This is a genomic window from Enterobacter sp. SORGH_AS_0287, from assembly GCF_031453695.1.
Classification (GTDB): domain Bacteria; phylum Pseudomonadota; class Gammaproteobacteria; order Enterobacterales; family Enterobacteriaceae; genus Enterobacter; species Enterobacter ludwigii.
Window position 1 is genome coordinate 1,950,577 of record NZ_JAVIZW010000001.1, and the last position, 115,343, is coordinate 2,065,919.

Consider the following 115,343-nt stretch of genomic DNA (forward strand, 5'->3'; position numbering starts at 1 on the left):
TGATCTATATCAATTTCTCTTCTATAATGCTTTGTTAGTATCTCGTCGCCGACTTAATAAAGAGAGAGTTAGTGTGAAAGCTGACAACCCTTTTGATCTTTTACTCCCAGCTGCTATGGCCAAAGTTGCCGAAGAAGCGGGTGTCTATAAAGCAACGAAACACCCGATGAAGACGTTCTATCTGGCGATCACGGCTGGTGTGTTCATCTCTATCGCGTTTGTCTTCTACATCACTGCCACCACCGGTACTGCCGCGATGCCTTTCGGCATGGCGAAACTGATTGGCGGTATTTGCTTCTCACTGGGACTGATTCTTTGCGTCATCTGCGGCGCCGACCTCTTCACTTCTACAGTGTTGATTGTCGTGGCAAAAGCCAGCGGAAGAATTACCTGGGGTCAACTGGCGCGCAACTGGCTTAATGTCTATGTTGGCAACCTGATTGGCTGTCTGCTCTTTGTTCTGTTGATGTGGCTCTCTGGCGAGTATATGACCGCCAACGGTGGCTGGGGACTCAACGTCCTGCAGACCGCAGACCACAAAATGCACCACACATTTATCGAAGCCGTTGCTCTCGGCATCCTCGCTAACCTGATGGTATGCCTGGCTGTCTGGATGAGCTACTCGGGTCGTAGCCTGATGGATAAAGCCATGATTATGGTTCTGCCGGTTGCGATGTTTGTTGCCAGCGGCTTCGAGCACAGTATTGCGAACATGTTTATGATCCCAATGGGAATTGTAATCCGCAACTTTGCAAGCCCGGAGTTCTGGACTGCTGTTGGTTCAACCCCGGAAAGTTTCTCTCACCTGACTATTATGAATTTCATTACTGATAACCTGATCCCTGTCACTATCGGGAACATTATCGGTGGGGGTCTGTTAGTTGGGTTGACATACTGGGTCATTTACCTGCGTGGCGACGACCATCATTGATGGTTATCTCAGGCAGTAAATAAAAAATCCACTTAAGAAGGTAGGTGTTACATGTCCGAGCTTAATGAAAAGTTAGCCACAGCCTGGGAAGGTTTTGCGAAAGGTGACTGGCAGAATGAAGTAAACGTACGTGACTTCATTCAGAAAAACTATACCCCGTATGAAGGTGACGAATCCTTCCTGGCTGGTGCAACTGACGCGACCACCAAGCTGTGGGACAGCGTAATGGAAGGCGTAAAACTGGAAAACCGCACTCACGCGCCAGTTGATTTTGACACCTCCGTTGCTTCTACCATCACTTCTCACGATGCTGGCTACATTAACAAAGCCCTTGAGAAAATCGTTGGTCTGCAGACTGAAGCACCACTGAAACGTGCGATCATCCCGTTCGGTGGTATCAAAATGGTTGAAGGTTCCTGCAAAGCGTATAACCGCGAGCTGGACCCAATGCTGAAAAAAATCTTCACCGAATACCGCAAAACTCACAACCAGGGTGTATTCGATGTTTACACCAAAGACATTCTGAACTGCCGTAAATCTGGCGTTCTGACTGGTCTGCCAGATGCCTATGGCCGTGGCCGTATCATCGGTGACTACCGTCGCGTTGCGCTGTACGGTATCGACTTCCTGATGAAAGACAAATACGCGCAGTTTGTTTCCCTGCAGTCTGATCTGGAAAACGGTGTAAACCTGGAAGCGACTATCCGTCTGCGTGAAGAAATCGCTGAACAGCATCGCGCGCTGGGTCAGATCAAAGAAATGGCGGCTAAATATGGCTGCGATATCTCTGGTCCTGCAACCAACGCTCAGGAAGCTATCCAGTGGACCTACTTCGGCTACCTGGCCGCTGTTAAGTCTCAGAACGGTGCAGCAATGTCCTTCGGTCGTGTATCCACCTTCCTGGATGCTTACATCGAACGTGATATGAAAGCGGGCAAAATCACCGAGCAAGACGCTCAGGAAATGATTGACCACCTGGTCATGAAACTGCGTATGGTTCGCTTCCTGCGTACCCCTGAATACGATGAGCTGTTCTCTGGTGACCCAATCTGGGCAACGGAATCTATCGGTGGTATGGGTGTTGATGGCCGTACTCTGGTTACCAAAAACAGCTTCCGCTTCCTGAACACCCTGTACACCATGGGTCCTTCTCCGGAGCCGAACATCACCGTTCTGTGGTCTGAAAAACTGCCTCTGAACTTCAAGAAATTCGCCGCTAAAGTGTCCATCGACACCTCTTCTCTGCAGTACGAGAACGATGACCTGATGCGTCCGGACTTCAACAACGATGACTACGCTATCGCATGCTGCGTAAGCCCAATGGTTGTTGGTAAACAAATGCAGTTCTTCGGTGCGCGTGCAAACCTAGCGAAAACCATGCTGTACGCAATCAACGGCGGCGTTGATGAAAAACTGAAAATGCAGGTTGGTCCTAAGTCTGAACCAATCAAAGGCGACGTTCTGAACTTCGATGAAGTCATGGAGCGTATGGATCACTTCATGGACTGGCTGGCTAAACAGTACGTCACTGCCCTGAACGTTATCCACTACATGCACGACAAGTACAGCTACGAAGCCTCTCTGATGGCGCTGCATGACCGTGACGTTATCCGCACCATGGCGTGTGGTATCGCAGGTCTGTCCGTTGCGGCTGACTCCCTGTCTGCAATCAAATATGCGAAAGTTAAACCAATTCGTGACGAAGACGGTCTGGCTGTTGACTTCGAAATCGAAGGCGAATATCCGCAGTTTGGTAACAACGACTCTCGCGTTGATGACATGGCGGTTGACCTGGTTGAACGTTTCATGAAGAAAATTCAGAAACTGACCACTTACCGTAACGCTATCCCGACTCAGTCTGTTCTGACCATCACGTCTAACGTTGTGTATGGTAAGAAAACCGGTAACACTCCGGACGGTCGTCGCGCGGGTGCGCCATTCGGTCCTGGTGCTAACCCAATGCACGGTCGTGACCAGAAAGGTGCTGTTGCCTCTCTGACCTCCGTCGCAAAACTGCCGTTTGCTTACGCGAAAGATGGTATCTCTTACACCTTCTCTATCGTGCCAAATGCGCTGGGTAAAGACGACGAAGTACGTAAAACTAACCTCGCGGGTCTGATGGATGGTTACTTCCACCACGAAGCGTCCATTGAAGGTGGTCAGCACCTGAACGTGAACGTAATGAACCGTGAAATGCTGCTTGATGCGATGGAACACCCTGAGAAATATCCTCAGCTGACCATCCGTGTATCCGGCTACGCAGTACGTTTTAACTCCCTGACGAAAGAACAGCAGCAGGACGTTATCACCCGTACTTTCACTCAGTCCATGTAAGTGGAATTGACTGAAATCACGCGTTAAAAGGCGTACAATAAAGGCTCCACAAACGTGGGGCCTTTTTAACACTCTCTCCATCACAGTCTCTTTTGTCCGCTATCTATACTCTATGGATAACAGCCAAAACAGACTTAAACACAGCCGGTTTTGAGCTGTGCATACACAGGCCCCGGACGGGCCGATGCTGGAGATATCACCGCAATGTCAATTATTGGTCGCATTCACTCCTTTGAATCCTGTGGCACTGTCGATGGCCCGGGTATCCGCTTTATCACCTTTTTCCAGGGCTGCCTGATGCGCTGCCTGTACTGCCATAACCGTGACACCTGGGATACGCACGGCGGCAAAGAAGTGACCGTCGAAGAACTGATGAAAGAGGTGGTGACCTATCGTCACTTTATGAACGCATCCGGCGGCGGCGTAACCGCTTCCGGCGGTGAAGCCATTCTGCAGGCCGAATTCGTGCGCGACTGGTTCCGCGCCTGCCGCAAAGAAGGCATTCATACCTGTCTCGATACAAACGGTTTTGTCCGCCGCTACGATCCGGTCATTGATGAACTGCTCGACGTCACCGACCTGGTGATGCTCGATCTCAAACAGATGAACGATGAGATCCACCAGAATCTGGTGGGTGTTTCCAACCACCGTACGCTGGAGTTCGCCAAATACATCTCCGGGAAAGGCATCAAAACCTGGATCCGCTATGTTGTTGTACCTGGCTGGTCAGATGATGACGATTCCGCGCATCGGCTGGGAGAATTTACCCGCGATATGGGCAACGTTGAGAAAATTGAGCTTCTGCCCTACCACGAACTGGGTAAACACAAGTGGGTCGCCATGGGCGAAGAATATAAACTCGATGGCGTTAAGCCGCCGAAGAAAGAGACGATGGAACGCGTGAAAGGTATTCTTGAACAGTACGGCCACAAGGTAATGTATTAAGAAAAGGCCCGGTGAGAACCGGGCCTTTTTTATATTATCTGAAGACGCCATTAATAATGGTGGTCACAACCGCAGTACTCAGCGCAATTAAGACCAGATCGTCACCGACGACACGCCATTCATAACCAGGATAGGAAGGAAGCTGGCCCAGCATAGAAGCCGGCACGGTTTTCTTCGCAATGCCCGGAGGGAGGGGTTTACCGCGTGCGAGGTTTTTCGCAATACCCGGAGGCAGTGACTCATAACCTGTTAAGCCGTAATTCAGTGCCAGGTGACGGGCATGATCGAAGCTCACACGGGCGTCGACATCGTCACTGACGCTTTTATTCGATTTACCTGGATTTTCCTGTCCGTTATTTTGTTTATTACCGTGGGTACCGGAATTTCCGTTGCCATGACTACCGGAATTGCCGTGACTGCCGCCATTACCTTGTCCGCCACTGTTCCCGTGACCACTGCCATTCCCGTTACCCGGGTTAGCCATGACCGGAGCTGCAGCAAACGTTAAAGACAACACTACTGCCAGAGCGGTAGTGGTAAAACGACGAGTAGACATGATTGTTGCCTTTTAGTGATATAACTCACCTGAATTATCGCCTGGTGCAATAAACAAACAATACGTAAAAGTCTTATATGTGATGGGGACAAAAAAGCCAGTCATCGACTGGCTTTTTATTAATCAGGCATGCGCCACAGGCGTCGGGTGTTCTCCCACTTTGCGCAGCAGCATTAAGAGATAAATAAACGATACGCTGGCAATCATAATAAACAGCAAATTGTCGGAGTAATTCTGCATCAGCATCGCGGTAAAGGTCGGTCCCAGCAGGCTGCCGATGGTATAGCTCAGTAACAACGCCTGGTTCATTGCCACTAACTGGTGGTGTTCAACTTTCTCACAGGCCCAGGCCATCGCGACCGGATAGAGCGTAAAACCTGCGGCACCCAGAATAAACAGCGCAGGCGCCATCGCCGCATTGCTGAGCATGGCGAGACAGCCCATGATCACCACAAAAACCTGAACACGCAGCACCAGCAGGCGACCAAAGCGATCGGCCAGGCGTCCAATCGGCCACTGACCGACAATCCCCGCACTCACCATCACCGCCATCCAGAAACCGATCCCGGAATCGCTGACACCCTGATGGTTCAGATAAAGCGGCATCAGGCCATACAGTGAACCAAGCACAATTCCGGAGATAATACAGCCGTTAACGCCAAGGCGCGCCTGACGCAGTCTCAGCATTGGCCAGACGTGGGTTGCTTCCTGGTGTTCGCTGTTCTGGTTCACAATGCGCGTAAAGAGCAGCGGCAGGATTGCTGCCAGCACCATTCCCGTCACCCACGGCAGAACGCTCATCAGGTCGGTTGGCAGTTTGCTCACCATCAGTTGACCAAGCACGGTACCGATGTAATAAACCATCATATAGGCTGCCAGCAGGCGTCCGCGGTTACGTGACGTGCCGCTGCACATCAGCGCGCTTTCAACCACCACCCAAATCATCGCGCAACCCACTCCGGCGATAAAGCGCCATACCATCCAGCTCCAGAAGCCGACCATCAGGCCCAGCCCGGCACATCCGACAGCGAAGAGCAGCGAGGCCAGATAATAGCTGCGGTTAAAACCAAAGCGTTTAATCAGGCTTCCTGTAACCAGCGTACCCAGCAGGTTGCCGGTAAAAAAGGACGAGCTGACCATACCCACCTGCCAGGTCGGTAAGTTTTCATGGGCGAGCCACAGCGGGACGAGCGTATTTAACACTGCGATCGCCAGGGTCAGCAGAAGCAGGCCACAGAGCAATAAAAGCACTGGCCGGGTATAGATGGTCATGGATTAAAAACCGTGAGGAAGTTCAGATTTCGTGCGCATCATGCCACTGGCAAAAACAAAGTCAATCCACTGTTTTCACCGCCACGCACGATATGTTCCCTGTCGATTTAAAAAACTTATCCTGCTAATGCAACGCCTGCTATAGATATGAATTATGTATCTGTTTTTATTTATTAATGCCCGAAGTGAAAACAAAACGTCAGTTGAAAAATTTCATGATTAAAATAAAAAAAGCCGGGCGCTCCGTCCCGGCTTTATCTCACCCACGGCAACGTTAACTGGCGACGGCCATACCTACGGTCATATGCAAACCATAGAACACACCGCGGCCGATCAGTTCACCTGCGAGGACCAGCACAAAAGCCAGTGACAGGAGCGGCAGCGCGGGTTGATACCCCTTAAGCTGAGGCACAATCCAGCACACCAGTGCCACCACCAGCAGTACCACGCGCCAGGCCATCAGCGAGCCGTATGCCGGCACCAGGGCAGATGCCTGCTGAACAGAGCTGTGAATGGTTGCCAGCTCCGCGCCCTGCATCAGGGTGACGACTGCGCTCACCACCAGCGCCAGCAGTGAAACGACAGGCAGCAAACGCATCGCCCAACCGTCAACACCCGCGACGCGCAGCAGCATGAAGCCAAGAAGCGGCCCACCAATAAACAGCGTCAGGAAGAAGCTCATCGGCGTCCAGATGCTGTACCAGGTCGGCACGGTGTCGATGGTGTTATAGACCCGCACCATCATCCACACAAACACCACGCCCAGCACCATCGTGACAATCAGCCACACGCTGCGCAGCCCTGCCGGCAATTTCTTCAGTGCTGCCAGCAGCCAACCCAGCCCACCCACAGCAAAGAAGATCGCCCCGCTGGCGATTTCATTACTGAGTGACGACGCGCCCACCCGGTTCAGGGAGTTGAACACGCGCATTGGTGAGCCGAGGTGCAGCGTAGAGGCAATAAAGCCAATTCCCATCAGCACCCACAGGCCAAACATACTCAACACTAAACGTTGTTGTTGCTCAGCAGTGAGATTCCCTTTCAGCAGCGCCAGCGCGAGGACAATAAAACCGCCCGCCACACACTGCCCAAAGACCGTGAAGATCATCAGCGGCCATTCATGCCATCCACTTCCCATCTCACACCTCCTTCGGGTTTGCCAGGTAGCCGGTGGTATCCCCTGTCGGGCGGCTGTTGGCGTTAGGTTTAATCACGATGCTTGGCTTCGTGAAGTGCGCGGACGGCAGCGGCGCGACGGCCGCCAGCTGGCCATGTTTTTTACGCAGTTCGTCAATGGGACCGAAATCCAGCGCACGCAGCGGGCAGGACTCCACGCAGATCGGCTTTTTGCCGTCTGCCACACGAGTGTGGCAGCCGTCGCACTTGGTCATATGCCCTTTGGCGGCGTTGTACTGCGGGGCACCGTACGGACAGGCCATGTGGCAGTAGCGACAGCCGATGCAGACATCTTCATCCACCACCACGAACCCGTCGTCACGCTTGTGCATCGCCCCGCTCGGGCAGACCTTGGTGCAGGCCGGGTCTTCGCAGTGGTTGCAGGCAATCGACAGGTAGTAGGCAAACACGTTCTGGTGCCAGACACCGCTGTCTTCCTGCCAGTCACCGCCCGCGTATTCGTAAATACGGCGGAAGCTGACGTCCGGGGTTAAATCTTTGTAATCCTTGCAGGCGAGCTCGCAGGTTTTGCACCCGGTGCAGCGGCTGGAATCAATAAAAAATCCATACTGGGTTGTCATCGGTTACTCCTTACACCTTTTCAACCTGAACAAGGTTCGTGTGGGACGGGTTGCCCTTCGCCAGTGGCGACGGACGCTGCGTGGTCAGTACATTAATACTGCCTGCCTGGTCGATGCGATTCGCATCCGGGCTATACCAGGCCCCTTCCCCCAGCGCGACAACGCCAGGCATCATGCGCGGAGTCACCTTGGCTTCAATGTGTACCTCACCGCGACCGTTAAAGATGCGCACGCGGTCGCCATTGCTGATCCCACGGGCTTTGGCATCCATCGGGTTAATCCACATCTCCTGACGGCAGGCAGCTTTCAGTACGTCGACGTTGCCATATGTAGAGTGAACACGTGCTTTGTAGTGGAAGCCGGTCAACTGCAGCGGGAATTTCGCGGTCAGCGGATCGTTGTAGTTTTCAAAGCCCGGCGTGTAGATCGGCAGCGGATCGATAACATCCCCTTCCGGCAACTCCCAGGTAGAGGCAATTTTTGCCAGCTCTTCTGAATAAATTTCAATTTTGCCCGATGGCGTGGTCAGCGGATTGGCCTGCGGATCGTCACGGAAAGCTTTGTACGCCACGTGGTGGCCTTCCGGATCACGCTGTTTGTACATCCCCTGCTCACGGAAGGTATCGAAATCCGGGAGGTCAGGGATCGCTTTGCGGGAGAGTTCATGCAGATGGCGCATCCACCCTTCCTGCGTGCGCCCCTCGGTAAATTGCTGCTCAACGCCAAGACGTTTCGCCAGCTCAGAGGTCATCTCATAGATGGTTTTGCACTCAAAGCGAGGTTTAATGGCCTGATCGGTAAAGATGACGTAGGACATGTTGCCGCAGGAGGCATCCAGCGCGAAATCCATCTGCTCAGAGGCCGTGCAGTCCGGGAGAATAATATCGGCATATTTTGCTGAAGAAGTCATGTGGCAGTCGATCACCACAATCATCTCGCACTTCTTGTCATCCTGCAGGATTTCATGGGTGCGGTTAATTTCAGAGTGCTGGTTGATGAGACAGTTTCCGGCGTAGTTCCAGATCATCTTGATCGGGACATCCAGTTTGTCCTTACCCCGCACGCCGTCACGCAGCGCAGTCATTTCCGGGCCGCGTTCAATGGCATCAGTCCACATAAACATGGAGATACTGGTCTGAACCGGGTTTTCCAGCGTCGGCATACGTTCAAACGGCACTTCATAGGAGCCTTCACGCGCACCGGTGTTACCGCCATGAATGCCCACGTTACCCGTCAGAATGGCGAGCATCGAAATGGCACGGGTGGCAATTTCACCGTTCGCATGACGCTGTGGACCCCAGCCCTGACTAATATAGGCCGGTTTAGCCGAGCCAATCTCGCGTGCCAGTTGAACAATACGGTCTACCGGAATTCCCGTGATGGTGGACGCCCATTCCGGCGTTTTGGCAATACCGTCGCTGCCCTGACCGAGAATATAGGCCTTATAGTGGCCATTAGCCGGCGCGCTGGCTGGCAATGTTTTCTCGTCATAACCGACGCAGTATTTATCGAGGAACGGCTGATCGACCAGATTTTCAGTGATCATCACCCATGCCAGCGCGGAGACCAGCGCAGCATCGGTGCCAGGACGAATCGGGATCCACTCATCTTCACGCCCTGCACCGGTGTCGGTATAGCGCGGGTCGATAATAATCATGCGGGCATTCGATTTGGCGCGCGCCTGTTCGAGGTAGTACGTTACCCCGCCACCGCTCATGCGCGTTTCACCCGGGTTGTTGCCGAACAGCACCACCAGCTTACTGTTTTCGATATCAGACGGGCTGTTGCCGTCTGCCCAGCCACCGTAGGTGTAGTTCAGACCAGCGGCAATCTGCGCCGAAGAGTAGTCGCCATAATGGTTCAGATAACCGCCGCAGCAGTTCATCAGACGGGCCACCAGCGTTTTCCCCGGTGGCCAGGAGCGGGTCAGCGTGCCGCCGAGCGTCCCGGTGCCATAGTTCAGATAGATGGATTCGTTGCCGTAGTCTTTGATCAGACGCTGCATGTTCGTCGCGATAATGTCGTAGGCTTCATCCCAGCTAATGCGCTCGAACTTCCCTTCTCCACGCTTGCCAACGCGTTTCATCGGGTACTTCAGGCGGTCCGGGTTATAAACGCGACGACGCATTGAACGGCCGCGTAAGCAGGCGCGGACCTGATGTAACCCCTCGTAGTTATCGTCCCCGGTATTATCGGTTTCGACATATTTAATCTCACCATCCACCACATGCATACGCAGTGGACAACGGCTACCGCAGTTTACGGTACAGGCACTCCACACCACTTTTTCCGGGGTGGCCGGGGACAGTGCATCCGCCGCCGACACCAGACGAGAAAAAGGGAGCGTAAAGGCGCTGCTGGCAACGGCCAGACCACCAATTGCCGTGGTTTTCATCAACCCACGGCGAGTGACCTCGGCAGCCATTAACGCTTCAGGCGCTTTGATTTTCATAGAGACTCACTTTGGTTGCTCACAAAGAAAAGAGAGGCGGCATATGCCGCTATATAGTTTTATATATAACGAATGACTTCGTTATTGGTTTTTTATGCTGACTTTCATTCGGAGGAGTATTACTACTTTGGAGGGAGGGGTTATTGCGTCGTATCAATTCTAAGGTATAAAAAAAGCGCCCTGAGGCGCTTTTTTGTTTCACGTCAAATCATTAACCGATGTACTGCTGGCCTTTCATGTACGGGCGCAGCACTTCAGGGATCTCAATACGACCGTCCGCCTGCTGATAGTTTTCCAGCACGGCAACCAGTGTACGGCCGACAGCCAGACCAGAACCGTTCAGGGTATGCACCAGACGGGTTTTCTTGTCAGACTTGCTGCGGCAACGTGCCTGCATACGACGCGCCTGGAAATCCCAGACGTTAGAGCAGGAGGAGATTTCACGGTAGGTATTCTGCGCAGGAACCCAGACTTCCAGGTCGAAGGTTTTGCAGGCACCAAAGCCCATATCACCGGTGCACAGCGCCATACGACGGTACGGCAGCCCCAGCAGCTCCAGCACTTTCTCAGCGTGGCCGGTCATCTCTTCCAGCGCGTCCATCGACTCTTCCGGGCGGACAATCTGCACCATCTCTACTTTGTCGAACTGGTGCATACGGATCAGACCACGGGTGTCGCGACCGTAAGAACCCGCTTCAGAACGGAAGCACGGAGAGTGTGCTGTCAGTTTGATTGGCAGGTCGTCTTCGTCGATGATCTCATCACGCACGAGGTTAGTCAGCGGCACTTCCGCAGTTGGGATCAGCGCGTAGTTGCTGCTGTCAGCTTCCTCGTCCAGCGGACGGGTGTGGAACAGATCGCCGGCAAATTTTGGCAGCTGGCCAGTACCGTACAGCGTATCGTGGTTAACCAGATACGGGACGTAGGTTTCGCTGTAACCGTGCTGCTCGGTGTGCAGATCCAGCATAAACTGCGCCAGAGCGCGATGCAGATGAGCAATCTGGCCTTTCATCACAACGAAGCGAGAACCGGTCAGCTTAACTGCGGCCGCAAAGTCCAGGCCGGCATGCATTTCGCCCAGGGTAACATGATCGCGAACCTCGAAGTCGAACTCGCGAGGCGTACCCCAGCGTTTCACTTCAACGTTGTCGTTTTCATCTTTACCGACAGGTACGCTATCGTCAGGAATGTTCGGGATCGCCAGCGCGATATCACGGATCTCGGCCTGAAGCACGTCCAGCTCCGCTTTCGCCTGATCCAGCTCTTCACCCAGTTTGTTCACTTCCAGGCGTAATGGCTCAATGTCTTCCCCGCGCGCTTTCGCCTGGCCGATGGATTTCGATCGAGAATTACGCTCTGCCTGCAGATTTTCAGTTTGTACCTGCAGAACTTTACGACGCTCTTCAAGAGCGCGCAGCTTATCTACATCCAGCTTAAAGCCCCGGCGTGCCAGTTTTTCAGCGACTGCGTCTGGCTCATTACGCAGCAGATTGGGATCGAGCATGCTTATCCTGTGCTTATCGAATTAAAATAGGAAAATGTGACCACAGCCTGCGGCCACAGGGATACATTGCCAACATTACCGCAACGATCGCACTAACGGTAGCGTTTTATAGGGCTATTTTGATCCTGTCCGGCGAGCCAGGCGAGCTTTTCGCCAATCTTGCCTTCAAGACCTCTGTTTGTGGGGTGATAATAGCGGGTTTGTGCCATCTCCTGCGGGAAATATTCCTCCCCGGCGGCGTAGGCATTGGGTTCGTCGTGGGCGTAGCGGTATTCCTGCCCATACCCCATCTCTTTCATCAGTTTGGTCGGCGCATTGCGCAGATGAACCGGCACGTCATAATCCGGGCGTTCACGAGCGTCGGACATGGCCGCTTTAAAGGCGGTATAGAGAGCGTTACTTTTCGGTGCGCAGGCCAGATAAACAACCGCCTGAGCGATAGCACGCTCGCCTTCAGCAGGCCCGACGCGGGTAAAGCAGTCCCAGGCCGAAATAGCCACCTGCATGGCGCGTGGGTCGGCATTCCCGACATCTTCAGAGGCAATCGCCAGGCAGCGACGGGCCACATACAGCGGATCGCCACCGGCGGTGATAATGCGGGCATACCAGTAAAGCGCCGCATCGGGCGCGCTGCCGCGCACGGACTTATGCAGTGCCGAAATCAGATCGTAAAACCGATCGCCTTTATTGTCGAAACGCGCGCTGCGCTCCCCGGCGATCTCGGTGAGCAACGCCGGTTTCAGTACCCGCTTGCCGGACGCATCCACTTCGGCCATATCGGCCATCATTTCCAGCGTATTGAGTGCCCGGCGGGCGTCGCCGTTAACCAGCTCAGCGATCGCCCGGCGCGTGTCGTCAGGCAGAACGATATCCTGCCCGCCGTAGCCGCGCGCGTTATCGTTCATCGCCTGCGTGAGAACCTGTTCAATATCCTCCACGGTCAGGGATTTGAGCAGGTACACACGTGCACGGGAAAGCAGTGCGGAATTGAGTTCAAACGACGGGTTTTCGGTGGTGGCACCGATGAAGAAAATGGTGCCGTCTTCAATGTGCGGCAGGAAAGCATCCTGCTGGCTTTTATTGAAACGGTGAACTTCGTCAACAAAGAGAATGGTACGTCGCCCGGCATTGCGGTTTTGCCGCGCACGTTCAATCGCCTCGCGGATCTCCTTCACGCCGGACGTGACCGCCGAGATGCGCTCGACATCCGCGTTAGCATAGCGGGCGATAACTTCCGCGAGCGTGGTTTTGCCTGTACCGGGTGGACCCCAAAGGATCATGGAGTGCAGATGCCCGGCCTCAATGGCACGCGGCAAGGGTTTCCCCGCAGCCAGCAGGTGTTGCTGGCCGATGTACTGCGCTAAATTTTCTGGCCGCATACGAGCGGCCAGAGGTTGAAACGCATTCTCAGAAAAATCGAGCGACAGATTGCTCACTCATGCCTCTTACTTGTTGCGCTGATCGTCCACCGTTACGCCCTGCGGCGGGGTAAAGGTGAATTTAGACGCGTCAACCGCGCCGTTTTGCTGGGTCTTGAGCTGGTAGCTGCTACGCTGGTCGTCCTGCTCAACCGCACCAAACTGATTAATGGTTCCGTTGGTGCTCACGTTGATGGTGAACTGTTTCAGGTTGCCATTGCTGCCTTTCGGCGTCAGAACAAACTCATCACCATTCTGTTTGATATTGTACTGCTGCCAGTCGCTGGACTGGTTACGCGCAATCAGCATGAAAGGCGTATTGCTGGTCGCGTCTTTCAGCCAGGTCGCAGTAGCCTGCTCGACAAACGGGTTGTAGAACCACAGGGTCTTACCGTCAGAAACCAGGAAGCTCTCATCCGGCTGAGTCATATGCCAGTTAAACAGATTCGGGCGTTTTACCCACAAATCCCCCTGACCTTCCTGCACCGCATTGCCACTGCCGTCAGTCACTTTTTGCGTGAAGCTGGCGTGGAAACTGCTCACTTTATCCAGTCGGCTTTTAAGGTCGCTGGCTGCATCAGCCCAGACGCTGCTGGCGACAAAACTGGTGAGTAATGCACAGGCGATTGCGATTTTTTTCATTGTTATTCCTTAAAATACGTCATCCCAATATGGGGTTCTGCCCTCTATTGTGTACCTGCCCGAAGGCAGGCGACAGAAGAAAATGCTTAATTTTGGCTGATTTACCCTTCTTTGCAATCACTGAAGGTTAATCAAACGGCGGCGGCGCCAGCACCTCACGGTTACCGTTGTGCCCCTGCTCGCTCACAATGCCCTGCGCTTCCATCTGCTCGATGATGCGCGCTGCGCGGTTGTAGCCGATGCGGAACTGACGCTGCACACCCGAGATAGAGGCTTTACGTTTTTCGGTGACGAAGTTAACCGCCTGGTCGAATAACGGATCCAGCTCCTCGCCGCCGTCCAGGCCACCACCGCCGCCTTCGCTTTCGCTGTCGGAGGTAATGCCATCAACATATTGCGGACGACCGCGCGCTTTCCAGTCCTGCACCACGGCGTGAACTTCCTGGTCGCGAACAAATGCGCCGTGAACACGCACCGGAGAGGTAGAGTTCGGGCCAGAGTAAAGCATGTCCCCCATACCCAGCAGCGACTCCGCGCCACCCTGGTCGAGAATAGTACGCGAGTCAATTTTGCTCGATACGGTAAACGCGATACGGGTTGGAATGTTCGCTTTGATCAGACCCGTAATGACGTCCACAGACGGACGCTGCGTCGCCAGAACCAGGTGGATGCCGGCCGCACGCGCTTTCTGCGCGAGACGTGCAATCAGCTCTTCCACTTTTTTACCGACGGTCATCATCAGGTCAGCGAACTCATCCACCAGCACGACGATGTAAGGCAGTTTTTCCAGCACCGGATGTTGTGCATCCATGCTGTCGCCCGGTTTCCAGTAAGGGTCCGGAATCGGACGGCCCATCCGTGCCGCCTCGGCGATTTTCTCGTTATAACCGGCAAGGTTACGCACGCCCAGCGCAGACATCAGCTTGTAGCGACGCTCCATCTCATTAACGCTCCAGCGCAGAGCATTGGCCGCGTCTTTCATGTCGGTAACCACTTCTGTCAGCAGATGCGGGATACCTTCATAGACCGACAGTTCCAGCATTTTCGGGTCGATCATGATGAAACGGACATCTTCCGGCTGCGCTTTATAGAGCATGCTGAGGATCATGGCGTTCACACCGACGGATTTACCGGAGCCGGTGGTACCTGCCACCAGCAGGTGAGGCATTTTTGCCAGATCGGCCACCACCGGCTCGCCCGCAATATCTTTACCCAGAACCACGCTCAGCGGTGACGGGTTATCGCGGAACTTCGCGTTATCCAGGACTTCGCGCAGGTAAACGGTCTGACGTTTCTTATTCGGCAGTTCAAGACCGACGTAAGGTTTACCCGGAATAACCTCTACAACACGCACCGCCACGGTCGACAGAGAACGCGCCAGGTCACGGGAAAGGTTAGAAATACGCGCGGCTTTTACGCCTGGTGCCAGATTAAGTTCGAAGCGAGTGATCACCGGCCCTGGGGAGTAGTTGACCACATCAGCCTTGATACGGAAGTCCGCCAGACGCGCTTCCACCAGACGAGCCATCTGCTCAAGAGCAAAGGTATCGACCGGCTCGACTTCAGCCGGCGGTGGGGTTAACAGATCCAGCGACGGCAGAGGCGTGCTTGGACGCTGCAACGGACGGCTGTCGCCATTACGCATCAGCAGCGGGTGAATGAGACTCTCCTGCGGCTGTGCCTGAGGCTGCTGGAACTGCGGCGGCTGTGGTGGCTGCTGCGGTTGCGCGTAAGCCTGCGGCGCCGGTTGCTGCTGCTGAGCATACGCCTGCGGCGCTGGTTGTTGCGGCTGTGCATACGCCTGCGGTGCCGGTTGTTGCGGCTGTGCATACGCCTGCGGTGCCGGTTGTTGCGGCTGTGCATACGCCTGCGGCGCTGTCGCAGTCTGCGGACGCGTCGGTTCAGCGTCCGGCATCACGCTCGGCGTGAACAGCGGCTCGCTCGGGCCATCATCAACCAGATCTTTCATTGGCGAGAATTCAAAATCCGACAGCGAGAACGGATTCGCTCCGGCAGGCTGCTCACCGGCATAACGCTGCTGCTGCGTGGCCGCGAACTGGCGCGCTAATTCCGCCTCAGCCGCGTCATCTTCGTCTTGTGGATGATGCACTTCATGCTGGTATTCTTCGCCATAGCGCTGATGCTGCTGGGCGGCGAACTGGCGCGCCAGTTCATCCTGATGCATTTCATCAACGTCATCTTCATACTCATTCTCGCGCGCTTTTTCCTCAGCCATACGCTGAGAAGGGAGCTTGATACCGTAGGAGGCCAGCTCACGCCGCGTTGGCACGCGGACACGGTTTGGGCGAGGTAACTGCGGGCCAATGCCCTCTTTCACCTGTGGACGTGGCGCACCGCCTGTGGCGAGGCTAAAGACCGGGGCAGCCGCGGCGGCTGCCGCTGTAGCCTGCTTCACGCTTTCAGCAACAGGTGCAACGGCAGGCGTTGGATCAACCGGAGGAACCGAAACAGAAGGTGCTTTGGTTACAGGCTCCTGCACCGGTTCAGGCACAGGCTGATACCAGGCCGCCAGCTGTTCACGCTCGCGGGCACGACGCTCTTCGACCTCTTCAAAATAGTATAATGGCGGACGAGACGGTTTCGCCTCTTCCACCACGTCAGGCTCTGGCTGAGGCGCTACGTATGGCTGTTCAGGTTCAACCGGCTCCGGCACGTACTCCTGATGAGGCTGTGCGGCAGGCTGCGCGTACTGCGGATATCCCTGAGGCTCATATGCCGGCTCCGGCTGATAAGGCTGCTGCCAGGCTTCCTGCTGGACAGGAATATAGCTCTCTGGCTCTGGCGCAATAACCGGCTCAGGCGTATGAACGCCAGGGGCGGTTTGCCATTCCACCTGAGGTTGCTGAATGGCGGATTCAGGTGGTGAAACCGGTGCTGAAGGCATCACCGCATCGGCTGGAGCGGCATACGCCTGTGAAGCCGTAGTAGCGGCGGCCGCTGCAGCGACCGGCTCGGTCACGGAGTGACCATTTAACAGCGGGTCATATTCATCAAACGCTCCCGGCGTGGCACGGTTGCCGGAGAAGAGCACATCGTTTGGATCGACAGCCGCACCGGCTGCACGATATTCAACCTGATCGTCTTCATCCATGCGTTTGCCGGAGAAGAGCGCCGCATCGGTTTTACGGCCTAGCGGGTTTGCAAATTTCTCGGCAACACGCTGACGACGCGCCAGCGCGCCTCGCATAATGCGGGCACGACGAGATTCGCGACGCTGAACGGGAGCATCGTCTTCCTCTTCGTACTCATCTTCATATTCATCTTCGTCAACCCACGTATCGTCGCGACGGGTACGGTTGCTGGCGAAGGTCAGGAGGGTAAGGATAAAGCTGCCAATCTTCTCGGCGATGCTCACCCACGACCAGCCGGTGAACAGCGTCAGTCCTGCCGCCCAGATACAGAGCAACGCAAGCGTGCCACCACTGCTGTGAAGCATGGGCTGTAGCGCAGAGCTCAACAGGCTGCCGATCACCCCGCCAGAGGCGAAATACCAGATATCATCGGCGTTGATAGCCGCCAGCCCACACGAGGTGAGGATCAGCGCCAGTGCGCCAATCAGGCGCAGCGACACCGCGAAATAGTCGATATAGTCATCGTTTTGACGATGGCGCCAGGCAAACCAGCATCCGCCAATGATAATGACGGGAAGGGTGTAGGCCATCACCCCGAAAATGAAGAAGAGCGTATCTGCAAGCCAGGCGCCGGGAACACCGCCTAAGTTATGGATAGGCTCATGCCAGGCGGTTTGTGACCAGCTGGGATCTGAGGGGTTGAAACTGAGTAGGGCTGCCATCAGCCAGACGGCAAAAAGGGCAATAACAATCAGCAAAGCCTCGAGGAGACGACGTCCGCTGCTTAGCTTCGATAATGTGACTTCTTTGTCTTCAGTGTATTCCTGGCTCAAGAAAGGCTCTCCAGGTATCAGGCATATCCTGCCTGTTTGCTAAAACGGACAACAGCGCCGGGTATCCCCGGCACTGTTGCTGTATGGATTAACAGGAGTGTAATCAAACTACACTGATTTTGCACCTGTTCCGTGTTAGCGCGTCTTAATAACCAGACGATTGCTCTGTTTGACTTCTTCCATCACCACATAGGTACGGGTGTCATTCACGCCCGGCAGACGCAGCAGGGTTTCACCCAGCAGCTTACGGTAGGCGGACATATCAGGCACACGGGTTTTCAACAGGTAGTCGAAATCACCGGATACCAGATGACACTCTTGAATTTCTTCAAGTTTTTGTACAGCGGCGTTAAATTGCTCAAACACATCCGGCGCACCACGATTCAGAGTAATCTCAACAAATACCAGAAGTGAGGCATCCAGATAATGCGGGTTCAACAGAGCCGTATAGCCCTGAATGAAACCCTGTCTTTCCAGTCGGCGCACACGCTCAAGGCACGGCGTCGGGGAAAGTCCCACACGTTTTGAAAGCTCGACGTTGGAAATACGCCCATCCTTTTGCAATTCATTAAGAATGTTACGATCGATACGGTCGAGATCTTTGCCAGGGCGCTTCTTGCTATCTACCATTATTATTGTCTCTCTGTATTCCTTCCCTACTCCTGCCTGGACCCTGTGCACATCACTGTTCAGAGCCTGTACCCGTTAGTCATCACATCGCCTGGTTATGTATTAGACGCGATGCGGATTCGGGTTCTGTTGGTAAGAAGACCGTTGCCCGAAGGCAGTCACCGATATCACGTATGGCGTCTGTCCACGCCATGCGTAGATTTCACTGACCCGGTAAAAATGGCATTTACGTGCATGCCTATGCGGCATGCGGTTAACGCGGTTTTTTTTTCTTCCTTGAATGTTTTCGCAAAAGCGCAGGGGATTGTCAAAGCAAAACATCGATTTTTAGTACAACATGCCGGATATTCATTACGGCAGGGTATTAATCCTCATTTTATTGCCGTACAAACGAGCGAATTTCGGTGCAAAGCGTGATGTTATAGCGCTTAATTCATCGTCGCTGGCTATTGCACATATCGATATCAAAATTGCTGCGCTCTTTTTTTACGGCAACAAATTCCCTACAATCCAGCCAAATGTCTGCCAACAACAATGGGGATCTCATGGGCACGGCCAAACACAGTAAGCTGCTAATTCTTGGTTCTGGACCTGCGGGATATACCGCGGCGGTCTATGCTGCACGCGCTAACCTGCAACCGGTTCTGATTACCGGCATGGAAAAAGGCGGTCAGCTGACCACCACCACGGAAGTGGAAAACTGGCCAGGCGACCCGAACGACCTGACCGGGCCGCTGCTGATGGAGCGTATGCATGAGCATGCGACGAAATTCGAAACCGAAATTCTGTTCGATCATATCAACAAGGTTGACCTGCAGAACCGTCCGTTCCGTCTGACGGGCGACAGTGGCGAGTACACCTGTGATGCACTGATCATCGCGACCGGCGCTTCTGCTCGTTACCTCGGTCTGCCGTCTGAAGAAGCATTCAAAGGCCGTGGCGTCTCCGCCTGCGCAACCTGCGATGGTTTCTTCTATCGCAACCAGAAAGTGGCGGTTATCGGTGGCGGCAACACTGCCGTGGAAGAAGCCCTTTATCTGGCGAACATCGCCTCTGAAGTGCACCTGATCCACCGTCGTGACACCTTCCGCGCAGAGAAGATCCTGATCAAACGTCTGATGGATAAAGTGGCGAGTGGCAATATCGTGCTGCACACCAACCGTACTCTGGAAGAAGTCACGGGCGATCAGATGGGCGTTGCCGGTCTGCGTATTCGTGATACCCAGAACACCGATAACGTCGAAACGCTGGAAGTGGCGGGTCTGTTTGTGGCGATCGGTCACAGCCCGAACACCGCGATTTTCGAGGGGCAACTGGAGCTGGAAAACGGCTACATCAAAGTGCAATCCGGTATTCACGGCAACGCGACCCAGACCAGCATTCCTGGCGTATTCGCTGCTGGCGATGTGATGGACCATATCTACCGTCAGGCGATCACCTCTGCTGGCACCGGCTGTATGGCCGCGCTGGACGCTGAACGCTACCTCGACGGGCTGGCGGAACAAGGTAAATAATCTTTACAAGTCAGTAACAAACGTAAATAAAGGCGGCGATAAGTCGCCTTTATTGTCTCTCCGTTGTAACATTGCGCTGCCCAACTTCTAATAACGTCACCTGCTAAGTACGCAATGGAAAAAACCCGTCAACAAGAATTAACACGCTGGCTGAAACAGCAAAGCGTTCTTTCCCGCCGCTGGCTAACCATCTCCCGTTTTCTGGGGTTTGTCAGTGGTCTGTTGATTGTTGCCCAGGCATGGCTGCTGGCCCGCATTCTTAATCACATGATCATGGAGAACATTCCGCGCGAAGCGCTCCTGTTGCCCTTTATCGTCCTGATCCTGATTTTTGTTCTTCGTGCCTGGGTGGTCTGGCTGCGTGAGCGCGTGGGTTTTCACGCCGGACAGCATATCCGCTATGAGATCCGCCGTCAGGTGCTTGACCGCCTTCAGGAGGCCGGTCCGGCGTGGATCCAGGGTAAACCCGCGGGAAGCTGGGCGACGCTGATCCTTGAGCAGATTGACGATATGCATGACTACTATGCGCGCTATCTGCCACAGATGGCGCTAGCCGTCTTCGTTCCGTTGCTGATTGTCATCGCCATCTTCCCGGTCAACTGGATGGCAGCGCTGATCCTGCTGGGCACAGCCCCGCTGATCCCGCTGTTTATGGCGCTGGTGGGCATGGGCGCCGCGGACGCTAACCGACGTAACTTTCTGGCTCTGGGTCGCTTAAGCGGCCATTTCCTTGACCGTCTGCGCGGCATGGAAACGTTGCGCATTTTTGGCCGCGGTGAAGCGGAAACTGAAAATATCCGCCTCGCATCGCAGGATTTCCGTCAGCGCACCATGGAAGTGCTACGTCTGGCGTTCCTCTCCTCCGGCGTACTCGAATTCTTTACCTCGCTGTCGATTGCGCTCGTGGCAGTCTACTTTGGCTTCTCGTATCTCGGCGCGCTGGATTTTGGCCACTACGGCACGGCGGTGACCCTTTCAGCCGGTTTCCTTGCGCTGATACTGGCCCCCGAATTTTTCCAGCCGCTTCGCGATCTGGGCACCTTCTATCATGCAAAAGCGCAGGCCGTGGGCGCGGCTGACAGCCTGAAGACGTTTATGGAAACGCCACTGGCGCATCCGGAACGCGGTGACGTGACGCTGAACGCCAAAGAGCCGGTTACCCTTGAAGCGCGTGATTTCTCCATTCTGTCGCCTGAAGGCAACGTGCTGGCAGGCCCGCTTAACTTTACCCTTCCGGCCGGAAAACGTGTGGTGCTCGTAGGCATCAGCGGTTCAGGGAAAAGCTCTCTGCTCAATGCGCTATCGGGTTTTATGGCCTACACCGGATCGCTGCGGATCAACCAAACTGAACTGCGCGATCTCGATCCGCTTGCCTGGCGTAAACAGCTTAGCTGGGTGGGACAAAACCCTCAGCTTCCTGCCGCCACGCTGCGAGACAATGTGCTACTGGCTCGCCCGGATGCGCGTGACGATGAACTGCAATCCGTGCTCGACCGCGCCTGGGTCAGCGAGTTTCTGCCGCAGCTTCCGCAGGGTGTCGATACCGTTGTCGGTGACCAGTCTGCCGGCCTGTCAGTCGGTCAGGCCCAGCGTGTGGCGGTTGCCCGCGCGCTGCTTAACCCATGCCAGCTCATGCTGCTCGACGAGCCAGCAGCGAGCCTTGACGCACACAGTGAGCAACGCGTCATGGATGCCCTGAATGCGGCCTCGCGGCAGCAGACCACCCTGATGGTCACCCATCAGCTGGAAGGTATTGCTGACTGGGATCAGATCTGGGTCATGGAAAATGGTCATATTGTTGAGCAAGGCGATTACGCCTCTCTCGTTGCCGCGCAGGGCCCGTTTGCCACCCTGCTGGCAAACCGTCAGGAGGATATCTGATGCGTGCTCTGCTTCCCTATCTTGCGCTCTATAAACGACATAAATGGATGCTGCTGCTGGGCATTGTGCTGGCGATTGTTACCCTGCTTGCCAGCATCGGTCTGCTTACGCTCTCCGGCTGGTTCTTGTCCGCTTCGGCCGTCGCGGGGTTCGCGGGTTTATACAGCTTTAACTATATGCTTCCTGCGGCAGGCGTTCGCGGCACCGCAATCACGCGTACTGCCGGACGTTATTTTGAGCGTCTGGTCAGCCACGACGCCACTTTCCGCGTGCTACAGCACCTGCGCATTTACACCTTCAGCAAACTGCTACCCCTCTCCCCTGCCGGGCTGGCACGTTTTCGTCAGGGTGAGTTACTCAACCGTGTCGTAGCCGATGTCGACACGCTGGATCACCTTTACCTGCGCGTCATCTCACCCATCGTGGGGGCGTTTGTGGTGATTGTGGTGGTCACGCTGGGGTTGTCGGTTCTGGACGTTCCCGTTGCGCTCACGCTGGGTGGCATCATGCTGCTGACGCTGATTATCCTGCCACCGCTGTTTTATCGTGCAGGTAAATCCACCGGCGAGAACCTGACGCGACTGCGCGGCGACTACCGACAGCAGCTGACATCCTGGCTGCAGGGACAGGCGGAACTGACCATTTTTGGTGCCAGCACGCGTTATCGCAGTCAAATGGAAAGCACTGAGCTGAACTGGCACGAAGCCCAGCGCCGCCAGTCGGAGCTGACGGCATTCTCCCAGGCGCTGATGATGTTAATCGGCGGCGTGGCGGTCATCGCCATGCTGTGGATGGCTTCAGGTGGCGTAGGCGGGAATACCCAGCCCGGCCCTCTGATTGCCCTCTTCGTTTTCTGCGCCCTGGCCGCATTTGAAGCGCTGGCCCCGGTGACGGGCGCCTTCCAGCATCTTGGACAGGTCATCGCTTCTGCCCTGCGCATCACCCAGATTGCCGAGCAGGAGCCGGAGGTTACATTCAGCGGCGCTCAGACCGCCGTGCCGGTGCAGGTTGCGCTGACCCTGGATAACGTCACCTTTGCCTATGAAAAACAGGCGCAGAACGCGCTGGAAGGGATCACGCTGTCTGTTAAAGCAGGCCAGCGGATTGCGCTCCTCGGTCGTACCGGTTGCGGTAAATCCACCCTTCTTCAGTTGCTGACCCGCGCCTGGGATCCGCAGCACGGTCAGATTCGGTTTAACGATACGCCGCTGACCGACTTCAGCGAACAGACGCTGCGCAAGACCGTGAGCGTGGTTCCGCAGCGCGTGCACCTCTTCAGCGCGACGCTGCGTGATAACCTGCTGCTCGCGGCACCTCAGGCCTCCGACGATGATCTGCGCGCCATGCTAGAGCAGGTTGGGCTGCAAAAACTGCTTGAGAACGATGGGCTGAACGGCTGGCTCGGGGAAGGCGGTCGTCAGCTCTCCGGCGGCGAGTTGCGCCGTCTGGCGATTGCACGCGCGTTGCTGCACGATGCGCCGCTGATGCTGCTTGATGAACCCACTGAAGGGCTGGACGCAACAACCGAGAGCCAAATCCTTGATTTACTGGCCCATGTTATGACCGGAAAAACCGTGCTGATGGTCACCCACCGCCTGCGCGGGCTGGCGAGTTTTGATCAGATAATTGTGATGGACAACGGACATATTATTGAGCAAGGTAGTCACACAGAACTGTTGGCGAAACAGGGTCGCTACTACCAGTTTAAACAGCGTCTGTAAACTATATTTGTACCGATCCTAACTCGCGTATTGGAGTTCTGCTGTCATGCGCCTGGTCCAGCTTTCTCGTCATAACATCGCGTTCCCTTCGCCGGAGGGAGCGCTGCGTGAACCTAATGGGCTGCTGGCCCTTGGCGGCGACCTCAGTCCTGCGCGGCTTTTGATGGCTTACCAGCGTGGCATTTTCCCGTGGTTTTCACCCGGCGACCCGATTTTATGGTGGTCGCCCGATCCCCGTGCCGTGCTGTGGCCGGCGCAGTTTCACCTGAGCCGCAGCATGAAGCGTTTCCATGCGAAATCACCCTACCGCGTCACCCTGAATCATGCCTTCGGTCAGGTCATTGAAGGCTGTGCCGAAGACCGTCATGAAGGAACCTGGATCACCCGCGATATCATTACCGCCTATCACCAGCTGCATGAGCTGGGTTTCGCGCACTCCATTGAAGTCTGGCAAGACGGTGAACTCGTCGGCGGGATGTATGGCGTTGCGCAGGGGACGCTGTTTTGCGGCGAATCGATGTTCTCCCGTGCCGTGAATGCCTCGAAAACCGCGCTGCTGATCTTCTGCCAGGAGTTTGCCCAGCGCGGCGGAAAACTGATGGATTGCCAGGTCCTCAATGAGCATACTGCCTCGCTCGGCGCGGTTGACATCCCCCGCCGTCACTACATAGAACATCTGGACGTTTGCCGTCAGGAGAAGCTCCCGCGAGACTTCTGGGTACCAAGAACGCTCTTTATGCCCAATGCCTAAATGTTTTCCGCATATTTTTTGTGAGGGTGTTATAATTATGCCGCAGAGTAGGTTCTGCCTGTTGCCTCGCCGCCGTTTGGGTCCTCCGCTTCAGATAACGTCCTGACGTTTATCCTGTTGTATCCCCTTTACGAATGCGCTTTCCGTTCGGTTGTACCGTGACGCTTGGGCAATGCGCCGAAACTATTTTGCTGCGTTTTAAACGCGCAATTCTTTACTTAATTGATGAATTTCGGCATTATCTTGCCGGTTCAAAACTTGGTAGTGATACCCCAGAGGATTAGATGGCCAAAGAAGACAATATTGAAATGCAGGGTACCGTACTTGATACGTTGCCTAACACCATGTTTCGCGTAGAGCTGGAAAACGGTCACGTGGTAACTGCGCACATCTCCGGTAAAATGCGCAAAAACTATATCCGCATTTTAACGGGCGACAAAGTGACTGTTGAACTGACCCCGTACGACCTGAGCAAAGGCCGCATTGTCTTCCGTAGTCGCTAATTGTTTTCGCCTGTAATGGCAGATGAATATATAAAGGTCGGGTTAACCCCGGCCTTTTTTATTTAACGGCTTAATGCCGGGCAGGAAGATGTATTGTCATGCGGGGCTGCGCCGGCGTGATTAAATCCCCGGCCATGGAATGCGCCACCTCATGCAGCAATCCCGTCAGGTACGGCAGCATATCCCGATCAAAATGGGACACCAGCAGCACGTGGTTTACTGCCCGGCAGTAGTCGCACTTTGTTTCGGTATCTTCCAGAAGCCACGCTTTTTGTCGCGGTGGTTCAGCGTCCTCCTCAAATTCCACTATGTGAAAATCACGCATTGATTCTGTGAGTCCGCTTTTGACTTCTTCCAGATACGCGCCTAAACAGCGGCACACGGGCTGCGTTTGCGGGTGGGCGTTGCAGTCCAGCAGAATTTCGGTGAGCAGCATGCAGCGCCCGGCCAGGGTCGGGAGATCGGGGTTGAGGGAGAGTTCGCTGTAGAGCTGGGAGAAAGAGTTTTCTGTATTCATTGGGTAATACCTTCACACACGTTGAGTTACCACCGCAGGAAACGCCAGATTCGCTGGCGGCGGACGAAAAGGAATTGGCGTACCAGTGTGTGTGCTACTGGCGCTTCAAAAGAAGCTTCCGATTCGCCCGCCAGATGCAGAATTATACCCTTTTCCTTAGGGCGAACGAAGCCTGCAGCAATGGTGCTGCTCACACACTTTCAGGACGCCAATCCTGACACCTGATTTTGCAGGTGCGCCGCCATTCTAGGACTGTGAATTTATACAGCAATGAGTGCGATGAAAATATGGAAAGCGCCTCGCAAAGTTTCGGTGCGGGCAGGCATAAAAAAACCGGGCAGTGAATTGCCCGGTTTTTAAGACTAATGCAGGAAATCAGTGAGCCGCTTCCGGCTTGTGCTTCTGCGCACTCTGGAAATCGTACGTCAGCTCATTCTTCTCCTGGTCCAGCGCGACCGTCACCTGACCGCCGTCTACCAGCAAGCCAAACAGCAGCTCGTTCGCCAGCGGTTTCTTCAGGTTGTCCTGAATCACACGCGCCATTGGACGGGCCCCCATCGCACGGTCGTAGCCTTTCTCAGCCAGCCAGTTGCGGGCCTCCTGGCTCACTTCCAGCGACACGCCTTTCTGATCCAGCTGAACCTGCAGTTCGACGATGAACTTATCCACTACCTGATGGATAACCTCGGTAGAGAGGTGATCGAACCAGATGATGTTGTCCAGACGGTTACGGAACTCCGGCGTAAAGATCTTCTTGATCTCTTCCATCGCATCGGTGCTGTTATCCTGATGGATAAGGCCGATAGATTTGCGCTCCGTTTCACGTACACCGGCGTTGGTGGTCATTACCAGCACTACGTTGCGGAAGTCCGCCTTGCGCCCGTTGTTATCGGTCAGCGTCCCGTTGTCCATTACCTGCAGCAGGATGTTGAACACGTCCGGGTGCGCTTTCTCGATTTCATCAAGCAGCAGTACCGCGTGCGGATGCTTAATCACCGCGTCGGTTAACAGACCGCCCTGGTCAAAGCCCACATAGCCCGGAGGCGCACCAATCAAACGGCTGACGGTGTGACGCTCCATGTACTCGGACATATCAAAACGCAGCAGCTCAATGCCCAGCGCTTTGGAGAGCTGAACCGTGACCTCGGTTTTCCCCACACCGGTCGGACCGGCGAACAGGAAGGAACCGACAGGCTTATGTTCATGCCCCAGGCCAGCACGGGCCATCTTGATGGCTTCGGTTAACGCCTCAATGGCTTTATCCTGCCCAAAGACCAGCATTTTCAGGCGATTGCCAAGGGTGCGCAGCGTGTCGCGGTCGCTCTGAGAAACGCTCTTCTCAGGGATACGCGCGATACGGGCCACCACGGTCTCGATATCCGCCACGTTAACGGTTTTCTTACGCTTGCTGGCTGGCATCAGACGCGCACGCGCCCCTGCCTCATCAATCACGTCAATGGCCTTATCCGGCAGATGACGATCGTTGATGTATTTCACCGCCAGCTCCACCGCCGCACGTACCGCTTTGGCGGTATAACGCACATCGTGGTGCGCTTCGTACTTCGGTTTCAGACCGTTGATGATCTGCACGGTTTCTTCAACAGAGGGTTCAGTCACATCGATTTTCTGGAAACGACGCGCCAGGGCACGATCTTTCTCAAAGATGTTGCTGAACTCCTGATACGTTGTGGAACCAATCACGCGGATCTTACCGCTGGAGAGCAGCGGTTTGATCAGGTTAGCGGCATCCACCTGGCCACCCGAGGCCGCACCGGCACCGATGATGGTGTGGATCTCATCGATAAACAGAATGCTGTTGGTGTCCTGCTCGAGCTGTTTCAAAAGCGCCTTAAAGCGTTTTTCAAAATCGCCGCGGTATTTAGTGCCCGCCAGCAGCGAGCCAATATCCAGCGAGTAGATGGTGCAATCGGCAATCACTTCCGGTACGTCACCCTGCACAATACGCCAGGCGAGACCCTCGGCAATCGCGGTTTTACCGACACCAGATTCACCCACCAGCAGCGGGTTGTTCTTGCGGCGACGGCACAATACCTGGATCGCGCGCTCCAGCTCTTTATCGCGACCAATCAGCGGATCAATACCGCCAACGCGAGCAAGCTGGTTGAGATTGGTGGTGAAGTTTTCCATACGATCCTCCCCGCCTGCTTGCTCTTCATTGTTATTGACCTGATTGCTGGAATCCGATGCCTGGTTCGGCTCGTCTTTACGCGTTCCGTGAGAGATAAAGTTAACCACGTCGAGTCGGCTGACTTCGTGTTTGCGCAGCAGGTAGGCAGCCTGTGACTCCTGCTCGCTGAAGATGGCGACCAGCACATTTGCGCCCGTCACTTCGCTACGTCCGGAAGACTGGACGTGGAAGACCGCACGCTGCAACACGCGCTGGAAGCTGAGCGTCGGCTGCGTGTCGCGCTCTTCTTCACTGGCTGGCAGCACCGGTGTGGTTTGTTCGATGAAGGCTTCGAGTTCCTGACGTAGCGCCACCAGATCCACGGAGCAGGCTTCCAGCGCTTCGCGGGCAGATGGGTTGCTAAGCAGTGCGAGCAGTAAATGCTCGACGGTCATAAACTCATGTCGGTGCTCACGCGCTCTGGCGAAAGCCATATTTAAACTGAGTTCCAGTTCTTGATTGAGCATAGGCACCTCCCCCAAATTTTATGCCTTATCAGGCCTTTTCCAGCGTACACAGCAACGGATGCTCGTTCTCCCTCGCATAATCGTTCACCATCGCGACTTTGGTCTCCGCCACTTCGGCGGTAAAGATGCCGCAGATAGCTTTGCCACGATAATGAACGGTAAGCATCAGTTGCGTTGCACGTTCTACATCATAAGAAAAGAACTTTTGTAGCACGTCAATAACAAATTCCATCGGCGTGTAATCATCGTTCATTAACATAACTTTATACATAGATGGCGGTTTTAGCGCGTCACGCACTTTATCTTCCGCCAGCTGGTCAAAATCCAGCCAGTCGTTGGTCTTACCCATTTTGCATAACCACTTTGAATCTACCTCAGATGTTAGATAACAATCATCTATTACTGTCATCCGCGATGTCTGTCACAAACTGTTGCAATAGCGTTAACTGCTTCAAACTTTGGTTGATTATTGTCCCATCTCAAGCGCCAAACGCTTGACGACTTCTTTCGTTTCTCTAAATTGTACAAGCGTGAGATGGCGAGGTTTTGAACAGCCCCCACTCCACCACCGGTTCATTCCATCTTAACTTATAAGATTTACGAAGGATGTCGAAGCATGGAAATGGGTACTGTTAAGTGGTTCAACAACGCCAAAGGGTTTGGCTTCATCTGCCCCGAAGGCGGCGGCGAGGATATCTTCGCTCACTATTCCACCATTCAGATGGATGGTTACAGAACGCTCAAAGCCGGGCAGTCCGTCCGGTTCGATGTACACCAGGGACCAAAAGGCAATCATGCAAGCCTGATCGTACCCATTGAAGCAGAAACGGTCGCATAGCTCTCTGTTTTATTGTGTACATCCCGCCGTCAAAATGCCAGCCCGATCGGCTGGCATTTTTATTTTCAGCCTATTCGCGAGCCAACGCATCCACAGGATCCAGACGCGCCGCATTGCGGGCAGGCAGCCAGCCAAACAAAATGCCGGTAAAAGTCGAACACAAAAATGCGGTAAGAATGGCCACCGGCGAGAAACCAATCTCCCAGCCGGGTAAAAAAAGCTGCAGAGCAAACGCGATCATCATCGACAGCGCAATGCCCATCGCGCCGCCCACCAGACACACCAGCACCGCTTCAATCAAAAATTGCTGCAGCACATCGCTGGCTCTGGCACCGACTGCCATGCGGATGCCAATCTCCCGGGTACGTTCCGTGACCGATACCAGCATGATATTCATCACCCCGATACCGCCGACCACCAGCGAGATCACCGCCACCAGCGTCAGGAACAGCTGAAGAGTACGTGTGGTCTTTTCCGCCGTTTTCAAGAGACCGTCCATATTCCAGGTGAAGAAATCTTTCTTCCCGTGACGCAACGTCAGCAGCCGTTCCAGCTGTTGCTCGGCCTGCGCGCTGTCGTAGCCCTCCTTCACGCGAACGGTGATGGAGTTCAGCCAGGACTGCCCCATAATCCGCCCGGAGATGGTGGTATAGGGCAGCCAGACGCGCAGGATCTTGCTGCTGCCAAACATCGACTGTTTCTCTTCCGCCACGCCAATCACCGTCGCAGGCATGTTTCCGACCAGGATAACCTCGCCCACCACGTTGGTTTTATTGGGGAAGAGCTGCCGGCGCGAGTTGGCATCAAGCACCACCACCTGCGCCCGGCCCGCTAACTGCTCGGCATTGAAGGTGGCACCTTCGCTGAAGGTCATGCCATAGACGTTAAAGTAATCGCCGCTGACGCCGTTGGCGCTGGCAGCAACGTCAACATTGCCTACCCGCAGACGGAGGTTTTGCGAGACCGCCGGCGTGGCCGAATTCACCCACGGCTGCTTCTGGATAGCCGCCAGATCGTCATACTTCAGCGCCTGCTGATACTGCGGCTCGTCATCGCCAAAGTCTTTGCCGGGATAGACATCAATGGTGTTGGTCCCGATGGCCCGAATATCCGCCAGCACCAGCTGTTTGGCCGCGTCGCCCACGACCACAATCGACACCACCGAGGCGATACCAATGATGATGCCCAGCATGGTCAACAGGGTGCGCATTTTATTGGCAGCCATCGCCAGCCAGGCCATGGTCAGCGCCTCACGAAACCCGCTGGAAAATTGTCCCCAGCCGGTTGACGCCGGCAGGACTTCTTTCGGCGCCGCCGCCCGGGCGTGTCGCGCCGGCGGGTTGCTGACCAGCTCTCCGTCGCGGATCTCAATGATGCGCTCGGCCTGCGCAGCCACCTGCGGATCGTGGGTAACGATGATGACCGTATGCCCCTGATCGCGAAGCTGGTGAAGGATCGCCATCACCTCTTCACCCGAATGGCTGTCGAGCGCCCCGGTCGGTTCATCTGCGAGGATCACCTGACCGCCGTTCATCAGCGCGCGTGCGATACTGACACGCTGCTGCTGGCCGCCGGAGAGCTGCGAGGGCTGGTACTCCACCCGCTCCGCCAGCCCCAGACGCGTCAGCAGCATCTGGGCGCGCTCAAGGCGTTTTTTCCGCTCGACGCCGGCATAGACCGCCGGCACTTCGACGTTCTGCGCCGCCGTCAGGTGAGAGAGCAGATGGTAACGCTGGAAGATAAAACCGAAATGTTCCCGCCGCAGTTTAGCCAGCGCGTCACCGTCCAGCGTGGAAACATCCATACCGGCCACCCGATAGGTGCCGCTGGTGGGTCTGTCCAGACAGCCGAGAATATTCATCAGCGTCGATTTACCGGAGCCGGACGCACCGACAATCGCCACCATCTCGCCCGCTTCGACGCGCAGAGTGATCCCCTTCAGCACCTCAACCGGGCCATCACCCGACGGATAGCTGCGACGAATGTCATTCAGCTCAAGCAACGCCGTCATTTAGCGGCTCCGGGCAGGCTTTCGCTGGTAACAACCTCCTCACCCTCTTCCAGCCCTTTGACCACCACCACGTCGGTGTCATTACGTGCACCAATGACCACTTCTCGCTCACGCGTTTCGCCGTTGCGCAGCACTTTCACTTTATAGCGACTCTCGCCGGTGGATTCACCCAGCGCAGAGAGAGGAATGGTGAGCACATTTTTCACGCCGGTAAGCTGAATGTGCACCTGTGCGGTCATATCCAGACGCAACACGCCCTGCGGGTTAGGTACCTCGAAGCGCGCATAGTAGAAGATGGCATCGTTCACTTTTTCCGGCGTCGGCAGAATGTCTTTTAGCGCGCCTTCATAGCGCGTCTGAGGATCGCCGAGGACGGTAAACCAGGCTTTCTGTCCCGGCTTCAGATGAATAACATCCGCCTCTGAGACCTGGGCTTTCACCAGCATGGTGCTCATGTCCGCCAGGGTCAGAATGTTGGGCGCCTGCTGCGCCGCAATCACCGTTTGCCCCTGCAGCGTGGTAATTTGAGTCACTTCCCCGGCCATGGGTGCCACAATCTGCGTATAGTCGAGGTTGGTTTTGGCCGTATCCAGCGAGGCCTGGTTGCGCTTGATCTGCGCATCGATAGTCCCGATCTGCGCCTGCTTAACCGCCAGTTCGGTGGCAGCCGTGTCTAAATCTTGTTTCGAGATGGCCTGCGTTTTGGCCAGCGCCTGCTGACGCGTTAACGTTACCTGGGCCAGGTTGCGCTCAGCCTGCGCCTGTGCACGCTGGGCACGCAGTTCCATGAGCGTGGCTTCCACCTCACGGATCTGGTTTTGCGCCTGCTCAGGATCGATAACGCCCAGCAGCTGGCCTTTTTTCACCTTGTCGCCAATCTCAACCGACAGCGTTTTCAACTGACCGCTTACCTGTGCACCCACGTCAACCTTGCGCAGGGCATCCAGTTTTCCCGTCGCCAGCACGTTTTGCTGCAGCTCGCCCGGACGGACAATCAGTGTTTGATACTGTGGTACAGGGGCATTCAGGATCTGCCATAGCCAGAACCCTCCCCCGATAACAATTACCGCCAGCAGCAGAAACCACGTTCTGCGTTTTCCCTTGAGGTTCATAAATATTCCAAATAAATGTTCTGGCAATTATAAACGTTGATTCTATCTAAACGACTCCTCAACGAAACCCCCGCGCACCGAAATCGCCTCAATTTGTTGATGAGTTATTGAAATTTCGCCTGCTGAAATAGAACCCTTCCTTCAGAAGCAGGATCTAACATGTCTTCCATCGTCGATACACTTATTTCTCATCAGCACCAGCCTAAATCCGGCTGGCAGCTCTTCAATAATCTGGCCTTCGGTAAGATCACGCCGGGGCTGGCATGGCAAAACCCCGCTTATCGACGTAAATTCATGCTCCGTTCGCTGATGACACCGTTCAGCACCACGCGTCTGCTGTCAGAGCTGGCAAAGCAGCCGCGCCTGATGCAAATGTTGCAGGTGCAGCCGGGGCTGCCGTGCCGCCTGCACCGCCCGTGGTTAACGGTGGACATGGATCGCCGACAGGCGCTGGAATCGCTGACCTGGCACTACCAGACCATGACGCGCCAGCTTCCGGCAACGCTGGTCAAGGGTTACCTTTCACCGCAGGGGGCAACCCTGCTGACCCTGACCGGAAAAGACGAACAGCAGTTTACTGTGCGCCTGTGCGCCGACGCCTTCATGGATAAAGAGGGTGAAGCCACCCTCGTCTTTTGTAACCATCAGAATACCGTGCTGGCGGAAATGACCTTCACGCTGTGCCCGTTTGAAGGAAAAACAACGCTGTTCATCGGCGGCCTGCAGGGGGCAAAAGCACACGTTCCACATGAACTGATCCAGGGGGCGACCAAAGCGTGTCACGGCCTGTTCCCGAAACGCCTGCTGGTTGAAACGGCAATGACGCTTGGCGCAGCTTTCCCGGTTGAGCATATTGTCGCGGTGAGTAACGCCACGCATATCTACCGCAGCTGGCGTTACCGCAAGAAAAAAGAGGGAAAATTGCTGGCCGATTATGACAGCTTCTGGCTCTCCCTCGGCGGGCAAAAACAGGATAACGGCCACTTCATGCTGCCGCTCGCCATGCCCCGTAAGCCGATGGACGAGATTGCAAGCAAAAAGCGCGCTGAGTACCGCCGCCGCTATGCGTTACTGGACAGCCTGACGCAACACGTCACGCAGGCGACCCGCGCTTAATCCGCTTTCCCGCGTGCCAGCCACAGCACGCGGGAGAACATCTTGCGAAGCAGCGTCGGCACGGATTCCACGCCACGTCTCCCCGCCTCCGTCGCCACCTCAATCGCTAAATCAGGTTTTGAAGAGCGGTGGATGGCTTTGGCAATCACGCGCCGCATGTTCATTGGCACATCCACCGGCACCATCGCAATCCGGTGGAACACGTCGTCGAACCCCTGACGGTACATAAAGTGCTCCATGTCCATGGCCGGCAGCATGGTTAGGTGGTCGCGCTCTTCTTCGCGCTCATTATTTAGCAGGCCACGCACGGTCGCGGCATATTTTTTCCCCGCTTCGTCACCATCCACCAGCACATGCCATTCAATGCCCATCCGCCGGGCGAATTTGATCAGCGGCTTGATCCCCGACTGGGCAAATTCGATGACCTTGATACCTTCGGCATCAAAATGGTGGCCGCACTGACGCGCCAGTTCGTTGATAACCCAGGTTTCCGTTTCTCCCTCAACCAGCAGCCAGCAGCGGGCGAACAGCGACGACGCACGATTAAAGCGAATGTGGAACGAGATACGACGTCCCTCTTCCGCGTTCATCCCGCCCGGCCCGAGGCGATAGGCGGTGACGCGGGAAGACTCACGTACCAGACGGCAGACGTGCTCGACCGGGGTCAGCGACAATAACTCGCCGGAATTGGTGGTGGTCACGCGCTGTAGCGGCAGCAGATTCAACAGGTGCCACGCCACCGAGAGCATGATCGGGTGCAGGCGCGTTTCCGGGTCTTCCACCAGCAGCAGCGGGCGGGCGTCACGGTCGAGACGAACGGTGCCCTTGGCCTGCAGTAGCGTCGAAAACAGCCCCAGCAAAATCACCCGATGGGTACGGCCACCAGGCCTGTCGATCATCCGGTTAATGATATCGAGGTAACGCCAGCTGCGTTGTTCATCGTGAGAGCGGCGGCGCATCAGACGATGACGCGACTCCGACGTCCCCTGCTCGGAAAAATAGTGTTCCAGCAGTTGTACCATTGCCGACAACCCCTGGCGGATTTGACCATCGGTCAGATTTTGCGGACGCGCCACCAGCTCTCGCGCCAGGAAATCCAGCTCGCGGGCGGTCACTTCCACTTCTGGCATATTCGGTACGGTGCCGTTGCGGATCCGCCGCATAAAACGCGCATCACGCAGGCGCAACACCGGCATCAGGCGAATCAGGTGGCGAGCCAGGTCGTCGATGTCATCCAGCGGAATAGGGTTGGCTTTCTCATCGAGGAAATCACGCAGGGTTAATACGCCCTCGTTTTCTGCCATCTCACCTTCCAGCCGGTAGAAAATCCGGTGGAAACCGTCGTCGCACGGGACCCAGCAGGGTGATAACGGACGGAAGCGTCGCACACGGTGACGCCCCGGCTCGGATTCGCGGAACGTCAAAATAATGTGCAGGTGTTTTTCGCGGCCGTTCACATCGCCGGGAGGAAACCAGAAATCATCATGGGCAAAGTGATACAGATCGTCTTCGGGCGAAAGCAGCAGCGTCAGCGCATCCAGCAGGCTGGACTTACCCCACGCGTTCTCACCGATCAGGACGTTGTTCTGCTCAAGCTGCAGCGACAGGCGGTTAATACCGCGGAACCCAACAATTTCCACACGTTCGAGAAGCATAAATCCCCCGCGAGATGATCACTTTTTCCTTTAAGTTATCAGCAGTATAGCGGCAGGAACTTTGACACGACAGCACAACCTTCGTGCTGTAGAGAATTGGTCTATGCTCTATTTACCGTCGATTTGAACAAGGAATGACATCACGTTGCCATAAATCAAATTAACCGAATTAATTTTAGTGGCGAAGGGATGTTTTTGTTTTTAAAATAATGGCTCTTTGAGTCGTCATCCCTTTTTTGACGATATCCCGCACGCAGGAACGCGTGTGAAGTTTATTATTGAGGTGGTTATGTTTAGAAAATTAGCAGCAGAATGCTTTGGTACATTCTGGCTGGTGTTTGGTGGCTGCGGTAGCGCCGTTCTGGCAGCAGCATTTCCGGAATTAGGTATTGGTTTTGTCGGCGTTGCGCTGGCATTCGGTTTAACCGTATTAACCATGGCGTTTGCCGTGGGTCATATTTCCGGTGGTCATTTTAACCCGGCGGTGACATTAGGTTTATGGGCGGGCGGTCGTTTCCCTGCTAAAGAAGTCATTGGTTATATTGTGGCCCAGGTTGTTGGCGGGATTATTGCTGCAGCGGTTCTGTACGTTATTGCCAGCGGTAAAGCCGGCTTTGACGCCGCCGCAAGCGGCTTCGCCTCAAACGGTTTCGGCGAACACTCCCCTGGCGGTTACTCCATGCTCTCTGCCATCGTGATTGAAATTGTGCTGACCGCAGGCTTCCTGCTGGTGATCCACGGCGCAACCGACAAACACGCCCCGGCGGGCTTTGCACCTATTGCCATTGGTCTGGCGCTGACGCTTATCCACCTGATCTCTATTCCGGTCACCAACACCTCCGTAAACCCGGCGCGCAGTACTGCCGTCGCTATTTTCCAGGGCGGTTGGGCGCTTGAGCAGCTGTGGCTGTTCTGGGTAATGCCAATCATCGGCGGTATTCTGGGCGGCGTGCTTTATCGCACCCTGCTGGAAAAACGCGATTAATTGCGTGTGCAGTCGGGTAGCACTTACGCTTACCCGAGCTGCATGACAACACTCAGGCCGGGTCAGGCGTTGCTGCCACCCGGCTTTTTTGTTGCTCCTTTACCTGACAACGTTTATTGGGTAGTGTCTCTGGCGCTTAACAGATATTCACAAGGACCCGTTGTTCATGTTTTCAGGACTCCTCATCATTCTGCTGCCTCTGATTGTGGGCTACCTTATCCCGCTACATCGCGAATCCGCGTTACGGCTTATCAACCGTTTTCTGAGCTGGATTGTCTACGTCATTCTTTTCTTTATGGGGATAAGCCTGGCGTTTCTGGATAATCTGGCCACCAATCTGCTGGCGATCCTGCATTATTCTGTCGTCACCTGCGCCGTTATTTTGCTGTGCAATATTGCCGCACTTTTCTGGCTTGAGCGCACTATTCCGTGGAAAAATCACCACCATCAGGAAAAACTGCCGTCACGAATTGCAATGGCGCTGGAATCTTTAAAATTATGCGGCGTCGTGGTGCTGGGTTTTGTTCTTGGGCTGAGCGGATGGAATTTTTTACAGCACGCGACGGAAGCCAGTGAATATACCCTCATTTTCCTGCTGTTCCTTATCGGTATTCAGCTGCGAAATAATGGCATGACGTTGAAACAGATTGTCCTTAATCGCCGTGGAATGATCGTCGCGGTTATCGTCGTCATTAGCTCACTGGTGGCGGGCGTGATTAACGCTTTTATTCTCGGCCTGCCGTTAAAAACCGGTCTGGCAATGGCCTCCGGATTTGGCTGGTATTCCCTTTCCGGTATTCTGCTGACCGAATCGTTCGGTCCGGTCATCGGGAGCGCCGCCTTCTTTAACGACCTGGCGCGAGAATTAATTGCCATTATGCTGATCCCGGGCCTGGTGCGCCGCAGTCGCTCGACCGCACTGGGTCTGTGTGGCGCCACGTCGATGGACTTTACCCTGCCGGTTCTGCAGCGTTCAGGTGGGCTGGAGATGGTGCCTGCCGCCATCGTACACGGCTTTATTTTGAGCCTGCTGGTTCCCGTTCTGATGGCGTTTTTCTCCGCCTGATACTCCTCTGGCGGTAGGCTTTCTGCCGCCAAAATTGCGCTAAATCAATCTCCATCTATTTTGTAGAAGAAAGCCCTTTTCACCGTTCAGTCACAGGCATAATCTCAAACATGTATATCAAATATAACTTTAACAGGTGTGATTATGTTTTGTGTGCAATGTGAACAAACCATCCGTACCCCGGCAGGCAATGGCTGCTCTTATGCGCAAGGTATGTGCGGCAAAACCGCAGAAACATCAGACCTGCAGGATCTGCTGATTGCCGCCCTGCAAGGCCTTTCCGCATGGGCATTCAAGGCCCGCGAATATGGCATTATTGACCACTATGTAGACAGTTTCGCCCCCCGCGCCTTTTTCTCCACGCTGACTAACGTTAACTTTGATTCCCCGCGCATCGTCGGCTATGCCCGCGAAGCAATTGCGCTGCGTGAAGCGCTCAAAGCGCAGTGTCTGAGCGCCGATGCCAACGCACGGGAAGAAAACCCAATGGCAGACCTGCAGCTGGTGAGCGACGACCTGGGCGAGCTGCAGCGTCAGGCAGCAGAATTCACCCCCAACAAAGATAAAGCGGCGATTGGCGAGAACATTCTCGGCCTGCGTCTGCTCTGCCTGTACGGCCTGAAAGGGGCCGCGGCCTATATGGAACACGCGCACGTTCTGGGCCAGTACGATAACGCTATCTATGCTCAGTACCACAAAATCATGGCGTGGCTGGGTACCTGGCCTGCCGAGATGAATCCGCTGCTCGAATGTTCAATGGAAATCGGCCAGATGAACTTCAACGTGATGCGTATTCTGGATGCCGGTGAAACCCGCACCTACGGCCACCCGACGCCGACGCAGGTTAACGTTAAAGCGACCGAAGGCAAATGCATCCTGATCTCCGGCCATGACCTGAAAGACCTCTATAACCTGCTGAAGCAGACCGAGGGCACGGGCGTTAACGTCTATACCCACGGCGAAATGCTGCCCGCACACGGCTACCCGGAACTGCGTAAATTTAAACACCTGGTCGGGAACTACGGCAGCGGCTGGCAGAACCAGCAGGTTGAGTTCGCCCGTTTCCCGGGCCCTATCGTGATGACCTCTAACTGCATCATCGACCCCACCGTTGGCGCGTATGACGACCGCATCTGGACCCGCAGCATCGTTGGCTGGCCGGGTGTGAGCCACCTGGAAGGGGATGATTTCGGCCCGGTCATTGCCCAGGCGCAGCAGATGGGTGGCTTCCCGTACAGCGAAATCGAACATCTGATCACCGTCGGCTTTGGTCGCGAAACCCTGCTCGGTGCCGCGGATTCACTGATTGACCTCGTGAGCCGTGAAAAACTGCGCCATATCTTCCTGATTGGCGGCTGTGACGGCGCGCGCGGTGAGCGTAACTACTTCACCGATTTCGCCACCAGCGTACCGGAAGATTGCCTGATCCTGACGCTGGCGTGCGGTAAATACCGTTTCAACAAGCTGGACTTCGGCAACATCGAAGGTTTGCCACGTCTGGTCGATGCGGGTCAGTGTAATGATGCCTACTCTGCCATCATTCTGGCCGTCACGCTGGCGGAAAAACTGGGCTGCGGCGTCAACGATCTGCCGCTGTCGCTGGTGCTCTCCTGGTTTGAACAGAAAGCGATTGTCATCCTGCTGACCCTGCTCTCTCTCGGCGTGACCAACATTATGGCTGGCCCAACCGCACCCGGCTTCCTGACACCGGATCTGCTGGCCGTGCTGAACGAGAAGTTTGGTCTGCGTTCCGTGACCACCGTAGAAGAAGATATGCAGCAGCTGCTGAGCGCGTAAGGAGTTATTCATGACCATGCCAACCTCACAATGTCCGTGGCGGATGCAGGTTCATCACATCCATCAGGAGACGCCGGATGTGTGGACGCTGTCCCTGCTGTGCCATGACTACTATCCGTACCGTGCAGGTCAGTATGCGCTGGTCAGTGTCCGCAACTCAGCGGACACGCTGCGCGCCTACACGATCTCCTCAACGCCGGGCGTGAGCGAGTACATCACGCTCACTATCCGCCGTATCGATGATGGCGCAGGCTCGCAGTGGCTGACCCGGGACGTGAAGCGCGGGGATTACCTCTGGCTGTCGGACGCACACGGGGATTTCACCTGTGACGATAAAGCGGAAGATAAATTCCTGCTGTTGGCCGCCGGGTGCGGCGTCACGCCGATCATGTCAATGCGTCGCTGGCTGGCGAAAAACCGTCCGCAGGCTGATGTTCAGGTGATCTTCAGCGTGCGATCGCCGGAAGATGTGATCTTTGCCGAAGAGTGGCGTAACTATCCGGTGACGCTGGTGGCGGAACATAACGCAACCCACGGTTTTGTCGCCGGGCGTCTGAGCCGCGAACTGCTGCAAAGCGTCCCGGATCTCGCGGATCGTACCGTGATGACCTGTGGGCCGGCGCCGTATATGGATATCGTTGAGCAGGACGTGAAAGCGCTGGGCGTGACCCGCTTCTTCAAAGAGCAGTTCTTCACCCCGGTCGCGGAAGCGGCAACCAGCGGAATTACGTTTACCAGACTGCAGCCTGCTCAGACCTTCTTTGGCCGGGTCGGCACCACGCTACTGGATGCGCTGGAAAGCAACAACGTGCCGGTGGTGGCAGCATGCCGTGCTGGCGTGTGTGGCTGCTGCAAGACCAAAGTGGTCTCCGGTGAGTACACCGTGACGAGCACCATGACGCTGACCGAGGCAGAAATCGCCGACGGATACGTACTGGCGTGCTCGTGTCATCCACAGGGCGATCTTGTGCTGGCGTAATCAGCCAACGCGCGAATGACGGGGGTAAGCGCTCGCGTTTACCCCCGGTTAGTACGACTACCGCCAGACCGGCGCTTTCCCCAACGCAAAACGCCCAGCGCCTAAGCATGCTATCGCCAGCGCACCGATAAAGAAGTACACCAGGCTCTCAATCGCCCAGGCACCTACCGCGTCCAGCGCAAAGGTTTCCCCCGTCCCGACCATCAGCCACGCCACAATCATGGTAAACGCCAGCACCAGTGCCGCCGGGCGCGTAAAAAGCCCCACGATAATCAGGACAGGCGCCACCACTTCGCCAATGAGCACGCCGTAGGCGATAAACCCCGGTAAGCCTTTTTTCCACCAGCATGCCGCTGATGAACCCCACGCCACCCAATAACTTGTGTAAACCGTGAAAAAGCATCAGCCCACCGACGGCAAGTCGTAACAAGAGTTTGCCGGCATCGTCGCACGATAGCTTTTCATTAACAGCAATTAACAATGATTTAACCATTTGAAATGATTCCTGTTTTCATCTATGTGATGACCAGATTATGCCGAATCATTGCGGGTGAAAAGCACCTTTTAATAAGGGGGAAAGCGCGGCAATACAGTGACTTTCTTCTAAGCTTGTAAGCGATATCACTTAAAGGAGATGGACACCCATGAAACAAACCGTGGCTGCATACATAGCAAAAACCCTCGAGCAGGCAGGCGTAAAGCGCATCTGGGGCGTAACCGGCGACTCCCTGAACGGGCTGAGCGATAGCCTCAATAAGATGAAGACCATTGAATGGATGCCAACCCGTCATGAAGAGGTTGCCGCCTTCGCGGCTGGGGCGGAAGCGCAGGTGACGGGTGAACTGGCCGTCTGCGCCGGATCGTGCGGACCGGGCAACCTTCACTTGATCAACGGCCTGTTTGACTGCCACCGCAATCACGTACCGGTCCTGGCGATTGCCGCCCACATCCCTTCTTCCGAAATCGGCAGCGGCTATTTTCAGGAGACGCATCCTCAGGAGCTGTTCCGTGAATGCAGCCACTATTGCGAATTAGTTTCCTCACCAGAACAAATCCCTCAGGTTCTGGCCATTGCAATGCGCAAAGCCGTGCTTAACCGCGGTGTTTCGGTGGTCGTTATTCCCGGTGACGTGGCGCTGAAGGCCGCGCCTGAGGGTGCCAGTTCGCACTGGTATCACGCCCCACAGCCTGTCATCACGCCGGCTGAAGAAGAGCTCAAAAAGCTCGCGCAGCTGCTGCGTTACTCCAGCAATATCGCCCTGATGTGCGGCAGTGGCTGTGCGGGCGCGCACAAAGAGCTGGTGGAATTTGCCGGCAAGTTAAAATCCCCGATTGTTCACGCCCTGCGCGGCAAAGAGCACGTCGAATATGACAATCCGTATGACGTGGGCATGACCGGACTGATCGGTTTTTCCAGCGGTTTCCACACCATGATGAATGCCGACACGCTGATCCTGCTCGGCACCCAGTTCCCGTACCGCGCGTTTTACCCGACGGATGCCAAAATCATTCAGATTGATATTAACCCGGGCAGTATTGGTGCCCACAGTAAAGTCGATATGGCGCTGGTAGGGGACATCAAATCCACCCTCGCCGCCCTGCTGCCGCTGGTGGAAGAAAAAACCGACCGGAAGTTCCTCGACAAAGCCCTCAGTGATTACCGCGATGCACGCAAAGGACTGGACGATCTTGCCAAACCGAGCGACAAAGCCATTCATCCCCAGTATCTGGCGCAGCAAATTAGCCATTTCGCGGACGACGACGCCATTTTTACCTGCGACGTGGGCACCCCGACCGTCTGGGCGGCACGCTATCTGAAGATGAACGGCAAACGCCGTCTGCTGGGGTCGTTCAACCACGGTTCGATGGCCAACGCCATGCCGCAGGCGCTGGGGGCCAAGGCCACCGCACCAGAGCGTCAGGTGGTGGCGATGTGCGGCGACGGCGGGTTCAGCATGCTGATGGGCGATTTCCTGTCGGTTGTGCAGATGAAGCTCCCGCTGAAAATCGTGGTCTTTAACAACAGCGTGCTGGGCTTTGTGGCGATGGAGATGAAGGCAGGTGGCTATCTGACGGACGGCACCGAGCTACACGACACCAACTTCGCGCGCATCGCTGAAGCCTGCGGCATCACGGGTATTCGCGTAGAGAAAGCCTCAGAAGTCGATGAAGCCCTGCAGCGCGCCTTCTCCATCGACGGTCCGGTACTGGTGGATGTGGTGGTGGCGAAAGAAGAGCTGGCGATCCCACCGCAGATTAAACTCGAGCAGGCCAAAGGATTCAGCCTCTATATGCTGCGCGCCATCATCAGCGGACGCGGTGATGAGGTAATCGAACTGGCAAAAACCAACTGGCTCAGGTAAAACATTTCACATAACCTCTTAAATTAAAGGGATGTGAAATGATTGATTTACGCAGTGATACCGTTACCCGTCCGGGTCGCGCCATGCTCGAAGAGATGATGGCCGCCCCGGTCGGGGACGACGTCTACGGTGACGATCCGACGGTGAATGCGCTGCAGCGTTATGCCGCCGAGCTAAGCGGTAAAGAGGCCGCCCTGTTTCTGCCATCCGGCACCCAGGCCAACCTGGTGGCGTTGCTCAGCCACTGCGAACGCGGTGAAGAGTATATTGCCGGTCAGGGCGCGCACAATTACCTGTACGAAGCAGGCGGTGCGGCGGTACTGGGCAGCATTCAGCCTCAGCCGATTGATGCCGCCCCGGACGGCACCCTGCCGCTCGACAAGGTCGCGGCGAAAATCAAAGTCGATGATGTGCATTTCGCCCGCACCAGGCTGCTCAGTCTGGAAAACACCCACAACGGCAAAGTGCTGCCGCGCGAGTACCTGAAAGCAGCGTGGGAATTCACCCGCGAGCGCAAACTCGGGCTGCACGTGGACGGCGCGCGCATCTTTAACGCCGTGGTGGAGTATGGCTGCGAGCTGAAAGACATCGCGCAGTATTGCGATTCGTTCACTATTTGCCTGTCTAAAGGGCTGGGGACGCCTGTTGGCTCGCTGCTGGTGGGCAATGCGGACTACATCAAACGCGCGGTCCGCTGGCGTAAGATGACCGGCGGCGGGATGCGCCAGGCCGGTATTCTGGCGGCAGCCGGACTGTACGCCCTGAAAAACAACGTGGCCCGCCTGAAAGACGACCATGAAAACGCCGCGTGGATGGCCGCACAGCTACGCGAGATTGGTGCAGACGTTATGCGCCACGATACCAACATGCTGTTCATTCGCGTGGGCGAAGAGCACGCTGCCGCGCTGGGTGAGTTTATGAAAGCCCGTGGCGTGTTGATCAACGCCTCGCCGGTGGTACGCCTGGTTATGCACCTGGACGTTAATCGTCAGCAGCTGGCAGACGTGGTGAAACACTGGCAGGCGTTTTTACAGCGCTAAGGAGCAGAGCGTGCCGCAGCGTATTCTGGTACTCGGTGCCAGTGGGTATATCGGTCAGCATCTCACCACTGCGTTAAGTCAGCAGGGACACCAGGTGCTGGCCGTGGCACGCAACACGGAGCGTCTGCAAAAGCTGCACCTGCCCGGGGTGACCTGTCACAACGTCGATCTCAACTGGCCCACGACGCTGCCGGCGTTACTGGAAGGGGTCGACACGCTTTACTACCTTGTTCACAGCATGGGCGAAGGGGGCGATTTTATCGCCCACGAGCGTCAGGTGGCGATGAACGTCCGCGACGCGCTGTTGCTCACACCGGTGAAGCAGGTGATTTTTTTAAGCTCGCTGCAGGCGCCTGCTAACGAGCAGTCCGATCATCTTCGCGCCCGTCAGCTCACGGCTGAGACCCTGCGCGGCGCCAATATTCCCGTCACCGAACTGCGGGCGGGGATCATCGTCGGGGCCGGCTCCGCCGCGTTCGAAGTGATGCGCGACATGGTGTACAACCTGCCGGTGCTTACCCCGCCGCGCTGGGTGCGATCGCGGACCACGCCGATTGCGCTGGAAAATTTACGCCATTATCTGGTGGCCCTGCTGGACCATCCGGCTGAGCAACACCGCGTGCTTGAGGCTGCCGGCCCGGAAGTGCTGAGCTACCAGCAACAGTTCGAACATTTTATGCGTGTCAGCGGCCGCCGACGCTGGCTGATCCCCATTCCCTTCCCTACCCGCTGGATCTCGGTGTGGTTTTTAAACGTCATTACGTCCGTGCCACCGACGACCGCAAAAGCGCTGATCCAGGGGCTCAAACACGATCTGCTGGCCGACGATCGCGCGTTGCGTGCGCTGATCCCCCAGACGCTGATCCGTTTCGATGAGGCGGTACGCAATACGCTCAAGGAAGAGGAACAGCTGATGAACTCCAGCGACTGGGGCTACGACGCCCAGGCGTTTGCCCGCTGGCGGCCTGAGTACGGTTACTTTCCTAAACAGGCTGGCTGCACGGTGAACACCCCGGCAAGTCTGGCGGACCTGTGGGAGGTGGTGAATCAGATTGGCGGTAAAGAACGCTATTTCTTCGGCAATATCCTCTGGCAAACCCGTGGCGCACTGGATCTGCTGGTAGGACACAGGCTGGCGAAAGGCCGTCCTGCGCACCCGTATCTTGCGGTAGGCGATACGGTTGACAGCTGGAAGGTAATTATCGTCGAGCCCGAAAAACAGCTGGCGCTGCTGTTTGGCATGAAAGCGCCCGGTCTGGGACGGTTGTGCTTTACGCTAAAAGACAAAGGCGACCATCGAGAACTGGACGTTAGAGCCTGGTGGCACCCGCACGGGATGCCGGGGCTTTTCTACTGGTTGTTAATGATCCCCGCTCACCTGTTTATCTTTCGCGGAATGGCGAAACGTATCGCGCAGCTGGCAGAACAAAAGACGAAAATAACTCAATAAAACTCTTATTCTTTCACCTTTCCCATTGCAACCCGCCGTAATTCACGAAAGAATGCGCACGAAATTCTTTTTCAACACAGTGGATTGATATGAAGGTACTGGTTACCGGGGCGACCAGCGGCTTAGGCCGAAATGCGGTCGAGTTTCTGCGCAACAAAGGCATCAGCGTCAGGGCCACCGGTCGCAACGAAGCGATGGGTAAACTGCTGCAAAAAATGGGCGCAGAGTTTGTCCATGCCGACCTGACGGAGCTGGTCTCCTCTCAGGCCAAGGTGATGCTGGCCGGTATCGATACGCTGTGGCACTGCTCCAGTTTTACCTCCCCGTGGGGTACCCAGGAAGCTTTTGACCTCGCCAATGTGCGTGCCACCCGTCGTCTGGGTGAATGGGCCGTGGCCTGGGGCGTGCGTAACTTTATTCATATCTCCTCCCCGTCTCTCTATTTCGACTATCACCATCACCGCGACGTGCAGGAAGATTTTCGCCCGGCGCGCTTTGCCTGTGAGTTTGCACGCAGTAAAGCGGCCAGCGAAGAGGTGATCGATCTGCTGGCGCAGTCGAACCCGCACACCCGTTTTACCGTATTGCGTCCTCAGAGCCTGTTCGGCCCGCATGACAAAGTGTTTATCCCGCGTCTGGCGCAGATGATGCACCACTACGGCAGCGTGCTGCTGCCCCGCGGTGGCGATGCGATGGTGGATATGACGTACTACGAAAATGCGGTCCACGCCATGTGGCTGGCAAGCCAGCCGGACTGCGATACCCTGATTTCCGGTCGCGCGTACAATATCACCAACGGTGAGCCCTGCACGCTGCGCAGCATCGTGCAAAGGTTGATTGACGAGTTGCAAATAGACTGCCGTATTCGTTCCGTGCCCTACCCGATGCTGGATATGATTGCCCGCAGTATGGAGCGTCTTGGGAGTAAATCGGCGAAAGAGCCTGCGTTAACGCACTACGGTGTCTCAAAGCTCAACTTTGATTTTACGCTGGATATCACCCGCGCAGAGAACGAACTGGGGTATAAGCCGATTGTCTCCCTGGATGAAGGGATTGTGCGTACAGCCGCCTGGCTGCGTGACCACGGTAAATTGCATCGCTAGTTGAGCGCGCTCATCTCAGAGAACAGAGACGAAAACGGCAACCCGAAGGTTGCCGTTTTGTTTTACAGCGCCGTCCAGGCGTCTGACCACGCCAGACCCGCGCCTGGCTCGTAGTACGCCGGGGCATTGTTACACCAGCCGCTGTACGGGAACGGTTTGCACTGGAACAGTTTACCGTGGTTATTCACGATATCGCCTGCCTTGTACTTGCTGTTCGCGCTCCACGCGGCGTAAGCACCAGAGGTACCGTCGTTTTCAGACGGCGTCGTGGCTTTCGCTTTAACGTTCAGCAGATAGGAAGTGGTGCTGCTCAGCTCGCCATCGCTCACGGTCAGGCTGACTTCATACTGTTGAGCCGTCGCAGACTCTGGCGCGGTAAAGGTCACCACCGCCTTGTCTTCACCGGTGACCGTCTGGCCATCCTGTGAACGCCAGGTGTAGGTCAGCGTATTGCCGTCCTGGTCAGTGGATCCTTCTGCGCTCAGGGATACCTGCGCGCCCGCTTCCACCGCACCGATTGGGCCCGCAATCTGCGCGACCGGGGCGTGGTTCACCACGGTCGGTTCTGCCGGCGTTTCGTCCGGAACCGGTGCCGGGGTTTCATCTTCCGATGGCGTCGGTGCCGGAGTGACCGGATGCTCGTCCGGCGTCACGGCGGAACCGTCATCGTTGATAATGTTGACGTTATAGAACTTCTTCACGCAGTTCGTGTAGTCACCCTCTTTAAAGGCGCTGAACGGCGTCTGATAACCGACCAGTTGGCAGGAATATGTTTTACCGTCTGGCGTATCGGCACTCCATCCCCAGTCCTGCTCCCAGTAAATCTTCAGCGCACCGGCGCCGCCTTCATCGAACTGCTTCATGTTGGCACAGCCGAGCACTTCATTTGCCGGGACAGGCACTTTCAGGTACTTCGCAAACTCTTTGTAGTACTTGATACGGTTTTCAGACTGGGCAATCTCAGTCGGGCCGCCACACTCTACGCCACCGTTAATGATCTGGGTGGTCACACCGAAGCCCGGAACCAGGCCGTTGGCTTTGTCATGATCGTTTGGCTGCCAGGTGCCGTCGATAACCTGCAGCATGCTCGGTTTCGGCGGCTGCGGGTAGGCGAAGAAGAAGATGGCGCTTGCCAGGTTCAGCCAGGTGTCAGCCACCAGCTCCGGCTTGTCGAGCAGCGTGCGGACAGTGCCAAACATCGCTTCAGAGAACGGACCGTAGTTATAGTTATAAGACAGCTGTTTTGCCCCACGGCCAAAGTAACTCACGAAATCGCCGTCTTTGTCTTTGCCGCACGGCCAGGTTTGTCCCTGCCAGATATCAGGATTACATTCGCCGTTGTAACCGCCTTTCTGCCCTTCGGTCCAGCCCATTTCGCGAACGTGAACCAGCGCCTGACGCCATTCGGCTTCCGGACGCCAGCTTTCGTGGCCGCCGGTTTCCTGTGCGAAGTGGGCAAACATGGTGGCCAGCTCTTTACGGCAGATGGCGTCGCTGTCACGGCCGTCGTTGTAGGTCTTACACAGCGCCGGGAATTTGCCCACCGCTTTCAGGAAGTTACTGTAGGTGTAGGACTGCGCTCGCATCGGGAAAAGGTATTCCCAGTCGCTGGCCTTCACAATGCCTTCAACGCGTTTAACGTTATCCGGGTTCGCTGCACGGCCTGGCTCAATCAGCTCAACCTGGGCATTATCCAGCGTACGAATGGTGTCTTTAACCGACGCCATCAGTGGAAAGTTAGTCAGTTCCTGTTCTTTCTTCGCCAGATCGCTGGCTTTCAGGGTGAACGGCTCGCTGGTGGTTGCCTGCAGCGTCGCAGCCTGTGCCATGAAAGGCGCAATGCATGCACCCGCAACGAGCACGCTCAGTAAGGTCCTTTTGGTCATTTCAACTCATCCTATATATAGCAACAAGGGTTAATGCAATCACGGTTTATGTATTATTCCCTTAATAAATAAACCAAAGAGTGCGGTAATTTTTCATTTTCTGAAGCGCACCGCCGGGTACGCTTCAAAAAACAAAAAGCAGAATTAATAAGAGGAACGAGGTTTTATCTCCTGATATTTCGCCCAGACCTTGCGGGCATAATTCATGCGCTTTGAATAATTCTCTTTTTTCACTCCCGCGTTATAAGCCCCGACGGCTTCCCAGTTATAGCCATATACGTTGATCATCGTCGACAGTATTGACGCGCCCACCATAATGGAGGTGCAGGGCTCGGTCACAAGCCGGTTCTCGTCAATGCCCTGGCGCTGCAGTTCGCTGAAATGCGTGCTGTTAATCTGCATTAATCCCACATCCCGCGAGCCATCCTGATTCCACCCCACGGCATTCGGATTCATACCGGATTCCACCTGCGCAATGGCATATAATAAATACGGATCGACATGATAATAATGCGCCGCTTTATCCCAGCAATTTGCTGCCGCACTCTGACTTAAAATAAGCAATAACAATAAAAAGCGTTTCATCTCATTACCTGTTTATTTACTGACGATCCTTCTCCTTGCGCACGCTGTCTTATTCCGGAAGGGGTTGACCACACCCGAAACGGGGTGTGGTCAACGATTGCAGGCGATATCAAACCCGCAACCTCAGGCTAAGAAGGTTATTTGCAGTCTGCTGACGCGCCTTCTTTCACCCATACATCGCTGTTACCTGGTTTATCACCACGGGTCCACCATTTCGCACGGTAGACATACCCCTGGTAGGTGGTCGTATCGCCACCGTTGTAAACCACATCGGAACGCCAGTTCATCTTCACCTGGCTGACCAGCTCCCACGCATCCGCGTCAAAGCCAGGTTTATTGCCCTGTGTCCAGTACTTCGCTTTCCACACCAGGTTGTCGGCGCTCACGGTGTCACCACTGTTGTAGATTTTGCTCGCACTCCAGGCCGGGTACTGGCTGGCACTGGCATCAACAGGTGCATCACAGCTGCCGGTGGCAGAGCCTTCATCAGAAGGTGGCGTGACCTCATCGGCTGGTGGTGTCACCTCGTCAGATGGCGGCGTGACCTCATCGGCTGGTGGTGTCACCTCGTCAGATGGTGGCGTGACCTCATCGGCTGCTTTTGGCGTGACAATAACCTGCACGTTCGATTGAACGCTGGTTTTACCGTCGCTGACCACCACGCTCAGGGTGTAGGTGGAATCGGAAGCGACAGCCGGTGCGGTGATATTCACGTTCGCGGTGTCAGTACCGGTTGCGTTCATGTCCGCCGGCACGCTCCAGGCATAGGTCAGCGCGTCACCATCCGGATCGGCCGCCTGCGCATGCAGGGCATAGGTTTCACCCGCCTGCAGCGTGATGCTTTCCATCGGGTTGACCACCGGTGCCTGGTTCGCTTTAGGTGCTTTGTTCACGACCTGAACATCAATGGCGTTCGTCAGGCCTTTCGCATCTTTCACCGTCAGGCGGAAGGAGAGCGTCTGGTTCTGAGTCACTGCCGCCGCGCCGAAGGAGGCTTTGGCTTTCGTGCTGTTGGTAAGGGTCACGGCTGGACCGGAAATCTGGGTCCACTTATAGGTAATGGCGTCGCCGTCCGGATCGCCAGACGCAGAGCCATCGAGGGTGACGGTAACAGGCCCGGTCACGGTCTGATCGGCAGCCGCAGCGATCGGCGCATGGTTGGTGACAACGGGATCAACCGGCGTTGAACCGCCGCCCAACAGGCTTTCGTTCATCGCATTGAGGATGTCGCCATTGTCCGAGTCGATGGACCAGGAGAACAGACCGCCCAGGTTTTTCGCCAGCACATACTTACCTTTTGCCGTGGTAGAACGCGCGTCTTCATAGGTAATCAGATCGCCGGTGGCTTTATTGAACAGATACGGCGCTTCTGCCGCGGCATCGTATTTGTATTCCCAGCCTGGCTTGCCTTTGTACTCGTTCGCAATCTGACGGTAGTCAACCACGCCCGGTTCCCAGGTGCCTTTGACCGCGCCCGTTGCCGTACCGGTGAACGGATTGTCGCCGGTGTAGCCATGAACGCCGGTCCAGCCGCGACCGTACATGCCCGCCCCCACAACAATCTTGCCCGGCTGCACGCCCTGCTCCAGCAGCGCGTTCACGCCGTTTTCAGTGGTGTAGTTGGTGTCCGGTTTCCACTCCGCGCCATGCAGCGCCGCCTGGTGGCCGAGATCAGTGTTGCTCCAGCCGCCGTAGAAGTCGTAGCTCATCAGGAAGATGTGGTCGAGGTACTGCTGCGCCGTGGTGTAATCCACGTCTTCAATTTTGTCTTTACCGGAACCAATGGCGGTGGTCAGTTCGTACGTACGGCCCGTTTCTGCTGACAGCTCGTTCAGCATCGCACGCAGATCGTGCATCACCGCGGTATAGGTAGCTTTGTCCTGAGCAGGGTTGCCAAGATTTTCCGACACGCCACCCCCCCCCGGGAATTCCCAGTCAATATCGACCCCGTCGAAGAATTTCCAGGTTTTCAGGAACTCTTTCACGGAAGAGACGAAGCGCGCACGGATCGCTGAATCATGCATCTGGAAGAACGGATCGGACATCGTCCAGCCGCCAATCGAAGGCAGCACTTTCAGATCCGGATGGGCTTTTTTCAGCGCCATCAACTGACCAAAGTTACCTTTGTAGGGGTCGTCCCAGTTGGTCACGCCGGCCTGCGGTTTTTGCAATGCCGCCCACGGATCGTGAATGGCCACGGTGTAATCCTGACGGCCCGCACAGGCGCGCTGCAGCGCGGCGAAGCTGTTGCCGTTCTCAACCGTTTTTAACCCGTCGTTGATGCCATCACCACCACAGATCGGAATGAAACCGTACAAAATGTGGTTCAGGTTCGCCGCAGGGATTTTATCCACCGGGAACTCACGCCCATAGACGCCCCACTCAGGGAAATAGGCACCCACCACTTTGTCCGTATGTTGAGAGAAAGTTTTGTTATTTTCCTTCAGGGTGGTGTTCAGCGGCAGCAGATGGCTCCCGTCCGTGTCCGCCACGATGATCAGTTTGCTGGCACTTTTAGAACACCCGCTGGCGTTACAGAGTTCAACCTGCTCCTGATAGCGTCCGCCCTTTTTCACTTTGAAGGTGGCTGATCCGGAGGCGCTTGCGGCGCCACTCCACACGGCCTGACCATCCAGAAGCACTTTCGCCGAGGTTGGCGCATCGCCGCTCCAGACGTTCCACTCAACTTTCACATCCGCGCCATCATGGACTTTCACAAGGCTGTTATAGTCTTGCGCTGCCTGGTCAACTTCAACAATCGCAAACTTATCATTGCCACTGCTGAGGGTTGGCGTACCTGGCGCCGCCGCGAAGGCAGAGCTGGACGCCGCTGCAACGAAAAGCGCCAGATATTTAGGCTTCATAAATTTCATTTTTATTTCCTGATAAATTTATTTGTAAACGTTAATGACCCATGTCTTCCTTTAAAACATGGAATAGTTTTTTACAGACTTTGAATTTCAACTTAAGCAATAATCGTTAACCGCTATTTCTGTGGCGCGCTGTATTCCTCCATTAAAAGATACAAGCTCGAATTCTGTGAAGCTTATGTCTTTAACAATACGCTGAATAAATATTGTATTCCTTTCATTCCCCAATCGAAAAAATCACTAAAAAAACTTGACCGGTGTATTCAGAATGTGGAACAGGCAACCTGATAAACAAAAACCGTCATGCCGGCAAAAGCTAAATAAGGACCGAAAGAAATAATGCGGTTATTTTTATTCGCATGTGTTGTCGCGAAATATCCGACAATACCGATTAACGCGGCAATCAATTCCAGGGTGGGCAGTGCCTGCCAGCCGCACCAGGCGCCTAACGCCGCCAGAAGTTTAAAATCGCCATAGCCTAATCCTTCTCGTCCGGTAAGCAGACGAAATGCCCAGTAAAGAGACCAGAGCGAAAGGTAGCCAGCCACCGCCCCCACCAGCGCATCCTTAAGCGGCAGCGTGTGGTCAACGAGGTGTAACAACAGTCCTGCCCACAGCAACGGCTGGGTCAGACAGTCAGGGAGCAACTGATGCTGCCAGTCAATCATCGCCAGCGGCAGCAGAAACGCGGCCAGCAACCACAGTGAGAACAACGCCGGTTCGCCCGGAATGCACAAGGCGGTGAGGCCAAAAAAGAGCGCGGTGACGAGTTCGAGCATCAATAAGCGCAGCGGGATGGCCGTGCCGCACTGCCTGCAGCGCCCGCGCAATACTAGCCAGCTGACCAGCGGGATATTCTCCCAGGCCGCAAGATCATGCTGGCACACCGGGCAGTGAGAGGCCGGAAACAGCAAGTTGCCCGCGCCTTCCTCCTCCATCACCATGCCCGGCACGCGCTCGGCGACAACGCCCAGAAAACTGCCCACCATGCTGCCCAGGATCGCACTCATCACCGGGAACCCCACCGGGTAGATTTCCCGCATCAGCGCAACGGTGTTCATGCGGTTTTGCGCCAGGTGAGCTGCACTTCGGCTTTCACATCACTGAGGTGATCGACCGGTGTAAGGTTCATTTTTTGCAGCCTGACGCCGGAGGTCTGGTTGATTTCCCGCAGCCAGTTTTTTAATTCATACACGTTTACGCGGTTCACCACGAACGATAAGGTTTGCCCGTCCTGACGCACCTCCGTCAGGGAAAGGTTAATTTCATGAGCGCTGTTCTCCACCACCGTGCGCGGGTTATCCGTTTTAATGATCATCACCGGAAGGTGGTGTTTATCTATTTCTCTGCGCATCCAGTTCAGCGTCTCTTTTTGTCGGGTCAGCGTTGATTTGCTATTTTGAATCATATTATCCAGTGGCATCATGCCCGCGTAATAAACAGCCGCGGCCAGGAGGGCAACGGCACCGGTTTTTAAAATATATTTCTCCCGGATGCTGTATTGTTGATAACGCGACGTTAGCTTCGTGATTCGCTCTTTCATTTATATTTCCCTGCGATCATGGCGGTATAAGGTGCAGTGGTAGAAACAGGCTGTAGGGTGAAATCAAAATGCTCCCCTGTTTTCTCCACAAACGACTGCAGCGCGGCCTGGCTTTGCGCACTGACGCTCAGGGTCAGCGCATTTTGTTGCGCATCGTACTCAAGCAGGGAGATCTCAAGTGCGGGTACGGCCTGCCTGGCTTGCTCAAGATCATCCAGCTGCAGGAATACCCCTTTGTGCTGCTTTTTCATGTTTTGACCAAAGTGGTATTTGATATTGGTCTGCTGGCGCATGCTGGGAAAATGGTGCTGATAAACCTGAACGATCTCCTGCTGAACCCGATTTTCCTGCTGTACCAGCATCCAGGCCATCGCGATCCGCGGGCCCAGCAACAGCCCGAGAGACAGCAGGCCCGCCGCCGCCATCGCGATTTTTATTCCTTTAGACGCGCTGCCTTTCCCTGCCTTCGGGCTGAATTCACCCTGCAGGAGGGTGACACGACAGGATTGCCACTGAGGCTGGATCAGCACCAGCGGATGCTGCCACGGTTGCAGAAGATCCACCCCAACACCGGCTGGCGGTTCGCCGTAACAGCACACGTCACCGTCTGGGTTTTTTTGCATCAGCAGCGGCAGCAGGCTGGCCTCCATTTCGCTGGCGACATGGGGCGACAGGCGCAGCCAGTAGCGGTCATCCAGGGCAACCAGCGTGCTTCCTCCTGCCGTCACCGGCAGCAGCCAGGCATCCGGCAGCACCTGAATCACCTTCAAACCGGCCTCCTGGCAACGGGCTAACCACCCGCGCAGAACATCGGTATCAATCGCCACCGCGTCAACGTCGGCCCCCTTTTTGTGAAGCACCGTCCAGTGAAGGTTGTCCACCTCGCCAATGAGCGTCTCTTCCGCCAGCCACGAGAACGCCGCCGTCTGAGAGGCAACTTTTTTCGGCAACGTAAAATGGCGGAAGATCATGTTGCCCGCGGGCAACAGTAAACAGACCCGGGCCGCGAGAGGATGGTCTGCCAGCGCGTCAAGGCGCTCCACAACGTCAACCTGCTGGCTGCCGGAAGCACACCACATTATTTTCCCGCCCTCACGGCTGTCGGGACGAACAAAAAGTACCTGTTTCATAGCCATCTGCTTTTCTTATTCAATCATTCGGTAACGACGTTGCCACGTCACGATCTCACCGGCTTCGTTATTGACCTGAAGCTGGCTTACCACGCGAAGCGTTAGCGCATCGGTGTTGCCGGTATAGTTAACGCGGAAGTACCGGCTTTGGGTGGAGAGTTGTCCGGCCACCTGCGGAAGGTCGTCTTTCACCTGCGGGAAGGCCTGCTCCAGCGCGTTGCTGAAGGTTTCCATATTTTCCCAGCCGGTTTCAGGTCGCGATTCAATCAGGCGAACGGCATCGTCTTGCGTTATTTTTCCGGGGAACATGGCGGCCAGTAAGGCGGCCTGTTCCGGTTTCAGGGTGTTCACATCCACCTTGCTGGCGGTATCCGGTAAGGCACACAGCAGCGTGCTCACCTTCCGGTATGCCGTTGCCGGAAATGCCGGCAGCAGCGTGATCTCAGCGATCGTGCGCATCATCTGATTTGCGGGCTGCCGGGGGGGCACCACGCCTGCCCAGGCATCGCTCTCCGCCCCCTCGCTGGCCGTGGTGGTATCGCCATCCAGATAGTCCACCAGCTGCGAGTAAACCTCGTGCGCCGTGGACTGGCTGAGGCCACTCCCGGTCAGGAGTTGCTCAACAATCTGCTCTTTTCGCGGTTTTTCCGGCACCGCGGGCGCATTTTGCCCCTTCGCGATGTCATCGGCCGCCAGCAGGTTATTCACGTTGAAGCAGTCCTGGGCGTCTTCTACCTGGCTGACCACCGTGTAATCGTCACCCCGGGTCTCCAGCGGCTGATGCCAGTCACCCTGCAGGGTAAGGGCTTTACTCTCACCGCTGGCGTCGCTCTGCAGACGATCTTTGACCACCTTCTCCTGAACCTGCATGGCCCAGCGCAGCTGCTGCTGACTCACCTGGTAATGGGTTTTCTGCAGATTGCGGCAGAACTGCTGGCTGATTCTGGCAGCCAGCGCCGACATCATGACCAGCAGGATCAGTACCACCAGCAGCGCGACGCCTTTCTGTTTACGTAAAGCCTTCATGATGTCGCTTCCGCTGCCGGTGGCGCGGCAGGTGCGTCTGCGGGCGCTGGCGCGGCGGCCTCGGGGATATCGCCCGGCGTTGTAAACACCCAGCGCCAGGTTTCCCCGTTTTCCATCGTCAGCGTCAGCTCGACGCCATCCGGCAGATGTGCCGGGTCGTTCCAGCTTTTTTGCCAGCCCTGACGGTAAAAACGCCACTGCAGGGATTTCACCTCGCCGACAATCGGCACCGCATCGGGTCTGGCATCCGCCGGGCTGTCAATCACCGGCCAGACATCCCGGTACAGTCGCCCCTCTTCCAGCCGCCAGCGCACGCGCTCCAGCTGTACGGTTCCGCTCACGCCGTTCAGCGTGGTCAGCTCAAGGCCGTCATCCCCCTGACGAAATGTATCCGGCTCGTTGCGCGGCGCACGCGCCTGAAGCTGATAGAAATCGCGTTCCATCAGGCTCCAGGCACGCTGAAGCTGATTGAGCTTTGCCGCGCTGGCCTCCGTCGCCGAACTGGTGCGCATCGCCCCGTCGAGGATTTGCCAGGCCAGGGTGCTGATCACCGCAAAAATGGTCAGCGCAATCATGATCTCCAGCAGGGTAAATCCCCGCTGGCGTCGGATTTTCTTCACGGTTCCTCTCCCGGCGCGATGACCTGCAGTGAAATAACCGGCTGGCTTTCATCGCCTTCTGCATAGACGCGGATGGCATTCGCCCAGCCGTTAGCCGCGGTTTTTACGCGCTGCTTTCGCCAGGCCCAGCTGCGCCCGCCCATGACCTCTGCCCCCTGCGCTTCAGCGTCAGGAAAATCACGTCTGTTGAGCTGCGCCTCCGCCAGTTGATTTTCGGCGACCCAGCTGGCCTGCAATGTATCGGCCAGCCCGTGGGTGAAACGCACGTTCAGGGAGACCGAGTTCATCAGCGCCAGTGCGGCGGTGGAGAAGATGACCAGCGCGACCATCACCTCCAGCAGCGTCATCCCCTTTTGCTTTCTCTTGCCGTTAGCCATCGTTTTCTACCGTTACAGGGGCCGCGCCTTGCGACACCACGCGGAAATGGTGCGCGTTGTCGCGGCTTTGCAGCGCCAGCGTAAAGCGGCTGATTTCACCGTCCGGCAGAAATAACACCTGCGGTTCGGATGTCACCGTGGCGGCGAGACGCTGCGGCGAGAGCGAGACGTGCATCTCCGGCGGGAAATCACCCCGGGTCGTTATCCGCCCCGCGGATAACGACACCCAGTGACGTTCACCGTTTTTATCCTCGAGCGTCACCAGCCGGTATTTATCCGCGGTCATAACCAACCCCACGATATTTCCGTCCATCACTGCCCGGTCTGAACCATAATCAACGAGGGCTTTTAATTGCTGACCAAATATATCCGCACCGCTGCGTGAGGGTATTGTTGAAACCACCATCATGGCGCAACTGGCAAATATCACCAGCGCCAGAATAATTTCCAGCAACGTAAAGCCGCGTTGACGTTTCATTATTTCTCTTTCTTATCCAGAGACCAGTTTGTAATATCATCGGCGGTATTGGCTTCGCCATCCGGACCGGCGGAGAAAACGTCTACGGCACCGTGTTCACCCGGGCTGACCAGAATATAATCCCCGCCCCACGGGTCCTGCGGCAGGCGGCGGATATAACCGTCCGCACGGTAGCCGTTGGGAATGGGCGCAATCTCTGGCTTCGTGACCAGCGCCTGCAAGCCCTGTTCGGTGGTGGGATAGCGGTGATTATCCAGCTTATACATATCCAGCGAGCCTTCGAGCGCGACGATATCGCTGGTCGCTTTTTGGGTATCCGCTTTTTCTTTATTGCCCATTAAATTGGGTACCACCATACTCGCGAGTACGCCGAGAATAACAATAACCACCATTAATTCGAGCAAGGTGAAGCCCGCCTGGCGAGCCAGGTGTTTACGTTTTATAGCCATGATTTAACCTACCATATTATTAAGTTGCAGAAGCGGTTGTAATATTGACAGGACGATGAATAAAACAATCGTCGCCATAGATACCACCAGTGCCGGTTCAAATACCGACAGCGTTAACGTAATACGATGCTGTAATGCCGATTCCTGGTTTTCCGCCGCGCGGTCCATTAAATGGCCTAATTCCCCACTCTCTTCTCCGGAGGCAATCATATACAGCATGGTCGGCGGGAATAATTTCGCCTGCTCCAGAGCCGCATAAAGCGATGCCCCCTGGCGCACGGTATCCGCCGCCTGCTCCAGCACCTGCCGGGCATACCGGTTTTCGATCCCGTCCATCGCGATATACATCCCCTCCAGCAACGGCACGCTGCTGGCCTGCAAAATGCTCAGGGTACGGATATAGCGGGCGCTGTTGATGGCGCAGACCAGCTTTTTGACGGGCGAACCGTTCACCAGCCAGCCGTGCCAGCGAAAACGATTTTTAGCGTTTCGAAGCCAGGCCTTAAAACCCATCATCCCGCCTGCCAGGCTGCCGACGATATAGAGGCCGTAAACCTGCAGGAAATCACTCACCGCGATCAGCGTGCGGGTGGTGATCGGCAGCTGCTGTTTCATATGGGTGAACTGCTCAATCACCTGGGGCACAACCGCCACCAGCAGAATGCCGATCACCGCGATGGCCACCACGGTCAGGGTGATCGGGTAGACCATCGCCTGCGTCAGTTTGCTTTTCATCTTCTGACGCTGCTCGTTGTACTCGGCCAGCTTTTCCAGCACGTCGCCCAGATGGCCGGTCTTTTCACCGGCCATTACCAGCGTGCAGTAGAGCTTGTCGAAGCTGCGCGGAAACTGGCTGAAAGCGTCAAACAGCGTATGCCCTTCCACTACCTTCTCGCGGATGTCCACCACCATCGCCGCGAGCTTTTTATCCTCCGTCTGTTTCGCGATTGCCTTCAGCGCGCTCTCCAGCGGCAGCGCAGCGTTGACGAGCGTCGACAGCTGACGGGTAAACATCGACAGCACCGGCGTGGAGAGTTTTGCCCCGGCGTTCGCATTACCGGCAGCCGCAACCTCACGGGTTTCGTTGATGCTGACGGGCATCAGCTTTTGCTCGCGCAACATCTGGCGGACCTGCTTTTGCCCCTCAGCCTGCAACGTGCCACGCCGGGTTTTGCCCGCGGTATCCCTCGCCGTCCAGGCGTAGAAGGCCATTACGCATCTCCTCCGCGCTCGGCGGTGACGCGCATCACCTCTTCCAGCGAAGTGACGCCGTCGATCACCTTCAGCAGCCCGTTCTCACGCAGACTGTAGGCCTGCTTAAAGAGCTCGGTTTCGATGGCCATTTCGTCTTTATCTTCATGAATGGCGCGGCGCAGAGTGCTGTCGACCACCAGAAACTCATGAATACCGGCGCGCCCCTGATAGCCGCTCTGGCGGCAGTGTTCGCACCCCACCGCGCGATAGATCGCGTGTGGCGGCTGGTCCATGAAGCTGAACAGCGCTTTTTCATTGTCATCCAGCGGACTGGTGGTACGGCAGTGCGGACACAGCCGACGCACCAGACGCTGGGCAATGACTCCCAGTAACGATGAACCGATTAAAAATGACTCCAGCCCCATATCCCGCAGGCGGGTTATCGCCCCGGCGGCGCTGTTGGTGTGCAGCGTAGACATGACCAGGTGACCGGTGAGCGACGCCTGCACCGCAATTTGTGCCGTCTCGGCGTCACGGATTTCGCCGATCATCACCACGTCCGGGTCCTGGCGCAGAATCGCGCGCAGCCCGCGGGCAAAGGTCATGTCCACGCGCGGGTTAACCTGCGTCTGCCCCACCCCTTCCAGCTCGTATTCAATGGGATCTTCTACGGTCAGGATGTTGCGCTCATGGCCGTTCAGCGCCGAGAGAATCGCGTACAGGGTGGTACTTTTACCGGAACCCGTTGGCCCGGTGACCAGGATAATGCCGTGCGGGCGGTCAATCAGCCCTTGTAACTTCTCCCGTTCTTCATCAATCAGCCCAAGCTTGTTGATATCAGGCTTAAGATTGCTTTTATCGAGCAGACGCATGACCACGCGTTCACCATACTGGGACGGAATGGTCGATACGCGCACGTCGACCGCCTTACGGCCAATGCGCAGGGAAATGCGGCCATCCTGCGGCAGACGTTTCTCCGCGATATCCAGCCGGGACATCACCTTGATACGCGAAACCAGCAGCGGCGCGAGCTTACGCGCGGGCTGCAACACCGGACGCAGCACGCCGTCGACGCGAAAGCGAATGCTCAGCGTACGCTCGAAGGTTTCAATATGAATATCCGACGCGCCCTCTTTTACCGCCTCGCCGAGAATGGCGTTGATCAGGCGGATCACCGGCGAGTTTTCATCGTTATCGAGCAGATCTTCGTTGTCCGGGATCTCCTCGGTTAACGCCATCAGATCGATATCGGCGTCCATATCGTCCACCAGTTGCTGGGACACCCCGCTGCTCTGCTGCCAGATCCTGGCCAGCATTTCATCGAAGGCTTCCGCCGTCAGGGTGACCGGGACAAACGCGCGTCCCAGCACCCGACGCACTTCCAGCAGCGCGAGTGCCGGGGTGTCATCACGGATATAGACCGCATCGTGAAAAAATAAAACGCCGTTATCTTTTGCGTAGCCGCTGCTACACAGGGTTTTGCTCAGTTCGTCCACGTGATACCTCCGCCTTATTCTTTAAACGGATTGCGGGACGCGCTGGTTTTCACCGATGCAGCACTCGCATCAGGGAACGCGGGTAACACGGCGTTATCCGCCGGTTCAATGATCCCGAGCTTTTTCTCCTCAACGCGCTGCTGCTGACGGGCGCGGATCTGGTCATATTTCTCTTTCGACGCCGCGCTGTAGTTGTCGTCGTCACGCAGCACGGTGGTATGAATAAAGACCATCAGGTTGCGTTTGGACGCGTCCTGTGAGGTGTAGCGGAAAAGCTGCCCGACCAGCGGAATATCCCCCAGCAGCGGCACTTTGGAGACCGACTGCTTAGTGACATTCTCCATCAGGCCACCGAGTACCACCGTTTGCCCACTGTGCACCATCACTTCGTTATTGATGGTTCGGGTATTAAAGGTTGGGCCAAGGCTGGCGTCTTCCGTTGCGCTGTTGTCGACGCTTGAGACTTCCTGCTCAATCTTCAGGTGGATCATGTCGCCGTCGTTGATTTGCGGCACAATTTTCAGTTTGGTCCCCACCGTCTTGCGCTCTACGGAGTTAAAGACATTATCGCCACTGGTGGTCTGCGAACCGGAAAGCACCGGCACGTCCTGACCGACATTGAATGACGCCTCTTTGTTATCCAGCGTGACCACGCTTGGCGTGGAAAGGATGTCGTTTTTGCCGTCGGTTGAGAGCGCGGTCATCAGCGCACCGAAATCACCGTTAAAGAAGCCGGTCGCCAGGCCAGTAAAGCTGGCGCCCTTGATGGTGCCATTTTTTATCTGACTAATGGGCAGGCCGGTGGAGCCGAACTGGACGCCACCGTGCTTGCCGGTCCACTGCACGCCGAGATCCAGACCGTTGCCGTCCTGCACTTCAGCAATGATGGCTTCCACCAGCACCTGCGGACGGCGGATGTCGAGCTTGTCGATCACCTTCTCCAGAGAGTTCATCACGTTAGGCTGCGCGGTGATCACCAGCGAGTTGGTTGACTCGTCGGCGGTAATATTCAGATCGGTCGCCGCGGTGGCCGTTTTCGCCTTCGCGGTGCCGGCTTTGTCTTTCAGCTGTTCGCCAATACCGGTGAGCACCGGAACCACTTTGGTGGCGCTGGCGTACTTGAGATAGAAGACGCGGGTATTCCCCTCGTTGTTCTGCTCGCGATCTAACTCATGGATCAGGCTGCGGGTACGCGTGCGCGCATCTTCCGAACCGCTGATCACCAGGCTGTTGGTTTCGTCATCCGCCACCACTTTGGTGGCCAACTGCGGCGCGTTCTGCCCTTTCTGCTCTTCGTTGTTGAGATTATTCAACATGTCGGAGAGCGCTTTGGCGGAAGCAAAGCGCAGGGGGACGATTTCGCGACGCTGAACACCGTCTTTATCCACGCGCTGGACCAGATCCACCAGCCGGTTCACCACGGACGCTTTACCGGTTAACAGCAGCACGTTGGAAGGCTCGAAGTGCACCACGTTGCCGATGCCGGTAGCATCGTTCAGTTGACGCAACAGCGGCGCGAGTTCACGCACCGGCACGTTTTCCATGCGCACGACACGGGTAATAATCTCATCGCCTTTGCCCGGGTTTGTGCTGTCTGCCAGCGGCGCACCGGCGGTGCGGGCCACGCTTGAGCGCACCACTTTAACCATGCCGTTATCCATCGGGATCACCGAGAGACCTTAGAGATCCAGCACGCTCAGGAAGAACTGGTAATACTCATCCTCCGTCAGCACGTTGTAGGTTCTGACAGATACGGAGCCCTGAACCGACGGGTCGACGAGAATGGTTTTGTTAAGGTTGCGGCCTACCGTATCGATAAACTCGCGGATATCGGTATTTTTAAAACTCGCGCTAAAGTTGGCTGCGAGCAGCGAACCCGAATATAACGACAATGCGGTCAGCGCCACGCACGCCCATGGAAATTTCTTCATGTCTGTACACTTATTAATTGTTAAGAACATTGACCCGAATATTTTCAAGGTGAGCGTGACGTCTGACGACAACCTCCGCTTCTTTCATTTTTGACCATTCAGCAATAATATTTTTTGCCTTTACTTCATCGGTCATATCGACAGCATTCACTTCGACTGCCACATCCCCTTTTTTCAGTCCTGAATGGCTATAAAAGGAAGAGGCATTCCGGGGATTAATGGCATAGCCTTCCAGTTGGCCTTTTTCGACAACCGGTTTTAATACCAGATAATCATTCAGATGCAGCGTGTCTGCGCCTGCATCTTTTGTCGATTTGGTTACCGGGCCGCTATCAACGCCGCCCTTGAAATAATCCGGTTTCTTTAAGGCCAGCGTCTGCGTGATGCCTTCATAATTCACGACGACACTGTCTTTGTTAATTTCCTGAATAAAGGCATCGTTAAAACCGGTCAGCGGCTCCCCTTCGCGGTAGCTCTTCTGGCCCGCGGGCGTTTTAATAACAGCGAAGGAAAGCCAGGGGTCATCACTGCGCACAATGCCTTCTATTTCCGCCGCCAGCGGGGCTTTTAGCGCAGCCGGCCCAGTGTCCTGACGTGTTGCCGCCGTGAAAAGCGTGAATGTTTTCTCTTCGCGGCGGTTTTTCAGCGGCTGCGCATCAGAGTTAGCCAACCTATTCGTAACCTTTTTATAATCTTTAAACGTGAAATACCCTTGCTGGCCGCTAAAAATTAACAGCGCCAACATCATGCAAGGGGTTATCCACCGTGACAGAAATGAGAACCTCATTTTTCATCTGGCCTTTAACAAAGCGAAAATAAGCAGCATCACGCTGCGACAAAACGTGTGAAGAGAGTAATGAGACGCGGTGAATACGACCATCGACTTCGCCACCAACTTTAATAAAGAAAATTATTGACCGTCTAAAACCGAGGTGTTAGGACATTTCTGCCGGATATTTTTACCCAGTTGAAAAATTGATCGCCCCGTCTCCTTACCGTAATTTCACGACCTGTTGCTATTCCTAATCAGAGACGGTAAGTCGTTATGTATCAGAGCCACTTTACTTTTAAAACCCCGCCCTTCAGGAAGGTCACCCGCTTATCCGGGGATTTTCTGGTGCCTTATCATCAGGACGTCTTTAACCTGCTGAAAGAGAAAACCCAACAGGCGGGAATATGCGGGCTCTTTAGCGACGATACCTCGCTGTTGGGCCAGTTCAGCGATGCGCTGAAAAACAGCGACAACCGCGTTTTTGCCATCAACGCGTTTCCAAAACTGAGCGCCAGTAGCCTGCTGTACAAGCTCAGCCCGGACACGAAAGCAATCGCCAGCCGTATTCAGGCGGTCGATACCGTGCTGCAGCAGTGGCAGGCCGGGAAAACACAGGCCACCGTGCTGGTCATTTCCCATACTGAAGCCATGAAAGAGACCTGCCGGACGGTGCTGGGGATGTTGCTCACCCGTGCGCAGGAGCTGGGGTTTCATTTATCGGTGGTGCTGACGGGCGCGGAAAATCAGGTGGCGCTGCTACAGCAATCTGATCTGCGTGAATATGTGCATACCCACCACACCTTGCGCCCCCTGACCTGCCGTGAATATCTCAGCTACGTGCAGGCGCAGTGCGAAGAGCACGGGGGCGAAAGTTCGCCGTTATCCCCGGCGCGCATGCGTAAGATGCACGCAATGACAAAAGGGAAAATCAGTGAACTGAATGCGCTGGCGCACCTGTCGATGCTCGCGGCCTGGACCGAACGCGCAAGCCAGGTCAGTCCGCGACATTTACGCCTGGCGGCCGCAGAGGTGCTGCCCGCGAAAAAACAGGGTAAGCGTCTGGCAACGGTTTCACTGTTTGCCTCTGTGCTGTTCGCGGCTTGCGGCTGGTATTTCACCGCCTCAATGACTGCTCGCCTCCCGGTTTCTCTGCCGGTCCCGATAAGCTGGAAACACCCGGCCGCCCCCGTTCAGGCCCCCGTCGTGCCGGTTATCGACAAGGAAATAGTCAATCAGCCGGACGCGATGCATCAGCTTTATCTGATGTGGGGGTATGACGCCTCGGCGGACGATGCGCTGTGTCAAAACGCGGTGAAGGTAAACCTGATGTGTAAGCAGGGAAATGCCTCTCCGGATGCGCTGGCAGGCGAAGGTTATCCGTGGGTGAGCGAGCTCAAAACCGGCAATCATCTTAACTATGCGGTGGTCGCCCGCGTCGGAGAAACCTCGATGGACCTGCTGATGAATAACCGGACCTGGCAGGTCAGCCGCAGCTGGTTTAACCGGCATGCAACCGGAAACTATACGCAACTGCACCGCCTGACGCCGGAAGGTAAAGACGCCATCAGCACAACCAGTGACGGCAAAGAGATGACCTGGCTTGATCAGCAGCTGAGCCAGGCCCTTTCTCAGCCTGAAACCCACGCTCAGCGCTGGACTGCGGAGATGATGAAACGCACTCGCGCGTTCCAGCAAAAAATGCATCTGCATGTGGACGGTATTCCCGGCGAAGAGACATTGATGCAGTTAATGCGGGAAACCAACACCACGCCGAGCGTATTGATCCAGGCTTCGCATGCAATACCGGATGCGAAAATGCAGGAGAAGCATTCCTGATGTCTACTATCAGCCTTGCGGCTCAGCGCAGCTACACCACCGGGGAAGCGGTCTGGTTTTCATATCGCCTTCCCGGACTGAGAAACGTTTTTGCCCACATCGTTTTAGGACTCCTGGGTCTGTGCGCCATGCTGATGGCCGGGTTGTACGCGCATGTGTATTGGGATCTGCGCCACCCTGCACCCGCCCCCATCAACGCGAGCAGCGCCAGACCGGAAACACAGCTTTCAGATATGCATTATGTGTATGTGAGCAAACCCTTCCCGCATCCGCACCCTAAACCTGCGCCGGTGCATGAGGATATGCCTGCCCTGCAGGATCTGCCGATTAACGGCGATGATACCGACTGGCAGCAGGCGCCTGAAGGAGTGGCTCAGCACGATACCGCGCGGGATACGTTACCCGGTACCGGGGCACACACCGACGCTTCTGCACGGGCTGGCAGTGACAGTTCCTCATTAACAGAATTGTTTAAGCAGGCGTTAAAAGAACAAGAGCAGGATTATTCGCAAGGCAAAATTCCCGCGCCGCCGGTTGACGAAACGCAGGATATTTCCCGGTCCCCTTTACGTCATAAAGGAGACCGGCTGGAGTAATTAATATTTTTCAGGCAAGGATGTCAGGTTAAGGAGTCGCCCCTTTTCCACCACAATATACTGACCTTTTTTCAGGTCGGAGAGGATTTTAATAATGGTACTGCGTGCCAGGTTGGTGTATTCCTGAATATAGTCATATATATTGATATCACGCTGATGCTGAACAATCAGTTCATTAATCTCGTATAAAAATTCGCGCACTACCGAATAGGCGCTGCGGGCAACCAGCACATCGTCACGCTTGCTCAGCATACAAATATACCAGGAGAGCACTTTCGTCAGTTCCGGCCACAGATTGTTTTCAGTCATTAGCTGGGCGAAGTCCTCTTTTTTTATCGAGCGCACGACGGTATTTGACCGAATGAGGCCATACATGTGCGTGGCGCTGTAAAACATAGAACAAAGCCCAAATATACACGGCCCCTGAACGGTGAACATGCACAGTTCATCAGATTCGCGGCGGAACTCAACGTCGCCACTGACGATAATATGAATATACTGTGAATCACTGGTAGATATTTTCTGCCACTTTTTTAACGTCTTCTCTTCAAATCCTGACGTTGCAGAAATAATTGCGTTGACTTCGTTTTGCGGACGTAATTTTTTACCGTAGATGCTTAACATTATTATACCCAATTTAAGATGTGAAATATAAAACTCAGGATTAAGACGTAAGGCCTCAACCCAGGAATATTTTCCTGATGAAACACTCAAGGAGAAAATAAAAATAGAAATTGTTTACGTTAATTTGCTGCTTTACTTAGCAAGCTATGTGTCCATCTTAAATCCGGATAATTTTAAGTCAATTAACTAAAAATGAATTGAATTTGTACTTAAGATTAATCTTACTTAAATTACGCGAAAAATACTTACGAGGGGGTATCCCGCAGGATCACCCCTGTCCGTACTTTTCCAGAAGCGCTTCAGCGATGGCCAGCGTTTCACGGTCAGCCACACCATTCCACAGCTGTGGACGGAAGTGCATTTGAAACGCGGTAATCACTCTTTTCTGCTGCTGGGCTGTGGCAGCCTCAGGCACTTCATAGCCATACCGCGCTAACAGATCGAGCAGCAGTGCGCTGTCCACTTCCTGATAGCGTGGCTGCCCATTGAGATAAAAGTTGACGCGGTCCGGATCGGGCCAGGCACCCATTCCCTGCTGCGCCAGTTCGCGCCAGGGGAACAGCGGGCCGGGATCGTCTTTACGCTGGGGGGCAATATCAGAGTGCGCGACGACGTTCTGCGGCTTAATGTCGTAGCGGGCGATAATGTCTTTGGCGAGCGGGATCAGAGCCGCAATTTGCGCCGGCTCGAACGGGGTGAAGTGTTTTACCCCCGCCGTTTTTTGCCAGCCCCGGTTTTCCAGCTCAATCCCCACGGAGGTGTCATTAATACGGTTGGTGCCGCGCCAGAAGCTGATGCCGGCATGCCATGCCAGTTCGCTCTCCGGCACCAGCTGCCAGATACGCGGTTTGCCCTCAGGGGCAGGCGGTTTGGCGGGGATCAGGTAGTGAGAGCTGACATTCTTGTCGGTTAACGTCGCCAGCGAGCTGTCAAAGTCATCGGCGGTGTAGTGGATCACCAGCACCTTTATACGCGGGTAAGCCGCCTGGGCCTGATGGCGGGTATCCAGCTCATAGGCACCTTTATCAATAATGCCTTTTTCCGTGGCGCACCCTGCCAGCAACAGCGCCAGCAGGAGTGTGGCAAGCGAGCGCTTCATCGACGGGTTTTCACCGCCGTACCGCTTACGCTCACCATCAGCATGCTGGCATCTTTACCGACCGTTTCGTAGTCAATATCGATACCTACCACGGCATCTGCACCCAGCGCCTTGGCCTGTTCGCCAAGCTCTTTAAACGCAATTTCGCGGGCTTTGCGCAGCTCTTTCTCATACGCGCCAGAACGTCCCCCCACGATATCGCGAATGCCGGCAAAGAAGTCCCGGAAAATGTTCGCGCCCAGTATGGCTTCGCCGGTGACCACGCCGCAGTACTCGGTAATAGGTTGCCCTTCCAGGGTAGGCGTTGTTGAAAACTGCATACTTTCTCTCCTTCTTTAGCGTTCAATGCCTTAGGTACAGCATTATCGGTTCGTTACGCTATGATTGAAAGGATAGTTAATAAATAAGGAAATCAACATGCGCTATTCAGCTTTAACACTTTTCGTGCCCTGCGCGCTGGTGCTCAGCGCCTGCACCACCACGGTCACGCCAGCCTTTAAGGATATTGGTACCCGCAGCGGCCCATGCATTGAGGGCGGCCCGGATACCGTGGCGCAACAGTTCTATGATTACCGCATACAGCACCGCAGCAATGATATTACCGCCCTGCGACCGTATCTGAGTGACGGCCTGGCGAAACTGCTGAGCGACGCCACCCGCGATCCGCAGCATAACGCGCTGCTTAAATCCGATCCGTTCTCCAGCCGCGCCACGCTGCCTGACAGCGCCGAGGTCACCAGTGCTTCAACGATCCCAAACACCGATGCGCGAAACATTCCCCTGCGCGTCAAACTGACCCAGGGAACCCAAACCTGGCAGGATGAAGTGCTGATGATCCGTGAAGGTCAGTGCTGGGCGGTGGACGACGTAAGGTACGTCGGTGGCAGCGTTCACGCCCCGGCAGGCACGCTCCGCCAGTCGATTGAAAACCGCTAAGCCTCCCGTTTAAAAAGCGTTAACCCCGTAAAATGTGCGGCATTTCATGCGGAATGCCGACATTTATACTCGCCGACATTGCCGTTCGCTATTTTGTGCTATGTTTAGAGGGTATTGCGGGTTATATTTAACTTTTAACGCAGAAATATTGCATAACTATTCTGTCAACGGTACTATCTGCGGCCTCAATTGCTATAGATTGCCTGGATGAGTAAAGACTGCCCCGATGAGTATTAAACTAAACGGCATTAACTGCTTCTACGGCGCACACCAGGCGCTGTTTGACATCACGCTGGACTGCCCGGAAGGCGAAACGCTGGTTTTGCTTGGCCCAAGCGGTGCAGGTAAAAGCTCCCTTCTGCGTGTCCTTAATCTGCTTGAAATGCCCCGTTCGGGTACGCTGGCTATCGCCGGTAACCATTTTGATTTCGCGAAAACACCGTCTGATAAAGCGATTCGTGAACTGCGTCAAAACGTTGGCATGGTCTTCCAGCAATACAATCTCTGGCCGCATCTGACCGTACTGCAAAACCTGATCGAAGCCCCGTGCCGCGTGCTGGGCTTAAGCAAAGATCAGGCGATCGCGCGTGCGGATAAGCTGCTGGAGCGTCTGCGCCTCAAGCCTTACAGCGACCGCTATCCGCTGCACCTGTCCGGTGGTCAGCAGCAACGTGTGGCGATTGCCCGTGCGCTGATGATGGAGCCTGCGGTACTGCTGTTTGATGAACCGACCGCGGCGCTGGATCCCGAAATTACCGCCCAGATCGTGAGCATCATTCGCGAGCTGGCGGAAACCCATATTACTCAGGTCATCGTAACCCATGAAGTGGAAGTGGCGCGCAAAACGGCCAGCCGCGTGGTCTACATGGAAAACGGGTATATCGTTGAGCAAGGTGATGCGAGCTGCTTCTCAAACCCGCAAACCGATGCGTTCAAAAACTATTTATCTCATTGATTGTGTCAGGGGAAATGATAATGAAAAAAGTATTACTTGCCGCGCTGCTCGCCAGCGTCACCCTTTCCGCTACCGCAGCCCAGACGATTCGTTTCGCGACTGAAGCGTCTTATCCTCCGTTTGAATCCATTGATGCGAACAATAAAATTGTCGGCTTTGACGTGGATCTGGCAAACGCCCTGTGTAAAGAGATCGACGCAACCTGTACCTTCAGCAACCAGGCCTTCGACAGCCTGATCCCAAGCCTGAAGTTCCGCCGTATCGACGCCGTTATGGCCGGAATGGATATCACCCCTGAGCGCGAAAAACAGGTTCTCTTCACCACCCCTTACTACGACAACTCTGCCCTGTTTATTGGTCAGAAAGGCAAATTCACGTCGGTTGATCAGCTGAAAGGCAAGAAAGTGGGCGTGCAGAACGGCACCACGCACCAGAAATTCATCATGGATAAACACCCGGAAATCACCACCGTTCCGTATGACAGCTACCAGAATGCGAAGCTGGATCTGCAGAACGGCCGTATTGATGGCGTGTTCGGCGACACCGCCGTGGTGACCGAATGGCTGAAAGCCAACGATAAACTGGCACCAGTGGGCGATAAAGTGACCGACAAGGATTACTTCGGCACGGGTCTGGGTATTGCCGTTCGTCAGGGCAACACTGAGCTGCAGCAGAAATTCAACGCTGCGCTGGAAAAAGTGAAGAAAGACGGCACCTACGAAACCATCTACCAAAAATGGTTCCAGAAGTAATTCCTGATGAATGAAATTTTTCCTTTAGCAAGCGCCGCCGGGATGACCGTCGGCCTTGCCGTTTGCGCACTGATTATCGGCCTTGTGCTGGCGATGATCTTTGCGGTATGGGAATCAGCAAAATGGTTCCCTGTCGCATGGACCGGCTCAGCGCTGGTCACCGTGCTGCGCGGGCTGCCTGAAATTCTGGTGGTCCTGTTTATCTATTTTGGCTCCTCGCAGCTGCTGTTAACGCTGTCGGACGGCTTCACCCTCAATCTGGGTGTGGTGCAGATCCCGGTGCAGATGCAGATTGAGAACTTTGACGTCAGCCCGTTCCTGTGCGGCGTGATTGCCCTCTCTCTGCTTTATTCCGCGTATGCCTCGCAAACCCTGCGCGGTGCGCTGAAAGCGGTTCCGCAGGGACAGTGGGAGTCTGGCCAGGCGTTAGGCTTGTCGAAATCGGCGATCTTCTTCCGTCTGGTGATGCCGCAGATGTGGCGTCATGCGCTGCCCGGGCTGGGTAACCAGTGGCTGGTGCTGCTGAAAGATACCGCGCTGGTAAGCCTGATCAGCGTGAACGATTTAATGCTGCAAACCAAAAGTATCGCGACCCGTACCCAGGAGCCGTTTACCTGGTACATCGTGGCGGCGGCTATCTACCTGGTGATCACGCTGGTGAGTCAGTACATCCTCAAGCGCATTGATCTGCGTGCGACGCGCTTTGAACGGAGACCAGGCTGATGCTTGAATATTTTCCGGAGCTGATGAAAGGGCTGCACACCAGCCTGACGCTGACCGTCGCATCGATCATCGTGGCGCTGATCCTGGCGTTGATCTTTACCATCGTCCTGACGCTAAAAACGCCGGTGCTGGTATGGATTGTGCGAGCCTACATTACCTTGTTCACCGGTACACCGCTGCTGGTGCAGATCTTCCTGATTTACTACGGCCCGGGCCAGTTCCCGTCGCTGCAGGAGTATCCGGTTATCTGGCATCTGCTTTCTGAGCCATGGCTATGCGCCCTGATTGCCCTTTCGCTGAACAGCGCGGCCTATACCACGCAGCTGTTCTACGGGGCTATCCGTGCCATCCCGGAAGGGCAATGGCAGTCCTGTGGTGCGCTGGGCATGAGCAAGAAAGACACGTTGGCTATTTTGCTGCCGTACGCGTTTAAACGTGCGCTCTCCTCCTACTCCAACGAAGTGGTGCTGGTTTTCAAGAGTACGTCTCTGGCCTACACCATCACGCTGATGGAAGTCATGGGCCACGGGCAGCTGCTCTATGGACGCACCTATGACGTCATGGTGTTCGGTGCCGCGGGCGTGGTCTATCTGGTGGTGAACGGTTTGCTGACGCTGATGATGCGCCTTATCGAACGTAAAGCGCTGGCGTTTGAGCGCCGTAATTAATCACAGATTTGCATAAATTTTATTGACGAAGACGGGCAAGTCTAACGACTGCCCGTCTTTTTTTATGGGTTAAATAATATTTAATCATTTTTATTGAATATAAATTCATTAAATGGCATTGTATTTCCATGCCGCAGACACGGCGCATAAGACAGACTGACAGACGGGAGCATTACAATGAAAAAGTTAGTTCTGGCCGCTTTACTGGTCACTTTCGCCGCTGGCGCATCAGCTGCAGATAAAATCAACTTCGGCGTTTCGGCCACCTATCCGCCGTTTGAGTCGCTGGATGCCAGCAACCAGATTGTCGGTTTTGATATCGACCTCGCCAAAGCCCTGTGCAAACAGATGCAGGCCGACTGCACGTTCACGAACCATGCGTTTGACAGCCTGATCCCGTCGCTGAAATTCAAAAAATACGACGCGGTGATCTCCGGGATGGACATCACCCCAGAGCGTAGCAAGCAGGTCACCTTCACCGACCCGTACTACGCCAACTCGGCGGTGGTCATTGCGAAGAAAGGGGCTTACACATCCTTTGACCAGCTGAAAGGCAAACGCATTGGGATGGAAAACGGCACCACGCACCAGAAATACCTGCAGGACAAACATCCTGAAGTGAAAACCGTGGCCTATGACAGCTACCAGAATGCCATTATCGACCTGAAAAATGGCCGTATTGATGGTGTCTTCGGTGACACTGCGGTGGTGAACGAGTGGCTGAAAACCAACCCACAGCTGGGCACCGCGACCGAAAAAGTGACCGATCCACAGTACTTCGGTACGGGCCTGGGCATTGCGGTGCGTCCGGATAACAAAGCCCTGCTGGAAAAACTGAATGGCGCGCTGAAAGCAATTAAAGCTGACGGCACGTACAAGAAAATCAGCGATCGGTGGTTCCCGCAATAACAGCTTTTTGTCGGGTAGCCTGGCCTACGGGGGTGGTCTGTAGGCCGGGCAAACCCGGCAATTTCACAGTGGAACAAAGAAGCGAAAACGAGCCCCGTTCGTGGACTCCATCAGCCTGATCCCCCCGCCGTGCAGTTCCAGCATGCGTTTCACAATCAACAGCCCCAACCCGCCACGGTTTTCCCGTGATGCCTGCGGATTTAACGCCGAAGGACGCTCAAACAGATCGTTGCGAAGAGAAGCATCAACGCCGGTTCCATTATCAGCCACCTCAACCTGTAGCTGCGCGTTCTCCTGCCAGACCGCCAGACGAACCTCTCCACCGGTCGGCGTATGCCGCATCGCGTTATCCAGCAGGTTAGTCACCACCCGCTCAATCATCGAGACATCGGCATTCACCAGCGGCAACGGGCCCGGTACATCAATGCGCAGGTTCACCTCCCGCGTGCGGGCCGTGAGTTCAAATTTCTGCGCCACGTCTGATATCAGCTCACCCATGGCAAAACGCTCGCGCTGCGGTTTGATGCCGCCGTGCTCAAGGCGCGCCAGTTCAAACAGCTGCTGCGAAAGATGACGCACTTTCTGCCCCTGGCGCAGCGCCGTGGCGAGATACTGCTGGTGCTCTTGCGGCGTCAGCGTCGCGGATTTCAGCGACAGCGTTTCGAGATAGCCCAGCAAGGAGGTGAGCGGCGTGCGTAAATCGTGCGAAATATTGGCGATAAACTCCCGGCGCTGGCGATCGCTGTCGGCCAGCTGATCCCACTGCAGGGTGATTTTACGGGCCAGCTCGATAAACGTATTGCGCAGCGTGGCCACTTCATCCTTTACCGTGGTTTCTGTAGGCTGCGCCGCCAGCTGTTTAATGGCGCTAATGCTGTCCTGCTCCAGCCCGGCCACTTCCTGCGTGAGACGTTTGACCGGACGCGTTACCCAGTACCAGACCAGTAACCCCGCCAGCACACCAAACAGCGCGACCCACATTAATGACCACAGGACGGTGTTCCAGAGCGCCTGATGCCAGGCCATCTCCGCCAGCGCGTTTGACTCTTCGCCCTGCAGAATAATGTACAGATAGCCTTTCAGCTCTCCGTCCTGACGCAACGGCGTTGCGCTGAAAACCTTTTTGTTCTGGCTTCGCGGGTCATCGCCCAGTACCGGCCGCGCGGCATCACTGAGGAAAGTCTGCACCGGCCCGAGGTCGATTTTTTGCCGCTGGATATGCCCCGGCGGCGCGGCGTCAGCCAGCAGTTCGCCATCAGGCGAGACAACGTACAGTTCGACGCTTGGGTTGAAGGTCATCAGCCGGTCAAAGAGCGGTTTCAGCGCGTGGCGGTCAACCCTGCCCTGCGCATCCAGAATCGGTTCCCGCTGGACAATCTGCTGCGCCAGGCCACCAGACAGCCGCTGCACCATCGCATTACCGTACTGCGTGGTGCTGTAAAGTTGCACCGCGCAGGCGATGGTCGCACAGAGCGTCAGCAGCAGAATAAACAACAGCGTCAGGCGCTGGCTCAGGCTAAAGCGGCGCATCGTTTGGCTCCGCAAATTTGTAGCCTTTGCCCCAGACGGTGCGAATGATCTCCGGCTCGGCAGCATCCTTCTCAATCTTGATGCGCAGGCGGTTAATGTGGGTATTGACGGTGTGTTCGTAACCTTCGTGCTGATAGCCCCAGACCTGTTCCAGCAGCGCCAGACGCGAGAAAACTTCACCGGGATGACGGGCAAAGAAGTACAGCAGTTCAAACTCGCGCGGGGTGAGATCCACCACCTGGCCGTGCAAAAGCACGCTGCGCGCCAGCGGGTCGAGCGTCAGGCCGTGAGCCTGAATATTCCCGGCACTTTGCGCCTGCCCCATCGCCTGCTGGCGCCGGAACAGCGCCTTGATGCGCGCGATCAGCTCCTGTACCGAAAACGGCTTGGCCAGATAATCGTCCGCCCCGGTTTCCAGCCCGGTAATGCGGTCGGTTTCGCTGCTGCGGGCGCTGATGATGATCACCGGCAGGTAGCGGGTCATCTGGCGGATGCGACGGCAAATCTCCAGACCGTCGACGTTGGGGAGCATTAAATCGAGGATCACCGCGTCCCACGGCTGCTTTTCGAGGCGCTGTAAGGCATTGCCCCCGTCGGGCTCGTGGGTGATGGCGTAGCCTTCATCTTCTAAGTTGAGGCGCAGAAGCGCCGCGATATCGTGGTCATCTTCCACCAGCAGGATCTGCTTCATGGGTAAGCCTTCTTCAATTCTGATGAGATAAGCTTACCTGATTTCGCAGGCGGACAGAGTTCACATTTTGTTTAAGATTTAACGAGTAGCGTCAGGACTTCATAATGTGCGGTATGCGGGAACATATCGAACAGCTGGACGCGTTCAATGCGGTAGCCCGGCAGCGTCGCGATATCTTTTGCCATCGTCTGCGCGTTGCAGCTGGAGTAGACGATGTAGTCCGGTGCCATCTGGCTCAGATAGTCGCACAGCGCTTTCCCGATGCCCCGGCGCGGCGGGTTCACCAGCACCAGTTCAGGCACATTGTCCTGCCCTGTCGCGAACTGCGTGGAGTCCAGCGCCTGGAAGTGCAGCCGGGTCAACCCAAGCTCTTCGGCAGACTGTCTGGCACAGGCAATCGCTTCGGCGGAGATCTCAATCCCGGTAAGCTGCATGTCTGGCGTGGCGCAGTGCAGACCGAAGCCGCCCACCCCGCAGAACAGATCCCACATATGATGGATATTTAACGCCCGCACCCAGTCACGGGCGGTGGCATAAAGCGCACTCGCGACGGTCGGGTTGGTCTGGAAGAAGCTTTGCGGACGGATCCACAGCGGTACATCGTTGAACGTTTCTGCCAGCGCATGCTGTTCGGTGAAGAAGATCTCCCGCTCCCCTTCCATGATAGCCATATGCACCGGCTGAATATTCGCGGTGATAACGGTTAACTGCGGAAGCTGTTGCTGAAGCCATGGCAACGCCGCGCGAAGCTGCTCCACCTTGGCTTCTGAGCGCAGAACAAAGCGCAGCATCATGCTGCCGTCTACCTGGCTTTCGGTAAGAAGAAGGTATTTCAGCTCGCCGCGCTTGCGGGCAACGTTATAGGGCGTTAATCCGGCACGGGCAATAAACGGTTTGAGCGCAGCAAAGACCGGCGCAAACGAGGCGGGATAAAGCGGACAGTCGGTTAAATCTTCAGGCGTACCCTCGCGATGCAACATGCCCAGCAGCGGTTTTTCAACGCTGCCGCTCACCACCATTTTGGCTTTATTACGAAAGCCCTGCTCCGGCCCGCTGACGGGTGCGCACCATTCCCCCACGGCATGGTCTGCCAGCAGGTGTTGCAGGTCGGCCATTTTGGCGGTGAGTTGCTGAGAAACCGGCTGTTCTATCCACTGACAGGAGCGGCAGCGACCGGCGTCATAGAGTGCGCACTGCATATCAAAACCTTAAGAATCACGAGGGCTGCGATTATACACATTATTGCAGCTGGAAGAACCGCCGACTGGAAGCAGGCACGAACAGGAAAAACAGCACCAGCATATCCGGGAGTTTTTGCAAAAACAGCGCGTGCAAAATCTCGCGTTTTGATCCACCCGCAATGCTGAACAGTTCCGGATAGCCATACCCCAGCGAGGCGGCCCACAGATAGCTCGCCGCCGTAATTTGCGTCAGCAAATAGACCCAGCGCGCCCAGTTGCGTCCTCTGACCAGCGAAAATGCGCAGTAAATCTCGATAAACACCAGTACCAGGCTGCTCAAAAAGACCAGCGTCAGGTTCCACGTCTGTACGCTGCGGTGAATGAATTCAGCCATACCGCGCACACCCAGGGTGTTAAGGATCATCAGCACATCAAGACAGCGGATCATAATAATAGCGAGCGCCGCCACCTGCACCAGTGCAGGGACGTTTGGACGAGCGTGCGTAAGACGTGATTTTTTTAATAATCCCAATGTTTTACTTCCCTGAAAAACAGTGCCGCGTCATGCGCGGCACATCACTGGAAATTTTAAATCCTTCAGCCGCGTCTTGCACGCTGGATATCACGCACACGTTGTTTTTCCGCGCGCGCCATCAAATACCAGGCGATAAATCCGACAATTCCGACCACCCCGAGGATAATCGAGGCCAGGGCGTTAATCTCCGGATTGACCCCCATGCGTACGCTGGAGAAGACCAGCATAGGCAGCGTTGTCGCGCCCGGTCCTGAGACAAAGCTGGCGATAACCAGGTCGTCGAGCGACAGCGTAAACGCCAGCAGCCAGCCGGAGATCACCGCCGGCATAATCATTGGCAGCGTGATGATGAAGAAGACCTTCAGCGGCGTCGCACCGAGATCCATCGCCGCCTCTTCAATGGAGCGGTCCAGCTCGCGCAAACGCGAAGAGATAACCACCGCCACGTACGCGGTACAGAAGGTGACGTGTGCCAGCCAGATGGTGAGCATGCCGCGATCTGCCGGCCAGCCAATGGCATGCGCCAGGGCGACGAACAGCAGCAGCAGCGCCAGACCAGTGATAACGTCTGGCATAACCAGCGGCGCGGTGATCATAAAGGCAAAGCCGTTCGACCCCCGAAAACGCCCGAAGCGCACCATGACCAGCGCGGCGATGGTCCCCAGCACGGAGGCCATCGTGGCCGCCAGCGCGGCGATGGTCAGGCTCAGCCCCACCGCGCTCATCATCGCGTCATCATGGAACAATTCGCCGTACCAGCGCGTCGACCAGCCGGCCCATACCGTTACCAGTTTGGAGCTGTTGAACGAGTAGATCACCAACATCAACATGGGTGCATACAGGAAAGTAAAGCCAATCACCAGGATGGCAATTCGCCACGGGGAGCGCACTACCGGTAAGTTGTTCATCCGTGGTCTCCCATCTGTTTCTGCTGATGTTTGTGGAACCACATGATCGGTACGATCAGCAGGAGCAACATCACGATCGCCACCGCAGACGCCACAGGCCAGTCGCGGTTATTAAAGAACTCCTGCCACAGCACACGCCCAATCATGATGCTGTCCGGGCCACCGAGCAGTTCCGGGATAACAAACTCCCCTACCGCCGGGATAAAGACCAGCATCGACCCGGCAATAATGCCGCCCCGGGTCAACGGAACGATAACGCTGAAGAAGGTTTTAAGCGGGCGGGCACCAAGGTCAAGCGATGCTTCCACCAGCGAATAATCGATACGCGTCAGCGCCGTATAAATTGGCAGCACCATAAACGGCAGATAGGCGTAAACAATCCCGATATAGACCGCGAGATTGGTATGCAGGATTGTCAGGGGCTGATCGATAACCCCAAGCCACATCAGGAAGTTATTCAGCACGCCGTTGTTTTTCAGGATCCCCATCCACGCGTAGACGCGGATCAGGAACGAGGTCCATGACGGCAGGATCACCAGCAACAGCAGAATGTTGCGCGTCGACGATTTACTGTGCGCCACGGCCCATGCCAGCGGGTAACCCAGCAGCAAACAGCAGATCGTCGAGATCGCCGCCACCTGCAACGACTGCAGATATGCTTCGAAATAGAGCGGATCTTCCGTCAACTGCAGGAAATTGCCGAGGTTAAGGGTCAGCGTCAGCTGTCCGTCAGCCCAGTCCAGCAGGTTGGTATAGGGCGGGATCGCCCGCGCCATTTCCGCCAGGCTTATCTTAAAAACAATCAGGAACGGCAGCAGGAACAGCAGGATCAGCCACACGTAAGGCATGGCAATCACCAGCTTGCGTCCGTGGTTCATCTGCATGCGCGCCAGCCAGTGCGCAAAGCCACCCAGTTTTTCAACGCGGGCTGGAGGTTCTAAGGTACTCATTGTCCGCTCCTTATACCGTCAGCACTACACAACTGTCCGCATCCCAGCACAGGCGCACTTCATCGCCCCAGGTCGGCTGTCCCTTGCGATAACGATGTTCGTTCTGCAGCTGGGCGCTGAGCATCTGCCCGCTTTTCAGACGCACATGGTAGATGGAGAGGTCGCCCAGGTAAGCAATGTGCACCACTTCCCCGACGGCGAAGTTAAAGCCATCGGCAGGCGGATCTTCGCACAGCATGATCTTCTCCGGGCGGAGCGCGACATACACCGGCACGTTATCCACCACCGAGCTATCCGGATCGACCTTAAGCGGATGCTGCAGCCCCGGCGACTCGATCACCAGACCGTCATCCTCGCGCGATTTCAGCAGCCCTTCGAAAACGTTGACCGACCCGATGAACTCCGCGCTGTAGCGGGTGGTCGGATGCTCATAAATCTCTTCCGGCTCGCCAATCTGTACGAACTTACCGCGGTTCATGATCGCAATACGCCCGGCCATGGTCATCGCCTCTTCCTGGTCGTGGGTAACCATCACGCAGGTCACCCCCACGCGCTCAAGGATATCCACCACTTCCAGCTGCATACGGTCACGCAGTTTTTTATCCAGGGCACCCATCGGCTCATCGAGCAGCAGCAGCTTAGGACGTTTCGCCAGGCTTCTGGCCAGCGCCACGCGCTGACGCTGGCCACCCGAGAGCTGATGCGGTTTACGCTTCGCGAACTCCTGCATGTGCACCAGGCTGAGCATCTCTGCCACGCGGGCGGTGATTTCGGCTTTCGGCAGTTTGTCCTGCTTAAGACCAAAGGCGATATTCTGCTCCACCGTCATATGTGGGAAGAGCGCGTAAGACTGGAACATCATGTTTATCGGGCGCTGATACGGCGGCACGCGGGAAAGATCGACACCATCCAGCATGATTTGCCCGGCGGTAGGCTGTTCAAAACCGGCCAGCATACGCAGCAGGGTCGATTTACCGCAGCCAGATGCGCCCAGAAGGGCAAAAATTTCACCTTTGTAGATAGTCAGGCTGACGTCGTCCACGGCATGCTGACCATCGAAAGATTTGGTGAGGTTACGAATTTCAAGAAGCGGGGTCAGCGCTTTACGGACTTTCGCCTGCGGGCGGGGGATCGCGTCATTCACGGGGTGCTCTCCGGCAGAAATCAAAACTGGTGCAAACGCACCATCAGGGTGCGCATCGTCGGGCGGCGCTCACGCCAGCCCGACCGACGGGTTTAGCAGGCCCGGTGAGCGTTTTCGCCACCGGGCAACCGTACCGGACGCCGTTATTTACCGCTTTTCACTTTGGTCCACGCACGGGTACGTACGCGGTCAATTTTTGGATCCTGAACTTTCAGGGTGAACAGCTTGGCAAACACATCCGCCGGCGGATAGATAGCCGGATTATTGCGGATCTCTTCGCTGACCAGCGGTACAGAGGCCTTATTGCCGTTAGCGTAATAGACGTGATCGCTGATATGCGCGATGACTTCCGGACGCATCAGGTAGTTAAGGAACTGGTAAGCTTCGTCTTTGTTTTTCGCGTCAGCCGGCATGGCGAAGACGTCGAAGAACGCCAGCGCGCCCTCTTTTGGAATGAAGTAGGAAACATTCACGCCGTTTTTGGCTTCTTTGGCGCGGTTAGCCGCCTGCCATACGTCCCCTGCCCAGCCAATCGCCACGCAGATGTCGCCGTTTGCCAGGTCGTTGATGTACTGCGAGGAGTGGAAGTAACGAATGTTCGGACGCAGCTTCAGCAGCAGATCGGTTGCCGGGCCGGTGTAATCATCGGCCTTGCTGCTGTTAGGATCTTTGCCCAGGTAGTTCAGCACGGTGGCGAAAATCTCTTCTGGCGCATCCAGGAAAGAGACGCCGCAGCTTTTCAGCTTCTCAAGGTTTTCCGGCTTCAGCACCACGTCCCAGCTGTCGAGTTTGACATCTTTACCCAGCACCGCTTTGACTTTATCGACGTTATAGCCAATACCGGTGGTCGCCCACAGATACGGCATCGCGTATTTGTTGTCCGGGTCATGCTTGGCGACCAGTTTAAGCACTTCCGGATCGAGGTTTTTCCAGTTCGGTAATTTGCTCTTATCGAGCGGCTGGAAGACACCTGCCGTCAGCTGACGCTCAAGGAAACTTGCGGAGGGTACCACCAGGTCAAAACCGGTACTGCCCGCCATCAGTTTCCCTTCCAGCACTTCGTTGGAATCGAAAACGTCATAGACCACTTTAATGCCGGTCTCTTTTTCGAAATTAGCGACGGTATCCGGCGCGATATAGTCAGACCAGTTATAAACGTGCAGCGTTTTTTGTTCCGCAGCGAGCGTGCCGGCAGAGACGGCCATCAGAGCACCCGCAACCAGACCCGATAACCATTTTTTATTCAAGGCGATCATATCGTTATTCCTTCTGAAAGCTCGTTAACAAACGAACTAAAACTGTGCAATCTGAAGATATGCAATAATCATGCATAGTTTGTCGCTCTGCACGAAATAAAAAGAAACCTCTTTACCCGGCAGGATCCGCTCGCTTTTTTAAGCATCGCAAGAATAACTGTAGCCCGTGTCTCCGGCTATAGCCCAGACGAAAAAACGCCTTTTATCAATTTTTTATGCAGGTTATGTCTACGTGATAAGCCGAAATGGCGTTTGGGGAGGTGAAAAATTCTTTAAAGAAAGGTTAAAAGCAGCAGAAAAAATGGCGTTATGCAGCCGCTATGGCAGCGACTGCGCAAAAGTCAGACAGGCTTAGTGAAGAAAATTGGGAGATGCATCATTATTCTCTGCATCATCTTCCGTGCTATACAGCAGATGGTGCGCATTCGCTTCCATCACTACCATCGAAATTTGCTCTTCACTCAAGCGCATAAACCAGGAGAACTGCTTGAAAGAGAGGCCGGCACCGGAGAATAAAGACTGGCAAACGACCAGTTTTGGCAGATTATCATCCTGTATATCGAGAAATGCTTTCACCGTCAAAGAACTGGCGTTGATGGCCGACAGGTCAGAGGCCAATGCCAGCAGCGCAGACGGTTTCACTTCGGCCAGCGCAGAGAAGAGGATTACGTCGTTAATGAGATCGATTTTGGCATCGAAAATACCATCGAAATTTTGCATATGAGGCAAATGCAGCGCCTGGCAGGAATCACATTCAAAGAAAGTGATACCGGCATCATCGAGCCATTGACGTAACGTATCCAGTGTTGGAACGACCTGTAAATCCATCGCTGTGCAGCCTCTTTATTAAAAACTTCGCATAGAGTACGCAAAAAGTGCGCTGTAATCCATTTAACCGCCCGTTTTCAGACAGTAGCCCGGCGTTGCGTGGCGCTCGACCCATGAGATCATTTTACCCGCAATATCGACCCCGGTGGTTTTTTCCACCCCTTCCAGTCCCGGTGAGGCATTCACCTCCATCACCAGCGGCCCGCGCGTCGCCCGCAGTAAATCAACACCCGCCACATCCAGCCCCAGCGTTTGCGCCGCCTTCACGGCAATCTCACGCTCGCGATCGCTGATATCCGCGACTCTCGCCACGCCGCCACGGTGCAGATTAGAGCGGAAGTCGCCCTCTTTTGCCTGGCGTTCGATGGCCGCAACCACCTCGTTACCGACAACAAAACAGCGAATGTCGCGTCCTTTGGCTTCTTCAATGTACTCCTGCACCAGAATATGGGCATTCAGCCCACGAAAGGCGTCAATCACGCTTTCCGCCGCCTGCCGCGTTTCGGCCAGCACCACACCAATGCCCTGAGTGCCTTCCACCAGCTTGATCACTAGCGGCGCGCCACCCACCATATCGATTAAATCGCTGGTGTCGTCCGGTGAATGCGCAATGCCGGTAACCGGAAGATCGATTCCCTGCCGGGCAAGCAGTTGCAGCGAACGGAGCTTATCGCGGGCACGAGATATCGCAACGGATTCATTGAGCGGATAGCTGCCCAGCATCTCAAACTGGCGCAACGCGGCCGTGCCGTAATAGGTTATCTGGGAGCCGATGCGGGGGATAACCGCATCAAAATGCGGGAGCTTGCGGCCTTTGTAATGAATCGATGAGGCAGCAGGATCAATGTTCATATAGCAGGACATCGGATCGAGGATCTCAACCTGATGCCCCCGTTTTGCCGCCGCTTCTCGCAGGCGTTTACATGAATAGAGCGTTCCATCCCGGGACAAAATGGCAATTTTCACCCTGCACCTCTCTAAAGACATGGAAAAAGCCTGCGTATCATACACGCAGGCAGGCGCAGGATGAATGGGCTATCGTGTCGCCCAGCCCTGTTTATGCAGATAGTCGAGAATAAACGGGCGATTCTCTTTAATGATGGTGCGACGAATGTGGTCACTCCAGGTATCGCGACGGTTATTGCTGTCGCGCGTCATGTAGTAGTGCGCCAGCTCTTCATCGTATTGCGCCAGCACATCCTGATCGACAGGCTGGTAGTGGTTTTCATGCACCAGCATCGCCGCAGGCAGGCGCGGCTTGAGGTCCGGGTTATCCGCAGGCCAGCCAAGGCACAGGCCAAACAGGGGCAGAACATGTTTTGGCAGCTTCAGCAGTTCGGTAACGCTTTCGATATTGTTACGCAGCCCACCGATGTACACGCCGCCCAGCCCCAGCGATTCCGCCGCCGTGAAGGCGTTTTGCGCCATCAGCGCGGTGTCCACCACACCCAGCAGCAGCTGTTCGGCAAGGCCAAGCTCGGCTTGCGGGCAGATCTGCAGGTGGCGGTTAAAATCGGCGCAGAACACCCAGAACTCGGCTGCCTGTGCCACATGCTTTTGTCCACCGGTGAGGGTCACCAGTTGTTCACGCATTGCCGGGTCGGTAATACGAATAATGGAGCTGCACTGCAGGAAGCTGGAGCTGGATGTCGCCCTTGCACTGTCAATAATGGCTTCACGCTGCGCCGGCGTTATCGGCTCGTCGGTGAAGTGGCGAATTGAACGATGGGAACGTAGCAGGTCTATGGTTGGCGTCATCTTGTCTCTCTTTGTCTTGCGTGAATCATATCGCAGCCAGTATAAGCAATGATGCGCGCGATGTAATTGGCGAAACATAGCTGAGAGGTATTATAACGACAGGCGAAACCTTCTTTAATGACGGCAGGTTATCGGGCACTATAGACCCATTCGCCGTCAGGCTTGTTTTCGAGGAGAGAGAAATGTTTGCAGTAATTTTTGGTCGTCCAGGGTGCCCTTACTGTGTGCGCGCGAAAGAGCTGGCTGAGAAACTGACCGAAGAGCGTGATGATTTTAACTTCCGTTATGTTGATATCCATGCGGAAGGGATCAGCAAAGCCGATCTGGAAAAAACCGTGGGTAAACCGGTTGAAACCGTACCGCAGATTTTCCTCGATCAGAAACACATCGGCGGTTGCACAGACTTTGAAGCATACGCTAAAGAACATCTGGGCCTGTTTGCCGCTCAGTAATGCTAAGACGCCCTCACCCTGAGGGCGTTTTTATTTGTGCTGTCTGCGCCGGGCCAACATGCTATGAACAAACAAAAAGCATAGCGCTCCCAGTGCGCACCAGAAGACGCCACTCAGCAACCACGCCAGTTCCTGCCAGAAACTTCGCGTTGAAATATACAGTGACCGCATCAGCAGCAGACACAGCGGCGCTGCAAGTATTGCGCCCAGTAACGGTTTCACCACTTCCCCCCGGCGGGAGAGAAAACTGGCAGCAGCCCCTGGCAGTGTGAAAAAGAGCAGCCCCAGCTCCGGATGACCCGACGCCCTGAACGCCCCCTTCACATTAAAAGCGAGGGACATGCAAACGACAATGAACAGCAAAAAGCAGCTGATCACCCCCGCCCAGTTTCGTTTAATGTTCAAACTATCCTCCTGACTTATCTCTATCAAATACACTTTCGTCGGGTAGACGCCCAGTCAGATAAAGCAATGCGGCAATCCTTGCCAAAGTACACAAAGGGTGAAGCGATAATAGGTGGCTGTCAGTAGCTAATACGATTAAACTAACCGCCAGCTAATGTTTTAGGGAATAAAGCTGGAAACAGGGAGCGTTAAAGCCTTTCCCTGACCCAGAAAACAGTAGCCCAAAAAGTCCTTTCATTCAACAACTTACTGGTAAACAAGAAGTTAGCCTCCGTGAATATAAACGTCGCAGACTTGTTAAATGGGAATTACATCCTGTTATTATTTGTGGTACTGGCGCTGGGCCTTTGCCTGGGTAAATTGCGCCTTGGTTCGGTTCAACTTGGTAATTCCATTGGCGTTTTAGTCGTCTCACTATTATTAGGCCAGCAGCATTTCAGCATTAACACGGACGCGCTCAACTTAGGCTTTATGCTGTTTATTTTTTGTGTTGGTGTGGAAGCCGGGCCCAACTTTTTTTCAATTTTCTTCCGCGACGGCAAAAATTATCTGATGCTGGCGCTGGTCATGGTCGGCAGCGCGCTGCTGATCGCCTTAGGGCTGGGTAAACTGTTTGGCTGGGATATCGGGCTGACGGCCGGTATGCTCGCCGGCTCGATGACCTCCACGCCGGTATTGGTGGGTGCAGGCGATACCCTGCGCCACTCCGGCATGGCCGGTGCGCAACTCTCTACCGCGCTCGACCACCTTAGCCTGGGCTATGCCCTGACCTATCTGATTGGTCTGGTGAGCCTGATTGTGGGCGCCCGCTACCTGCCAAAACTGCAGCACCAGGATTTGCAGACCAGCGCTCAGCAAATTGCCCGCGAACGCGGTCTGGACACTGACAGCAAGCGTAAAGTCTATCTGCCCGTGATTCGCGCCTACCGCGTTGGGCCCGAGCTGGTTGCATGGGCGGACGGGAAAAACCTCCGCGAGCTGGGGATTTACCGCCAGACAGGCTGCTATATCGAACGTATTCGCCGTAACGGCATTCTGGCAAACCCGGACGGCGACGCCGTGCTGCAGATGGGCGATGACATTGCCCTGGTCGGTTACCCGGATGCCCACGCCCGCCTCGACCCGAGCTTCCGCAACGGTAAAGAGGTGTTTGACCGCGATCTGCTCGATATGCGTATCGTCACCGAAGAGATTGTGGTGAAAAACCATAACGCCGTCGGCCGTCGTCTGGCGCAGCTGAAGCTGACCGATCATGGTTGCTTCCTCAACCGCGTGATCCGCAGCCAGATTGAGATGCCAATTGACGACAACGTCGTGCTGAACAAAGGCGACGTTCTGCAGGTCAGCGGCGATGCGCGACGCGTGAAAACCGTTGCAGACCGCATCGGCTTTATCTCTATTCACAGCCAGGTCACCGACCTGCTGGCCTTCTGCGCCTTCTTTATCGTTGGCCTGATGATCGGGATGATCACCTTCCAGTTCAGCAACTTTAGCTTTGGCATCGGTAACGCTGCCGGGCTGCTGTTCGCCGGCATCATGCTGGGCTTCCTGCGAGCGAACCACCCGACCTTCGGCTACATTCCGCAGGGTGCGCTCAATATGGTGAAAGAGTTTGGTCTGATGGTCTTTATGGCGGGCGTCGGCTTAAGCGCCGGTAGCGGCATTGGCCACAGCCTGGGGGCTGTTGGCTGGCAGATGTTGGTTTCCGGACTTATCGTCAGCCTGGTACCGGTAGTGATTTGCTTCCTGTTCGGTGCTTATGTGCTTCGCATGAACCGCGCCCTGCTCTTCGGGGCAATGATGGGGGCCCGTACCTGCGCCCCGGCAATGGAAATTATCAGTGATACCGCACGCAGCAATATTCCTGCGCTGGGCTATGCGGGCACCTACGCTATCGCTAACGTACTGCTTACGCTGGCGGGTACGCTGATCATCATCATCTGGCCTGGACTCGGATAACTCTTAAGTTCTGCGCACGACGAAAAAATTTTCGTTACGCGCAGAACTTTTTTATCAGGGGGCAGTCATAACTATTGCCACTGCTTTTCTTTGATGTCCCCAATTTGTGGAGCCCATCAACCCCGCCGTTTTGGTTCAAGGTTGATGGGTTTTTTGTTGCCTGAAATTCCCCTCTTCAACATTCCGCCTTCCCTCTTTCCATCCAAATATATATGCTTAACCATATATATAACCAACCGCAGGAAAGCCGATGCTACATCCGGTCCAACTTTTCAAAGCCCTCTCCGACGAGACCCGCCTGTCCATCGTCATGCTTCTGCGCGAAGCCGGGGAACTGTGCGTCTGCGATCTCTGTTCCGCCACGGCTGAATCACAGCCCAAGGTATCGCGCCATATGGCACTGCTGCGTGAATCCGGGCTGGTGAGCGATCGCCGGGAAGGGAAATGGGTTTATTACCGTTTGTCCCCCACTATGCCGGCATGGGCTGCCACCGTGATTGACAACAGCTGGAACTGCTTGCGGGAAGAGACCCGTACAAAGCTGAAAAACCGTCTTCCGGGCGCGTGTTAAAACACATTCATAAAAACAGATATAACGGAGTTCACGATGTTTCTGGCTGGGGCAATTTTTCTGTTTACACTGGTGCTGGTCATCTGGCAACCCAGAGGGTTAAGTATCGGCTGGAGCGCCACGATAGGTGCTGTACTGGCGCTGGTCAGCGGCGTGATCCACATTAACGATATACCGGAGGTGTGGAATATTGTCTGGAATGCGACGGCCACGTTTATCGCCGTCATCATCATCAGCCTGCTGCTTGATGAGTCCGGATTTTTCGAGTGGGCGGCGCTGCACGTGGCCCGCTGGGGTAATGGCAAGGGCCGGTTGCTGTTTACGTATATCGTTCTGCTGGGTGCGGCCGTTGCGGCGCTTTTTGCCAACGACGGCGCGGCGCTTATCCTCACGCCCATCGTTATCGCCATGCTGCTGGCCCTCGGGTTCAGCAAGCAGGCCACGCTGGCGTTTGTCATGGCGGCTGGATTTATCGCCGACACTGCCAGCCTGCCGCTGATCGTTTCGAACCTGGTGAATATCGTATCGGCAGACTTCTTCTCGCTGGGGTTCAGCGTATACGCCTCGGTGATGATCCCCGTGGATCTCGCCGCGATTGCGGCCACGCTGGTGATGCTGCACCTGTTCTTTCGAAAGGACATTCCGCCGGCATACGACCTGTCAAAACTCCGCGAGCCTTCCCGCGCGATTAACGATCTTCCAACCTTCAGAACGGGCTGGATTGTTCTGTTACTGCTCCTTGTCGGGTTCTTTGTACTTGAACCGCTCGGCATTCCGGTCAGTGCTATCGCGACAGCAGGCGCGTTGATTTTGTTTGCCGTTGCAAAGCGCGGGCATGCCATTAATACGGGAAAAGTGCTTCGTGGCGCACCGTGGCAGATCGTTATCTTCTCGCTGGGGATGTACCTGGTGGTGTATGGCCTGCGCAATGCCGGGCTGACGGAGTATCTGTCAGGGGTACTCAATCTCCTCGCCGGACATGGCCTGTGGGCCACCACGCTCGGTACCGGGTTCATCACGGCGTTCCTGTCATCCATAATGAACAATATGCCGACCGTCCTGATTGGGGCACTGTCTGTCGATGGCAGCACGGCATCGGGTGTGATTAAGGACGCGATGATTTATGCCAACGTGATTGGCTGCGACCTGGGTCCGAAGATCACGCCTATCGGCAGCCTGGCCACCCTGCTCTGGCTCCATGTCCTGGCGCAGAAAAACATGACGATCACCTGGGGCTATTATTTCCGGACAGGCATCATCATGACGTTGCCGGTTCTGTTTGTGACGCTCGCCGCGCTGGCGTTACGTCTCTCCTTCACACTGTAATGAGTAACGGATATGAGCCATATCACCATTTACCACAATCCAGCCTGCGGCACCTCACGCAACACGCTGGAGATGATCCGCAACAGCGGCACTGAACCCGAAATTATTCTGTACCTTGAGAACCCACCGTCACGTGATGAACTGACCAGACTGATTGCTGAGATGGGGATTTCCGTGCGGGATTTGCTGCGCAAAAATGTCGAACCTTATGAACAGCTGGGCCTCGCCGGGGACCGGTTTACCGACGACCAGCTTATCGATTCTATGCTGCAGCATCCGATCCTGATTAACCGTCCGATCGTAGTGACGCCGCTGGGCACTCGCCTGTGCCGCCCTTCCGAAGTCGTACTCGATATCCTGCCTGATGCACAGAAAGGGGCGTTTACGAAAGAAGATGGCGAAGCGGTGGTGGACGCCAGCGGAAAAAAAATCTCCGGCAGCTAATCTGCTGATAGTGATGCCGTAAGTCTTGTCAGCCACATACCCTGCCCCGTGGCGGAGTTGCATCCGCCGTCACCCGACCCATAATTTGATGGACCGGTCTGGTGAGGGAATGCAGGTATGAGTCTCAAAAATAAAACCGCCGTTATCTTTGGTGGCAGCGGTGCTATTGGCAGCGCCGCTGCGTACGCGCTCGCCCGTGAAGGGGCTACGGTCTACCTCGCGGCACGCGATCAGGCCAGGCTGGAGCACGTCGCTAACCGCATTCACGCCGCTGGCGGGTCAGCCCGGCTGTTTGTTTTCGATGCTCTCGATGCCGACGCGACGCTCCCGGACGTTACCGGCATTGATATCGTCGTGAATGCCACGGGCTTTATGCATGACCAGGGTAAACGCCTCGACGCATTAACGCTCAGTGAATTCAGACAGGGATTCGACCCTTTTCTGACCGCCTATTTCAACATCGCCAAAGCTGTCGCACCCCATATGGGCGGTGAGCGTGCCGGAACGCTTATCACCGTCGTTGCGCCGGCTGCAAATATGGCGATGCCGGGACATCTCGGGCATATCGTCGGCTGTGCCGGGACGGAAGCGTTAACCCGTGCGCTCGCGGCGGAGCTGGGGGCAAAGAATATTCGCGTCCTGTGCGTGCGTTCGCATGCGATAGCCGACGCGGTTCAGGCCGGTTCCGGTGTGGGTGACCTGTTCGCCATCAAGGCGCAGGCGATGGGCATCACCGTGGAGCAGTTTCTGGAGGGCGCGGCACAGAGCACGATGCTGAATCGCCTGCCGACGCTGGAACAGGTGGCAGACACCATCGCGTTTCTGGCGTCAGATGCAGCCGGTGCCATCACGGGAACAACGGTGAACATGACGGCCGGCGCGACCACAATCTAACGTCCGCTCTCGCCCGCTATCCTGCCGACCATCGCCCGGATCTCCTCCCGGGTGAGCGGGGCCCTGTCGGTCACAAAGTGCAGCGTCATCCCTTCGATAAAGGCATCCAGCGCGCGGGTGGTCACCGGGTCGAACCACTGCTCAAGCGTGGTCTGGCTCATTTTCATCCAGTCCTGCATTACCGTTTTGAGCGCCGCACTGCGGTGCATAAAGGCATAGAGCTGGTACATCAGCGCCATATTATGCGGCGTCGTGACCTGCGAACTGTGGATCAGCGTGGTGATGGATTCGCACGCCATTTCTGGCCCGGTCACGCCGGCGAAGAAATCCCGATACTGCTGCGACATCTGCCGGGTAAACCACGTAAAGGCCTCTTCCAGCAGCGACTCCATACCGTCAAAATAGTAGGTCATCGACCCCAGCGGCACGCCCGCGCAGGTGGCGATTTTCCGGTGCGTCACGGCATGAATACCGTGCTCTGCAATGGTGTCCAGGGTCGCCTGCAGGATCTTCTCCCGGCGTTGAGGATCGTTCGGTGCTCTGCTCATAAATTCCCCACGTGGTTTGTGTACAAATGTACACAAACTTGCTAGTGTTGTCGCTATTGTTGTACTTCCGGTGCTGACTTCAATGACTCTGATCTCCCCCCGTAGAACTCTGCAACTGCGCATGTGGGCGCTGTTTATGTTCTTCTTTATTCCCGGTCTGCTGATGGCCTCATGGGCCACGCGAACCCCGGCCATTCGCGATATTTTATCCGTCTCAACGGCCGAGATGGGCATCGTGCTGTTTGGCCTGTCGATAGGCTCCATGAGCGGTATTCTGTGCTCCGCGTGGCTTGTCAAACGCTTCGGTACACGGGCGGTCATCCGCACCACCATGTGCTGTGCCGTGTTCGGGATGCTGGTGCTGAGCGTGGCGCTGTGGTTTGCCTCGCCGGTGCTGTTTGCCCTTGGGCTGACGGTGTTTGGCGGCAGCTTCGGTGCCGCTGAAGTTGCCATTAACGTTGAAGGGGCAACGGTTGAACGAGAGATGAATAAAACCGTACTGCCGATGATGCATGGCTTTTACAGCCTTGGCACGCTGGCCGGTGCGGGTGTGGGGATGGCGCTGACGGCCTCGGGCGTCGCCGCGAACCTGCATATTCTGCTGGCCGCACTGGTATGTATTATCCCCATTCTGACCGGTATCCGGGCGATCCCTGACGGCACCGGCAAGAACACCTCTGACGAACACGCCACCGCGGAAAAAGGGCTGCCGTTTTACCGCGACATTCAGCTGATGCTGATCGGCGTGGTGGTGCTGGCGATGGCCTTTGCGGAAGGGTCCGCTAACGACTGGCTGCCGCTGCTGATGGTTGACGGCCACGGTTTTAGTCCAACCTCCGGCTCCCTGATCTACGCCGGTTTCACCCTCGGGATGACCGTCGGGCGCTTTACCGGTGGCTGGTTTATTGACCGCTACAGCCGCGTGGCGGTGGTGCGTGCCAGCGCCCTGCTGGGCGGGCTGGGGATTGCGATGATCATCTTTGTGGACGTGGACTGGATTGCCGGCGTGTCGGTGATCCTCTGGGGTCTGGGGGCATCGCTTGGCTTCCCGCTCACCATTTCAGCCGCCAGCGACACTGGCCCGGATGCACCGACCCGCGTCAGCGTGGTGGCCACCACGGGCTACCTCGCCTTCCTGGTGGGGCCACCGTTGCTCGGCTTCCTCGGTGAGCACTACGGGCTCCGCAGCGCCATGCTGGTGGTGTTAGGGTTAGTGATCATCGCAGCGCTGGTAGCGCGCGCGGTCGCGAAGCCGGAAACGGAACAAACGACACTGGAGAAGGGATATGAGCGTTAAACTGATCGCCGTCGACATGGATGGCACGTTTCTGAGCGATGCCAAGACCTATAACCGCCCGCGTTTTCTGGCGCAATATGCACGAATGAAAGCGCAAGGCATTCGCTTTGCGGTTGCCAGCGGCAACCAGTACTACCAGCTGATTTCCTTTTTCCCGGAGATTGCCCATGAAATTGCGTTTGTCGCGGAAAATGGCGGCTGGGTGGTCAGCGCCGGGGAAGATGTCTTTAACGGTGAACTGTCGAAGACGCACTTCGACACCGTTGCCGCCGTGTTAAACGATGTGCCGGGCATTGAGATTATCGCCTGCGGAAAAAGCAGCGCCTATACGCTGAAGCACTATGACGACGGCTTTAAGGATATCGCGGCAAAGTACTACCACCGTCTCGAAATGGTGAGTGATTTCGGCAACCTGAACGATATTTTCTTCAAATTCGGGCTTAACGTCTCTGACGACGACATCCCGCGTATTCAGGCGATGCTGCACGAAAAGCTGAACGACATTATGGTGCCCGTCACGACCGGCCACGGCAGTATCGACCTCATCATCCCCGGGGTGCATAAAGCCAACGGTCTGCGAATACTGCAAAAGCGCTGGGGCATTGATGACAGCGAAGTGGTGGCTTTTGGCGATAGCGGGAACGACGTAGAAATGTTGCGCCAGTCAGGGTTCAGCTTTGCGATGGCAAACGCCAGGCCGCATATTAAGGCGGTGGCGCGCTTTGAAGCCCCGCACAATAACGACGAAGGCGTGCTGGATGTAATTGATAAGGTGTTGAACGGCGAAGCGCCGTTTCATTGACGCCACCATGGCCCTCTCCCGCCGGGAGAGGGAAAACAGCTTACGGCTGTAAAGCATTCCCGACGCGTTTATCCTTCAGGAACACCACGATAAGCCCAACCCACAGCACGCCGTTAGCCAGATTAAACAGGCTGAACAGACCGTTGCCGCCAAATGCGTAGGCGTGTTTGCTCACCTCGATTCCAACGGTGAAAATCAGCATTTGCAACATGCCCATCGCCGCTGACACCGTGCCTTTGCTCATCTCGCTGGCGAACAGGGTCAGGCGCACCAGCCCGGCATTCGCCACACCGATACCGAACGCGTAAACGCTTAATCCTGCGGTCATCCACAGATACGCATGGGACGACACCACTGTCGCGACCGCCGCCAGAACCAGCCCGGCAGCAATGGGCCAGCCGCCCATAATGATCAAGGCACGCACCGTACGGCGGGATGTGAGACGCGCCAGCACCAGGTTACCGATAATCAGCGCGCCAAAAATTGGCACCTGCAGCAGGCCATACTCATAGCTGCTGAGCTGCTCGCCGCTGATGATAATGACCGGCGACTGGGCAATCCACGCCAGCAGAGGCAGGCTAACAAACCCCGTCGCCAGCGCGCCCGCCACAAAGCGGCCGTTCTTCAGCACTTCTTTGTAATCCCGGCCCAGCTCTTTTAGCGACAGTTTCTCACCCAGACGGGTAGCGGTTTCCGGCATCGCGCGGTGCAGGCCAAAGAAAGCGACGGCGGCCAGCACGGCAAACAGCACGAACATCCCTTCCCACGGTGCAACGTGTACCCAGGCAGCGCCCACCAGCGGCCCCAGCAAGGGCGCGATCAGCGCCACGTTCGCCATCAGCGCGGTAATCTTGATACACACCGCTTCCTCAAACGACTCCTGGATGGCGGCATACCCGACGGCACCGATAAAGCAGAGGCTCACCCCCTGCAGGAAGCGCAGCAGGGTAAATTGCTCAATATTTTGCGCCAGCAGCGTGGCGAGGCAGGTCACGATAAACCACACCACGCCCGTCAGCATCACCGGACGACGGCCAATACGATCCGACAGCGGCCCTAACAGCCACTGCAAAAACATGCCGCCAGCCAGATAGGCGGTCATGGAGGTCGGTACCCATTCGATCCCTGCGTTGTACTGTTCAACAACGGCCAGCATGCCGGGCTGGATCATATCGTTGCCGATGTAAGTAGAGAATTCGTAGAGCACCAGACACAAGGGGAAAAGCAACGCCTGACGACCCAGACGTGAACCAGAAGAAGAACGGTTTAACATGCAATCTCTTTATCGTGACAAAATCGCGACGAGTGTAATGAAATGCCCTGGCCCGAGATAGTGATTTATCCAGAAGAAACAGAAATAAAGCACATATCGTCTTTGTTTAAGGTTTCCTTAAGTTGACAGATTTATGATAGCCCCATTTCTCGTCAACGACTCCGGATTATGGCACCCACTTCCAGCCGTTCAGAATTGTCTAACTTACAGACAAATAAGACAAAACGACTTTACCGTCTACCACCCCGCTTTTATGGTTATCAGCTTTTAATACTGATAGCCCTTGCCGTGCTGTTTACCTGGCTATCCCGCGATGAAACGCTCGACAGATGGATCACCGGTTTATGGTATGACGCGGCTGCTCACCGTTTTCCACTGCAGCAAGACCACCTGCTGGACCTGCTGAACCATCGACTGGCGAAGTACATCGCCATCGCCGCAGGTGCTGTTGCGCTCATTTATGGCGCGTTCAGGCGCAATGCGAGACTGGTCACGGCCGCGCTGCTGATGGGGCTTGGCGCGCTGGTGGTTGGCGTACTGAAAAGCATAAGCCATCACAGCTGCCCGTGGGATCTGGTGGAGTATGGCGGTAAGGCCGTTTCTTATCCGCTGTTCAGTGTCGCTCCCGCTGACAGCGGTCCGGGGCGCTGTTTCCCCGGCGGTCATGCCTCCAGCGGCTTTATGGTGATGGGACTGTTCTTTGCCTTCTGGCGCGAGCGTCCGCGTCTTGCCTGGTGCTTCGTTGTGCTGGGCGTCGCTTTAGGTCTGGCGATGGGTTACGGCCAGGTCATGCGCGGGGCGCATTTTTTCTCTCACAACCTGTGGGCTGGGTGGTGGGTCTGGTTTTCCCAGTTGGTGGTCTACGGTCTGGTCTCCACCTGGTTTGCTAAAGAGTGACAACGCTATGTTAGAGAATTTGAATTACCAGCTGTTTTATCTCATCAACGCCACTCCGGCCTCGCCAGAGTGGATGATTGATTTCGCCACCTTCCTGGCAAAAGATCTGATCAGTATCGTGCCGGTGCTGGCGGCGATCCTCTGGCTGTGGGGGCCGAGAAGCCAGGTGAAGGCGCAGCGTCAGCTGGTAATTAAGATGGCGATGGCCCTCGGGATCAGCGTGCTGGTCAGCTACATTCTGGGCCTGACGTTCCCGCACGACCGCCCCTTCGTCGACCACGCGGGGTATACGTTCCTGCACCATGCCCCGGATGACTCGTTCCCAAGCGATCACGGGACGGTTATCTTTACCTTCGCGTTGGCCTTCCTGTTCTGGCATCGTCTGTGGTCGGGTGCGGTGCTGATGGTGGTGGCCGGGGCTATCGCCTGGTCTCGCGTTTATCTCGGCGTCCACTGGCCGATGGATATGGTGGGGGGGTTGCTGGTCGGTCTCATCGGCTGCGTCAGCGCAGCGATCCTGTGGAATCTCTTCGGTGAAGCGCTCTACTGCGGCCTGTCTTATCTGTATCGCACCCTTTTTGCTATCCCGATCCGCAAAGGCTGGATACGTGACTAACCCCAGCCTGACAGGTTACACTTGAACCCCCGCCCTGCGGGGGTTCACTTTTTTATCCCGAGGAACTATGGAAACACGTCGCGATGACCGCATTGCTCAGCTGATACAGGCGCTGAAGCGCAGTGATAAGCTTCATCTTAAGGAAGCCGCCAGTCTCCTCGGGGTCTCTGAGATGACCATTCGCCGGGATCTGAACAGCGAGAGCGCGCCTGTCGTGCTGCTGGGCGGGTACATTGTGCTTGAGCCGCGTAGCGCCAGCCATTATCTGATCAGCGACCAAAAGACGCGCCTGGTGGAAGAGAAACGCAAAGCCGCCCGGCTTGCGGCCTCGCTGGTGCAACCGCATCAGACGCTGTTTTTTGACTGCGGCACCACCACGCCGTGGATAATCGAAGCGATCGACAGCAGCATTCCGTTTACGGCGGTGTGTTACTCGCTGAATACCTTTCTGGCACTGCAGGAGAAACCCGAGTGCCGGGTGATCCTCTGTGGCGGTGAGTTTCACGCCAGCAATGCCATCTTTAAGCCGCTGAATCTGCAGGATACGCTCAGCAACGTATGTCCGGATATCGCGTTTTATTCCGCAGCGGGGGTCACTGTCCGTCAGGGAGCAACCTGCTTTAACCTGGAAGAGTTGCCGGTCAAGCACTGGGCATTAAGCGCCGCGCAGTACCATGTGCTGGTGGTCGATCACAGCAAGTTTGGCAAGGTTCGTCCGGCAAGAATGGGTGAGCTGTCGCGCTTTGACGCCATCGTCAGCGATTGCCGTCCGGATGAAGAGACCGTGGCCTACGCGAAAGCGCAGCAGGTGAAGTTGATGTACTGAGTCAGGTGCAGAGGTCATGCCGGGTGGCGCGATGCCACCCGACAATGGAGGCTTAACTGAACCAGCTGCCAAACCATCCGTGGAATTTCATCATGACGAAGTCCCACATCCGGCTAAAGAAACCGCCCTCTTCTACCGCTTCCATCACAATCAGCGGACGCTGTTCAATCGATTTGCCATTAAGCTGGAAATCAATCGTCCCGACCACCTGGCCTTTTTTCAGCGGCGCGGTGAGCTGGCTGTCGGTCAGGGTGTAGCTGGCTTTCAGGTTTTTCAGCTGACCACGGGGAATGGTCACCGACCCGCCTTCACCCGCCCCCAGGTTCACTTCACTCTTGTCACCAAACCAGACGCGCTGGCTGATGAACGTGGCATCCGGTTTAATGGGCGTGACGGTTTCATAGAAGCGGAAACCCCAGGTCAGCAATTTTTCTGATTCATTAAAACGAATACGGTCGGTTTTGGTGCCCAGCACGACCGAGATCAGGCGCATATCGCCCTGAGTTGCGGAAGCGACCAGGTTATAACCCGCGCCGGCCGTGGTGCCGGTCTTCATACCGTCGACGTTGACGTTACTGCTCCACAGCAGACGGTTACGGTTCGGCTGGCGGATTTTGTTGAAGGTAAACTCTTTCTCTTTGTGGATGGCATACTCATCCGGCACGTCGTGGATCAACGCTTTGCCTAACAGCGCCATGTCGCGCGCGGTACTGAACTGACCCGGCGCATCAAGGCCGTGCACGGTTTTAAAGGTGGTATTGGTCAGGCCCAGTTTTTGCGCGTAGCCGTTCATCAGGCCAATAAAGGAGTCCTGGCTGCCCGCAACGTAATCGGCAAGCGCAATACAGGCATCGTTACCGGACTGGATAATGACCCCTTTATTCAAATCAGACACTGACACCTGATCGCCGGGTTTGAGGAACATCACCGATGACCCACGCAGCGCCGGGTTGCCGGTCGCCCAGGCGTCCTTCCCAATGGTGACCATATCGTCAAGCTTGATTTTGCCCGCTTTCAGCGCCTGACCCACCACATAGCTGGTCATGATTTTCGTCAGGCTTGCCGGGTCAAGTTTCTCATCCGCATTGCCTTCCGCCAGCACTTTACCACTGGAATAATCCATCAGGATCCAGGCGCGCGCATCCACAGGCGGCGCTTCGGGCGCAGCCTGTTCCGCTGCGTAGAGAGTTGGTACAAACAGGAAAAGGAGCGCAGAGCCTGCCGCCAGGCTGCGCAGAGAAGTCATTTTTCGCGTCATAAATGCCACCCGAGTGTCCATTCAAAAATTACGTCACATCACCGTGTCGCAAGAAGCGATGAGTAATAGCGCACTAAAACGGTTAAAGAAACCTAACCAAGGTAAAGTTATTAAAGTTTATGCAATAACATTCAGATACGCTTTGATTCAGGCGATTTTTTTGTCTTCTGTTGCGTAATTGTTAGGTTTATCTCACCATGGCAAATCGCTGGCGTTGATTCACATCTCAGGTTGTTTGACTATTTCGGGAGTTTCTATGATTACGCTGTGGGGCAGGAACAATTCAACCAACGTTAAGAAAGTCCTCTGGACGCTGGAGGAGCTGGATTTACCGTTTAAGCAGGTGATGGCAGGGTTGCAGTTTGGGGTAAATAAAGATGCCGACTATCTGGCCATGAACCCAAACGGTCTGGTGCCCTTGCTGCGCGACGAAGAGACCGACGTGACGCTGTGGGAGTCCAACACCATCGTGCGTTACCTCGCGGCACAGTATGGTCAGAGCCGCCTGTGGGTGGACAGTCCGGCCCAACGCGCTCAGGGTGAAAAGTGGATGGACTGGGCAAACCAGACGCTCTCCCCCGCACACCGTGTGATCCTGATGGGGCTTGTCAGAACCCCCGAAGCTGACCGCGACTATCCTGCCATTCATGCAGCCCAGGACACCTGTGAAAACCTGTTTGCGATGATGGACGACGAACTGGCGAAGCATCCGTGGTTCTCAGGCGAACGCTTCGGCGTAGGCGATATTGCCGTTGCGCCCTTCATCTGGAACCTGACTAATATTGACGTTACCTGGACGCCGCGCCCGCACCTTGAGCGCTGGCTGAAGCAACTGAGCGAGCGCCCGGCATACCGTCACGTGGTGATGATCCCGGTGACCTGATTACGATCCGGACGGGCTGACTTTCAACAGTTGCCCGTCCGTCTCATCGGTCAGGACATACAGATACCCATCCGGCCCCACCCGCACATCGCGAATGCGCTGGTCTCTGTCACCTAAAATTCGCCCCTTCTCGGTAACCGTGTTGCCCTCCACGTTCAGCACGATAACGTCTTTCTCCTTTAGCGCCCCGACGAACAGCGTGTTTTTCCACTGCGGGAATACGTCACTGTTGTAAAACGCCATCCCGCTCACGGCGGGGGACACTTTCCAGACAAACAGCGGCTTTTCCGTTCCCTCGACGTGCTCGCCCTGGGCTTCCGGGATCTTCAGGCCGCTGTAGTTGATACCGTGCGTCGCCAGCGGCCAGCCGTAGTTTTTGCCTTTCTCCGGGATATTGATTTCATCCCCGCCGCGCGGGCCGTGCTCGTTAAGCCATAGCGTGTCGCTCCAGGGGTTCATCGCCATCCCCTGCGGGTTACGAATGCCGTAAGACCAGATTTCAGGCCGTGCGCCGGGAGTGTTCACAAACGGATTATCGGCAGGCACTTTGCCGTCCTCCGTCAGGCGCACAACTTTGCCCTGCAGTTTATCCAGATCCTGCGCCGTCGGACGCTGGTTGTTCTCACCCAGACCAATAAACAGATGGCCTTTGCCGTCGAAGACCAGTCGGCCACCGAAATGGTTACCGGTGGACAGTTTCGGCATCTGACGGAAGACCACCTGGAAACCTTCAATTCGGGAGAGATCATCGCTTAAGCGGCCATAGCCAACCGCCGTTCCCGCTTTGCCGTCATTCCCCGCCTCGGCATAGCTCAGCCAGACGCGGCGCGATTTTTCAAAATCCGGGGCGAGTGCCACGTCCAGCAACCCGCCCTGGCCGTTTGCCCAGACCTTGGGTACGCCGACGATCGGGTCGGAAAGCCCTTTTCCGGCCTGCCAGTGCTTTAACTGGCCTCCCTTAAGGGTCACCAGCAGCCCTTTATTGTCCGGCAGGAACGCCATCGACCAGGGATGATCGAGCCGGTTTTGCACAACGTCGACTTTTACCGCGTCAGCGTCAGGGGCGGCGAGGAGAGAAAACGGGAAAAATAACGCAGGCAGGAAAATCAGCGAAGATCGATGCATAACGCGCTCCTTTATCGGTTTATGGCATAAAGGTTAGCCACTGGGTCCGGGCACGTTATCACTTTTACAAAAGCTTAATCAGAAGGGGGAGTTGCCTCCCCCGGTGTCAGTGTTGTTCAAGCGTCTCGTGCTTGTTCAGACACATGATGCATAGAGAGAGCGTGGTCAGGCAGTTTTCAAGCTTCTCCGCGTTAACAGCGATAAAATTCGGGCAGTCGTGGCGTCCGTTCATCAAACATACCCCTGCAATGGAGAGCACCTCGGCGGCGCGGCGCAGCGCAACGAGTTCGCTTTCGGCGTATTCCGCTTTCAGGACGGGTGCTTTTTCACGCATGAAGTTGCAAAGTTCAAAGAGATTATCACGCAGATGTTCGCTTTCGCTGACTGACATATACCCTTTTGCCTTCCTCAACTGCAGGTACGCGGCAAGGTCGATTCGGGCATTGATCAGCTTGTTAAGCAGATCGCGTTTCAGTCTGTCAACGGACATGCTCTTTCCTCCTCTGTCAGCCATTGTGCACATTCAGAATAAGGTTATTTTTTGTACAGTTTAATGCCTGAGATCAATAATTCTTAACTGATTAACATTATTTACAATGTTACAACCTTCTTGCCGGTCATCCGCCTCGCAAAGAGTGTATAAATCCCCCGCGGAACGCTGTAAAATCCCGCCCTGATAACTCCATAATTGATGAATTTTTAACCTATGAGCAATGTTACGCACCAGCCTAAAATCGGCTTCGTCTCCCTGGGCTGCCCAAAAAACCTGGTGGATTCTGAACGCATCCTGACCGAATTGCGCACCGAGGGCTATGACGTGGTGCCAAGCTACGACAACGCCGACATGGTGATCGTTAACACCTGCGGGTTTATCGACAGCGCGGTTCAGGAGTCACTGGAAGCCATCGGTGAAGCCCTGACGGAAAACGGCAAAGTGATTGTGACCGGCTGTCTGGGCGCGAAAGTGGACCAGATCCGCGAAGTGCACCCGAAAGTGCTGGAGATCACCGGCCCGCACAGCTACGAGCAGGTACTGGAGCATGTTCATCACTATGTCCCTAAACCTAAGCACAATCCGTTCCTGAGCCTGGTGCCAGAACAGGGCGTGAAGCTGACCCCGCGTCACTATGCGTACCTGAAAATTTCCGAAGGCTGCAACCATCGTTGCACCTTCTGCATTATCCCGTCCATGCGTGGCGATTTGGTCAGCCGTCCGATTGGTGAAGTGCTGGCAGAAGCCAAACGTCTGGCAGACGCAGGCGTTAAAGAGCTGCTGGTCATTTCCCAGGATACCTCGGCCTATGGCGTCGACGTGAAGCATCGCTCTGGTTTCCACAACGGCGAGCCGGTGAAAACCAGCATGGTCGGCCTGTGTGAACAGCTTGCCAAACTGGGTATCTGGACACGTCTGCATTACGTCTATCCGTATCCGCACGTTGACGATGTCATCCCGCTGATGGCAGAAGGGAAAATTCTTCCGTATCTGGATATCCCGCTGCAGCACGCCAGCCCGCGTATTCTGAAGCTGATGAAGCGTCCTGGCTCCGTCGATCGCCAGCTGGCACGCATCAAACAGTGGCGTGAAATCTGCCCGGACCTGACCCTGCGTTCCACCTTCATCGTGGGCTTCCCGGGCGAAACCGAAGAAGATTTCCAGATGCTGCTCGACTTCCTGAAAGAAGCACGTCTGGACCGCGTAGGCTGCTTCAAATACAGCCCGGTCGAAGGCGCGACCGCCAACGAACTGGCGGATCAGGTTCCGGAAGAGGTGAAAGAAGAGCGCTGGAACCGCTTCATGCAGCTGCAACAGCAGATCTCTGCTGAACGTCTGCAGGAAAAAGTGGGCCGCGAAATTCTGGTCATCATCGATGAAGTGGACGAAGAAGGCGCAATTGGCCGCAGCATGGCGGACGCCCCTGAAATCGACGGCGCAGTCTACCTGAACGGCGAAACCAGCGTTAAGCCGGGCGATATTGTCCGCGTGAAAGTTGAAAACGCCGACGAGTATGATTTGTGGGGAAGCCGGGTTTAACGGCGTTTTACCCTTCCCTTCACCCTCTCCCGCCGGGAGAGGGTTTCCATCCTACCCCTTAATCCTCGGATCCAGCGCGTCGCGTAACCCATCACCCAGCAGGTTAAACGCCAGCACGGTCAGGAAAATGGCCAGGCTCGGGAAGATGGCCACGTGCGGTGCAATGACCATGTCCGCTCTTGCTTCATTCAGCATCGCGCCCCACTCCGGTGTAGGCGGTTGCGCACCCAGCCCCAGAAACGACAGGCTGGCCGCCGAGATAATCGACACGCCGATACGCATGGTAAAATAGACCACGATAGACGACACCGTCCCCGGCAGAATATGGCTGAACAGGATAGTGGCATCGCTGGCCCCCATGCTGCGCGCAGACTCAATAAAGGTTTGCTGTTTGAGCACCAGCGTGTTGCCTCGCACCAGACGCGCAAACGCCGGTATTGAGAAGACCGCAACCGCAATAATGACGTTAGCCATACCGCTGCCCATTATCGCCACTACCGCAATCGCCAGCAGAATGCCCGGGAAGGCAAACAACACGTCGCAGATACGCATGATAATGCGGTCCCACCAGCCTTCGTAATATCCGGCTACCAGACCCAGCACGGTGCCGATTGCCGCGCCAATCAGTACCGCAAAAACCCCGGCGGCGAGAGAGATCTGCGCCCCCACCAGCACGCGGCTGAAGATGTCGCGCCCAAGCGAGTCCACGCCGAACCAGTGCAGCATCGACGGTCCATCATTGAGACGGTCGTAATCAAAATAGTTTTCCGCATCAAACGGTGCGACCCACGGCGCAATGACCGCCACCACAATCAGCAGCAGGACAAACAGCCCCGCCGTCATGGCGACCGGCTGACGGCGAAAACGCCGCCAGAATTCAGACCAGGGCGTGCGGATATGGTCCGGCTTTAGCCCCGGCATAGCGTTTAACATGGCCTGACGACGCCAGTTCAACAATCGCATTTTACTTATACCTGATGGCCGGGTTAATGGCGGCGTAGAGCACATCCACCACTAAGTTGATAAGAATAAATTCCAGTGAGAAAAGCAGGACTTCGGCCTGAATAACCGGGTAATCACGCATTTCGACTGAATCCACCAAAAGACGTCCCAGCCCCGGCCAGTTAAAGACCTTCTCCACCACAATCGAGCCGCCCAGCAGAAAACCAAACTGGAGCCCCATCATCGTCACCACCGGGATCATCGCGTTACGAAAGCCGTGTTTGAGGATGACCCATTTCTCGCTGACCCCTTTCGCCCGGGCGGTGCGAATATAATCTTCGCTCAGCACGTCAACGAACGAGGCGCGGGTAAAGCGGGCCATCACGGCAGCAACAGCCGCGCCCAGCGTCATTGAGGGCAGAATGTAGTGCTTCCAGGTGTCGGCCCCGACCGTCGGCAGCCAGCCCAGCTCCACGGAGAATATCTGCATCAGCAGCATCCCCAGTGCAAATGCCGGGAAGGAAATGCCCGTGACGGCCAGAGCCATACCCAGCTTATCCGGCCAGCGGTTGCGCCAGACGGCAGCGACAATTCCTGCGCCAAGACCAAACAGCACCGCCCAGCTCATGCTGGCAATGGTTAACCAGAACGTGGGCATAAAGCGGCTGGCAATCTCTTCAGACACCGGACGACGTGACACCATAGAAGTGCCAAAGTCACCCTGCAGAACGTTGCCAATATAGTGGAGAAACTGCATATACAAAGGCTGGTCGAGGCCCAGTTGTTTTCGCACCAGCGCGATAACCGTTGCATCCGCATCTGACCCTGCAACCAGACGTGCCGGATCGCCCGGCAGCATATGAACAAACAAAAACACCAGCACCGCCACAATCAGCAGCGTCGGGATAAGCCCCAACAGGCGTTTACAAACATAATTCAGCATGCCTTTCCCTCTCATCCCACAGGCAGTGGCCTGCGGGCATGAGTATTATTTTAAATCTGCTTCATCAAAGCTAAAGCCCGTATCCGGCATGATGTAGAACCCGGTCAGCGCTTTGTTATGCGCGGAAACCAGTTTTTCCACCACCAGCGGTACCCACGGCGACTCTTTCCAGATGATATCCTGCGCCTCTTTATACAGGCGCGCTTTCTCTTCCGGTTTGGTCGTTTTCAGGGCATCCGCCAGGTCTTTATCCACCTTCGGGTTGCTGTAGAAGGCCGTGTTGAACAGGGTCGGCGGCCAGTTCTGTGAGGCAAACAGCGGCGACAGCGCCCAGTCCGCTTCACCGGTAGAGGCCGACCAGCCGGTGTAGAACATCCGTACGCCGCTCTCTTTCTGCCCTTTCCCTTCCACTTCAGCCGCACGCTGACCGGCATCCATCGCGGTGACCTGCGCCTTGATACCTACCTGAGCCAGCTGCTGCTGGGTAAATTGCAGCACCTTCTGAGCGGTACTGTGATTATGCGACGACCAGAGCGTGGTGCTAAAGCCGTTCGGGAAGCCCGCCTCTTTTAACAGCTCACGCGCTTTGGCCGGATCGTAAGGCCACGGTTGATAGTTTTGCGAATAGGCGATCGCCGGAGGCAGCACGCCGGTAGCCGGCGTGGCATAGCCAGCAAAGGCGACTTTTACCAGCGCCTGGCGGTTAATGGCGTAGTTGATGGCCTCACGCACTTTTGGGTTATCAAACGGCTTTTGCGTCACGTTCATGCTGATATAGCGCTGCATAATGGACGGGCTGGCGACCAGCTCCAGCTTGCTGTTTTTCTGCAGAATGGCGGCTTGCTCATAGGGGATCGGGAACGCGAACTGCGCCTCGCCGGTCTGCAGCATCGCCGCGCGGGTGTTGTTGTCCACCACCGGACGCCAGGTAATGGTGTCCAGCTTCGGCAGACCCGGCTGCCAGTAACCCGCAAACTTCTTAACCTTCACAAAGTCGGTCTGGTTCCAGGTGAGCAGCTCGTAGGGGCCGGTCCCCACCGGATGGAACCCGATCTCTTTGCCATATTTTTTCAGCGCGGCAGGCGAAATCATCGCCGTGGCAGGGTGCGCCAGAATATTGATAAACGCCGAGAACGGCTCTTTCAGGGTGATCTTCACCGTCGTCGGGTCGACCACCTCGGTGCTGGCGATGTTTTTATACAGGTTGTAGCGCTTGAGGCTATTTTCCGGGTTGCTGGCGCGATCGAGGTTTATCTTCACCGCCTCCGCGTTGAAATCTGTACCGTCCTGGAACTTCACGCCGGTTCTGAGCTTAATGGTATACACCAGCCCGTCGCTGGAAACGGTATACCCTTCCGCCAGCACATTTTTAAGTTTCATCTCGCTATCCAGGCCAAACAGCCCCTGATAGAACGATTTCGCCACCGCCTGGGAGAGCGTGTCGTTGGCATCATACGGATCCAGCGTGGTGAAATTGGAACCGACGGCGACCACCACATCCTTGGCAGCGAACGCCGGCGCGGCGGCCAGGGCTGCCGTCACGCTCGCGGCGAGTAACCATCTGCGCGCTACAAATTTAACCATTGTGTTCTCCTGCCTGTTTTAAGTTATAACCGCGAGAATGCATTGTCCTGACGTGGAGGGGCCACAAAATGCCCCGGGCCAACCTCGCGCAGCGCCACGCGCTCCACCGCCTCGCCCCGTTTACGAATATTGCTCGGCATTTCGTCCTGCAACAGCACACGCTGGCCGTGGCGATGCTCAGGGTCGGCAACCGGCACTGCGGCGATAAGCTTGCGTGTGTAAGGGTGCTGTGGATTTTCAAATACCGCCCTGCGCGGTCCTATCTCCACAATTTGTCCCATAAACATCACCGCGACACGGTGGCTGATACGCTCAACCACCGCCATGTCGTGTGAGATAAAGAGGAAGGCAATCCCCATATCCCGCTGCAGGTCGAGCAGTAAATTAATGATTTGCGCCCGGATAGAGACATCCAGCGCCGAGACGGATTCATCTGCAATCACCACTTTCGGGTTAAGCGCCAGCGCGCGGGCAATGCAAATACGCTGCCGCTGACCGCCCGAAAACTCGTGCGGATAACGCCAGGCATGTTCCGGCTTCAGCCCCACGCGCTCAAGCAGCCAGGCCACCCGACGCTGCGCGGCTTCACCGTCGAGCAGGTTATGCACCCGCAGCGGCTCCATAAGTGAATACCCCACCGTGTGGCGCGGGTCGAGGGAGGCATACGGATCCTGGAAAATAAACTGGATATCTCGCCTTACCGCCTGCAGTTTGCTGTCCGGAAGGGTATCAATGCGTTCCCCGTTAAAGGTTATGCTGCCCTCCTGGGATTCTACCAGCCTGAGCAGCGCCCGCCCGGTGGTGGATTTGCCGCAGCCTGACTCTCCCACCAGCGCCAGCGTTTCGCCTGGCCATAAATCAAAACTGACGTTTTCGACCGCATGCACCTCGCGCTTCACGCGGTTAAACATTCCGCTGCGCAGGGGAAAACGGGTCACCAGATCGCGCACTTCCAGAATCGGCTTGCCGGGTACCACGGTATCCTGCTCGATTTCATCTTCCTGCTGGCCTGCCGCTTCGAGAGAAATCAACGGGAACCGGCGCGGTAAATCACTGCCATTCATCGCCCCCAACCGCGGAACCGCCGCCAGCAGCGCTTTGGTGTAAGGATGAACCGGCGCATGGAAAATTTGCTCAACCGTGCCGGTTTCCACGGCGTTGCCCTTGTGCATGACCAGCACGCGATCGGCAATATCGGCGACCACGCCCATATCGTGGGTGATGAAAATCACCCCCATCTCCATCTCCTGCTGCAGCACTTTGATAAGCTGCAGAATTTGCGCCTGAATAGTCACATCCAGTGCCGTCGTGGGTTCGTCGGCAATCAGCACCGCGGGACGGCAGGAGAGCGCCATCGCAATCATGACGCGCTGACGCATACCGCCAGAAAGCTGATGCGGGTAGCGCCCCAGAATGGCCTGCGCTTCCGGTATGCGTACCAGGTCGAGCATGCGTTTCGCTTCACGAAGCGCCTCATCACCGCTCAACCCCTGATGCAGGCGGATGGACTCGGCAATCTGTTCCCCGACCGGAAAGACCGGGTTCAGCGAGGTCATCGGCTCCTGGAAGATCATCGCAATATCGGCCCCGCGCACGCTCTGCATCTGCGAGGCGCTCAGCTCATTTAAATCAATGACCTGGTGGTTACGCCGGCGCAGCAGCATTTTTTCGCAGCTGACCTGTCCGCCGGTCTGTTCCAGCAGACGCATCAGCGCCAGTGCGGTGACCGATTTCCCTGAACCGGACTCGCCCACAATCGCCAGCGTTTCGCCGCGGTTGAGCGAGAACGATAAATTCTGTACTGCGGGGATGAACTGCCGCTCCTCCTGAAACGCAATATTCAGTTGATGGACAGCCAGCACTTCACGGTTGTCCAGCTCTTCACTGTGCGGCACGCTTTGCCCCCTTATTCACGATAGATCCCCGTACTGGGTTCATCACCGGCATAACCCCACGCGCGGTACATACCTTCGCTGTTAAACGGCAATGCCACGTTGCCCTCACGATCCACCGCAATTAACCCACCGATACCCCCCAGTGCGGGCAGTTTCTCCATCACCACGCGTTCACAGGCTTCGGCCAGGCTTAACCCGCCGTAATCCATCAGCGCGGTGATGTCGTACGCCGCGAGGGCGCGAATAAACACTTCACCGGTTCCGGTGCATGACACTGCCGCCGTGGCGTTATTGGCATAGCACCCTGCCCCCGGTAATGGAGTGTCACCTACCCGGCCCGGCAGTTTGTTGGTCATACCGCCGGTCGACGTGGCCGCAGCCAGATTCCCGGCTTTATCAAGAGCCACCGCCCCTACCGTGCCCATTTTGCTGCGCTCATCGAGCGGCGCGGTATGGTCAAGCTGCGCCACGTTTGCAGAGCGCGCCTCAAGCAGCTGTTGATAACGCTCCGGCGTTGAAAACAGATCGGGAGAAACTGGCGTCATGCCATGTTCCGCGGCAAACGTCTCCGCCCCGGCCCCGGTCAGAAGAACATGCGGGCTCGCCTCCATCACCAGACGCGCGGCCAGCACCGGATTACGCAGATGGCTCACCCCCGCGACGGCGCCCGCTTTAAGGGTGACACCGTCCATGACGCAGGCATCCAGCTCGTGCGTTTCATCGCGGGTAAAGACCGAACCAATGCCCGCGTTAAACAACGGGCACTCTTCCAGCAGACGTACCGCTTCGGTAACCACATCCAGCGCGCTCTCGCCCGCCTCCAGCATCCGCTGGCCCGTTTCCACAATGGCATACAGCGCATCAATATAACGTTTTTCCTGCTCGGGACTGAGCAGGGCACGGGTGATTGCCCCGGCGCCACCATGAATTGCGATTACCGCATTAACCATTCCCATCACCCGTTAGCCTGATTTGCGGCTTTTTCTATAAATATCATTATCGTCGCTGAAACTTCAGATGATTTTTGAATATAGAAAGACGCAACTGTGATGTAAAGCGTACACCCATCGGGTCATACAGTTAGTGGCACTTTTCTGCCATAATGGACGCTTTCGTCGTTACTCCGCAGGAGCCCACCATGGATTTTACCGCCGGACTGATGCCGCTTGAGGCGGCACTCACGCAGATGCTTGACCGAATTTCCCCCCTGCACGACCACGAGACGCTGCCATTAGTGCGCTGTTTTGGTCGTATTGCCGCGCGCGATATCGTCTCTCCGCTTAACGTGCCTGGGTTCGATAACTCCGCAATGGACGGCTACGCGGTGCGCCTGGCGGATATCCGGACGGATACGGCGCTGCCCGTGGCGGGTAAAGCATTTGCCGGTCAGCCGTTTAACGGTGAGTGGCCTGCGGGTAGCTGCATACGCATCATGACCGGTGCCCCCGTACCGCCAGGCTGCGAAGCGGTGGTGATGCAGGAAGAGACCGAACAAACGGAAGCGGGCATCCGCTTCACCGCGAGTGTTAAAGCGGGACAGAATATCCGTCGTACCGGTGAAGACATCACGCGTGGCGCAACGGTATTTGCCGCCGGGCAGAAACTGACGGTGGGCGAACTGCCGGTGCTGGCCTCGCTCGGCATCGCAGAAATTGACGTTATCCGTAAGGTACGCGTGGCGGTCTTTTCCACCGGCGATGAACTCCAGCTTCCGGGCCAGCCACTGCAGGACGGCCAGATTTACGACACTAACCGCCTCGCGGTACACCTGATGCTTGAACAGCTGGGGTGTGAGGTCATTAACCTTGGCATCATTGCGGATGATCCGGAGAAACTGCGCGCCGCGTTTATTGAAGCGGACCAGTCTGCGGACGTGGTAATTAGCTCCGGCGGCGTTTCCGTAGGTGAAGCGGATTACACCAAAACCATTCTTGAAGAGCTGGGGGAGATCGGCTTCTGGAAACTGGCCATCAAGCCGGGCAAACCGTTCGCGTTTGGTCAGCTGAAACACAGCTGGTTCTGCGGCCTGCCGGGTAACCCGGTTTCCGCCGCCCTGACCTTCTACCAGCTGGTCATTCCGCTGCTGGCAAAACTGTCTGGTAACCAGGCCCACCCGCTACCGGTGCGCCAGCGCGTACGTGCGGCGACGCGCCTGAAGAAATCACCGGGCCGTCTTGATTTCCAGCGCGGTATTCTGACGCGCAACGCTGAAGGCGAGCTGGAAGTGAGCACCACCGGACACCAGGGCTCGCACATTTTCAGCTCGTTCAGCCAGGGCAACTGTTTTATCGTTCTCGAGCGTGAACGCGGCAGCGTGGAGCCGGGTGAATGGGTTGAGGTGGAAAGCTTTAACCACCTCTTCGGAGGCTAACATGACGGCTGAACTCAGCGACCAGGAGATGATGCGCTATAACCGCCAGATTGTTCTGCGCGGTTTTGATTTCGACGGCCAGGAAGCGCTTAAGGCAGCACGGGTGCTGGTCGTGGGGCTGGGGGGGCTGGGCTGCGCTGCGGCCCAGTACCTGGCCGCGGCGGGGGTGGGCAATATGACGCTGCTGGATTTCGATACCGTGTCGGTGTCGAACCTTCAGCGCCAGACGCTGCACAGCGACGCGACCCTCGGCCAGCCAAAAGTGGAATCGGCCCATGCGGCGCTGGCGCGCATCAATCCTCACGTGAAGTTCACCCTGATTGACGCCCTGCTGGATGATGAGGCGCTGTCGGCACAGATAGCACGACACGATCTGGTGCTGGACTGCACCGATAACGTCACCATTCGCAATCAGTTGAATGCAGAATGTTTTGCCCACAAAACGCCGCTGGTCTCCGGTGCCGCCATTCGCATGGAAGGCCAAATCAGCGTCTTTACCTACGCCGGGGGCGAACCGTGCTATCGCTGCCTGAGCCGTCTGTTTGGCGAGAACGCCCTCACCTGCGTGGAGGCGGGCGTCATGGCTCCGTTAGTCGGCGTTATAGGTTCGTTGCAGGCTATGGAAGCGATCAAAGTGCTGGCGCATTATGGGACGCCTGCCGCGGGGAAAATCGTGATGTATGACGCGATGACCTGCCAGTTCCGCGAGATGAAACTGATGCGCAACCCCGGCTGTGAGGTATGCGGACGCTAAATGGTAGCCGGGCAAGCGTTAGCATAACCCGGCAACCGTATCAGAGCGTCGTTCTGCCAAACGCCCCTTGCCAGTCCTGCTCAAACTTCACTATTGCCGCATCCACCGCAGGCGAAGTAATAAACTGCTGAGCAACATCCAGCGGCAGGGTGATGGATTCACAACCTGCCAGCAGGCAGTCCAGTGCCTGACGCGGCGTTTTGAAGCTCGCGGCCAGCACTTTTGACTGCGGGGCATGCAGCGTCAGAAGCTGCTGCAGTTCAACCACCGTCTGGATCCCGTCCCCGCCCTGCGCGTCCACGCGGTTAACGTAAGGGGCAACATACTCAGCGCCCGCCAGCGCGGACAGCATCCCTTGTGCTGCACCGTACACCGCCGTACCCAGCGTCGGGATCCCTTCCGCTTTCAGCATTTTTATCGCCGCCAGACCTTCCGCCGTTACCGGCACCTTAACCACCAGATCGTTGATAATGGTGCGCAGTTTACGCGCCTCTTCCACCATCCCTTCAGCGGTGGTCGCCATGACCTGAGCGAACAGGCGACCTTTCCCGCCGAGCGCATCCTGCAGCGCCGGTAGCAGCGCCTCGAGCGGCGTTTTCCCTGCCGCCACGATACTGGGGTTCGTGGTCACGCCCGCCAGCGGGAAGATACGCGCCAGCCGTTTCACTGCCGCGACGTCGGAAGTATCGAGATAAAGTTCCATGATGTAACCCTCAAATTTAGCCTGCACTTACCCTATCACGACAAAACCTGCTCAGGAGTTGACCTGCATCAAGATAACTTTCATTCGAAAGTAATTTAATCTTCATATGCAAGATAAGAGGCGAAAACATGATCTTCAATATTCAGCGTTACTCTACCCACGATGGCCCCGGTATTCGTACCGTGGTGTTCCTGAAAGGCTGCTCGCTGGGCTGTCGCTGGTGCCAGAATCCGGAAAGCCGCTCCCGCCACCGGGATGTGCTCTTTGACGCGCGGCTGTGTCTGGAAGGCTGCGACCTGTGCCAGAAAGCGGCGCCGGGCATTATCGATCGTGCGCTGAATGGGCTGGTTATCCACCGTGAAAAGCTTAACGAAGAGACTCTCGACGCCCTCACCGACTGCTGCCCGACGCAGGCGCTCACCGTCTGTGGTGAAGAAAAGCAGGTTGAAGAGATTATGTCCACCGTACTGCGCGACAAGCCCTTCTATGACCGCAGCGGCGGCGGGATAACCCTGTCCGGCGGTGAACCGTTTATGAATCCCGATCTGGCTCATGCCCTGTTTAAAGCCAGCCATGAGCAAGGCATACATACCGCCGTGGAAACCTGTCTCCACGTGCCATGGCATTATATTGCACCGTCATTACCGTATGTCGATCTGTTCCTGGCGGACCTGAAACACGTTGATGGCAGGACGTTCAAACAGTGGACCGACGGTTCCGCCAAACGGATCCTTGATAACCTGAAACGCCTGGCCGCCGCCGGTAAACAGGTCACCCTCCGCGTACCGCTGATTCAGGGCTTCAACGCCGATGAAGCGTCGATTACCGCCATCACCAATTTTGCCGCAGACGAACTCAACGTCCGCGAGATCCATTTTCTGCCGTACCACACGCTGGGCATGAACAAATATACCCTGCTCGGCCAACCCTACTCTGCCCCTGATAAACCGCTGGATGATCCTGCGCTTCTGGACTTCGCACAGCAGTACGCCTGCCAGAAAGGGTTAACCGCGACCTTACGAGGATAAACTTATGACGACCCTGAATCTCAGCACCCTTAGCGAGCGCATAAAAGCACACAAAACGGCCCTCGTGCATATCGTGAAGCCGCCGGTCTGTACCGAGCGCGCCCTGCATTACACCGAGATGTACCAACAGCATATGGACAAGCCGATCCCGGTGCGTCGCGCGCTGGCGCTGGCGCATCACCTCGCGCAGCGCACCATCTGGATAAAACACGATGAGCTGATCATCGGTAACCAGGCCAGTGAAGTCCGCGCCGCGCCAATTTTCCCGGAATACACCGTCTCGTGGATTGAAAAAGAGATTGACGATCTGGCGGACCGTCCGGGCGCAGGCTTTGCGGTGAGCGAAGAAAACAAGCGCGTATTGCATGAGATCTGCCCATGGTGGCGCGGCCAGACGGTGCAGGATCGCTGCTACGGCATGTTCACCGACGAGCAAAAAGGGCTGCTGGAAACCGGCATTATCAAAGCGGAAGGTAACATGACCTCCGGCGACGCACACCTGGCGGTTAACTTCCCGCTGCTGCTGGAAAAAGGTCTCGATGGTCTGCGCGACAAAGTGGCCGAGCGTCGTTCGCGTATCAACCTGACGGTGCTCGACGACCTTCACGGGGAACAATTCCTGAAAGCGATCGATATTGTGCTGGAAGCGGTCAGCCTGCACATCGAACGTTTCGCCGCGCTGGCGCGTGAAATGGCGGCAACCGAATCCCGTGTAAGCCGTCGCGACGAGCTGCTGGCGATGGCAGAAAACTGTGATGTAATCGCCCATCAGCCGCCAACAACCTTCTGGCAGGCGCTGCAGCTGTGCTACTTCATCCAGCTTATTCTGCAGATTGAGTCCAACGGCCACTCCGTCTCGTTTGCCCGCATGGACCAGTACCTCTATCCGTACTACCGCCGCGATGTGGAGCTGAACCAGAGCCTCGACCGCGAACATGCCATCGAGCTTCTGCACAGCTGCTGGCTGAAGCTGCTGGAAGTGAACAAAATCCGCTCCGGTTCGCACTCCAAAGCTTCAGCGGGTAGCCCGCTGTATCAGAACGTCACCATTGGTGGACAGACGCTGATCAACGGTGAGCCTATGGACGCGGTCAACCCGCTCAGCTACGCGATTATGGAATCCTGTGGTCGCCTGCGCTCCACGCAGCCAAACCTGAGCGTGCGTTATCATGCGGGCATGAGCAATGACTTCCTCGATGCCTGCGTGCAGGTGATCCGCTGCGGCTTTGGTATGCCTGCGTTCAACAACGATGAGATTGTCATTCCGGAATTTATCAAGCTCGGCGTCGAAAAAGAGGATGCCTATGACTATGCCGCGATTGGCTGCATCGAAACCGCAGTGGGTGGCAAATGGGGTTATCGCTGCACCGGCATGAGCTTTATCAACTTCGCCCGCGTGATGCTGGCAGCGCTGGAAGGCGGCCGCGATGCCACCAGCGGTAAGGTATTCCTGCCACAGGAGAAAGCACTCTCTGCCGGTAACTTCGATAACTTCGAAGAGGTGATGGCGGCGTGGGATACCCAGATCCGCTACTACACCCGCAAATCTATCGAGATTGAGTATGTGGTGGACACGATGCTGGAAGAGAACGTCCCCGATATTCTCTGCTCAGCGCTGGTGGATGACTGTATAGAACGCGCGAAAAGCATCAAACAAGGCGGCGCGAAGTATGACTGGGTGTCAGGCCTGCAGGTGGGTATTGCTAACCTGGGCAACAGCCTGGCCGCGGTGAAAAAACTGGTCTTCGAACAGGGTACGATAGGTCAGCAACAGCTGGCCGCCGCTCTGGCCGATGATTTCGACGGGCTGACCCACGAGCAGCTGCGTCAGCGGCTGATCAACGGCGCGCCAAAATACGGTAACGATGACGACAGCGTGGATATGCTGCTGACCCGTGCCTACGAAACCTATATCGCCGAGCTGAAGCAGTACCATAACCCGCGCTATGGCCGTGGTCCGATTGGCGGTAACTACTATGCCGGCACGTCATCTATCTCCGCGAACGTGCCGTTTGGCGCGGCAACGATGGCAACCCCGGATGGACGTAAGGCGCATACTCCGCTGGCAGAAGGAGCCAGCCCGGCCTCCGGTACTGACCACCTCGGCCCGACGGCGGTAATTGGCTCTGTCGGCAAACTGCCAACCGAAGCGATCCTCGGCGGGGTACTGTTAAACCAGAAGCTCAATCCGTCGACGCTGGAAAATGACAGTGACCGTCAGAAACTGATGGTGCTTCTGCGTACCTTCTTTGAAGTGCACAAGGGCTGGCATATTCAGTACAACATCGTTTCGCGTGAAACGCTGCTGGAAGCGAAGAAACACCCGGACCAGTATCGTGACCTGGTGGTGCGCGTCGCAGGGTACTCCGCGTTCTTTACCGCCCTGTCGCCGGATGCGCAGGACGATATTATTGCGCGTACCGAGCACACGCTTTAACTCTCTTCAAACTTATGCCCTCTCCCATCAAGGAGAGGGAACCTGTCTTTAAGCGGCAATTTCGGTTGCCGCTTTGCTTTGACTTTCGAATGAAATTAAATTTGTGCTCTCCGTCACCTTGTTATTAGAATGTTTCAAACGCAGTGACTCAGGAGCACAGTATGACCGTAAAAGTTATCGTCACCGATATGGACGGAACTTTCCTTGATGATGCCAAGCAGTACGACCGCGACCGCTTTCAGGCACAGTTTGAGCAGCTTAAAGCCCGTGATATTGAATTTGTTGTCGCCAGCGGCAACCAGTATTACCAGCTCATCTCCTTCTTCCCGGAACTGAAAGATCGGATCTCCTTCGTGGCGGAAAATGGCGCGCTGGTGTTCGATCACGGTGAGCAGATTTTTCACGGTGAACTGACCCGCCATGAGTCGCAAATTGTCATTGGCGAGTTGCTGAAAGACAACGCGCTCAACTTTGTGGCCTGTGGGCTGGAGAGCGCCTACGTCAGCGATCGGGCGCCGGACGCGTTTGTGGCGCTCATGTCAAAGCACTACCACCGCTTAAAACGCATCCGTGATTACCGCGAAATTGACGACGTGCTGTTCAAATTCTCCCTGAATTTGCCGGACAGCGATATCCCGAATCTTGTCGACAAACTGCACGTCTCCCTCGACGGGATTATGAAACCCGTCACCAGCGGTTTTGGGTTTGTCGATTTGATTATCCCGGGCCTGCACAAAGCCAACGGTATTAGCCGTCTGCTGAAGCGCTGGAAAATCTCGCCGCAGGCGTGCGTGGCAATCGGGGACAGCGGCAACGATGCGGAAATGCTGAAGCTGGTGAAATACAATTTTGCCATGGGCAACGCGGCGCAGAGCATTAAAACGATCTGCCGCTACAGCACGGATGACAATAACCACCAGGGCGCACTGAATGTGATTCAGGCCGTGCTTGACGACCACACCCCGTTCGACGCGTAATCTCTCTCTTGCCGGAGCACTGCTCCGGCACCTCACTCTTTTTCCATCCAGTGGCACACGTCAAATATTTAAACTTGCATTAACTAATTTTTAACTTAAAGTATCACTTGTAGATATTTTTACTTTCGAATGAAAGATGTGAGGCAGTTATGACGTTTACCAGTGAAAGTTTGCCTGCGGACCATAAAGCAGCGATTCGTCAGTTGAAGCGTGAACTACGTGCGCAGATCGGAGACGTTCAGGCGGTATTCGACACGCTCAGCGATAAAATCGCGACCCGCGTGGCGGAAATTAATGCCCTGAAGAACAAAGGTGAAACCGTCTGGCCGGTTATCCCGTTTGCGGATGTGAAAAACGGGACAATCACCCAGGCACAGCGTGACGCGGTCAAACGCCGTGGCTGCGCGGTGATTAAAGGTCACTTCCCTCGCGAGCAGGCGCTGGCGTGGGATCAATCGATGCTCGACTACCTCGATCTCAACCGGTTTGATGAGGTCTATAAAGGTCCGGGCGATAACTTCTTTGGTACCTTAACCGCCTCACGTCCGGAAATTTACCCTATCTACTGGTCGCAGGCGCAAATGCAGGCCCGCCAGAGTGAAGAGATGGCGCAGGTACAGTCGTTCCTGAACCGTTTATGGACATTCGAGAGTAATGGCAAACAGTGGTTCGATCCGGACGTCAGCGTCATTTATCCGGACCGTATTCGTCGTCGCCCACCGGGTACCACCTCTAAAGGGCTGGGCGCGCATACCGATTCCGGCGCGCTGGAGCGCTGGCTGCTGCCAGCCTATCAGCAGGTCTTTGCCCGCGTTTTTGACGGCAACGTGGATAAATACGATCCGTGGAACGCCGCACACCGTACCGAAGTGGAAGAGTACACCGTGGATAACACCACAAAATGTTCTGTATTCCGCACCTTCCAGGGCTGGACGGCGCTGTCAGACATGATCCCGGGTCAGGGGTTGCTGCATGTGGTGCCGATTCCGGAAGCGATGGCCTACATTCTGCTGCGTCCGCTGCTGGATGATGTCCCGGAAGATGAACTCTGCGGCGTCGCGCCGGGACGTGTCCTGCCGGTCTCCGAGAAATGGCATCCGCTGTTAATCGAAGCGCTGAGCAGCATTCCTGCACTGGAAGCAGGCGATTCCGTGTGGTGGCACTGTGACGTCATCCACTCCGTTGCACCGGTGGAAAATCAGCAAGGCTGGGGCAACGTAATGTATATCCCTGCCGCCCCGATGTGCGAGAAAAACCTCGCCTATGCGAAAAAAGTGAAAGCAGCGCTGGAAACCGGTGCATCGCCGGGCGATTTCCCGCGCGAAGATTATGAAAAAAACTGGCAGGACCGCTTTACCGTGAACGATCTGAATATTCACGGCAAGCGTGCACTGGGCATGGCTTAACTGTCGTATAACCCTTCCCGCTCCACGGCGGTACGTCGTTTCCCCTGACGTATCCGCCGGACAGATCCCCGCACGGCCAGCGTGCCGTTAAGCAATAATGTTCCCACCGGCGCATCCGGGCGCATCAGCCGTTGCTGAAGCATATGCACCGCTTCGGTTCCCAGTTCATCGCGCGGTACGTGCACCGCCGTGAGCGGAACATCCTGAATGGCCGCCAGATTAAACCCGTCAATGCTCATCACCGAGATATCCTGCGGCACGCGCAAGCCCTGTTTTTGCAGCGCACTGATGGTGCCCGCCGCCATAAAATCGCCGCCGACCAAAAATGCGGTGGGCAGATCCTTACCCTGCATTTGACGGAGCCAGGAGGTGACCAGCTCTTCCGTTTCACGCGCGCTGAAGCTCGGAGCCACCAGCAGATCGCGTTTATCGTTGAATTTCAGGTTGTGAGATTGCCACGCATCGCGGATCCCGGCCAGACGCAGTTCCATGGTGTAACGCCGCAGGCAGAGGACATTCATCACCTCACGGTGTCCCATTTCAAACAGATAGTCCGCGGCCCGCTCACCTATCGCGCGGTGGTCCGGTGCCACTGCAGGCAGGCGCATATGCCGGTCGCGGCAGTTAATCAGCATGCAGGGTTTACCCACATCCACCGCCAGATCGTGGATATGCGGATCGTCGATACCGAGAAGAATAGCGGCCTGTGTCTCCGGCTCGTTCATCCGTGCCAGAAAAAGCTGTGCGTCGCTGTCATTCTCTTCCAGCGCGCAATAACGCAGACGGACATCGTGGGAAGCAAGGCCTTTACTCACGCTCTGGATCACGCGGTAGTAAAAGATGTCGGACCGCTCGTCAAAGGCGCGCTGTGGCGCAAAAACCACCAGGCTGTTGAGCAGCAGACGCCCCGCCGCCAGACCGTCCATCACTCCCAGCTCCCGCGCACAGGCCAGTACCCTGGCGCGCGCTTTTTCACTGGTGTTCGCTTTTCCTGCCAGCACCCGCGACACGGTGCTGATGGAGAGCTGCGTGCGGG

102 protein-coding genes and 2 pseudogenes (1 of these 104 running past the window's edge) are annotated in these 115,343 nt (G+C 55.9%); 45 read left to right on the forward strand and 59 right to left on the reverse strand.

What is annotated here, in order from left to right; translation table 11 throughout:
* Positions 1–73 precede the first annotated feature (73 nt).
* The 3 genes from focA (at position 74) to pflA (ending at position 4,210) form a co-directional block, all read left to right on the forward strand.
* Entirely contained in the window at positions 74–931 is an 858-nt protein-coding gene (gene focA / locus QE396_RS09300; protein WP_025204555.1) for a formate transporter FocA, read from the forward strand.
* A gap of 51 nt (positions 932–982) precedes the next feature.
* Positions 983–3,265 (forward strand): formate C-acetyltransferase, encoded by a 2,283-nt coding sequence (gene pflB, locus QE396_RS09305; RefSeq protein ID WP_014169380.1) that lies wholly within the window; start codon positions 983–985, stop codon positions 3,263–3,265.
* A 204-nt stretch (positions 3,266–3,469) separates the two neighbouring features.
* Positions 3,470–4,210, forward strand: coding sequence for a pyruvate formate lyase 1-activating protein (gene pflA, locus QE396_RS09310; protein WP_020884823.1), 741 nt, complete (start codon positions 3,470–3,472; stop codon positions 4,208–4,210).
* Positions 4,211–4,244: 34 nt separating this feature from the next.
* Here the strand turns inward: pflA and QE396_RS09315 are convergent, their stop codons facing one another.
* From QE396_RS09315 to lrp, 10 genes are all read right to left on the reverse strand, one after another.
* Positions 4,245–4,766: an anti-virulence regulator CigR family protein gene (locus tag QE396_RS09315; protein ID WP_020884824.1), complete on the reverse strand. Its 522-nt coding sequence runs from the start codon at positions 4,764–4,766 to the stop codon at positions 4,245–4,247.
* A gap of 123 nt (positions 4,767–4,889) precedes the next feature.
* Entirely contained in the window at positions 4,890–6,038 is a 1,149-nt protein-coding gene (locus QE396_RS09320) for an MFS transporter (protein ID WP_014169376.1), read from the reverse strand.
* Positions 6,039–6,312: 274 nt separating this feature from the next.
* On the reverse strand, positions 6,313–7,176 hold the full coding sequence (locus QE396_RS09325; RefSeq protein WP_020884825.1) for a dimethyl sulfoxide reductase anchor subunit family protein: 864 nt from the start codon (positions 7,174–7,176) through the stop codon (positions 6,313–6,315).
* Between the two features lies 1 nt (position 7,177).
* Positions 7,178–7,795: a DMSO/selenate family reductase complex B subunit gene (locus QE396_RS09330; protein WP_020884826.1), complete on the reverse strand. Its 618-nt coding sequence runs from the start codon at positions 7,793–7,795 to the stop codon at positions 7,178–7,180.
* Positions 7,796–7,805: 10 nt separating this feature from the next.
* Positions 7,806–10,247 carry a dimethylsulfoxide reductase subunit A gene (gene dmsA, locus QE396_RS09335; protein ID WP_020884827.1) on the reverse strand — a complete coding sequence of 814 codons (2,442 nt, stop codon included), beginning with the start codon at positions 10,245–10,247 and terminating at the stop codon, positions 7,806–7,808.
* 211 nt (positions 10,248–10,458) lie between these two features.
* Positions 10,459–11,751, reverse strand: coding sequence for a serine--tRNA ligase (serS, locus tag QE396_RS09340; RefSeq protein ID WP_008499983.1), 1,293 nt, complete (start codon positions 11,749–11,751; stop codon positions 10,459–10,461).
* A gap of 92 nt (positions 11,752–11,843) precedes the next feature.
* Complete coding sequence (gene rarA / locus QE396_RS09345; RefSeq protein WP_020884828.1) at positions 11,844–13,187, reverse strand: replication-associated recombination protein RarA; 1,344 nt, start codon at positions 13,185–13,187, stop codon at positions 11,844–11,846.
* A gap of 9 nt (positions 13,188–13,196) precedes the next feature.
* The gene (gene lolA / locus QE396_RS09350) at positions 13,197–13,811 is read right to left on the reverse strand and encodes an outer membrane lipoprotein chaperone LolA (protein ID WP_020884829.1); all 615 of its coding nucleotides are present in this window, start codon (positions 13,809–13,811) and stop codon (positions 13,197–13,199) included.
* A gap of 127 nt (positions 13,812–13,938) precedes the next feature.
* A complete protein-coding gene (gene ftsK / locus QE396_RS09355; protein WP_020884830.1) occupies positions 13,939–17,736 on the reverse strand; it encodes a DNA translocase FtsK in 3,798 nt (1,265 codons plus the stop codon).
* A gap of 135 nt (positions 17,737–17,871) precedes the next feature.
* On the reverse strand, positions 17,872–18,366 hold the full coding sequence (gene lrp / locus QE396_RS09360; protein WP_000228469.1) for a leucine-responsive transcriptional regulator Lrp: 495 nt from the start codon (positions 18,364–18,366) through the stop codon (positions 17,872–17,874).
* Between the two features lie 545 nt (positions 18,367–18,911).
* On the opposite strand from lrp, the gene trxB reads away from it, so the two are divergent.
* The 5 genes from trxB to infA all read left to right on the forward strand — a co-directional run bounded on the left by trxB (position 18,912) and on the right by infA (position 24,736).
* Complete coding sequence (gene trxB / locus QE396_RS09365; RefSeq protein WP_025204565.1) at positions 18,912–19,880, forward strand: thioredoxin-disulfide reductase; 969 nt, start codon at positions 18,912–18,914, stop codon at positions 19,878–19,880.
* 114 nt (positions 19,881–19,994) lie between these two features.
* Positions 19,995–21,761, forward strand: a complete 1,767-nt coding sequence (locus tag QE396_RS09370) for a heme ABC transporter permease/ATP-binding protein CydD (RefSeq protein WP_020884832.1) — start codon at positions 19,995–19,997, stop codon at positions 21,759–21,761.
* Positions 21,761–23,482: a heme ABC transporter ATP-binding protein/permease CydC gene (locus QE396_RS09375; protein WP_020884833.1), complete on the forward strand. Its 1,722-nt coding sequence runs from the start codon at positions 21,761–21,763 to the stop codon at positions 23,480–23,482. Before QE396_RS09370 ends, QE396_RS09375 begins: the two co-directional genes overlap by 1 nt.
* Positions 23,483–23,528: 46 nt before the next feature.
* Complete coding sequence (gene aat, locus QE396_RS09380) at positions 23,529–24,233, forward strand: leucyl/phenylalanyl-tRNA--protein transferase (RefSeq protein ID WP_020884834.1); 705 nt, start codon at positions 23,529–23,531, stop codon at positions 24,231–24,233.
* 284 nt (positions 24,234–24,517) lie between these two features.
* Positions 24,518–24,736, forward strand: coding sequence for a translation initiation factor IF-1 (gene infA, locus QE396_RS09385; RefSeq protein ID WP_002211347.1), 219 nt, complete (start codon positions 24,518–24,520; stop codon positions 24,734–24,736).
* Between the two features lie 70 nt (positions 24,737–24,806).
* Here infA and QE396_RS09390 read toward each other — a convergent pair whose 3' ends face one another.
* From QE396_RS09390 to clpS, 3 genes are all read right to left on the reverse strand, one after another.
* Entirely contained in the window at positions 24,807–25,253 is a 447-nt protein-coding gene (locus tag QE396_RS09390) for a hypothetical protein (protein WP_020884835.1), read from the reverse strand.
* 375 nt (positions 25,254–25,628) lie between these two features.
* Entirely contained in the window at positions 25,629–27,908 is a 2,280-nt protein-coding gene (gene clpA / locus QE396_RS09395; protein ID WP_020884836.1) for an ATP-dependent Clp protease ATP-binding subunit ClpA, read from the reverse strand.
* Between the two features lie 28 nt (positions 27,909–27,936).
* Positions 27,937–28,257, reverse strand: a complete 321-nt coding sequence (clpS, locus tag QE396_RS09400) for an ATP-dependent Clp protease adapter ClpS (RefSeq protein WP_006174393.1) — start codon at positions 28,255–28,257, stop codon at positions 27,937–27,939.
* A gap of 267 nt (positions 28,258–28,524) precedes the next feature.
* On the opposite strand from clpS, the gene cspD reads away from it, so the two are divergent.
* Positions 28,525–28,746, forward strand: coding sequence for a cold shock-like protein CspD (gene cspD / locus QE396_RS09405; protein ID WP_008499993.1), 222 nt, complete (start codon positions 28,525–28,527; stop codon positions 28,744–28,746).
* A 70-nt stretch (positions 28,747–28,816) separates the two neighbouring features.
* Here the strand turns inward: cspD and macB are convergent, their stop codons facing one another.
* Together macB and macA are read right to left on the reverse strand one after the other, a co-directional pair.
* Positions 28,817–30,757, reverse strand: coding sequence for a macrolide ABC transporter ATP-binding protein/permease MacB (gene macB / locus QE396_RS09410; RefSeq protein ID WP_020884837.1), 1,941 nt, complete (start codon positions 30,755–30,757; stop codon positions 28,817–28,819).
* The gene (gene macA / locus QE396_RS09415) at positions 30,754–31,869 is read right to left on the reverse strand and encodes a macrolide transporter subunit MacA (RefSeq protein WP_020884838.1); all 1,116 of its coding nucleotides are present in this window, start codon (positions 31,867–31,869) and stop codon (positions 30,754–30,756) included. Before macA ends, macB begins: the two co-directional genes overlap by 4 nt.
* Positions 31,870–32,028: 159 nt before the next feature.
* On the opposite strand from macA, the gene QE396_RS09420 reads away from it, so the two are divergent.
* Positions 32,029–32,985, forward strand: a complete 957-nt coding sequence (locus QE396_RS09420; RefSeq protein WP_020884839.1) for a VirK/YbjX family protein — start codon at positions 32,029–32,031, stop codon at positions 32,983–32,985.
* On the opposite strand, the gene QE396_RS09425 is transcribed toward QE396_RS09420, so the two are convergent.
* Positions 32,982–34,640, reverse strand: a complete 1,659-nt coding sequence (locus tag QE396_RS09425) for an ATP-dependent endonuclease (RefSeq protein ID WP_014169354.1) — start codon at positions 34,638–34,640, stop codon at positions 32,982–32,984. The two genes, QE396_RS09420 and QE396_RS09425, sit on opposite strands and share 4 nt — an antisense overlap.
* Positions 34,641–34,929: 289 nt before the next feature.
* On the opposite strand from QE396_RS09425, the gene aqpZ reads away from it, so the two are divergent.
* The 4 genes from aqpZ to hcr all read left to right on the forward strand — a co-directional run bounded on the left by aqpZ (position 34,930) and on the right by hcr (position 39,467).
* A complete protein-coding gene (gene aqpZ / locus QE396_RS09430) occupies positions 34,930–35,625 on the forward strand; it encodes an aquaporin Z (RefSeq protein ID WP_025204573.1) in 696 nt (231 codons plus the stop codon).
* A 166-nt stretch (positions 35,626–35,791) separates the two neighbouring features.
* Positions 35,792–36,691, forward strand: a complete 900-nt coding sequence (locus QE396_RS09435) for a lysine exporter LysO family protein (protein WP_020884841.1) — start codon at positions 35,792–35,794, stop codon at positions 36,689–36,691.
* Between the two features lie 144 nt (positions 36,692–36,835).
* Positions 36,836–38,488 carry a hydroxylamine reductase gene (gene hcp / locus QE396_RS09440; protein ID WP_020884842.1) on the forward strand — a complete coding sequence of 551 codons (1,653 nt, stop codon included), beginning with the start codon at positions 36,836–36,838 and terminating at the stop codon, positions 38,486–38,488.
* A 10-nt stretch (positions 38,489–38,498) separates the two neighbouring features.
* Entirely contained in the window at positions 38,499–39,467 is a 969-nt protein-coding gene (gene hcr / locus QE396_RS09445) for an NADH oxidoreductase (protein WP_014169350.1), read from the forward strand.
* Positions 39,468–39,524: 57 nt separating this feature from the next.
* Here hcr and QE396_RS09450 read toward each other — a convergent pair.
* Positions 39,525–39,960 (reverse strand): annotated as a pseudogene (locus tag QE396_RS09450) (DoxX family protein).
* 151 nt (positions 39,961–40,111) lie between these two features.
* On the opposite strand from QE396_RS09450, the gene poxB reads away from it, so the two are divergent.
* From poxB to QE396_RS09470, 4 genes are all read left to right on the forward strand, one after another.
* Complete coding sequence (gene poxB / locus QE396_RS09455) at positions 40,112–41,830, forward strand: ubiquinone-dependent pyruvate dehydrogenase (protein WP_014169348.1); 1,719 nt, start codon at positions 40,112–40,114, stop codon at positions 41,828–41,830.
* A gap of 38 nt (positions 41,831–41,868) precedes the next feature.
* Positions 41,869–42,870, forward strand: a complete 1,002-nt coding sequence (gene ltaE, locus QE396_RS09460) for a low-specificity L-threonine aldolase (RefSeq protein ID WP_020884843.1) — start codon at positions 41,869–41,871, stop codon at positions 42,868–42,870.
* Between the two features lie 10 nt (positions 42,871–42,880).
* Entirely contained in the window at positions 42,881–44,320 is a 1,440-nt protein-coding gene (locus QE396_RS09465) for an SDR family oxidoreductase (RefSeq protein ID WP_020884844.1), read from the forward strand.
* An 89-nt stretch (positions 44,321–44,409) separates the two neighbouring features.
* Complete coding sequence (locus QE396_RS09470) at positions 44,410–45,423, forward strand: NAD(P)-dependent oxidoreductase (protein ID WP_020884845.1); 1,014 nt, start codon at positions 44,410–44,412, stop codon at positions 45,421–45,423.
* 62 nt (positions 45,424–45,485) lie between these two features.
* Here QE396_RS09470 and QE396_RS09475 read toward each other — a convergent pair whose 3' ends face one another.
* The 15 genes and pseudogenes from QE396_RS09475 to gspC form a co-directional block, all read right to left on the reverse strand.
* Positions 45,486–47,309 (reverse strand): chitinase, encoded by a 1,824-nt coding sequence (locus tag QE396_RS09475; protein ID WP_020884846.1) that lies wholly within the window; start codon positions 47,307–47,309, stop codon positions 45,486–45,488.
* Positions 47,310–47,453: 144 nt separating this feature from the next.
* On the reverse strand, positions 47,454–47,894 hold the full coding sequence (iagB, locus tag QE396_RS09480; protein ID WP_020884847.1) for a type III secretion system invasion protein IagB: 441 nt from the start codon (positions 47,892–47,894) through the stop codon (positions 47,454–47,456).
* Between the two features lie 137 nt (positions 47,895–48,031).
* The gene (locus tag QE396_RS09485) at positions 48,032–50,767 is read right to left on the reverse strand and encodes a glycosyl hydrolase family 18 protein (protein WP_047366293.1); all 2,736 of its coding nucleotides are present in this window, start codon (positions 50,765–50,767) and stop codon (positions 48,032–48,034) included.
* 260 nt (positions 50,768–51,027) lie between these two features.
* Positions 51,028–51,825 carry an A24 family peptidase gene (locus tag QE396_RS09490; protein ID WP_020884850.1) on the reverse strand — a complete coding sequence of 266 codons (798 nt, stop codon included), beginning with the start codon at positions 51,823–51,825 and terminating at the stop codon, positions 51,028–51,030.
* A complete protein-coding gene (gspM, locus tag QE396_RS09495) occupies positions 51,822–52,307 on the reverse strand; it encodes a type II secretion system protein GspM (protein ID WP_020884851.1) in 486 nt (161 codons plus the stop codon). Before gspM ends, QE396_RS09490 begins: the two co-directional genes overlap by 4 nt.
* Positions 52,304–53,437 (reverse strand): type II secretion system protein GspL, encoded by a 1,134-nt coding sequence (gspL, locus tag QE396_RS09500; RefSeq protein WP_309950852.1) that lies wholly within the window; start codon positions 53,435–53,437, stop codon positions 52,304–52,306. Before gspL ends, gspM begins: the two co-directional genes overlap by 4 nt.
* 15 nt (positions 53,438–53,452) lie before the next feature.
* Complete coding sequence (gene gspK / locus QE396_RS09505; protein ID WP_020884853.1) at positions 53,453–54,463, reverse strand: type II secretion system minor pseudopilin GspK; 1,011 nt, start codon at positions 54,461–54,463, stop codon at positions 53,453–53,455.
* Positions 54,460–55,083: a type II secretion system minor pseudopilin GspJ gene (gene gspJ, locus QE396_RS09510; RefSeq protein ID WP_020884854.1), complete on the reverse strand. Its 624-nt coding sequence runs from the start codon at positions 55,081–55,083 to the stop codon at positions 54,460–54,462. Before gspJ ends, gspK begins: the two co-directional genes overlap by 4 nt.
* A complete protein-coding gene (gspI, locus tag QE396_RS09515; protein ID WP_014169336.1) occupies positions 55,080–55,460 on the reverse strand; it encodes a type II secretion system minor pseudopilin GspI in 381 nt (126 codons plus the stop codon). Before gspI ends, gspJ begins: the two co-directional genes overlap by 4 nt.
* Positions 55,453–55,938 carry a type II secretion system minor pseudopilin GspH gene (gspH, locus tag QE396_RS09520; RefSeq protein WP_020884856.1) on the reverse strand — a complete coding sequence of 162 codons (486 nt, stop codon included), beginning with the start codon at positions 55,936–55,938 and terminating at the stop codon, positions 55,453–55,455. The genes gspI and gspH overlap by 8 nt, the downstream gene beginning before the upstream one ends.
* A complete protein-coding gene (gene gspG, locus QE396_RS09525; protein WP_014169334.1) occupies positions 55,938–56,387 on the reverse strand; it encodes a type II secretion system major pseudopilin GspG in 450 nt (149 codons plus the stop codon). Before gspG ends, gspH begins: the two co-directional genes overlap by 1 nt.
* 3 nt (positions 56,388–56,390) lie before the next feature.
* Positions 56,391–57,599: a type II secretion system inner membrane protein GspF gene (gene gspF / locus QE396_RS09530; RefSeq protein WP_014169333.1), complete on the reverse strand. Its 1,209-nt coding sequence runs from the start codon at positions 57,597–57,599 to the stop codon at positions 56,391–56,393.
* Entirely contained in the window at positions 57,599–59,077 is a 1,479-nt protein-coding gene (gene gspE / locus QE396_RS09535) for a type II secretion system ATPase GspE (protein WP_020884857.1), read from the reverse strand. The genes gspF and gspE overlap by 1 nt, the downstream gene beginning before the upstream one ends.
* Before the next feature lie 14 nt (positions 59,078–59,091).
* Positions 59,092–61,008, reverse strand: a pseudogene (gene gspD, locus QE396_RS09540) (type II secretion system secretin GspD).
* A gap of 13 nt (positions 61,009–61,021) precedes the next feature.
* Positions 61,022–61,753, reverse strand: a complete 732-nt coding sequence (gene gspC, locus QE396_RS09545) for a type II secretion system protein GspC (protein WP_032670654.1) — start codon at positions 61,751–61,753, stop codon at positions 61,022–61,024.
* A gap of 300 nt (positions 61,754–62,053) precedes the next feature.
* Here gspC and QE396_RS09550 point away from each other — a divergent pair, with 300 nt between their 5' ends.
* Entirely contained in the window at positions 62,054–63,616 is a 1,563-nt protein-coding gene (locus tag QE396_RS09550) for an ExeA family protein (RefSeq protein ID WP_020884860.1), read from the forward strand.
* The gene (locus QE396_RS09555; protein ID WP_020884861.1) at positions 63,616–64,212 is read left to right on the forward strand and encodes a hypothetical protein; all 597 of its coding nucleotides are present in this window, start codon (positions 63,616–63,618) and stop codon (positions 64,210–64,212) included. Before QE396_RS09550 ends, QE396_RS09555 begins: the two co-directional genes overlap by 1 nt.
* On the opposite strand, the gene QE396_RS09560 is transcribed toward QE396_RS09555, so the two are convergent.
* From QE396_RS09560 to QE396_RS09570, 3 genes are all read right to left on the reverse strand, one after another.
* The gene (locus tag QE396_RS09560) at positions 64,213–64,836 is read right to left on the reverse strand and encodes a helix-turn-helix domain-containing protein (RefSeq protein ID WP_020884862.1); all 624 of its coding nucleotides are present in this window, start codon (positions 64,834–64,836) and stop codon (positions 64,213–64,215) included.
* 268 nt (positions 64,837–65,104) lie between these two features.
* The gene (locus tag QE396_RS09565) at positions 65,105–65,935 is read right to left on the reverse strand and encodes an N-acetylmuramoyl-L-alanine amidase (RefSeq protein ID WP_020884863.1); all 831 of its coding nucleotides are present in this window, start codon (positions 65,933–65,935) and stop codon (positions 65,105–65,107) included.
* Positions 65,932–66,255: a heavy metal-binding domain-containing protein gene (locus tag QE396_RS09570; RefSeq protein WP_006174327.1), complete on the reverse strand. Its 324-nt coding sequence runs from the start codon at positions 66,253–66,255 to the stop codon at positions 65,932–65,934. The genes QE396_RS09565 and QE396_RS09570 overlap by 4 nt, the downstream gene beginning before the upstream one ends.
* A gap of 97 nt (positions 66,256–66,352) precedes the next feature.
* Here QE396_RS09570 and QE396_RS09575 point away from each other — a divergent pair, with 97 nt between their 5' ends.
* The 6 genes from QE396_RS09575 (at position 66,353) to artJ (ending at position 70,878) form a co-directional block, all read left to right on the forward strand.
* Positions 66,353–66,871 carry a lipoprotein gene (locus QE396_RS09575; protein ID WP_014169325.1) on the forward strand — a complete coding sequence of 173 codons (519 nt, stop codon included), beginning with the start codon at positions 66,353–66,355 and terminating at the stop codon, positions 66,869–66,871.
* A gap of 226 nt (positions 66,872–67,097) precedes the next feature.
* Positions 67,098–67,826 carry an arginine ABC transporter ATP-binding protein ArtP gene (artP, locus tag QE396_RS09580; protein WP_014169324.1) on the forward strand — a complete coding sequence of 243 codons (729 nt, stop codon included), beginning with the start codon at positions 67,098–67,100 and terminating at the stop codon, positions 67,824–67,826.
* 20 nt (positions 67,827–67,846) lie between these two features.
* Complete coding sequence (artI, locus tag QE396_RS09585) at positions 67,847–68,578, forward strand: arginine ABC transporter substrate-binding protein ArtI (protein ID WP_047366294.1); 732 nt, start codon at positions 67,847–67,849, stop codon at positions 68,576–68,578.
* A 6-nt stretch (positions 68,579–68,584) separates the two neighbouring features.
* Positions 68,585–69,301: an arginine ABC transporter permease ArtQ gene (artQ, locus tag QE396_RS09590; RefSeq protein ID WP_047366295.1), complete on the forward strand. Its 717-nt coding sequence runs from the start codon at positions 68,585–68,587 to the stop codon at positions 69,299–69,301.
* Entirely contained in the window at positions 69,301–69,969 is a 669-nt protein-coding gene (artM, locus tag QE396_RS09595; RefSeq protein WP_014169321.1) for an arginine ABC transporter permease ArtM, read from the forward strand. The genes artQ and artM overlap by 1 nt, the downstream gene beginning before the upstream one ends.
* A 177-nt stretch (positions 69,970–70,146) precedes the next feature.
* Entirely contained in the window at positions 70,147–70,878 is a 732-nt protein-coding gene (gene artJ / locus QE396_RS09600; RefSeq protein WP_047366296.1) for an arginine ABC transporter substrate-binding protein ArtJ, read from the forward strand.
* Positions 70,879–70,941: 63 nt separating this feature from the next.
* Here artJ and QE396_RS09605 read toward each other — a convergent pair whose 3' ends face one another.
* The 11 genes from QE396_RS09605 to nfsA form a co-directional block, all read right to left on the reverse strand.
* Positions 70,942–72,408 carry an ATP-binding protein gene (locus QE396_RS09605; RefSeq protein WP_047366297.1) on the reverse strand — a complete coding sequence of 489 codons (1,467 nt, stop codon included), beginning with the start codon at positions 72,406–72,408 and terminating at the stop codon, positions 70,942–70,944.
* Complete coding sequence (locus tag QE396_RS09610) at positions 72,395–73,099, reverse strand: response regulator transcription factor (protein WP_014169317.1); 705 nt, start codon at positions 73,097–73,099, stop codon at positions 72,395–72,397. The genes QE396_RS09605 and QE396_RS09610 overlap by 14 nt, the downstream gene beginning before the upstream one ends.
* A 71-nt stretch (positions 73,100–73,170) precedes the next feature.
* On the reverse strand, positions 73,171–74,298 hold the full coding sequence (gene rlmC, locus QE396_RS09615; RefSeq protein ID WP_047366298.1) for a 23S rRNA (uracil(747)-C(5))-methyltransferase RlmC: 1,128 nt from the start codon (positions 74,296–74,298) through the stop codon (positions 73,171–73,173).
* A gap of 40 nt (positions 74,299–74,338) precedes the next feature.
* The gene (locus QE396_RS09620) at positions 74,339–74,812 is read right to left on the reverse strand and encodes a YbjO family protein (RefSeq protein WP_014169315.1); all 474 of its coding nucleotides are present in this window, start codon (positions 74,810–74,812) and stop codon (positions 74,339–74,341) included.
* Positions 74,813–74,877: 65 nt separating this feature from the next.
* The gene (potI, locus tag QE396_RS09625) at positions 74,878–75,723 is read right to left on the reverse strand and encodes a putrescine ABC transporter permease PotI (protein ID WP_020884869.1); all 846 of its coding nucleotides are present in this window, start codon (positions 75,721–75,723) and stop codon (positions 74,878–74,880) included.
* Entirely contained in the window at positions 75,720–76,673 is a 954-nt protein-coding gene (gene potH / locus QE396_RS09630; protein WP_047366299.1) for a putrescine ABC transporter permease PotH, read from the reverse strand. Before potH ends, potI begins: the two co-directional genes overlap by 4 nt.
* Positions 76,674–76,683: 10 nt before the next feature.
* Positions 76,684–77,817: a putrescine ABC transporter ATP-binding subunit PotG gene (potG, locus tag QE396_RS09635; protein WP_020884870.1), complete on the reverse strand. Its 1,134-nt coding sequence runs from the start codon at positions 77,815–77,817 to the stop codon at positions 76,684–76,686.
* A 143-nt stretch (positions 77,818–77,960) separates the two neighbouring features.
* On the reverse strand, positions 77,961–79,073 hold the full coding sequence (potF, locus tag QE396_RS09640; protein ID WP_014169310.1) for a spermidine/putrescine ABC transporter substrate-binding protein PotF: 1,113 nt from the start codon (positions 79,071–79,073) through the stop codon (positions 77,961–77,963).
* A gap of 351 nt (positions 79,074–79,424) precedes the next feature.
* Complete coding sequence (locus QE396_RS09645) at positions 79,425–79,901, reverse strand: YbjN domain-containing protein (RefSeq protein ID WP_047366301.1); 477 nt, start codon at positions 79,899–79,901, stop codon at positions 79,425–79,427.
* A gap of 63 nt (positions 79,902–79,964) precedes the next feature.
* The gene (gene rimK, locus QE396_RS09650; protein WP_020884872.1) at positions 79,965–80,867 is read right to left on the reverse strand and encodes a 30S ribosomal protein S6--L-glutamate ligase; all 903 of its coding nucleotides are present in this window, start codon (positions 80,865–80,867) and stop codon (positions 79,965–79,967) included.
* A gap of 69 nt (positions 80,868–80,936) precedes the next feature.
* Entirely contained in the window at positions 80,937–81,659 is a 723-nt protein-coding gene (nfsA, locus tag QE396_RS09655; protein WP_025204598.1) for a nitroreductase NfsA, read from the reverse strand.
* A 182-nt stretch (positions 81,660–81,841) separates the two neighbouring features.
* Between nfsA and QE396_RS09660 the strand changes: the two genes are divergently transcribed.
* A complete protein-coding gene (locus QE396_RS09660; RefSeq protein WP_014169305.1) occupies positions 81,842–82,111 on the forward strand; it encodes a GrxA family glutaredoxin in 270 nt (89 codons plus the stop codon).
* Positions 82,112–82,141: 30 nt separating this feature from the next.
* Here QE396_RS09660 and QE396_RS09665 read toward each other — a convergent pair whose 3' ends face one another.
* Complete coding sequence (locus QE396_RS09665) at positions 82,142–82,516, reverse strand: inner membrane protein YbjM (RefSeq protein WP_020884874.1); 375 nt, start codon at positions 82,514–82,516, stop codon at positions 82,142–82,144.
* Between the two features lie 273 nt (positions 82,517–82,789).
* Between QE396_RS09665 and QE396_RS09670 the strand changes: the two genes are divergently transcribed.
* From QE396_RS09670 to QE396_RS09690, 5 genes are all read left to right on the forward strand, one after another.
* Positions 82,790–84,475, forward strand: coding sequence for an aspartate:alanine antiporter (locus QE396_RS09670; protein WP_014169303.1), 1,686 nt, complete (start codon positions 82,790–82,792; stop codon positions 84,473–84,475).
* A gap of 250 nt (positions 84,476–84,725) precedes the next feature.
* Positions 84,726–85,046 carry a metalloregulator ArsR/SmtB family transcription factor gene (locus QE396_RS09675; RefSeq protein WP_032677759.1) on the forward strand — a complete coding sequence of 107 codons (321 nt, stop codon included), beginning with the start codon at positions 84,726–84,728 and terminating at the stop codon, positions 85,044–85,046.
* A gap of 36 nt (positions 85,047–85,082) precedes the next feature.
* Complete coding sequence (locus QE396_RS09680) at positions 85,083–86,372, forward strand: arsenic transporter (RefSeq protein WP_047366302.1); 1,290 nt, start codon at positions 85,083–85,085, stop codon at positions 86,370–86,372.
* A 12-nt stretch (positions 86,373–86,384) separates the two neighbouring features.
* A complete protein-coding gene (gene arsC, locus QE396_RS09685; protein ID WP_025204600.1) occupies positions 86,385–86,816 on the forward strand; it encodes a glutaredoxin-dependent arsenate reductase in 432 nt (143 codons plus the stop codon).
* A 117-nt stretch (positions 86,817–86,933) separates the two neighbouring features.
* On the forward strand, positions 86,934–87,710 hold the full coding sequence (locus QE396_RS09690; RefSeq protein ID WP_113656810.1) for an SDR family NAD(P)-dependent oxidoreductase: 777 nt from the start codon (positions 86,934–86,936) through the stop codon (positions 87,708–87,710).
* Here QE396_RS09690 and QE396_RS09695 read toward each other — a convergent pair.
* Complete coding sequence (locus QE396_RS09695; RefSeq protein ID WP_047366304.1) at positions 87,707–88,258, reverse strand: TetR/AcrR family transcriptional regulator; 552 nt, start codon at positions 88,256–88,258, stop codon at positions 87,707–87,709. The two genes, QE396_RS09690 and QE396_RS09695, sit on opposite strands and share 4 nt — an antisense overlap.
* A gap of 82 nt (positions 88,259–88,340) precedes the next feature.
* Here QE396_RS09695 and QE396_RS09700 point away from each other — a divergent pair, with 82 nt between their 5' ends.
* Both QE396_RS09700 and QE396_RS09705 read left to right on the forward strand, forming a co-directional pair.
* On the forward strand, positions 88,341–89,555 hold the full coding sequence (locus tag QE396_RS09700; RefSeq protein WP_047366305.1) for an MFS transporter: 1,215 nt from the start codon (positions 88,341–88,343) through the stop codon (positions 89,553–89,555).
* Positions 89,545–90,357 carry a Cof-type HAD-IIB family hydrolase gene (locus tag QE396_RS09705; RefSeq protein WP_020884881.1) on the forward strand — a complete coding sequence of 271 codons (813 nt, stop codon included), beginning with the start codon at positions 89,545–89,547 and terminating at the stop codon, positions 90,355–90,357. The genes QE396_RS09700 and QE396_RS09705 overlap by 11 nt, the downstream gene beginning before the upstream one ends.
* 40 nt (positions 90,358–90,397) lie before the next feature.
* Here QE396_RS09705 and QE396_RS09710 read toward each other — a convergent pair whose 3' ends face one another.
* Positions 90,398–91,630, reverse strand: coding sequence for an MFS transporter (locus QE396_RS09710; RefSeq protein WP_014169295.1), 1,233 nt, complete (start codon positions 91,628–91,630; stop codon positions 90,398–90,400).
* 168 nt (positions 91,631–91,798) lie between these two features.
* On the opposite strand from QE396_RS09710, the gene QE396_RS09715 reads away from it, so the two are divergent.
* The 3 genes from QE396_RS09715 to deoR all read left to right on the forward strand — a co-directional run bounded on the left by QE396_RS09715 (position 91,799) and on the right by deoR (position 93,969).
* Entirely contained in the window at positions 91,799–92,527 is a 729-nt protein-coding gene (locus QE396_RS09715) for a phosphatase PAP2 family protein (RefSeq protein WP_047366306.1), read from the forward strand.
* Positions 92,528–92,534: 7 nt separating this feature from the next.
* Entirely contained in the window at positions 92,535–93,143 is a 609-nt protein-coding gene (ybjG, locus tag QE396_RS09720) for an undecaprenyl-diphosphate phosphatase (protein ID WP_047366307.1), read from the forward strand.
* Between the two features lie 67 nt (positions 93,144–93,210).
* Complete coding sequence (gene deoR / locus QE396_RS09725; RefSeq protein ID WP_014169292.1) at positions 93,211–93,969, forward strand: DNA-binding transcriptional repressor DeoR; 759 nt, start codon at positions 93,211–93,213, stop codon at positions 93,967–93,969.
* A gap of 52 nt (positions 93,970–94,021) precedes the next feature.
* On the opposite strand, the gene dacC is transcribed toward deoR, so the two are convergent.
* Positions 94,022–95,227, reverse strand: coding sequence for a serine-type D-Ala-D-Ala carboxypeptidase (gene dacC, locus QE396_RS09730; protein ID WP_020884884.1), 1,206 nt, complete (start codon positions 95,225–95,227; stop codon positions 94,022–94,024).
* A 256-nt stretch (positions 95,228–95,483) separates the two neighbouring features.
* On the opposite strand from dacC, the gene QE396_RS09735 reads away from it, so the two are divergent.
* Positions 95,484–96,110: a glutathione S-transferase family protein gene (locus QE396_RS09735; protein ID WP_032681369.1), complete on the forward strand. Its 627-nt coding sequence runs from the start codon at positions 95,484–95,486 to the stop codon at positions 96,108–96,110.
* Here the strand turns inward: QE396_RS09735 and QE396_RS09740 are convergent, their stop codons facing one another.
* Together QE396_RS09740 and bssR are read right to left on the reverse strand one after the other, a co-directional pair.
* Positions 96,111–97,235: a PQQ-dependent sugar dehydrogenase gene (locus QE396_RS09740; RefSeq protein ID WP_047366308.1), complete on the reverse strand. Its 1,125-nt coding sequence runs from the start codon at positions 97,233–97,235 to the stop codon at positions 96,111–96,113.
* A gap of 106 nt (positions 97,236–97,341) precedes the next feature.
* Positions 97,342–97,725 carry a biofilm formation regulator BssR gene (gene bssR / locus QE396_RS09745; RefSeq protein WP_020884887.1) on the reverse strand — a complete coding sequence of 128 codons (384 nt, stop codon included), beginning with the start codon at positions 97,723–97,725 and terminating at the stop codon, positions 97,342–97,344.
* 216 nt (positions 97,726–97,941) lie between these two features.
* On the opposite strand from bssR, the gene rimO reads away from it, so the two are divergent.
* Complete coding sequence (rimO, locus tag QE396_RS09750) at positions 97,942–99,267, forward strand: 30S ribosomal protein S12 methylthiotransferase RimO (protein WP_014169287.1); 1,326 nt, start codon at positions 97,942–97,944, stop codon at positions 99,265–99,267.
* 51 nt (positions 99,268–99,318) lie between these two features.
* On the opposite strand, the gene gsiD is transcribed toward rimO, so the two are convergent.
* Genes gsiD through iaaA form a run of 5 tightly spaced genes read right to left on the reverse strand, consistent with a single transcriptional unit; the run spans position 99,319 to position 105,581 of the window.
* Entirely contained in the window at positions 99,319–100,230 is a 912-nt protein-coding gene (gsiD, locus tag QE396_RS09755) for a glutathione ABC transporter permease GsiD (RefSeq protein ID WP_020884888.1), read from the reverse strand.
* 1 nt (position 100,231) lies between these two features.
* Entirely contained in the window at positions 100,232–101,152 is a 921-nt protein-coding gene (gene gsiC / locus QE396_RS09760) for a glutathione ABC transporter permease GsiC (RefSeq protein WP_020884889.1), read from the reverse strand.
* A 45-nt stretch (positions 101,153–101,197) separates the two neighbouring features.
* The gene (gene gsiB, locus QE396_RS09765) at positions 101,198–102,736 is read right to left on the reverse strand and encodes a glutathione ABC transporter substrate-binding protein GsiB (protein WP_020884890.1); all 1,539 of its coding nucleotides are present in this window, start codon (positions 102,734–102,736) and stop codon (positions 101,198–101,200) included.
* A gap of 23 nt (positions 102,737–102,759) precedes the next feature.
* Positions 102,760–104,631, reverse strand: a complete 1,872-nt coding sequence (gene gsiA, locus QE396_RS09770) for a glutathione ABC transporter ATP-binding protein GsiA (protein WP_014169283.1) — start codon at positions 104,629–104,631, stop codon at positions 102,760–102,762.
* 11 nt (positions 104,632–104,642) lie between these two features.
* Positions 104,643–105,581: a beta-aspartyl-peptidase gene (gene iaaA / locus QE396_RS09775; RefSeq protein WP_047355724.1), complete on the reverse strand. Its 939-nt coding sequence runs from the start codon at positions 105,579–105,581 to the stop codon at positions 104,643–104,645.
* Positions 105,582–105,769: 188 nt separating this feature from the next.
* On the opposite strand from iaaA, the gene moeA reads away from it, so the two are divergent.
* Positions 105,770–107,002 carry a molybdopterin molybdotransferase MoeA gene (gene moeA, locus QE396_RS09780; RefSeq protein ID WP_047366309.1) on the forward strand — a complete coding sequence of 411 codons (1,233 nt, stop codon included), beginning with the start codon at positions 105,770–105,772 and terminating at the stop codon, positions 107,000–107,002.
* A gap of 1 nt (position 107,003) precedes the next feature.
* Entirely contained in the window at positions 107,004–107,756 is a 753-nt protein-coding gene (gene moeB / locus QE396_RS09785; RefSeq protein ID WP_232929658.1) for a molybdopterin-synthase adenylyltransferase MoeB, read from the forward strand.
* A 40-nt stretch (positions 107,757–107,796) separates the two neighbouring features.
* On the opposite strand, the gene fsa is transcribed toward moeB, so the two are convergent.
* Positions 107,797–108,459, reverse strand: coding sequence for a fructose-6-phosphate aldolase (fsa, locus tag QE396_RS09790; RefSeq protein WP_020884894.1), 663 nt, complete (start codon positions 108,457–108,459; stop codon positions 107,797–107,799).
* Positions 108,460–108,587: 128 nt separating this feature from the next.
* Between fsa and QE396_RS09795 the strand changes: the two genes are divergently transcribed.
* The 4 genes from QE396_RS09795 to QE396_RS09810 all read left to right on the forward strand — a co-directional run bounded on the left by QE396_RS09795 (position 108,588) and on the right by QE396_RS09810 (position 114,307).
* On the forward strand, positions 108,588–109,487 hold the full coding sequence (locus tag QE396_RS09795; protein WP_063925231.1) for a glycyl-radical enzyme activating protein: 900 nt from the start codon (positions 108,588–108,590) through the stop codon (positions 109,485–109,487).
* 4 nt (positions 109,488–109,491) lie between these two features.
* Complete coding sequence (locus QE396_RS09800) at positions 109,492–111,924, forward strand: formate C-acetyltransferase/glycerol dehydratase family glycyl radical enzyme (protein WP_047366376.1); 2,433 nt, start codon at positions 109,492–109,494, stop codon at positions 111,922–111,924.
* A 161-nt stretch (positions 111,925–112,085) separates the two neighbouring features.
* Positions 112,086–112,901 (forward strand): Cof-type HAD-IIB family hydrolase, encoded by an 816-nt coding sequence (locus QE396_RS09805; protein WP_047366375.1) that lies wholly within the window; start codon positions 112,086–112,088, stop codon positions 112,899–112,901.
* Positions 112,902–113,050: 149 nt separating this feature from the next.
* Positions 113,051–114,307, forward strand: coding sequence for a DUF1479 domain-containing protein (locus QE396_RS09810; RefSeq protein WP_014169275.1), 1,257 nt, complete (start codon positions 113,051–113,053; stop codon positions 114,305–114,307).
* On the opposite strand, the gene QE396_RS09815 is transcribed toward QE396_RS09810, so the two are convergent.
* Positions 114,304–115,343, reverse strand: the 3' portion of a protein-coding gene (locus tag QE396_RS09815; RefSeq protein WP_047366374.1) for a LacI family DNA-binding transcriptional regulator. 34 nt of this gene lie beyond the right edge of the window; the window shows 1,040 of its 1,074 coding nt (coding positions 35–1,074); its start codon lies off the right edge, out of view — the gene reads right to left on this strand; its stop codon occupies positions 114,304–114,306. The two genes, QE396_RS09810 and QE396_RS09815, sit on opposite strands and share 4 nt — an antisense overlap.

Coding starts and splice junctions, on each gene's coding strand:
- pflB (WP_014169380.1), top strand. CDS start 983: ATGTCCGAGCTTAATGAAAAGTTAGCCACAGCCTGGGAAGGTTTTGCG.
- pflA (WP_020884823.1), top strand. CDS start 3,470: ATGTCAATTATTGGTCGCATTCACTCCTTTGAATCCTGTGGCACTGTC.
- QE396_RS09315 (WP_020884824.1), bottom strand. CDS start 4,766: ATGTCTACTCGTCGTTTTACCACTACCGCTCTGGCAGTAGTGTTGTCT.
- QE396_RS09320 (WP_014169376.1), bottom strand. CDS start 6,038: ATGACCATCTATACCCGGCCAGTGCTTTTATTGCTCTGTGGCCTGCTT.
- QE396_RS09325 (WP_020884825.1), bottom strand. CDS start 7,176: ATGGGAAGTGGATGGCATGAATGGCCGCTGATGATCTTCACGGTCTTT.
- QE396_RS09330 (WP_020884826.1), bottom strand. CDS start 7,795: ATGACAACCCAGTATGGATTTTTTATTGATTCCAGCCGCTGCACCGGG.
- dmsA (WP_020884827.1), bottom strand. CDS start 10,247: ATGAAAATCAAAGCGCCTGAAGCGTTAATGGCTGCCGAGGTCACTCGC.
- serS (WP_008499983.1), bottom strand. CDS start 11,751: ATGCTCGATCCCAATCTGCTGCGTAATGAGCCAGACGCAGTCGCTGAA.
- lolA (WP_020884829.1), bottom strand. CDS start 13,811: ATGAAAAAAATCGCAATCGCCTGTGCATTACTCACCAGTTTTGTCGCC.
- lrp (WP_000228469.1), bottom strand. CDS start 18,366: ATGGTAGATAGCAAGAAGCGCCCTGGCAAAGATCTCGACCGTATCGAT.
- trxB (WP_025204565.1), top strand. CDS start 18,912: ATGGGCACGGCCAAACACAGTAAGCTGCTAATTCTTGGTTCTGGACCT.
- QE396_RS09370 (WP_020884832.1), top strand. CDS start 19,995: ATGGAAAAAACCCGTCAACAAGAATTAACACGCTGGCTGAAACAGCAA.
- QE396_RS09375 (WP_020884833.1), top strand. CDS start 21,761: ATGCGTGCTCTGCTTCCCTATCTTGCGCTCTATAAACGACATAAATGG.
- aat (WP_020884834.1), top strand. CDS start 23,529: ATGCGCCTGGTCCAGCTTTCTCGTCATAACATCGCGTTCCCTTCGCCG.
- infA (WP_002211347.1), top strand. CDS start 24,518: ATGGCCAAAGAAGACAATATTGAAATGCAGGGTACCGTACTTGATACG.
- QE396_RS09390 (WP_020884835.1), bottom strand. CDS start 25,253: ATGAATACAGAAAACTCTTTCTCCCAGCTCTACAGCGAACTCTCCCTC.
- clpA (WP_020884836.1), bottom strand. CDS start 27,908: ATGCTCAATCAAGAACTGGAACTCAGTTTAAATATGGCTTTCGCCAGA.
- clpS (WP_006174393.1), bottom strand. CDS start 28,257: ATGGGTAAGACCAACGACTGGCTGGATTTTGACCAGCTGGCGGAAGAT.
- cspD (WP_008499993.1), top strand. CDS start 28,525: ATGGAAATGGGTACTGTTAAGTGGTTCAACAACGCCAAAGGGTTTGGC.
- macB (WP_020884837.1), bottom strand. CDS start 30,757: ATGACGGCGTTGCTTGAGCTGAATGACATTCGTCGCAGCTATCCGTCG.
- macA (WP_020884838.1), bottom strand. CDS start 31,869: ATGAACCTCAAGGGAAAACGCAGAACGTGGTTTCTGCTGCTGGCGGTA.
- QE396_RS09420 (WP_020884839.1), top strand. CDS start 32,029: ATGTCTTCCATCGTCGATACACTTATTTCTCATCAGCACCAGCCTAAA.
- QE396_RS09425 (WP_014169354.1), bottom strand. CDS start 34,640: ATGCTTCTCGAACGTGTGGAAATTGTTGGGTTCCGCGGTATTAACCGC.
- aqpZ (WP_025204573.1), top strand. CDS start 34,930: ATGTTTAGAAAATTAGCAGCAGAATGCTTTGGTACATTCTGGCTGGTG.
- QE396_RS09435 (WP_020884841.1), top strand. CDS start 35,792: ATGTTTTCAGGACTCCTCATCATTCTGCTGCCTCTGATTGTGGGCTAC.
- hcp (WP_020884842.1), top strand. CDS start 36,836: ATGTTTTGTGTGCAATGTGAACAAACCATCCGTACCCCGGCAGGCAAT.
- hcr (WP_014169350.1), top strand. CDS start 38,499: ATGACCATGCCAACCTCACAATGTCCGTGGCGGATGCAGGTTCATCAC.
- poxB (WP_014169348.1), top strand. CDS start 40,112: ATGAAACAAACCGTGGCTGCATACATAGCAAAAACCCTCGAGCAGGCA.
- ltaE (WP_020884843.1), top strand. CDS start 41,869: ATGATTGATTTACGCAGTGATACCGTTACCCGTCCGGGTCGCGCCATG.
- QE396_RS09470 (WP_020884845.1), top strand. CDS start 44,410: ATGAAGGTACTGGTTACCGGGGCGACCAGCGGCTTAGGCCGAAATGCG.
- QE396_RS09475 (WP_020884846.1), bottom strand. CDS start 47,309: ATGACCAAAAGGACCTTACTGAGCGTGCTCGTTGCGGGTGCATGCATT.
- iagB (WP_020884847.1), bottom strand. CDS start 47,894: ATGAAACGCTTTTTATTGTTATTGCTTATTTTAAGTCAGAGTGCGGCA.
- QE396_RS09485 (WP_047366293.1), bottom strand. CDS start 50,767: ATGAAATTTATGAAGCCTAAATATCTGGCGCTTTTCGTTGCAGCGGCG.
- QE396_RS09490 (WP_020884850.1), bottom strand. CDS start 51,825: ATGAACACCGTTGCGCTGATGCGGGAAATCTACCCGGTGGGGTTCCCG.
- gspM (WP_020884851.1), bottom strand. CDS start 52,307: ATGAAAGAGCGAATCACGAAGCTAACGTCGCGTTATCAACAATACAGC.
- gspL (WP_309950852.1), bottom strand. CDS start 53,437: ATGAAACAGGTACTTTTTGTTCGTCCCGACAGCCGTGAGGGCGGGAAA.
- gspK (WP_020884853.1), bottom strand. CDS start 54,463: ATGAAGGCTTTACGTAAACAGAAAGGCGTCGCGCTGCTGGTGGTACTG.
- gspI (WP_014169336.1), bottom strand. CDS start 55,460: ATGGCTAACGGCAAGAGAAAGCAAAAGGGGATGACGCTGCTGGAGGTG.
- gspH (WP_020884856.1), bottom strand. CDS start 55,938: ATGAAACGTCAACGCGGCTTTACGTTGCTGGAAATTATTCTGGCGCTG.
- gspG (WP_014169334.1), bottom strand. CDS start 56,387: ATGGCTATAAAACGTAAACACCTGGCTCGCCAGGCGGGCTTCACCTTG.
- gspF (WP_014169333.1), bottom strand. CDS start 57,599: ATGGCCTTCTACGCCTGGACGGCGAGGGATACCGCGGGCAAAACCCGG.
- gspC (WP_032670654.1), bottom strand. CDS start 61,753: ATGTTGGCGCTGTTAATTTTTAGCGGCCAGCAAGGGTATTTCACGTTT.
- QE396_RS09550 (WP_020884860.1), top strand. CDS start 62,054: ATGTATCAGAGCCACTTTACTTTTAAAACCCCGCCCTTCAGGAAGGTC.
- QE396_RS09555 (WP_020884861.1), top strand. CDS start 63,616: ATGTCTACTATCAGCCTTGCGGCTCAGCGCAGCTACACCACCGGGGAA.
- QE396_RS09560 (WP_020884862.1), bottom strand. CDS start 64,836: ATGTTAAGCATCTACGGTAAAAAATTACGTCCGCAAAACGAAGTCAAC.
- QE396_RS09565 (WP_020884863.1), bottom strand. CDS start 65,935: ATGAAGCGCTCGCTTGCCACACTCCTGCTGGCGCTGTTGCTGGCAGGG.
- QE396_RS09570 (WP_006174327.1), bottom strand. CDS start 66,255: ATGCAGTTTTCAACAACGCCTACCCTGGAAGGGCAACCTATTACCGAG.
- QE396_RS09575 (WP_014169325.1), top strand. CDS start 66,353: ATGCGCTATTCAGCTTTAACACTTTTCGTGCCCTGCGCGCTGGTGCTC.
- artP (WP_014169324.1), top strand. CDS start 67,098: ATGAGTATTAAACTAAACGGCATTAACTGCTTCTACGGCGCACACCAG.
- artI (WP_047366294.1), top strand. CDS start 67,847: ATGAAAAAAGTATTACTTGCCGCGCTGCTCGCCAGCGTCACCCTTTCC.
- artQ (WP_047366295.1), top strand. CDS start 68,585: ATGAATGAAATTTTTCCTTTAGCAAGCGCCGCCGGGATGACCGTCGGC.
- artM (WP_014169321.1), top strand. CDS start 69,301: ATGCTTGAATATTTTCCGGAGCTGATGAAAGGGCTGCACACCAGCCTG.
- artJ (WP_047366296.1), top strand. CDS start 70,147: ATGAAAAAGTTAGTTCTGGCCGCTTTACTGGTCACTTTCGCCGCTGGC.
- QE396_RS09605 (WP_047366297.1), bottom strand. CDS start 72,408: ATGCGCCGCTTTAGCCTGAGCCAGCGCCTGACGCTGTTGTTTATTCTG.
- QE396_RS09610 (WP_014169317.1), bottom strand. CDS start 73,099: ATGAAGCAGATCCTGCTGGTGGAAGATGACCACGATATCGCGGCGCTT.
- rlmC (WP_047366298.1), bottom strand. CDS start 74,298: ATGCAGTGCGCACTCTATGACGCCGGTCGCTGCCGCTCCTGTCAGTGG.
- potI (WP_020884869.1), bottom strand. CDS start 75,723: ATGAACAACTTACCGGTAGTGCGCTCCCCGTGGCGAATTGCCATCCTG.
- potH (WP_047366299.1), bottom strand. CDS start 76,673: ATGAGTACCTTAGAACCTCCAGCCCGCGTTGAAAAACTGGGTGGCTTT.
- potF (WP_014169310.1), bottom strand. CDS start 79,073: ATGATCGCCTTGAATAAAAAATGGTTATCGGGTCTGGTTGCGGGTGCT.
- QE396_RS09645 (WP_047366301.1), bottom strand. CDS start 79,901: ATGGATTTACAGGTCGTTCCAACACTGGATACGTTACGTCAATGGCTC.
- nfsA (WP_025204598.1), bottom strand. CDS start 81,659: ATGACGCCAACCATAGACCTGCTACGTTCCCATCGTTCAATTCGCCAC.
- QE396_RS09660 (WP_014169305.1), top strand. CDS start 81,842: ATGTTTGCAGTAATTTTTGGTCGTCCAGGGTGCCCTTACTGTGTGCGC.
- QE396_RS09675 (WP_032677759.1), top strand. CDS start 84,726: ATGCTACATCCGGTCCAACTTTTCAAAGCCCTCTCCGACGAGACCCGC.
- QE396_RS09680 (WP_047366302.1), top strand. CDS start 85,083: ATGTTTCTGGCTGGGGCAATTTTTCTGTTTACACTGGTGCTGGTCATC.
- arsC (WP_025204600.1), top strand. CDS start 86,385: ATGAGCCATATCACCATTTACCACAATCCAGCCTGCGGCACCTCACGC.
- QE396_RS09690 (WP_113656810.1), top strand. CDS start 86,934: ATGAGTCTCAAAAATAAAACCGCCGTTATCTTTGGTGGCAGCGGTGCT.
- QE396_RS09695 (WP_047366304.1), bottom strand. CDS start 88,258: ATGAGCAGAGCACCGAACGATCCTCAACGCCGGGAGAAGATCCTGCAG.
- QE396_RS09700 (WP_047366305.1), top strand. CDS start 88,341: ATGACTCTGATCTCCCCCCGTAGAACTCTGCAACTGCGCATGTGGGCG.
- QE396_RS09705 (WP_020884881.1), top strand. CDS start 89,545: ATGAGCGTTAAACTGATCGCCGTCGACATGGATGGCACGTTTCTGAGC.
- QE396_RS09710 (WP_014169295.1), bottom strand. CDS start 91,630: ATGTTAAACCGTTCTTCTTCTGGTTCACGTCTGGGTCGTCAGGCGTTG.
- QE396_RS09715 (WP_047366306.1), top strand. CDS start 91,799: ATGGCACCCACTTCCAGCCGTTCAGAATTGTCTAACTTACAGACAAAT.
- ybjG (WP_047366307.1), top strand. CDS start 92,535: ATGTTAGAGAATTTGAATTACCAGCTGTTTTATCTCATCAACGCCACT.
- deoR (WP_014169292.1), top strand. CDS start 93,211: ATGGAAACACGTCGCGATGACCGCATTGCTCAGCTGATACAGGCGCTG.
- dacC (WP_020884884.1), bottom strand. CDS start 95,227: ATGACGCGAAAAATGACTTCTCTGCGCAGCCTGGCGGCAGGCTCTGCG.
- QE396_RS09735 (WP_032681369.1), top strand. CDS start 95,484: ATGATTACGCTGTGGGGCAGGAACAATTCAACCAACGTTAAGAAAGTC.
- QE396_RS09740 (WP_047366308.1), bottom strand. CDS start 97,235: ATGCATCGATCTTCGCTGATTTTCCTGCCTGCGTTATTTTTCCCGTTT.
- bssR (WP_020884887.1), bottom strand. CDS start 97,725: ATGTCCGTTGACAGACTGAAACGCGATCTGCTTAACAAGCTGATCAAT.
- rimO (WP_014169287.1), top strand. CDS start 97,942: ATGAGCAATGTTACGCACCAGCCTAAAATCGGCTTCGTCTCCCTGGGC.
- gsiD (WP_020884888.1), bottom strand. CDS start 100,230: ATGCGATTGTTGAACTGGCGTCGTCAGGCCATGTTAAACGCTATGCCG.
- gsiC (WP_020884889.1), bottom strand. CDS start 101,152: ATGCTGAATTATGTTTGTAAACGCCTGTTGGGGCTTATCCCGACGCTG.
- gsiB (WP_020884890.1), bottom strand. CDS start 102,736: ATGGTTAAATTTGTAGCGCGCAGATGGTTACTCGCCGCGAGCGTGACG.
- iaaA (WP_047355724.1), bottom strand. CDS start 105,581: ATGGTTAATGCGGTAATCGCAATTCATGGTGGCGCCGGGGCAATCACC.
- moeA (WP_047366309.1), top strand. CDS start 105,770: ATGGATTTTACCGCCGGACTGATGCCGCTTGAGGCGGCACTCACGCAG.
- moeB (WP_232929658.1), top strand. CDS start 107,004: ATGACGGCTGAACTCAGCGACCAGGAGATGATGCGCTATAACCGCCAG.
- fsa (WP_020884894.1), bottom strand. CDS start 108,459: ATGGAACTTTATCTCGATACTTCCGACGTCGCGGCAGTGAAACGGCTG.
- QE396_RS09795 (WP_063925231.1), top strand. CDS start 108,588: ATGATCTTCAATATTCAGCGTTACTCTACCCACGATGGCCCCGGTATT.
- QE396_RS09800 (WP_047366376.1), top strand. CDS start 109,492: ATGACGACCCTGAATCTCAGCACCCTTAGCGAGCGCATAAAAGCACAC.
- QE396_RS09805 (WP_047366375.1), top strand. CDS start 112,086: ATGACCGTAAAAGTTATCGTCACCGATATGGACGGAACTTTCCTTGAT.
- QE396_RS09810 (WP_014169275.1), top strand. CDS start 113,051: ATGACGTTTACCAGTGAAAGTTTGCCTGCGGACCATAAAGCAGCGATT.